This is a genomic window from Pseudoxanthomonas sp. P4_B2 (assembly GCF_056402315.1).
The window spans coordinates 391,261-482,967 of the sequence record NZ_JBFUHQ010000005.1; the positions used below are offsets into that span (position 1 = coordinate 391,261).

The following is a 91,707-nucleotide window of genomic DNA, read 5'->3' on the forward strand; positions in this document are numbered from 1 at the left end:
TCGTCCACCACGTCGTCGTGCAGTAGGGTGGAGGTGTGAATGAACTCGATGATCGCCGCCAGCTGATGGTGTTCGGGCGCTACGGTGCCGCTGGCGCGTCCGGCCAGCACTACCAGCATCGGCCGCAGACGCTTGCCGCCTGCTGAGATGATGTGATCGGCGATCTGATTGATCAGCACCACGTCCGAAGCCAACCGGTCGCGGATCAGCGCGTCCACAGCGGCCATATCGGCGGAGGCCAGGGCCTGGATCTGGGGCAGGGCCAATGCGGGCCGGGTGGTGGTCTCGGGGGCGATCATGTGTGAGATGTTAGGGAAGTGGCTGAATTATAAGGGAAGAATGGTCAGTCAAACCCTACGCGCGGATGCGGCGTATACGGACTAGCCTGTAGGGCGCAGGTATACTTCACTGGACTGCGCCCGCAACCGGCGGGCATCACCCGACGGAAGACGATATGGCACGCGGCATCAACAAAGTGATCCTGGTGGGCAATCTGGGCAACGACCCGGACACCAAGTACACACAGGGCGGCATGGCGATCACCCGGATCAGCCTGGCCACCACCAGCGTTCGCAAGGACAAGGATGGCAACCAGCAGGAACGCACCGAATGGCACCGCGTGGTGTTCTTCGGCAAGCTCGGCGAGATCGCCGGCGAATATCTGCGCAAGGGCAGCTCGGTCTACGTGGAAGGCTCGCTGCGCTACGACAAGTACACCGGCCAGGACGGTGTGGAGAAATATTCCACCGACATCATCGCCGACGAGATGCAGATGCTCGGCGGCAAAGGCGAGGGCGGTGGCGATCGCCCGCAACGTAGCGCGCCCGCGCAACGCCAGGATTCTCCGGCGCCGCGGCGCCAACAGCCTGCGACTCAGCAAGCGCCGATGGACGACTTCGCGGATGACGACATTCCGTTCTGAGATCGCCGCTTGACTGATCTCGTAGAACTTTCGATTTCTGGAGTTTGATGTGCCGACTTGGCTCGTAACTGGCGGTGCCGGCTTCATTGGCGGCAACTTCGTATTGGAAGCCGTCGGCAAAGGTATTCGTGTCATCAATCTCGATGCGCTGACCTATGCCGGCAATCTAGATACTTTGTCTTCCCTGGAAGGCAATCCCAACCATGTTTTCGCCCACGGCAACATCGGCGACCAGCCGCTGGTATCGCGGCTGCTGGCTGAATATCAGCCCGACGCGGTGGTGAACTTCGCCGCCGAGAGCCATGTCGATCGGTCCATCGACGGGCCAGGGGCATTCGTGCAGACCAATGTAGTCGGCACGCTCGCCTTGCTAGAGTCGGTACGCGATTATTGGCGAGCGCTGGAAGGCGCCAAGCGAGATACCTTCCGTTTGCTGCACGTCTCCACCGACGAAGTCTATGGTTCGCTCGGCGACACCGGAAAATTCACCGAAAGCACGCCTTTCGCGCCCAATTCCCCGTATTCCGCTTCCAAGGCGGCGTCCGACCATCTGGTGCGGGCATTCCACCACACCTACGGGCTGCCGGTGCTGACCACCAATTGCTCGAACAATTACGGGCCGTATCATTTCCCGGAAAAACTCATCCCGCTGATCATTGCGCGCGCACTGGCGGGCGAACCCTTGCCGGTCTACGGCGATGGCAAGAACGTCCGCGACTGGCTGTACGTGAGCGACCACTGCGCGGCTATCCGAGCTGTTCTGGAAAAAGGACGACCTGGCGAAACCTATAATGTCGGCGGCGATGCGGAGCGGCAGAACATCGAAGTGGTCGAAACTATCTGCACGCTGCTGGACGAACGTCGCCCGCGCGCGGACGGCAAGCCGCGCAGTAGCCAGATCACCTACGTCGCAGACCGCCCCGGCCACGATCGCAGGTATGCGATCGATGCGTCCAAATTGCAGGGCGAATTGGGCTGGAAACCGCAATACACCTTCGAAAAGGGTATCGCTCAGACCGTCGACTGGTATCTCGAGAATCAGTCCTGGGTGAAGCGAGTGCTGGATGGCAGCTATCGTCTGGAAAGAATCGGCGCTGCCGCCTGACGCAAAGGAAAGCAAAAAATGACGCAACGCAAAGGCATTATCCTGGCTGGCGGTTCCGGCACGCGCCTGTACCCGATTACCCAGACGGTCAGCAAACAGCTGCTGCCGGTTTACGACAAACCGATGATCTACTATCCGCTCAGCGTGCTGATGCTCGCCGGGATACGCGAAGTGCTGGTGATCAACACGCCGCATGAGCAAGCGCTATTCAAGCAACTGCTCGGCGATGGGTCGCAATGGGGCATGCGCATAGAATACGCGCCGCAGCCAAGCCCGGACGGGCTGGCGCAGGCCTATTTGATCGGTAAGGATTTCGTCGCCGGTCAGCCCAGTTGCCTCGTGCTGGGCGACAATATCTTTCATGGACACGGCTTGACCGAAACCCTCAAGCGCGCCGATATGCGCGAACATGGGGCGACGGTATTCGGTTACTGGGTCAGCGATCCGGAAAGATACGGAGTCGCAGAGTTCGATGAAGGCGGCAGGGTTGTGGGGCTGGAAGAAAAACCCAAAGAGCCGCGCTCGAACTACGCGGTCACCGGCCTGTATTTCTACGATGGGCGCGCCAGCGACTATGCGGCATCCCTCAGGCCTTCGGCACGCGGAGAGCTGGAGATCACTGATCTCAATCGTTGCTATCTCGATGATGGCTCCTTGCACCTGGAACCGCTGGGCCGGGGTTTCGCGTGGTTGGATACCGGTACGCATCAGTCCTTGCTGGAGGCGTCCAACTTCATCGAAACGATCGAGGCGAGGCAGGGGCTGCGTGTCTGTTGCCCCGAAGAAATCGCTTTCGGTAACGGATGGATCGATGCCGAGCAACTGGAGAAACTGGCGGCTCCGCTCGCTAAGAATGGTTACGGACAATATCTGCTTTCACTTGCTACCCGCGGGGTCGTGCGATGAAGGTCGTCGAAACCAACCTTCCGGGTTGTGTAATTATTGAACCTGCGGTCTTCGGCGACGATCGCGGTTTCTTTTTCGAAACCTGGAATGCCGACCGCTATGGGCAGCTCGGCCTCCCCGACAAATTCGTACAGAGCAATGTCTCTTCTTCCGCGCGCGGCGTATTGCGTGGGTTGCATTACCAGTGGCCCAATCCGCAAGGCAAGTTGGTGAGCGTTCTGGAAGGCGAGGTTTACGACGTCGCGGTGGATATCCGCAGAGGCTCTCCCGCTTTCGGTCGCTGGGCCGCGGTGATTCTGAGCGCTGAAAACAAGCGCCAGTTCTGGATGCCGGAAGGGTTCGCCCATGGGTTTGCGGTGCTTTCCGAACGCGCGATATTCAGCTACCTGTGTACCGCACAGTACGACAAGGCAACTGATGCCGGCGTGCGCTGGAATGACGCGACGATCGGCATCGACTGGCCGATCGATTCGCCGCTGCTTTCGGAAAAGGACGCCAAGGCTCCATTCCTTGCGGACGTGGCCGAGGACCGCCTGCCGATCTACGCCGCATGAAGATTTTGCTGCTGGGCGCAAACGGGCAGGTGGGCCATGAACTCACCCGCAGCCTTCGATCTCTAGGCGAGATTGTAGTAACCACGCGGAGTGGCGTGCTGAACGGCGAAGATTGCGAGATAGCCGACTTCGACCAGCCCGATTCGCTTCCTGCACTGATTGATCGCGTTTCGCCCGATGTCGTGGTGAATGCCGCTGCCTACACTGCGGTTGATCGTGCCGAGGACGAGCTAGAGGCTGCGTTCCGCGCCAACGCCGAAGCCCCTAGGAAATTGGCGGAGGCTTGCGCCGCAAGCGACGCCGTGCTCGTTCATTACTCCACCGATTATGTTTTCGACGGCCAAGGCACTCGTCCCTACCGCGAAGACGATCCCACAGCTCCGCTGGGCGTTTATGGCGCAAGTAAATTGGCGGGCGAGCAGGCGATCGAAGCTTCCGATTGCAGGAACTTTACCTTCCGCACCGCTTGGGTATACGGCAATCATGGCGCCAATTTTATGCGCACCATGTTGCGTCTCGGCGCGGAACGCGAGGAGCTTCGCGTGGTTGCTGATCAGGTCGGTACTCCTACTCCGGCAGCGCTGATCGCGGACGTGACCGCACGCGTCCTCGCGAGTTCATCTCCGGCTTACGGGACGTACCACCTGACCGCCGAAGGGCAGACAACTTGGCATGCCTTTGCCGTGGAGATTCTTGAAAGCGCGCATCGTCGCGGCCTGTTGGACCGGCTGCCGCGGATAATGCCCATCGCCACGACGGAGTACCCGACCCCGGCCAAACGTCCGGCCTACTCGCGATTGGATACGTCGGCGCTGCGGGGGACCTTCGATATTACGTTGCCGGATTGGCACACGGAGCTTGAACGGGTAATGGACGCGCGTTCTCCGCAAGGCTAGTTCATTGCGTTCCCGACTGGGCCGCTTCTCGCCTTCCGCTGCTGCGCGGCTGCATGGCGTCGTCCGCGCAGGTACCATCTAGCGCACGCAGGCGCTGCGTATCGGGCTGATCCGCCCGGGTGGGAATGGACAGGGGAAACGGGAATGAGGCATGGAATCGTTGCGGGGCTTTTTGCCCTGGGAATGATGACGTCTGCGCATGCGCAGGTGAATCTGGATGGCTATATAAAGAAAAACGAATTCAACGACGTCAAGATATCGCCAGACGGGTTGTACTTGGCGGCCACTGTGCCGTTCGAAGACCGCACGGGCCTGGCGGTGCTGCGACGGTCCGACTCCAAAGTGATGACTTCTGTCGCATTGGGAAAAAACAATCATGTGCAGAGTTTCTTCTGGGCCAACAAGGAGCGTTTGCTGATTACGGTGTCGCAGAAGTTCGGACTGCTGGAGGAGCCGCAACCCACCGGAGAGATCTTCGGCCTGAACTTCGACAGCAAAAGATTGGAGCCGCTGGTCGGTTATCGCGCGATCGACATGCAGGCCAGTACGCATATACAACCAAAAAAGAACGAAAACGTGGCCGCAATCGGCGTCGATCAGATTCCCGGCGACGATCGCAACGTAATCGTGACGGTAACGCCTTATGGAGAGGATGAACTGTGGTATCGCGCCGATCGCATGGACGTCAACACTGGGCGTCATAGCGTTGTCGCGCGTGCTCCGGTCAAGGGAGCATCGTTCCATCTCGACAACAGCGGCGCCGTGCGCTTCGCGTTGGGGGCCGAGTACGACAATGTCAGCCTGCTCTATCACCGCGAAAACGACGAATCAGTCTGGAAGAACATCAACGACGAGTCCTATAGCAAACGCGTCGAGACGCCCATAGGATTTTCGGAAGACAACCGCACCGCGTATCTAAGGGTTGAACAACCGAGCGGACCTGACTCAATCGTTGCTTACGATACCGTAAGCGGAGAACGAAAAGAGCTACTGCGTGACCCATCATCCGATCCCACGATTGTCATTCGCAAGTTCGGGGCGTCGCAGGAACCGGTGGGAATCATTTACATGGATGGGCGTCCACACACCCGTTTCTTCGACCCCAAAGGAACCGAGGCGCGCCTTTACAGGATGTTGGAAGCGGCGTTTCCGGACGATGCGGTAATGGTGACGTCGACCACGCACGATGGAAAGACCGCTCTAGTCAGCACCTATTCGGATCGCGATCCTGGCAGTTTCTATGTCTTCGACATGGAAACCAATAAAGCCTCTTACTTATTGAGCCGACGCAGTTGGATCGATCCCCCGCAAATGGCGACCGTTAAGCCTGTCGAGCTGAAAGCGCGCGATGGGGTGCCGATGCGTGGATACCTGACGCTGCCATCGGGCAAGGGCGAACGCAACTTGCCGTTGGTCATCTATCCGCATGGCGGCCCGTTCGGCGTGTACGACGTGTGGGGGTTCGATACCGACCCTCAAATTCTGGCGGCTGCGGGATACGCGGTGCTTCAGGTCAACTTCCGGGGCTCAGGAAACTATGGCCGCAGTTTCTATCAGGCCGGTGCTTTGGAGTGGGGTCTGACCATGCAGGACGACTTGACCGACGCCACGCGCTGGGCGATCGACCAAGGCATCGCCGACCGCACCCGCATTTGCATCTACGGCGCCAGTTACGGCGCTTATGCCTCGTTGATGGGCGCGGCCAAGGAGCCGGATCTGTACCGGTGCGCGGCCGGCTACGTGGGTATCTACGACCTGGCCACGCTCAGTGTGAAGGACAGCCGCAAAAGCAAGCGAATGAAGACCTGGACTTCCGAATGGATGGGCACGAACGAAGCTCTGGCGGCCGTATCGCCTAATCGCATCGCCAACCGCATCAAGGTTCCAGTGTTCCTGGCGGCAGGTGGAGAGGACGAAACAGCGCCGATCGAGCAGAGCAGGAAAATGGAGCGCGCGTTGGAGCAGGCCGGCAGGCCGATAGAGACGCTTTACTATCCGACCGAAGGGCACGGCTTCTACACCGTCGAACACCGACGCGAGTACTACACCAGACTACTTGCATTCCTGCAGCGTCACATCGGTGCAGGGGCGACCGAACACTGAAAAGCGACGATCGGAATAAAAACAGCATCGTCGCCCGCGGGCGACGATGCGATACGAGTGCTTTGCCGACATCGGGTTTATTTCACACCGTGCATCATTCGTTTCAGCAACGGCGAAAACAGAAAAGCGACCGTAGCGCAACCCAGCCCGATCCACATCAACAACCAGAACAGATGCGCGTATTTGCCCGCCGCGTCGGTGAGGTTCATGACTTGGCCTTCCGGTACCTCTATCGCAGCCAGCTTACCGAACAGCGCAGCCAGCGTTTCCGAAAAAGCGGTGGCCAAAAACCAGGTGCCCATCATCAGGCTGACCACACGCGGCATCGACAGCTGGGTCACTGCGGAAAGTCCGACCGGCGCCAGGCACATCTCGCCGATTTCCAGGATCAGATAGGCCAGCACCAGCCACCACACGCTGGCCATCTGTCCGGTTTCGCCGACCTGTTGCGCGGCCCAGGCCAGGGGAATGAAGGACAGGCCGGCGAACATCAGGCCCAGTGCCGATTTGAACGGCTTGGAAGGATCGCGCCCGCGCCGGCCCAGCCATGCCCACAAGGCAGCGAAAACCGGTGCCAGCACCACCAGGAAGAAGGCGCCGAGATAAGTCAGCGAGCCCGCCGTTTGCGGCAGGACCACGCAATCGCGCACCAGGCAGACCAGCATGATCACGCTCACCGCTATGAACAGCAGGCGCGGCATGGCGGATTTGGGCGTGCGATCGGACAGCCGCGCGGCGAGCATGAACGAGAGCGGCGCCAGCACTAAGGAGTAGGTCGACCACGGTGCGGTCCGCACGAACAGCGAAAAATTGGTGATCCAGTCAGCAGTCCATTCGAAGGGCTGCAAGGGCGCGACCAATGAGGGCACGATGTCCTTGGTCAGCAGGCGGTCGGTGAAGGTTACCCAGGAGCCATAGGTCTGCTCGTAGAGGGTGAAGAACACCAGGCACATGAAGATCATCGCCATCAGCGCGAGCATCTGCTGCCGTTGCACCGGCGTGCACTGCGAAAGGATGAACCAGCCGAACCAAATCAAAACGGCCGCCAGCACCAACAGCATCAACATAAGCGCCAATGGTATTTCTCCGCCCAGCGCGAAAGCGCCGTTGCCCGAGGCCCACATCAACCAGGCGATCGGCAACACGCCCGCAATGGCGGCCACGTAGATCAACCATTCGCGCGGAAGTCCCAGCACACGTTCGCGTAGCAGCTCCGGCTCGCGCGGTTCGGCATGGCCGTGCAGGTATTTCTGTCCCCACAGGAACAACACCAGGCCCAGCAGCATGCCGATGCCGGCCGCACCGAAGCCGTATTTCCAACCCATCGTCTCGCCCAGGTAGCCGCAGACCAGGGAGGCGAACAGCGCGCCTAAATTGATGCCCGCATAGAAAAGCGAGAAACCCGAATCGCGGCGCGGGTCGTTTTCTTCATACAACTTGCCGACGATGGTGGAGATGTTGGGTTTGAGGAAACCCACGCCCATGATGATCAGCGCCAGCGACAGATAGGTATAGCGCAGCGAACTTTCGTCACGCATGACCTGACCGCCCACGTTGATCGCAGCGTTGCCCTCGAAGGCCATTCCCGCATGCCCCAGCACCAACAGCAATCCTCCGAACACCACGGCCTTGCGCATGCCCAGCCAGCGATCGGCCAGTAGGCCGCCGATCACGGGGATGCAATACACCAGGCCGCCATAGGCGCCTAGCAGGTCGTAACCGGCCTTGTCTGGGAACAGGTGGTACTTGGTGAGGTAAAGCAGCAGCAGCGCCTTCATGCCGTAGAAGGAGAAGCGCTCCCACATCTCGGTAAAGAAGCAGACGTAAACGCCCTTGGGGTGGCCGAGGAAATCCTCGCGCGCCGGAATCGCTGGCAGGAGGGAAGCGGACAAGGGCGGGTCCCGCGTGGAAAGCCGGAGTATAGCCGCGCGCCGTCGTCCTTCCGCGCTGGACTTGCCGGTGGCTTCCTTATAGCTTGTCGGCTCCTCGAAGCTCAGGGATTCGCATGAACAGCGCGCAGACGCCGCAACTTACCTTCCGTGCCGTACTGCTGGCGATCGTGCTGGCGATGATCCTGTCGGCCGCCAACGCTTATCTGGGGCTGTTCGCGGGCCTGACCATCGCCACCGCCATTCCCGCTGCCGTGGTGTCCATGGGCGTGCTGCGCCTGCTGGGCGGCGGCACCATCTTGGAAAACAACATCGTCCAGACCGGCGCTTCGGCGGGTTCGTCGATCGCCGCCGGCGTCATCTTCACTATTCCGGCGTTGATCATCCTGGGTTATTGGCAGGACTTCCGCTATTCCTGGGTGCTGGCCATCGCCGGCCTGGGCGGTTTGCTGGGCGTGCTGTTCTCGGTACCGCTGCGCCGCACCATGATCGTGGAAGAGCCGCTTCCGTTCCCGGAAGGCAAGGCTGCCGCCGAAGTGTTGAAGGCCGGCGAGAACCCCGGTCCCGGCCTGAAGATCCTGGCCATGTCGGCGGCCATCGGCGCACTGGTGAAGCTGGCCGCAGCCAGCGGCCTGCGCATGATCCCCGACAGCTGGGCGCAGGCGGGCTTCTTCGCCAACGGCAAGGGGTTGGCCTATCTGGGCACCAATCTTTCGCCGGCGTTGCTGGGCGTCGGCTACATCGTTGGTTTGAATATCGGCATTGTCGTGCTGTCGGGCGCGGTGCTGTCCTGGCATATCGCCATTCCGATCTACAACGCATTCTTCTTGAACAACGATCCGGCCCTTGCCGCGCAGATCGCGGGCGCCGGGCCAGTCGATACGGCATTCGCCATCTGGTCCACGAAAGTCCGCTATCTGGGCGTGGGCACCATGCTCATCGGTGGCATGTGGACGCTGTTCTCGCTGCGCAAATCGCTGGTGTCGGGTATCCGCAGCGGATTCGCCGCCGCGCGTAAGGCCAAGGGCGAAGTCGTGGCCGAAACCGACCGCGATCTGCCGATGAAGTGGATGCTGATCGCGCTGGTGGTGTTCGTCATTCCGCTGGCGTTGCTGTACCAGGCGATCGTGGGGCAGTGGACGGTCAGTATCCCGATGACCATCATCATGATCGTTGCCGGTTTCCTGTTCGTCTCGGTGTCCGCCTATCTCGCCGGCTTGGTCGGTTCTTCCAACAATCCCGTCTCCGGCATCACCATCGCCACCATCCTGTTCGCTTCGGTGGTTCTGGTATTCCTATTAGGGCGTGATTCTCCGATCGGAGCGGTGGCGGCGATCATGATCGGCGCGGTGGTGTGCTGCGCGGCGGCGGTCGGTGGCGACAACCTGCAGGATCTGAAAGCCGGATACATCGTCGGCGCGACGCCGTGGAAGCAGCAGCTGATGCTGGCCATCGGCGCTTTCTCGTGCGCACTGATCATGGCGCCGGTGCTGAACTTGCTCGCGGCCGCCTATGGCATCGGCGCGCCCACGCCAGAGCATCCCAATTCGCTCTCCGCACCGCAGGCCACGCTGATGGCGTCGGTGGCCAAGGGCATGTTCGGTGGTGTGTTGCCGTGGGGCATGATCGCCATCGGCGCCGGCGTCGGAGCGGTCATCATCGCGCTGGATGAGTGGTTGAAATCGCGCGGCGCGAAATTCCGTGTGCCGGTGCTGGCGGCGGCGATCGGTATCTACCTGCCCCTGGAATTGTTGGTGCCCATCTTCCTTGGCGGCTTGCTTTCGCATTTGGTGCAGCGCAAGCACAAGATCAACGATGACGACGAAATGGAAAAGGACCGCATCCATCGGCCCGGTACGTTGTTCTCCGCGGGCCTGATCACCGGCGAAGCGCTGATGGGCATCGCGATCGCGGTACCGATCGTTGTTTCAGGAAGCGCCGACGTGCTCGCATTGCCGGAGGCCTGGCGTTTCAATCAGTGGATAGGATTGGTGGTGCTGGCAGTGGTGGGTTGGCTGCTCTATCGCAGCGGCGCCAAGAAGCAAACCCTGCCGATCCCGGGTTGACCATCTGAGCATCTAACGGTTTCAGGGCTCGGCAGAAGCCGGCCAATTGAGGTAGATCGGGTTGCCGACGAGCAACAGCTTGCCGTCGGCGCCGCGCACGTTGACCCGCAGCCAGTGCCGCCCGCCATCGCTGCGCCAGGCGAAGCGATGGGTCTGCGCGGTCTGCTTGATGGCCAGGTCGATTTCCGGCTGCAGGATGCGGCCGTCCTGGATCGCCTCGATGCGCGCGCCGGAAAGGTTCTCGGTGCGTATTTCGAACTCGACCGTGCTTCCCGATGGCGACGGCAAGACGTCCCCCATCTGCGCTTCGGCACCTTCAGCACGCGCGCTGAAAATCAGCGTGCGGTCGCGGCTGCCCTGCACATCGACGAAAACATGCCCGGCGCGCAACCCGGCGAGGATTTCCGGCATCGACAGTGCTTGCGCATGCACTACCGTGGTCGGTATTCCGACCGGTCCGCCACCCACGTCCGGCGACATCCGGCTGGCATCGTGATTGTCGCTGCCGCCGATAGCGGTCAGCCGGTACCCAGCGCTCAGCAGCGACTCCCAGAATGGGATGCCCGAATACGGCGTGTCGGCATCCATACCATTCACCACTTCCACCGCTTGCAGCAGCGAAGGATCCGCCTTCGGCTGCGCAGTCCAGCCGCAACCCATGCAGGTTTCGCCTGAGGGACGCACCGGGTGATTGATCGAAACGATGCCCTGCAGCCGCGCCGCATCGCGCAGCAACGCATTCCAGTCGCGGTTGCCGCCGACGCGGAAGTCCAACGGCGCCACCGGGCCGATCAGATTGGCGTGGCCGCTGAACGTCGTGATTTCGCGTCCCGGCATCAGCAGGATGCTGTCGAAGTAGGGCTGCAGCTCACGGATGGCGTTTGCTTGTGAAGTGGTGTTGTGGTCGGTGATGGCGATGAAATCTAACCCGCGCTGTGTTGCCGCTTGGGCGGTCAGGAACAGCGGGCAGGGCACTTTTGCTCCTTTCGAACTCTTGCAGCTGCCGTCGCTGTGCGCGTCATGCATGTGCAGATCGCCGCGATACCACGCCGCCTTCTCCTGCAACGGAGGGTTGGCGATCGTCGGCTGCCAATAAGGCTCGTCTTCGCGGCCCAGCCAAATGCGCGCGGTGAACTCGGCGCGCGTGTCCTTGCGGATATTGGGAATTCCCAGCAATAGCGACCATTGACCCGGCCGGATCGCCCCCGACAGATAGGAGGGCGTAGCGTCGCTGGCCGACACGGTGAACACCGACTTGTTGCCGCCGCTCCATCCTCTAAAGCCATCCGGGTCCAGCAGTCCAAGATCGAGGGTGGTCTTGCCGTCCCTGCCGGTGTATTCGAACTGCACAGTGATGCGTCCGGTACCGGCGGGTACGGTGAACGGAACCTCGCGATAACTTTGTTGGTCCTTGCCCGTGATCTCGCCGCGCAAGGTCAGGTCTTGTTGTTTCTCGGCCGCCTCCGTTTCGCTGCTGCTACACAGAAACAACATGCAGGCTATCGCTGCACTGTGTAGCCAAGGCGGTGGACGCAACTTCATGGCATTACTCCAGAACCAGGGAAGGACATTTCGGATTGCCATCTGCCAGATTCAGTCGCGCATAGGGGGCGCCCGACGGAAACTTCACCCGGTAGTCGTCCCAACGCTGATCGGGCCATGGATAGTCGGTCGACACATATTGCGCGCCGCTTCGAAAGGCCGCTTCTCGGCGCTGCGTATCGCCGCTGCGGGCTTCGCGCGTGTCGGCATCGGCGCGGGTGCGCACTAGGTAGCCTGCGGCGACGGCACGGGCGATATGTGTTCCATCGCCAAGCGGATCGTTGAGGGTCAGATAGGCCGCGGCGGGCGAGGCCTCGTCGCTATTGACGAACATCGCACGCCCTTCCAACGAATGTCGGGCGCCTCGGTATAGCGCTACCTTGCGCGCATCCTCATCCAGCGCCAGCAATACCTTGCCGCGCGCCTGTCCCAGCAGCGGCCAGCCGTCTATACGCACCGCATCGCGCAGAGTTGGGTGCGCACCCTGCACTTGGTCCGGTCTAAGCAGCAGATCGTCTGGCAGCGCCACGCGAATTTCGGCATCCAGCGCATCGAAAACGGCCACATCGAACGGCAGTGGCTGCACCGCACCCGCACCGCCACGCCCGTCCTTGGCATTGAGGGTGATCAGAATGGGCAGGTGCCGCGGATGCGCCTGCGACCATTTACGGACAATCGTCAGGCAGTCCTGCAGCGTGAGGCAGCTGCTGCGGAAATCGATATCGGCTAGATGCATGACCTTGAAACCGGGGCGCTGCATCTTCTGCCGATCGTCGGACGTCCAAGGCGATTGCGCGTAGCCGCGACGGCGCGCCCCAGGCGGCTGCAGATAACGTCCACCCTGTGGGTCGGGGTAGACGTCGAGTTCCAAGCCACGCAGGCCTCGGTCGAGCTGTTCGGCCAGCGGCCGATGCGCGTAGTCGATCGAATCGGCTCCCGCGGCATCGACCGCGCGATGCGCGGCCAGCTCGTCGTCCGGCAGTGCCAGTTTGTAGCTGTTGTGAGTGCCGATGAGCTGCAGCTGGTTCATGCGCAAGTGACTGTCGATCCAGTCGGGATCGCACCGCTGTTCGGGCGATGGGGTGGTCGACTCGCCGGCAAACACTGCGCACGACAACGCTGCCACCAACAGTCCGGCTACGCAACGTGGCGTGGGCCCGTGTTTCGTCCTCATGTTCAGAATCGGAACATGATCGCGAACCGGTACGCCCGCCCCAGCAGCGGCCGGGCCAGGAAGGTATTGGCTCCTGCATCGCCGCTCTGCAGCTCGCCGGCACGCGGATTGCCTTCGGTCAGGCCCAGTGAATTGGTGAGGTTGTCGCCATACAGAAACAGCGACAACTCAGGCGTGAGTTCGTAGCGTGCGCTGGCGTTGATCGCGTAGTACGACGGCAGGCGCACCGAGTTGGCGGTATCGACATAACGTTCGCCCTGGTGTTCGTACGCCGCCTGCAGGCGCAGCTTGTTGTCGAAGAGATTGAAGCCCGGCACCACGCGCAGACTTTGTTTCGGCACGCGGATCAGCTGGTTGCCTACGAAGTCGCGCAGCACCGGTGCGCCGCCGACAAGTTCGGTGTAGCGCAGGTCCTGGTACTCGGGTTCCTGCACGGTGGCGGTCAGCTGCAGATCGAACCACTCGACTGGATACCAACTGCCTTCCAATTCCAGGCCGACGGTCTTGGTGCTGGCGTAGCCCTGCTGCACGGTGGAAGCGCCGCTGTTGAGATCGAACACGTAATTGCTGAATCCCACATTGTCGTATTTGGTGTAGAACGCCGTCGCGAAGACATCGAAGGTCTGGTTGCTGAACTTGTAGCCCACTTCGCCCAGGTCCATGGTCTGGGTAACCGGCCGGCTGCTGTTGTTGCGGATGCAGTTTTCGACATCGGCCAGACTGCAGTTGGAGTATCGGGTGATATAGCTGGACAGGTTGGGCAGGCGGAAGGCCGAGGTCCAGCGCGCGAACAGGCCGGCATGCTCGGAGAACTGCCAGTTGGTACCGATCGTCCAACCGGTTTTGTTGAAAGTCTCGTCGTAGTTGACGTAACGGCCCGACCCCGTAAGGATTTGAGAGCTGGCGAAAGTGCCGAGGTTCGCCGGCGTACGGATCTCGGTCCAGCCCTCGGTGTTGACCTCTTCCCAGCGCACACCGGCATCGATTCGCAACTTGTCGGTGGCCTGCCATTCGTCGGACAGGTATAGCGCATGCGTAGTGGAGCGCCCGCTGGCGTTCTCCCACTCATAGCCGTAGCGGTAGACGCCGTCATCGGTCAGCGTGGCGAGTGGCTGGCCATTGGCGTTCACCGCCACCAGGTCCAGCAGGCGCGCGTTGTCCTGCACGTCCAGCAGGACATTGGAAGAAAAGCGGTCGAAATCCTGGTCGAAACGCGCGTAGTAGTAGCCGAGGGTGACATCGTGGCTCTGCTCGCCGAAATCGAACTTGCGCAACAGGCGGGTATCGTTGATCAGTTCCTTCACCGGCATGGTCACGCCGCGCAGTCCGCCGACCGACATCAGGCCGTTCCCATTCTGGTTGGCGACATCGAAGATCTGGGCGGGGTCGGTCGCATAGCGCAGCTGCAATCCCGTCGCACCGGGCACGCGCGCCAACAGAGCCTGCGACTGGCGCAGGAACGCGGCTCCGCTCATGAGCTGCAGCGGGAACACGCCATTGCGCTGCGTCTCGGTATCGCTGTAGCGGATCGACTCGGCCAGCTTGAAGCCCGCACCGAGTTCGTAGTCGAACTTGACCGTGAACTGGTTGCGATCGACCTCGGTGCCGCGACTGTTGTCGAAGTCGTAGAGGCTGCCATCGCCCTGCAGCATCTGCACGTGGGTTGTTTCCGGACCCGCCATCGTGCCGTAGTTGCCGTCGAAGCCCGGCACGGCGCGGATCTCGCCGTGGTCATAAGTGCGCATCGGAATGCCCAGGTACAGCGCGACGTTGTCGTGGACCCGCTTGAAATCGAAACTGAGGTTGCCGCGCTCGAAAGCCTTGCTGAGATTGACGCGAAACTGACCGCCTTTGTTGGCCTGAAAGCCTGGGTCGCGGATGCCGTCGCCGGAGCGATAGAAACCGCCGACGCTCAGTTTCCAACCCCCGCCGAGCGGCGTACCGAAGAACAGGTCGTAGCGGCTGAGTCCGTGGTCGCCCACGGTGTACTTGACCACGCCCTCGGCACTATCGCCGACCACGCGCGGGATGAAGTTGATCGCGCCCGCGGGTGCGTTGGAATAGAACACCGACGACGGTCCGCCTCGCACCACTTCGATCCGCTCGATCGTCTCGTCGAGACGGAAAGCCTGATCGCCATTGAGGAAGCCCAGGGCGGGGTCGTGCTGTACCGGCACTCCATCTTCCAGCAGGGTCACCGATCCAAATCCGTCCACCGGGATGCCGCGCGCACGGATGTTGCCGCTCGCCTCGCCGCCGGATGCTTCCACCCAGAATCCCGGCACGGATTTCATCGCCTCGGTCACCGAGGTCGGGGCCTGCAATCGCAGATGGTCTTCATCGATGCTGGTGATCGAGTAGCTGGTTTCGGCCTTGCTGCGTTGGGTGGTGCCGGAACGACCGGTTACCACCACCGTGTCCAGTTCCACCGCGTCCGCCGCCGAGGCTTCCTTTGCATCGGCGTCGTTGGACTGTTGCGCGTGCGCGAGCGGGCTGGCGCCGGCGGCAAGCGCCAAGGCAAGGTGAATGGCGCGTCGAAGCACGTGGTTGTACTGATTCATCTGGAAACTCTCGATTGGATAGCAGAAGGAATCGATGCGTGCACAAGCCACGCGAGGCGCTGGATTGGGATCGATAACATCCATGGTGTGCGGCGATGCTTAAACATTTGTTACGTATCACCCGTCATTACCTATCGTCTGCGTATCCGAAAAATTGTCTCCGCGAACCATTCTTCGTCCGCGGCGGCCCGGAGATTCCGTGCAACGGATGCGTATCGACCGACAAAAACCACAATCACACCAGGCCGGGAAGCCGCTCCGGCATGGCTTCCGGCCTTTGCGCCGGACTGCTGTTACCGCCTAACATCGGGGTTTTCCTGTCGCTGGAGTCTCGGATGAACTTGCGAACCGCCTTGTTGCCCCTCTGCCTGCTGGCCGCATTGCCGGCCACGGCCGCCACGCGCGGATTCGACGTACGCGATCTGGTCGCGCTGGATCGCGTTTCCTCGCCCGTGCTGTCGCCCGACGGCGCGGTTGTCGTCTTCGCCCAGCGGCAGATGGACAAGGAAGTGACCAAGGCCAGCACAGGCCTGTGGGTGCGCAATCTGCTGACCCGCGACATGGCGCCGCCGAAACCGTTGACGCCCGCCGGCTGGAACGTGAATTCGCCTGCGTTCTCGCCAGACGGCAAGACCGTCTATTTCCTCAGCGGAAAATCCGGTGTCCAGCAGCTGTATTCCATCGCTTCCAGCGGCGGCGCGCCCAAGCAGCTCACCGCTTTCGCGCTGGACGTCGGCAGTTACCAGTTGTCGCCGGATGGCACCCGCGTCGCATTCAGTGCTGAAACCTTCGTCGATTGCAAAGCCGACTTCGCCTGCACGCAGAAACGACTCGACGACACCAAAGCCAAGAAAAGCACCGGTGTTGTGTACGAAGGGCTCTTCGTGCGTCATTGGGACACCTGGAGCGATGGCCGCCGCAGTCGGCTCTTCGTGAGCGCTCTACCTGTCGGCAAAGCGAAGGTCATCAGCACTGCGGTTGCGTTGACCGATTCGCTGGATGGCGATGCGCCTTCCAAACCGTTCGGCGATGCCAGCGAGTACACCTGGGCGCCGGATGGAAAAACACTGGTGGCCGGCATCCGCGTGGCGGGCAAGGGAGAAGCCTGGTCCACCAACTTCGATCTGTATCGCCTCAACGCCGACGGTAGCGGCGCGCCGGTCAATCTGACCGCAGCCAACAAGGCATGGGATGCCGGTCCGGTGTTCAGCGCCGACGGAAAAACACTGTTCTATCGCGCGATGAAACGCCCGGGCTTCGAAGCCGACCGTTTCGCGCTGATGAGCATGGATGTGGGCAGCGGACAAGTCCGCGAGATCGCCGCGCATTGGGACCGTTCCGCCGATAACATCGTGCTGTCCGAGGATGGCGGCACGGTTTTCACCACCGCGCAGGACACCGGCCAGCATCCCTTGTTCGCCGTGGAGGTCGCCACGGGCAAGGCCGAGCAGATCGTTGGCGATGGTTCCATCGCTGAGTTCGATATCGCGGGTCAGACCCTGGCGTTCACCCGCAATACGCTGAAGACCGGCGACCAACTGTTCACCACCACCATTACGGCCGGCGCTCCCCTGCGCGCGATCACGCCAAGCGCGGAGGACCGGCTGAAGGACGTGGCGTTCGGCGATTTCGAACAGTTCGAGTTCAAAGGCGCCCGCGGCGACACCGTGCATGGTTACGTGGTCAAGCCGTGGAATTACGTGGAAGGGAAGAAGTATCCGGTCGCCTTCCTGATTCACGGCGGCCCGCAAGGCAGCTTCGGCAACGGCTGGAGTTATCGCTGGAATCCGCAGACTTATGCGGGCCAAGGCTATGCCGTGGTGATGATCGATTTCCATGGTTCCACCGGCTACGGCCAGGCCTTTACCGACGCCATCAGCCAGGACTGGGGCGGCAAGCCGCTGGAGGACTTGCAGAAGGGCTGGGCCGCAGCACAGAAGCGATACGCCTTCCTCGACGGTGCCAACGCCTGCGCGCTCGGCGCAAGCTACGGCGGCTACATGATCAACTGGATCGCCGGCAACTGGCATACGCCTGCCTCCGGCGCTTGGAAATGTCTGGTCAATCACGACGGCGTCTTCGACACGCGGTCGATGGGCTACGTGACCGAGGAACTTTGGTTCAGCGAATGGGAAAACGGCGGTACACCGTATGAAAATCCCAAGGCCTACGAGAAGTTCAATCCGGTCAACCATATCGCCGATTGGCGCGTGCCCACTCTGGTGGTGCAGGGCGGCAAGGACTTCCGCGTCCCCGAAGATCAGGGTCTGTCTGCGTTCACCGCGCTGCAGCGCAAGGGCATCGAATCGAAGCTGCTGTACTTCCCCGATGAAAACCACTGGGTTCTGAAACCGCAGAACAGCGTACTGTGGCACGACACGGTCAATGGCTGGCTGAAGCAGCATCTCGGCCAGTAACTCTCCGCAATCCATCGCCAATCCGCGCTGCTGGCCCTGCCGGCGGCGCGGATAGCGCCTGCCAGGAACCGTACCGATGCCCGTCGAAGCCACCGCGCCTTCCACCGCGCTGATCACCAACGACATCGTGCTGTTCGGCCTGATCGCCGCCACGCTGGGTGCGGTGTTCTGGACCGCCTCGCGCGAAACCGGCATGTGGAAGAAGTTCTACACCTACGTACCGGCGTTGCTGCTTTGCTATTTCATTCCCGGCATCTACAACAGTGTGGGCTTGATCGACGGCAACGCCAGCAAGCTCTACAACCCTGTCGCCAGTCGCGTGCTACTGCCAGCGGCGCTGGTGCTGTTGACCCTCACCATCGATCTGAAGGGCGTGCTGCGGCTGGGGCCGAAACTGTTGTTGATGTACATAGGCGCGTCGGTCACGGTGATGATCGGCGCGTTCACCGCGTTCTGGCTGATGGGCCTGTTACACCCGGAAACAGTAGCTGGCGATACCTGGGCTGGCATGGCCACTTTGGCCGGCAGCTGGATCGGCGGCGGCGCCAACATGGTGGCGATGAAGGAAGTCTTCGCGGTCGACGAAACCACTTTCGGCCAATTCGTGGTCGTCGATGTGGGTGTCGGCTACGTTTGGATGGCCGTGCTGATCTTCCTGGCCGGCCGCGCCGAGGCGATCGACGCGCGCAGCGGCGCCGATACGCGCGCCATCGAGGATCTCAAGCAGCGTCTGGCCAGCTATCAACAGCAACATGAGCGCGTGGCTTCACTGACGGATCTGATGGTGATCCTGGGCATCGCTTTCGGCACGGTCGGCCTGGCCCATGCGGTGGCGGGGCCGGCATCGGCTTGGTTCGGTGCCAATGTTTCCTGGGCGCGCCAGGTCAGCCTGCACGAACCCTTCGTATGGGTGGTGGTGCTGTCCACGCTGGTCGGCCTGGGATTGAGCTTCACTCGTGCGCGCACGCTGGACGGCGCTGGAGCTTCCAAGATCGGCGCGTTGCTGCTTTACATCCTCATCGCTTGCATCGGCATGCAGATGGACATCAAGGCGCTTGCCGACCGGCCGTGGCTGTTCGCGCTCGGTCTGATCTGGATCTCGGTGCACATCGTGTTGTTGTGGCTGCTGGGCAAGGCGTTGCGGGTGCCGTTCTTCTATTTCGCCATGGGCTCGCAGAGCAATATCGGCGGGCCCGCATCCGCACCGGTGGTGGCGTCGGTGTTTCATCCTTCGCTCGCGCCGGTGGGTGCGTTGCTCGGCGCGCTGGGTTATGCGACCGGTACGGTGTTGGCCTATATCGTCGGGATCACGTTGAAAGCGATGGCCGGGGCCTGAGTCTCCCGTCGCGCATGCGATGAGAGGCTCCGCACCATGTCCGTTTAGAGCTGGGCTGCGCGTGGTTGACGTTGTTCCACTTGCGGAGTCTGGCCCTGTTGCTGGTCCTGCTCGCGTAGTTGCCCGGCGCTGAGCTGCGCGGGAACCTGGCTGGCCTGTTCCATATCGATACGACTGCGCTTGTGCGCGGGATCGTGCAAAGCCCCTTGTACTGAGAACAGACTGTCGCCGCGTTCGGAAGTGAGTACGTGGTCGATCCGCTTCAAACCGTCCGCGCCCGCGTGCGCCGCAGTACTGGCCGCCACATTGAAGAAGCGCTCGTCGCCGGCAAGCCCCAGCTGCTGGCGTTGCCCGGACAGGCCATCGACCGCATTCCTGAGCAACTGGTTGGAGGTGCTGTTGGCGTCGCCGATGGTAGCGGGCCCGGTGCCAGGGTTGCGCTCGCGGACCTGCAGTTGCGCCAAGTCCTGCGCTTCCATGACCGCTTCGATGTAGTGCAAGTCGAGACGATGCAGCAGCATCTTGCCGGGCACGAGGCGCTCGAAGAAAGTGAGCGGATCGGGATCCGGCAGTTCGATCTTGTGCCCCGGCGCGTCCGGCATGGCCCACTTCAGGGGAATGCTGTCTTCCTGCAGATGGGTCAGGAGCTCGTTCTTGACCCGGTAACTGCGGATCAGGCCTTGCTCGGCCTCCTGCTTCAGCACGTCGGCGTCGAAGCCGTAGCGTTCCAGGGTCTTGTCGTGCACGCCGGCGGCGTTGAAGGTGACCGCAGGGACTTCGCTGACCATGCTCGCCGCGGCTGCCAGGCCGCCGCCGAGCGACTGCCCGGTCAGGACCACGTTGTCGCCGAAGGCCTGCTTGGCCTGCTGCGCGAGCGCGATGGCCTGGTCGTACTGCGCGTCCTGGAATCCCAGGCCCTGGCGGAAGTTGTGGCGCCAGTCCTTGCCTTCGTCGGTACCGGCGTAGGCCACCGCCACGGCTCCGCTCGCATCCCGGTAAAGCGAGGCGTCGAAGCCGCTCTTGCCGTCGTGCAGCAGGCTGGGGTCGATGCCCGCGGCGCGCACTGCGGCATCCTCCATGCGTTGCCAGGTTCCGGGCAGGACCGGTGCGAAGGTGGACACGCCGCGCCGAGCGTCGGCGACGGCATAGTTGTCTTGCAGCAGAGTCGACAATTCGCGATCCACCGCGTGCGGCTGCTGGCCCGCCACGTCGCCAGCGAAGCCGCTGCCGGTTGCAGTGGAGGAGGTAGTGGGCATCCCTGTGGAAACATTCATACGCGATTCCTTTGCGTGTGTAGGCCTTGCTGCACGAAGTTGGCGACGTCTGCCGACGTCGCGTGCTCTAGTTCCAGTTCCAGTTCCGGTTACTGCGTGGCGATGCCGTTGGCCGCAAGCCAGTCGCGCACTTTCTGCCGCGACTGCCGGCCATCGGCGTTGAGGCGCGCGTCCGAACCTGAGAACAACGCGGCCTGGAAGGTGTTGCCGCGACTATCGGTGGCGTTGGGGTCCACACCCAATCGCAGCAGCTGCAGGACGCGTTCGGCATCGTTGACCTGCGCGGCCACGTGCAACAGCGAGTTGCCCATCGAATCGGTGCGGCGGACATCGGCGCCGGCTTTCACCAGCAGGTCGAACTGGGCGTCGCGTCGGCTCTGTACCGCGCGGAAAATCGGGGTCCGGCCGGCACGGGTGCTGACCACGTCCACTGGCGCGCCGTGGGCGACCAGTGCTTGCAGATACTGTGGGTCGTCGGCCATAGCGGCCATGTGCGCCACCGTTTCGTTGTCCATGCCCGGCTCGGCGGCGTTGGCGCCGGCTTCGAGCAGTGCCGACAGCGAGGCGGGTTTCTGGTTCCAGACCGCCCACTCGAGCAGAGTGACCTGGTCATCGCCACGTGCCGACAGGTTCGCCGACGAGGCGAGCGCGCGAATACGAGCCACGTCCCCCTCAGCGACCGCATTGGCCAGCGGTACGACCGCAGGGTCGTGGAAGGGCATGGCGGAGTTGGGATTAAGCGCTGCGGACATGCTGGTTTGCTCCTTTGCCCCGGCCGGGTCGGCGGCGCATGAAACCATCAGGATGGAGGTTGCGAGTGCCGCCAGGGCGGGGACCTGCTTGCGCATTGCGGTTTCCTTTCCGGCTGCGTGATTGCGGTCGCGTAATTTGATGTTGTCCCGACGCGACAAGCCGATCCTAGCACCGCTATCGCTGAGCGAATGTTTTGATTTCGTTACCCGCCGATGGATTGCGCGATCCGATGTCCGGCCACCGGGGAGGGGCACAGGAAATGCGGGTCGGGCATCACACTTCGACTCTATGAGTGCGTCAGCAGCAGCGGAACCCGTTTCTTCCGCCGAATCTGGCTTCCTGCCGTTCGCGGAAGAAGGTCTTGTAGTCCATCACTTCGCGTTCGGGATGTTTTTCCATCATGTGCCGCACGTAGTTGTCGTAGTCCGGTACGCCGCAGCACAAGCGTGCGGTCTGCACCAGGCGACGCCATACGCGGCGATGCGCCTGGTACTGACCTGCGGGAACCAGTTCGGTGCCCATTAGAGATTCGCCAGCATCGCCGGATCCACCGCCACGTAAGGCGTCTCGCGGTCGCTGCGTTGCGGGTTGGCGCGTGCCTTGCGGATCGCTCCTATCGCATACACCAGCACGCTCAGCACCACGAACAGGAACAGCGCGGTGAGCACGGTGTTGACGTAGCTGTTGGTCATGATCTGCTGCATCTGATCGATGCTCTTGGCCGGCGCCACGATCTCGCCCGAGGCGATGCCATTGCGGTACTTCGCTGCCTGGGATAAGAAACCGACCGCCGGGTTGGAGTCGAAGATCTTGATCAGACCGGCCGTCGTGGTGCAGATCAGCAGCCAGATCGCCGGTAGGATGGTGACCCAGGCGTAACGGTCGCGCTTGAGCTTGAACAGCACCACCGTGCACAACATCAGGGCGATGCCGGCCAGCATCTGGTTGGCGATGCCGAACAGCGGCCACAAGGTGTTGATGCCACCCAGCGGATCGACCACGCCCTGATACAGGAAGTAGCCCCACAGTGCGACGCAGCCGGCGGTGGCGATGACGTTGGCGCCCCAGGATTCGGTGCGCCTCAGACCGGAATGGAACGTGCCCAGCAAGTCCTGCAGCATGAAGCGTCCGGCGCGCGTGCCAGCGTCCACCGCAGTGAGGATGAACAGCGCTTCGAACAGGATGGCGAAGTGGTACCAGAAGGCCATGGAGTTGGCGCTCGGCATCACGTTGTGCAGGATGTGGGCGATACCGACGGCCAGCGTCGGTGCGCCACCGGCGCGCGAAAGAATGGTCTTCTCGCCGATGTCGGTCGCCGTGGCAGTCAGCATGTCCGGGGTCACGGTGAAGCCCCATTCGCTGATCTTGGCTGCCGCGGAAATGGCGTCGGTGCCGATGGCCGCGGCCGGACTGTTCATGGCGAAGTACACGCCCGGTTCGATCACCGAAGCGGCCACCAGCGCCATGATCGCCACGAACGATTCCATCAACATGCCGCCGTAGCCGATGTAGCGCATATGGCCTTCGCTGGCCAGCAGCTTGGGCGTGGTGCCGGAGGAGATCAGCGCATGGAAGCCGGAAACCGCGCCGCAGGCGATGGTGATGAACAGGAACGGGAACAGACTGCCTTTCCAGACCGGACCGGTGCCATCGGTGAACTGGGTCAGCGCCGGCATCTTCAATTCCGGCATCACGATCACGATGCCGATCGCCAGGGCGATGATGGTGCCGATCTTGAGGAAGGTGGATAGGTAATCGCGTGGCGCCAGGATCAGCCAGACCGGCAACACCGCGGCGACGAAGCCATAGCCGATCAGCATCCAGGTGATCTGCGTACCGGTGAAGGTGAACGCTGGGCCCCAGGTGGGATGTGCGCCGACCTTACCGCCCAGCCAGATCGAGAACAGCAGCAGCGCGATGCCAACGATCGAAATCTCGCCGATCTTGCCAGGACGGATGTAGCGCATGTAGACGCCCATCAATACCGCGATCGGAATCGTGGCCATCACCGTGAACATGCCCCACGGGCTTTCCGCCAGCGCCTTCACCACGATCATCGCCAGCACCGCCAGGATGATGATCATGATCAGGAACGCGCCGAACAGTGCGATGGTCCCGGGAATTCTTCCCATTTCCTCGCGCACCAGGTCGCCAAGCGAGCGCGCATCGCGCCGGCTGGAAATGAACAACACCATGAAGTCCTGCACCGCGCCCGCCAGGACCACGCCGGTGATCAGCCAGAGCATGCCGGGCAGGTAACCCATCTGCGCGGCCAGCACCGGTCCGACTAAAGGCCCCGCGCCTGCGATGGCGGCGAAGTGATGGCCGAACAGCACGTGTTTGTTGGTGGGAACGAAATCCAGCCCATCGTTGCGTAACACGGCAGGCGTGGCCCGGGTAGGGTCCAGACCCATCACCTTGTTGGCGATGAACAGACTGTAGTAGCGGTAAGCCACGAGGTAGATGGATACGGCCGCTACCACGATCCACAGCGCATTGATCTGTTCGCCGCGACGCAGGGCGATAGTGCCCAGACAGAAAGCACCCAGCAGGGCGAGCGCGCCCCAGGCCAGCTTGGAGAAACCCTTCATGCAAACCCCTCCGTTCGACTGCGGCTAGAGTCCTCCGATGCGGAGAGGGGGTCAATGCGTAACCAGTGATTCGGTCTTCGACTTTGGTCTTATTGGGCAAGCCACACGGATTGTGCGCCGCCGCATCGCCTGCCTTGTCTGTAGGAGCGACGCGAGTCGCGAAGCTGGTGCAGTTGAAGGGTTGAGGGCTTCGCGACTCACGTCGCTCCTACCTGCAATAAGAGGCGCGGTGGTCAAAGCCACTTGGCGCGCTTGAACAGCCAATATAGGGTGCCGCAGACCAGCGCGACGCCGCCGATCAGGACCGGGTAGGCATAGGCTTTGTCGATTTCCGGCATGTTGTGGAAATTCATGCCGTACCAGCTGGTGATCAGGGTGGGCGCTGCCAGCAGTGCAGCCCAAGCGCCTAGGCGCTTCACCACTTCTCCCTGTCCCAGCGTCACCAGCGATAGATTGACGCTCAGTGCCGTGGTCAGCATTTCGCGCAACGTGTCCAGCGACTCGTTGACGCGCAGGGCATGGTCGTAGACGTCGCGGAAGTACAAGCGCACTTCTTCGGGGATCAGCGCGCTCTGGGTGCGGCTGAGTTGGGCCAGCACGTCCTGCAGTGGGCCCACCGCCAAGCGCATCTTGCTGAGTTCGCGCTTCAGTTCGTACAGCCGCACCACGGTGTCGCGGCTGTAGGTGTCGGCGAAGATCGCTTGTTCCAGCGAATCGGCGGTGTCGCGGAATTCATCGATGATGGGCCGGTAGTTGTCGACGATAAAATCCATCACCGCATAAAGGCCGTACGAAGGTCCCAGCACCAACAGATCCGGTTCGCGTTCCACGCGTTCGCGCACCGGCGCGTACGAAAGCGAGGCGCCGTGACGCACGGTGATCAGGTAGCGTGGACCGACGAACAGGTGCGTTTCGCCGTAGACGATCTTCTCATGGATGACCTGCGCGGTATGGGTAACCGCGAACATGGAGTTGCCATAGGCTTCCAGCTTCGGACGCTGGTGCGCGTTTTGCGCGTCTTCCACCGCCAGATCGTGCAGGCAGAATTCCTCTTGCAGCTTCTCCAGGATCTCATCGGCCGGTTCGTACAAACCCACCCACACGAAGCTGCCGTCGTCCTGCGCCAGCACGTCGCTGATGGCATCCAGGGTGATGTCGTGGCGCTTGCCTTCCTTGTCGTAGACGACGCAGTTGATGACGCAGGAGGGGAGTGCGGGCTTGGCGATGTCATTCATGGTGCGAATCGTGCGCCAGTCGAGCCGGTGCGGCAAGCCGTGATCTGGACCGCAGCGTTGTAGGAGCGACTCGAGTCGCTCCTACACGGAGCGTTTATTCGGCGACGAAACGGATCGCCTGTCCGCCACCCGGCGCCAGGCGCAAGGTCAGCGTATCGGCGCTGGTCACCTTGCGTTCTTCGATCACGATGTCTTGCGGCGCGCGCTTCCAGTCGGCCTTCTCGCCGTCGCGGTAGATCTGCGCGGTGTAGCTGCGGCCTGGGTCGAGGAACGACAACGGCGCTTTCAGCTCCCGTCCTTCTTCGTCTGATATCGAGCCCAGGTACCAGTTGTCGGAATGGCGATCCTTGCGCACGATAGTCACGTAGTCGCCGACCTCGCCGTTCAGTACGCGCGTGTCTTCCCAGTCCACCGGCACATCCTCGATGAACTTGAACGGCCTGGGATTGGCTTCGTAGTTCTCAAGCAGATCGGCGGCCATTTGGATGGGGCTGTAGATCACTACGTACAAAGCCAGCTGTTTGGCCCAGGTGGTGGCCACGCCATCGGGTGCGCGCGTCTTCATGCCGAAGATGCCGGGCGTGTAGTCCATGGGGCCGGCCAGCAGGCGGGTGAACACCAGGTTGGCTTCGTGCTCGGGCGGATTGCCGGGTTCGCCCCAGGCGCTGAATTCCATGCCGCGTGCGCCTTCGCGCGAAATCCAGTTGGGATAGGTGCGGCGCAGGCCGGTATCTTTGATCGGTTCGTGCGCATTGACTGCGATGTGGCGCTTGGCCGCTTCCGTCACCACCTTGAGGTGATGCCGCGCCATGTCCTGGCCCTCGTGCCAGGCATAGTGCAACTTGCCGTCGGTGCCGATGACCTTGGCCTGTCCGGCGTCGGCGACGTAGCCGGTCTTGACCGCATCGATGCCTAGGCGCTGGTACAGATCGAATCCTGTGCCCATCTGCGATTCGTAATGCGCGGCATTGCCCGAGGTTTCGTGATGGCCGATCAGGCGGACGTTCTTCGACTTCGCGTAAGCAGCCAGTTTTTCGATGTCGAAATCCGGGTAAGGCTGGGTGAAGCTGAAATCTTCGCCGTTGCCGAACCAATCGCCGTCCCAGCCCACGTTCCAACCCTCGACCAGCACACCGCCCAGTCCATGCTTGGCAGCGAAGTCGATGTGCTTCATTACGTTTTCGTTGGTGGCGCCGTGCTTGGGACCCGAAGCCCAGGTCTTCTTGTCCAGATGCATTTCCCACCACACGCCCACGTACTTCATAGGCTTTATCCACGACACGTCGCCGAGCTTGTTGGGCTCGTTGAGGTTGAGGATCAGACTGGAGGTCACCAGGCCGCCGGCGTCGTCGGACAGCTGCAACGTGCGCCAGGGCGTGTTGAACGGCGCAGTGCGAACCACCTTGCCGTCGCCTATGCCGTCGGTCAGCGTGGCGCGCAACTTGCGGTTCTCCACCCGGGTGAGGTTCATGCCCGAATAGTCCACCAGCGCCGCTTCGTGGATGGAGATATGCAGGCCGTTGTCGGTGCGCAAAGTGATGGGTGTCTGCGCTTGGCCGACTTCCTGCAGCGGCGTGCGGTGGTACAGATATTCCTCGCGGTTCCATTCGCCTGCGGGGATCCACCAGGCGGTGGCGGCTTCGGCGATGTTGAACTCAGTCAGTTCCTCGCCGATCTTCACCTGCTTCAGCGCGGCCTGGTCCGGGAATTCGTAGCGGAAGCCCAGTCCGTCGTCGTAGACGCGGAAGACCACATCGAGGCTGCGCTTGAGCGCGGTCTTTTCGGTCAGGGTCACGCGCAGTTCGTTGTAGTGATTGCGGATGCTGCGACGCTCGCCCCAGGGTTGTTCCCAGGTTTTATCGAAACTGCGGGTCTTGTGCGCGGCAATGGCGAAGTTGCGTTCGAACTTGGGCACATCGAGGAAGAGGAATCCCAGCCGCGACGGCGTGATCACCGCCTTGCCGTCGCGCAGCACGGCATAACTCGGACGGCCGTCCTTATCGGTGGTCATTTCGACCGAGAGGTTGCCGTCAGGCGATGCGATGCCCACCTTGGGCAGCGCGGCCGCTGGCGGCGGCGTGGTGACTTGCGCGTTGGCGAGGGCGGAGGCGGTGAGGAGCGTGGTCATTGCAAGCAGGCGAAGGAACATGCGGGCTTCCGTATGGCGGCATCGAGGCCGCATCCTGCGCCACGCCGGTCAGCGCAACAAGCTGCGCTGCGGGAAGAATACGTATGCAAGCGCCGCATGAACCGGCAACAGCAGCGCCACCCAGCTCTGGTTGTACTGCAAGGCGAACGGCAACCAGTGCACGATCCACGCGACGACAGCGAGGCCTGCGACGACCACCAATAACCAGCGGAACCAGGCCGAAGGCGCACGCTTGCGCAATAGTGGAATCGCGCCTGGAATCAACAGTAGGCATAGCGGGTTCATCAACAGCAAGTTGCGATTGGCCCAGGCGGCCTGGTGTTCGGTGAAACCCCATAGGAACACCAGCAACGCGCCGGCGATCCCGCATACCAGCCAAAGTGGTAATGCCAGCGCCGCGACCAATCGCGGCTTGCGTGGCGCCAGCAGGACGATCAGCGCGGCCGCAGAAAGTCCGATCAGCAGCCATGGCCACCAACGACGCGGTCGCTCGGGCGGTTCGGGCGCGATGCGGTGCTCCACCAGCACCTGTTCCGCCTGCACCAGGGGACGCCCAGCGGAATTCTTCGCTTCGCCCAGGCTGTCGGCCAGGCGCATCGGCACATAGGCTTCTTCCCAGCGCGACATGGGTACATCGGCGTACGGCCCCAGACCGATGTCGAAACCCAGCCACATCCACGCCACTGGTGAAACCAACCTCACCGCTTCGCTGCGGAAGGTATTGCCGCGCGAACGGCCCACCATTTGCGGCTTCAATGCGCCGCCCATGACCTTGTCCAGCGCATCGCGCACCTGGGTGGAACAGTTGGAAGTGAAGTAGTCGTAGTGGTAACGGGCGTTCTCGGGCTTGGCGCGTTCGGCCAATGCAGCGGCCAGCGCGTTGGCTTGCTCCGGAGACAGGTCCAGCCATTGCAATTTCACGCCGCGTCCGACTTCGCGGTAATAGGAAAGATCCTGCTGTAGCGGCATCGCGACCAGGTAGTACTGCATGTCGCCGTGGGCGAAACGGCCGACGAAGCCCGGTTCGTCCATATCGAAGAAACCGAAGTTGTACGAGGTCGCTTGGCCGGTCTGCGTATCCAGCACCACGATGGCGTCATGGCCGAAGCGCTCGAAGAATATTTCGCCGGGCTGCATGGTCATCACGCCCACGCGCTTGGCGGGCCCCGGTGAGGAGACCGCCCAGGCGGAAACCGCCAGCGCCGACAGCAGGCATAGCAGAATGATGCGGGCGAACATCCTAGTTATCGGAAAGCACGCCGACATGGAACGCATGCACGCGGCGCGCGTCGGCCTTGGCCACGCGGAATTCGAAACGCCCCAAAGTCAGTTCCTCGTCGGTATCCGGCAGATGGCCGATGGCGGCGGTGACCAGGCCGCCGACGGTGTCGTACTCGTCGTCGGGAAAATCGGCGCCGAAACGTTCATTGAAGTCGGAGATGGGAGTCAGCGCGTCCACCACATAGCGACCATCGGCGTGCGCGGCGATCTGGTCGGCGCCTTCTTCCGCATCGTCGTGCTCGTCGTCGATTTCGCCGACAATCTGCTCCAGCACGTCCTCGATGGTCACCAGGCCGGCGACGCCGCCGTATTCGTCCACCACGATCGCCATGTGGTTGCGCGACAGACGGAATTCCTTGAGCAGCAGGTTGAGCTTCTTGGATTCTGGGATCAGTACCGCTGGGCGCAGCAGTTCGCGCACGTTGCCGGGACCATTGTCGGCGACCACGCCGCGCAGCAAATCTTTGGCCAACAGAATGCCCAGGATCTCGTCCTTGTTTTCACCGTGCACGGGGAAGCGCGAATGCCCGGATTCCACGACTTCCTTCATCAAATCCAGGAATCGCGAGGCGATGGGCAGGGACACCATCTGCGAGCGGGAGACCATCACGTCGCCGACGGTCAGGTCGGCCACCGCGATGGCGCCTTCCATCATGCGCAGCGTATCGCTGGCGATCAGCCCGTCGCTCTGCGCATCGCGCAGCAGCGCGACCAGGTCGTCGCGTGACGAAGGTTCGCCAGAGAACGCAGAACTGATGCGGTCCAGCCAGGAGCGCCGCTTTTCCGGATGTTTCTCGGAAATTTCCGGCGCGGGAATACTGTCGTCTTCTGACATTGGTGGGTAGCAGGCAGCCCAGGTGAGGGCGACGGCGGCAGTCTATCAGGATGGCAGGGACGGATTTTCACCCCCGGCTATGAAAGCGGTCGTGGGAGCGCCGTCCCGGCGCGAGCTTTTCGCCACAAATTCAGAGCAAAGCCCGCGCCGGGACGGCGCTCCTACGGTTTGGAGGTGGCGTCAGGGAACTATGGTGTCCGCGGCGGCAGGCGTGGGCTCCGGATCCTCGGCCACATCCAGGCTGTAGCTGCAGCCCACCAGGGTCTTGCCCGGATGCGAGGCGACGTTGGAGACGTTGAGAACCGCCGATTTGATGTAGACCGTGCCCGTGGCCGCGTCGCGATCTTCGACGCTGCTCACTTCCTTGCCGAACATGGCCTTGGCGGGCGTGTCGATGGCCGTTTCCAACTCCAGCCGCTTCGCCAGCGGACGTGGATCCGGTAGGTCCAGGAGGGCGATGATGCTGTCGCCGGTGAAGGCGATATGGTCGGTGCTGTCGCCGAACACGGTGATCGGCGAGTTCAACTTGAATTCGGTCATGAAAAGATTGGCTTGCGGCAACGGGCGCCAGCCCAGCGCTACGGCCTGCAGCGGATCGGCGAGCGCCGGCGCCAGATAGTGGAAGTCGGCCAGCGCCTGCCTGCACTCGATCAGTGCGGCAAGATCGATGCGGGAGGGGTCCAGCTTTTCTTCGGCGGCCGGAGTCTGGGCCAGCAGCGGCAGCGGCAGCGGCAGCATCAGCGCCAGGGAAAACAAAAAACGACGCATGCTAGTCCTCGAATGCGTAAGGGTCGTCGATACCGAGTTCGGCCAGGATCTGCCGTTCCAACTGCTCCATCGCTTCGGCCTCGCGATCGTCTTCGTGGTTCCAGCCCAGCAGGTGCAACGCGCCGTGCACGGTCAGATGCGCGTAGTGCGCGGCCAGCGCTTTCTTCTGCTCTTTCGCTTCGCGCGCCACCACCGGCGCGCAGATCACCAGATCGCCCAGCAGCGGCATCTTCACGCCTTTGGGCATCTTCACGCCTTCGGCCATCTCGGCAGGGAAACTCAACACGTTGGTCGCGTAATCCTTGCCGCGGTAATGGCGGTTGAGCGCGCGGCCTTCCTTGGTGTCGACGATGCGCACAGCCAGATCGGCTTCGCGGATGCGGCCGTGCAGCGCGGCCGCGACCCACTTGCGGAAGCTCACCGACGAAGGCAGCCCGGCGCGGGGCAGGGCGTAACTGACGGAGACTTCGAGAATGACGGGGCCTTGGGTCATTTTCTTGCCGTCATTCCAGCGAAAGCTGGAACCCATTTTGATTGTGATCTTTGCATTGCTGAGTATCCGGCCCGGGGTCGAAAGTCAAAATGGATCCCAGCGTTCGCTGGGATGACGTCATAAAGATAGTCGGTCCACCGAGCGTCATGCCGGCCCGGTTTCCGCATCCTTGTCGTCGCGAGCATCGTAAGCCCGCACGATCTTGGCGACCAGCGGGTGGCGAACCACGTCGCGGCTGGTGAAGAAGGTGAAGCTGATGCCGTCCACGCCGCGCAACACCTCCAGCGCGTCCTTCAGCCCTGATTTTACGTGTTTGGGCAGGTCGACCTGGGTCAGATCGCCGGTGACCACGGCGGTGCTGCCGTAGCCGATGCGGGTCAGGAACATCTTCATCTGTTCGATGGTGGTGTTCTGCGCCTCGTCCAGGATCACGAAGGCGTCGTTGAGCGTGCGGCCGCGCATATAGGCCAGCGGCGCGATCTCGATGACGTTCTTTTCCAGCAGCTTGATCACCTTTTCCACGCCCAGCATTTCGTACAGCGCGTCGTACAGAGGCCGCAGGTAAGGATCGACCTTCTGCGAGAGATCGCCGGGCAGGAAGCCGAGCTTCTCGCCGGCCTCCACCGCCGGACGCACCAGGATCACGCGTTGCACTCGCGATTCGTTGAGCGCTTCCACCGCGCTGGCGACGGCCAGGAAAGTCTTGCCGGTGCCGGCCGGACCGATGCCGAAATTGATGTCGTGGGTGGCGATGGCGTGCAGGTAGCCGGCCTGGTTGGGACCACGGCCGCGCACGACGCCGCGCTTGACCTTGATCGCCACTTCCTGCGCTTCGTAACCCCCCGCCGCTACGTGATCCACATTGGCTTCGTTGAGGCGCAAGTGGATGGATTCGCTGTCGAAGGTTTCCGCAGCCGCTTCCAGGTATAGCGCACGCAGTAGTTTTTCGGTCGCTTTCACTTCCGCGGTCGGTCCGGTGACCTTGAAGACGTTGCCGCGGTTGGCGATTTCCACTCCCAGCCGCAACTCGATCTGGCGCAAGTGCGCGTCGAACGGGCCGGCGAGGTTGGCCAACTGTTCGGGATTGCTGGGTTCGAGGACGAATTCGCGTTTGTCGGAAACGGTCATGGAGGGGTCAATGCCTGGTCTGGTCGTCGGCGTCTTCGACGCGCCATTGGTGGAATACATAGGCCTCGTCGTCGATGAGCGCCTGGTCGAAATGTTCGGCTTCGGGCGCTTCCTCGCGCTCGATCAGCCGGGGCTCCTCCTGCACGCCCGTCACCTGCCAGCCGGCCTCGCGTAGGAATTCGCTGGCGCGGCGCACCGGGTCCTCCGCCAGGCCCGGCATCTGGTAGCAGAGCACGAAAGCGCCGCCGAATTCCTGGAAATCGGGCGCATCCGGCAGCGGTACGGCTTCGAGCACGAAGACCCACAAGTTGGGGGCGTTCTGGGGGATGGCAAGTTGGCCACGACAGGGCGGTGCAGGGTATCGCGGCCTGGTGACGACGGCCAGACAGGCTACCGTTCGTCGGCAAGGTATTGCAGTTAATTAAACAATGAATTAAATATAACGCATGATCGAATCCAAGCTCCCTCCCGGCACGAAGCCGGTGCCGGCAAAGCGAGTCTCCAAGCCTGCGAAGAAGCGCGCTCCCGGCCGGCCGATGGCCGACTCCCCCGATCTGCGCCTGCGCCTGCTGGAAGCGGCGCTGGCCTGTTTCGTGCGCAAGGGCATCGCCGCCACCTCGCTGCGCGACATCGCCAGCGAAGCCGGGGTGACCCCGGCCCTGCTGCATTACTACTTCGGCGATAAAGACCAACTGCAGGCGGAAGTGATCGAGCAGAAGATCATTCCCATCTTCGTCGCCCTGCGCGAGCCTCTGTCACGGGCGGGCGACGACATTGCCGCGCTGATCGCCGGTTTCGTCAGCGGTGTCGGCAGGATCGTGGCCGAACACCCCTGGCTGCCTCCGCTGTGGGTGCGCGAGGTGTTGTGCGAGGGCGGCGCGCTGCGCGACCTGCTGTTCGACCGCATCGGTCCGCAGCTTCCGCAGATGATGGCCGGGCGCTTCGCCGAGGCGCAGGCGAAAGGCCGCATCAACCCCGACCTGGATCCGCGCTTGCTTATGGTTTCGCTGGTCGGCCTGACTCTGTTCCCGGCCGCGGGCGCACCGATCTGGCGGCGCTTGTTCAATGCCGAGGACTTGGATTTCGACACCGTGCGCCTGCACACGCTTTCCCTGCTGGACCGCGGACTGGAGCTGGATCGTGAAAAATAAGAAGACGCCGACACTTTTCATGATCGCCCTGTGCACGCTCGCGTTATCCGCATGCAAGGACTCCGCGCCACAGGTGCTGGGCACGCTGGAATGGGATCGCATCTCGCTGCCCGCACCGGTGGCCGAGAAGATCGTGCGCATAGACGTGCGCGAGGGCCAGCAGGTCGCTGCCGGCGCATCGCTGATGCAACTGGAACTGACCCGCACGCAATCGCAACTTGCTGCGGTACAGGCGCAAGCGCAGCAGAGCCGCGAAGCGCTGTCGGAACTCGAGGCCGGCCCGCGCAGCGAGGATATCGCCCAGGCCCACGCCAATCTGTCCGCGGCGCAGGCGCAGGCCGCCGATGCCCGTGCCTACTACAACCGCTTGCTGCCGCTGGGCAGGCAGAAACTGGTGGCCGCTTCCGACGTGGATCGCGCGCGTGCCGCAGCCGGCAATGCGGACGGCCAGGTGCGTGCTGCGCAGGCGGCGCTGCTGGAACTGGAACGAGGCACACGCAGCGAACAGGTGGCGCAGGGCCGTTCGGCGGTAGCTGCTGCCGAAGCGCAGGCCACAACACAGGCCGTATCGCTGGAAAAACTGAATGTGATCGCGCCGCGCGCGGGTCGCGTGGACAGCCTGCCGTACAAGCTGGGCGACCAAGCACCGGTGGGTTCGCCGCTGGCGATCCTGTTGGTGGGCGATGCGCCGTACGCGCGCGTGTACGTGCCGGAGCCGATGCGCGCGAACGTCAAGGTGGGGCAAGCCGCGCGTGTTTTCGTCGACGGCCGCGAGGCCGCTATCAATGGCCGCGTCCGCATGATCCGCAGCGAACCCACTTTCACGCCGTACTACGCGCTATCGGGACGCGACGCGGAGCGGTTGAGCTACCTCGCCGAGATCGCCCTGGACAAGACGGGCGCCGATCTGCCCGCCGGTGTGCCGGTGCGAGCGGAATTTTCCGGCAACGCGAATGGCCAGTAACGATCCGAGCGATACGGTCATCCGCGCACGCGGACTGAGCAAGCGTTTCGGCGCATTGCTCGCTGTCGATGGCGTCGACCTTACTGTCTCGCGTTCCAGCGTGTACGGCTTCTTGGGCCCGAACGGCTCCGGCAAGTCCACCACCATCCGCATGCTATGCGGCCTGTTGACTCCCAGCGCCGGCGAAATCGAAGTGCTGGGGTTGAGAATCCCCGAACAGGCCGAGGAACTGCGCAAGCGCATCGGCTATATGACCCAGAAATTCTCGTTATACGAAGACCTCACCGTGCGCGAAAATCTGGAGTTCCTCGCCACGGTGCAAGGCTTGTCGCGGGAACGGCGCCGGGTGCGCATCGACGAATTGCTGGCTGCCTACAATCTGGCCGATCGTGCCAAGCAACTCGCCGGCACTATGAGCGGCGGGCAGAAGCAACGGCTTGCGCTCGCCGGCGCCACCGTCCACAACCCGGAGTTGCTGTTCCTCGATGAGCCGACCAGCGCAGTCGATCCGGAGTCCCGTCGCGATTTCTGGGAAAAACTCTTCGACCTGGCCGACGCCGGCACCACCATCCTGGTTTCCACGCACTACATGGACGAAGCCGAACGCTGCCATCGTATCGCCATCCTGGACACGGGTCGCTTGGTCGCGGATGGCACACCGGCCGAACTGACACAGGGACTGGCCGGACGCACGGTGGGTGTGCGCGCGAGCGAGCCGCGCAAGGCGCAGGCCGCCCTGCACGACGCCCAAGGCGTGATCAGCGTGGCCCAGATCGGCAACGAACTGCGGGTGCTTACCGATGCCGGAACGGATACGGAACTGCGCCTGCGCGAGTTCCTGCGCTCCAGGGGTATGGAGGCGGAAGTGACGCCCATCGATCCGAACCTGGAAGATGTCTTCGTCTCCGCCACCCAGTCCGAACGTAAGGCGCGCGCCGCATGAAAGCGCGCCAGATATTCGCGGTGATGGTCAAGGAGCTGCGGCAGATGGCGCGCGACAAGATGACCGTGGCGATGATGCTCGGCATCCCGACCCTGCAACTGCTGCTGTTCGGCTATGCCATCAACCTGGACGTGCGCAATCTGCCGGCGGCAGTCGCCGACTTGTCCGGCACCAGCGGATCGCGCGCGCTGACGCAGGATCTGTTCGCCACGGGCGTGATCCGGCCGGTGGCGGGCGTGCGCACGCCGCAGGAACTGCAAACCCTGCTGCGCAAGGGCGATATCAAGATCGGCATCGTTATTCCGGCGGATTTCGAGCGCCGCAAGATCGAAGGGCGCGAGGCGATGCAGGTGATCGTCGACGGTAGCGACACGTCGGTGCAATCGACCGCACGCCAACTGGCGCAGATGCCGCTGGATGGTCGCGGCCAGAACGCTCTGCAGGGACAAATCAGCGTACTGCCCTTGTACAACCCCGAGCGACGTTCGGCGGTGAACGTGGTGCCCGGCTTGATAGGCGTCATCCTGACCATGACCCTGGTGATGTTCACGGCCATGGCCATCGTGCGCGAGAAAGAACGTGGCAATCTGGAACTGCTGATCACCACGCCCGTCTCCAGCGGCGAACTGATGGTCGGCAAGGTGCTTCCCTACATCGGCGTCGGCCTGGTGCAGACCACGGTGGTGCTGCTGCTGGGCGTGCTGCTATTCAAGGTACCCATCAATGGCAGCCTATGGGGCGTGTATGGCGCGGCGATGCTGCTGATCGTCGCCAACCTGACCTTGGGTTTGCTGGTCTCCACACGCGCGCAGACGCAATTCCAAGCCATGCAGATGGCGTTCTTCCTGTTCTTGCCGTCGATCCTGCTCTCGGGCTTCATGTTTCCGTTCGACGGCATGCCGAAGGCCGCGCAGTGGATCGCCGAAGTGCTGCCGCTGACCCACTTCGTGCGCCTGATACGTGGAGTGGTGCTGCGTGGCGCGAACCTGTTCGAACTCTGGCCGGACGTGCTGGCTTTGCTCGCTTTCACCACGGTGATGATGTCGTTGGCGATTATGCGGTTCCGCAAGCGTTTGGATTGATGCAGCCGTTTTGCGACGACAACGCGAGTCTGGCTCCCTTCGTCCAACCATGGCCCGCGATCAGAGCATCCGATGCATGACGTAGACATCAGTAGGCCCGTACGCGGCGTGGCGGAAAGCGCCAGGTATGCGGCCGACGATCTCGAAGCCATGGCGTTGCCAGAGGCGCACTGCACCCTCGTTGGTGCTGACGACGAAATTGAACTGCATCGCCTGGAAACCCGAGCTTCGAGCTTCGTCCAGCGAGTGCTCGCACATCGCCGAGGCGATGCCTTGGCCTCTTGCGTGCGGCGACACCATGTAGCCGGCGTTGGCGACATGATCGCCGAGCCCGGGTTGGTTGGGCCTGAGCATATACATGCCGAGGATTTCGCTGCTGCTCTCGGCGATGAAACAGCGAGATGGCGGAGTAGTCCACATCGCCCGTGCCTGTTCCATGCGCATGTCGGGCGGATAACTGTAGGTGTCGCCGGCCGCGATCACTTTCTGGAAAATGGGCCAGGCACCCGAAAATTCGTCCGCGCCTATTTCGCGAATCGAAAGCGCATCGCTCATGGCGCGATCACGCGATGCCGGAATCGGTCAGCTCGATCCGTCCCCGCAACGAATTCGCCATCGCCTCGGTGACCACCACATCCACGAACTGTCCGATCAATCGGGCATTGCCGGGAAAGTTCACATAGCGCATGTTTTCCGTGCGTCCCGTCAGTTCCGACTTGTCGCGGGTACTGTGCCGTTCCACCAGCACGCGCTGCACGCTGCCGAGCATGGATTGCGAGATGCGGGTCGAGTTGGCGTTGACGGCCGCCTGCAGCCGCGCCAGGCGTTCGTGCTTCACCGCATCCGCAGTGTCGTCTTCCAGATCCGCTGCAGGCGTGCCCGGCCTGCGCGAGTAGATGAACGAGTAGGACTGGTCGAAGCCCACGTCCTCGATCAGCTTCATGGTCTTGTCGAAATCGGCATCGGTTTCGCCGGGGAAACCGACGATGAAATCCGAGGAGATGGAAATATCCGGACGCACCGCGCGCAGCTTGCGGATCTTCTGTTTGAACTCCAGTGTGGTGTAGCCGCGTTTCATCGCCGCCAGGATGCGGTCGCTGCCGGCCTGCACGGGCAGGTGCAGGTAGTTGGCCAGCTGCGGCACGTCGCGATACGCCTCGATCAGCGAGTCGGAGAACTCGAGCGGATGCGAAGTGGTGAAGCGGATGCGGTCGATGCCCTCGATCTCGGCCATGGTGCGGATCAGCAGGCCCAGGTCGGCGAAAAGCGCTTCTCCGTTCGAGCCGTCGCCGTAGGGACCGCGGTACGCATTGACGTTCTGGCCCAGCAGGTTGATCTCGCGCACGCCTTGCGCGGCGAGCTGTGCGATTTCGACCAGCACGTCCTCGAACGGCCGGCTCACTTCCTCGCCGCGGGTATAGGGCACCACGCAGAAGCTGCAGTACTTGCTGCAGCCTTCCATGATAGAGACGAACGCGCTGGGGCCTTCGGCTCGAGGTTCGGGCAGGCGGTCGAACTTTTCGATCTCAGGGAAGCTGATGTCCACCTGCGGCTTGCCGGAAGCGCGGCGTTCGCGGATCAGCTCGGGCAGCCGGTGCAGGGTCTGCGGTCCGAACACCAGATCCACGTAAGGCGCGCGCTTGACGATGGCGGCGCCTTCCTGCGAGGCCACGCAGCCGCCGACGCCGATCAGCACCGGCTTGCCGTCCTTCTTCAACGACTTCCAGCGGCCCAGCTGGCTGAACACCTTTTCCTGCGCCTTCTCGCGGATCGAGCAGGTGTTAATCAGGATGACGTCGGCTTCTTCGGGGTTGTCGGTCAGCTCCAGACCATCGGAATCGGCCAGCACATCGGCCATCTTGGACGAGTCGTACTCGTTCATCTGGCAACCGTGGGTCTTGATGAACAACTTTCCCCGTGCAGGCAAGCCTGCACTCGGCTGGCCTTCGGCTGGGCTTCCCGCTGAAGGGGGAGGCAGGGCGGTACCGTCCGCAGTAGACGGGGAGGGGGAGGCGATCCCGGGCATGGTGGGTAATCCAGGCGGGTTGGCGGAAGAGGCGCACAGTTTAACGGCCGGTATGGTCCCTGGCCGTCGTTTCTTGTAGAAACCCGCCACAAACCGACCCGTGCAATGAGATGTGGGTCACCCTCCGCTTCCTGGGGAAATCCTTTTGTCGGACAAGGACTTGGCAACCGGTCATGAAGTTGGGACACTCCCGGGCATGAAGGGGGCTTCTCAGAATTATGCGCTGTCGTTGCTGGCGGCTCTGTTGGCGTTGACCGCATTGCCGGCTAGCGCGGGCACCCTGTACAAGTGCACCGGCGCCGATGGCGTACCCAACTACGTCAGCAAGCGTGTCGGCGGTGCGAGCTGCGAGGTGATCAGCCGGTATACGCCGGACAGCCGATCCAGCAGCGCGTCGGTTTCGCGGCCCGTCAGCAGCGTGTCGGTGCCTGCCACTCCGACGACCGCGTTGGGCGCAGCCAGTTCGGGCGCCATGATCACCAGGCCTGAGTCGACCGTCGCTGGCGCCATCGTCCCCGCTGCATTGCCGGTAGCCTCTAAGCCTGCTCTTGCTTCCGGCAACACCCGACGCGTGGTCAGCGGGCAGGTGTATTCCTACATCAAGGATGGTGTGCGCCACTACACCAGCGCACGGCCCAAGGGCGCTGGCGTCGTGGCTAGCGTGCGCACCATCAAATACAGCTTCATCGAAACCTGTTTTGCCTGCGCTGCCAATCCCGGGGTCAATTTCGGTACCTTGCGTCTGAACACCATCTCCTACGACGCCGAGATCAAGGCCGCCGCCCGCGATTACGGTGTGGACGAAGCTATCGTGCGCGCCATCATTCACGCCGAATCCTCGTTCAATCCGATGGCGCTTTCGCATGCCGGCGCGCAGGGCCTGATGCAGCTGATGCCGGCCACGGCGCGCCGTTTCGGCGTCACCGACTCGTACGACGCCAGCCAGAATATTCGCGGTGGCGTGCAATATCTGGCCTGGTTGCTGAAGCGGTTCAACGGCGATCTCACTCTCGCCGCCGCCGGTTACAACGCGGGCGAGGGGGCGGTGGATCGCCACGGCGGCGTACCGCCGTACCAGGAAACCCAGCGCTACGTGGCGCGAGTGGGCGTGCTGGCCGATCGTTACCGCGGGTCCATCGGCGCACGTTGAACCGCTGTAGGTCCTGCGGCGCTTTCAAGTCATTGATTTTCCGGCCAACGTTGTCGGCTGATTAAGGCTTCCGTTACAATTTCCCGTCTTTTGCGGCCGCGCCGGGGTTATGGCGTCGGCTTTGGCAGCCTTACGCTACCTATTTGAAAGTTTCGGAGTGCCGGATGGCCAATGATGGGGTCAATGAGCCTGTGAATACGGGCCGACGCCGGTTCCTGACCGCAACCACGGCTGTGGTTGGTGCGGTCGGTGCCGGTTTTGTAGCAGTACCGTTCATCAAGTCGTGGAACCCGAGTGCGCAGGCCAAGCTGGCCGGCGCCCCGGTAACCGCCGATCTGACCGGCTTGCAGGAAGGCCAGCGCCTGGTCCTGGAATGGCGTGGTCAGCCGATCTGGATCGTCAAACGCTCCAAGGCGATTCTGGAAGCGTTGCCGACCCTCGATAGCCGCCTGCGCGATCCTGAGTCGACCAACAAGGACCAGCAGCCCGAATACGTGTTGAAGGGCAACCCGGAGTTCCGTTCGGTCAAACCGGAGATTTCCGTGCTGGTCGGCCTATGCACGCACCTGGGTTGTTCGCCGGAAATGGTCGCCGAGATCAAGCCCGAGCCGTACGATCCCGAGTGGAAAGGCGGCTACTTTTGCCCCTGCCACAAGTCGCGCTTCGATATGTCGGGGCGCGTCTTCCAGGGCGTTCCCGCGCCCATCAACCTGCTGGTGCCGCCGCACTACTATCAGGACGACAACACAATCGTTGTTGGCCTCGATCCGAAGGGAACTGCGTAAGTCATGGCGAAGAACATCCTCCTCCGCACCGCAGACGGCGTCTGGGACTGGTTCACCGCGCGCGCGCCGGGCTTCATGCCCGTGTATCGCAAGCACATGACCGAGTATTACGCGCCGAAAAACTTCAATTTCTGGTACTACATGGGCTCGCTGGCCCTGTTGGTGCTGGTCAACCAGATCGTTACCGGCATCTTCCTGACGATGCACTTCAAGCCGGCCGCGGCCGAAGCGTTTTCGTCGGTCGAATACATCATGCGCGACGTCGAATGGGGCTGGCTGATCCGCTACATGCACAGCACCGGCGCCTCGCTGTTCTTCATCGTGGTCTATCTGCACATGTTCCGCGGCCTGATCTATGGCAGCTACCAGAAGCCGCGCGAGCTGGTGTGGATCCTGGGCATGCTGATCTATCTGGTGCTGATGGCCGAAGCCTTCATGGGCTACGTGCTGCCGTGGGGCCAGATGTCGTTCTGGGGCGCCAAGGTCATCATCTCGCTGTTCGGCGCGATTCCGGTGATCGGCAACGGCCTGACCGAATGGATCATGGGCGATTACCTGCCCGGCGACGCCACCCTCAACCGCTTCTTCGCCCTGCACGTGATCGCGTTGCCACTGGTGCTGCTGCTGCTGGTGGTGCTGCACCTGGGCGCGTTGCATGAAGTGGGTTCCAACAATCCCGATGGCGTCGACATCAAGTACGGCCCCAAGGGCAACCGCTGGGATGCGACCAAGCCGGCCGACGGAATCCCGTTCCATCCGTACTACACGGTCAAGGACCTGGTCGGCGTGGGCTTCCTGCTGATCATCGCCGCGTTCATCATCTTCTTCGCACCGGCGTTCGGCGGCTGGTTCCTGGAGCACGACAATTTCACCGAGGCCAACCGTTTGGTCACGCCGGAACACATCAAGCCGGTCTGGTACTACACCCCGTACTACGCGATGTTGCGGGTCATTCCTCACAAGCTGAGCGGCGTGCTGGTGATGTTCGCGGCGATCGCGGTGCTGTTCTTCGTGCCCTGGCTGGATAGAGCCAAGGTGAAGTCGGTGCGCTACCGCGGCTGGATTTCCAAAGTCGCTCTGGGCGTGCTCGCCATCTGCTTCGTATGGCTGGGCAAGATCGGCGCCGGTCCGGGTACCGATCCGGTCGAGACCATCATCGGCCGCGTGCTGACCTTCCTCTATTTCGCTTTCTTCATCACCATGCCGCTATGGACCAAGCTAGACAAGACCAAGCCAGTGCCGGAACGGGTGACGACGCATGACTAAGAACCCGTTCTCCAACCTGTTTTTTCCGCGGAATCTCGCATCGCGTCTGGCCGTGTTCACCGGTGGACTGTTGCTATCGCTGTCGGTGTTCGCTTCCGAAGGCGGCAACACCCTGCAGGCCGGCAACGACCTCAGCGATCGCGCTTCGCTGCAGCGTGGCGCGCAGCTGTACATGAACTACTGCTCCGGCTGCCACTCGCTCAAATACCTGCGCTATTCGCGCATGGCCGAAGACCTGGGGCTGAGCGAAGAAGAGGTGATGACCAACCTCAACTTCACCGGCGCCAAGTTCGGCGAGCAGATCAAGGTATCGATGCCGCACGACCCGGCCACCAAGTGGTTCGGCAAGATGCCGCCCGACCTGAGCCTGATTGCGCGGGTCCGCGGCAGCGACTGGATTTATACCTATCTGAAGTCGTTCTACCTGGACGAAAGCCGTCCGCTGGGCTGGAATAACAAGCTGTTCCCGAATGCGTCCATGCCCAATCCGCTGTGGCGGATGCAAGGCCTGCAGCATGCCGAAATGAGCAAGCCGGACGCCATCGGCGAGCGCCATGTCGAGGCATTGAAGGTGACTCAGCCGGGCACGCAGACCGCGGCCCAGTTCGACCAGACCGCGCGCGACATCACCAACTTCCTCGAGTACGCCGGCGAACCTGCCGCCCTCAAACGCCAGAGCATGGGCGTGTGGGTGGTCTTGTTCCTGGTGGCGCTCACCTTCCTGGCCTTCCTGCTCAAGCAGGAATACTGGAAAGACGTGCACTAAGCGTATTTTTCCGCCGGCCCGCGCTTGTCCGCGCGGGTCACGGGGCAGGCCGGAGAGCAGGCCTGGCGGAGAAATACGTACTCGGGGCCGTGGCGACTGTCAGCAGAGGGCTGGCGGCGTCGATGCGACCGGCGGTTCCGGTCGTCGGAGAGCCTGATGGCTGCGAGTCCGCGTATGCGAAATACCTTGACGTTGTTTTCTTCCACCGATGACGTGCTGTGCCACCGCGTGCGGTTGGTGCTGGCCGCCAAAGGCGTGACCTACGACCTGGTCCCGGTGGACGCGCAGAACCCGCCCGAAGATCTGATCGACCTCAACCCCTACCATTCCGTGCCCACCCTGGTGGAGCGCGATCTGGTGCTGTACGCCGCCTCGGTGGTCAGCGAATACCTGGACGAACGCTATCCGCATCCGCCGCTGATGCCGGTGGACCCGCTTTCCCGTGCGCGCCTGCGTCTGGCCATGCTGCGCATCGAGCACGACTGGGTGCCGCAAGTGCAGGCCATCCAACTGGGCAACAAGGCCCAGGCCGAGGCCGGCCGCAAGCGTCTGAAGGAACTGCTCACCGCGTCGGTGCCGCTGTTCAAGGCCAGCAAATTCTTCCTCAATCCGGAAATGAGCCTGGCCGACTGCGCCATGGCGCCGATCATCTGGCGCCTGCCGTCGCTGGACATCCCGCTGCCCAAGGACGGCAAGTCCATCGAGGATTACGGCAACCGGATCTTCCGTAATCCGGGATTCCTACGCAGCCTGACCGACCAGGAAAAACGCCTGCGCGAGATTCCGGCGTAAGCTTCTGCGCGTCAGGTCCCGTACGCTTCCGGCGCGCTAGAGTATTCGCATGACCGATGAAACACCGCGTATGACCAGCCATCGCCCGTACCTGTTGCGAGCGTTGTCCCAGTGGATTGCCGACAACGACATGACCCCGCATCTGTTGGTCGACGCGACCCAGCCGGGCGTGCAGGTTCCACCCAGCGCGGTCAAGGAAGGCAAGGTGGTATTGAACATCGCCGAGCGCGCGGTGGTTCGGCTGCAGATAGACAACAGTTCGGTCAGCTTCAGCGCGCGCTTCGGTGGCGTCAGTTATCCGGTGCTGGTGCCTATTTCGGCGGTGCTGGCCATCTATGCGCGCGAAACCGGGCAGGGCATGGCCTTGCCGGACGACATCGCAGGGGCGACTGGTCCTGAGGGCGACGATGAACCGCCTTCGCCGACGACTCCGGCCGAAGACGCGCCGGCGGCTGGCAAGCGTCCGCATCTACGCGTGGTGAAGTAACGCTCCTGCGGTCGCGATCAATGTAGATTGATCGGCGTGGCCGAGGGTTTCGCCGGTCCGATGAACGACACCAGTTTCTCGCCGCGTAATACCATCCTGCCGATATGGCGGTCGACGCCATCGTAGGAATACTCGAAGCGGAAACTGCGCTCGAAGCCCAGGCGCCCGTTCTCGTTACGGCGCACTCTTATCCCCGCTGCGTGCACGGACTCGTCCAGCCACATGACTTGCGCCGCGGCGCACGCATCGCGGCCCAGTTGTTTGGCGTGTTCCGCAGCGGCACGCGCCGCATTCCAATAAGTGAAAACGGCGGCGCCGGCGATCATCAGCAGGATGAGTGAAGGCACGGGCGATCAGCGCGGCGCAGGGCCGAGTTTCAACGATAGGTCGATGGCATGGACGTGCTTGGTCAGTCCACCGACGGAAATGCAATCCACGCCGTCCTCGGCGATGCTCCGCACCGTTTCCAGGCTGACACCGCCGGAGACCTCCAGCGGTATTCTGCCGTCGGCGATGCGTACCGCTTCGCGGCGCGTGGCGGCATCGAAGTCGTCGATCAGGATGCGGTCGCAGCCCGCCTCCAGCGCTTCCTCAAGCTGCGCCAGGTTTTCGACTTCCACCACCAACGGCAACGCCGGTTGCGCCACGCGCGCGGCCCGCACTGCCGCAGTCAGCGAGCCCGCGGCGCGGATGTGGTTTTCCTTCAGCATCACCGTGTCGAACAGGCCAATGCGATGGTTGCTGCCGCCTCCGCAGCGCACCGCGTATTTCTGGGCAAGGCGCAGGCCGGGAAGCGTCTTGCGCGTATCCAGGATCTTCGCCCGCGTGCCGCGTACCGCCGCTACGTAAGCCGCCGTCGTGGTCGCCGTGCCGGAGAGGGTCTGCATGAAATTCAGGCTCGCGCGCTCGCCACTGACCAACGCGCGAGCGCGGCCGGACAGGGTGGCCAGCACAGTGCCGGCATGGACGCGTTCGCCTTCCTGCACGCGCCATTCGATCGCTACTTCAGAGTCCAGCGCACGATGGCAGGCATCGAACCAAGGGCGTCCCGAGACCACGGCCTCTTCCTTGCACAACAGATAGGCGATGTCGGCCACGTCCGGCAGCAGCGCAGCGGTCACGTCGCCGCTGCCCAGGTCTTCGGCCAGTGCGCGCGCTACGTCCTCGGCAATGACCTCTGCCGGCGGCGGAGAGAAATCCTGCGGCATCAGGCGGGGAAGCCTTCGATCTGCGCGGTGGCGATGGCTTCCTCGGCCAGCAGCACCGGAATGCCGTCGTCGACGCGGTAGACCGTCTTGCGGTCGCGGGTCAGCAAGGCTTCGCGCAGCGGCTCGGTTTGCACGGTGTCGTCGGCGCGCTTGACCCCTCCGGCGCCGATGGCACGGTTCAACGCTTCCAGGGCTTGCGAGTCGAGCAGGGCCAGCGACTGGCGCGTGGTGGGGCAGCACAGGATATCGAGCAATTTGCGGTCCATTCGTCCGTAGTCAAGCGGGAAGATGCCCTAGAATAAGCCTTTGCGACCGCAGGCAGTGAACGCCTGTTTCACTACTTCTGAGAGGACGGCATGACCGCCACAGTTCCCAGCCCGTTGGTCGGCATAGTGATGGGCTCCCGTTCCGACTGGGAAACCATGCAGCATGCCGCGCAGAAACTCGATGCGCTGGGCGTGCCTTATGAAGTGAAAGTGGTTTCCGCGCACCGCACGCCCGACGTGCTGTTTTCGTATGCCGAGGCAGCGGCGTCGCGTGGGTTGCGCGCGATAGTGGCGGGCGCCGGCGGCGCAGCGCATTTGCCGGGCATGCTGGCAGCCAAGACCGCGGTTCCGGTGCTGGGCGTGCCGGTGCAGTCGAAGGCGCTCAATGGAATGGATTCACTGCTATCGATTGTGCAAATGCCGGCGGGCATTCCCGTGGCCACCTTCGCGATCGGCAATGCTGGGGCCTCCAACGCCGCTTTGTTCGCGGCTGCGTTGCTGGCGCCGCAGTACCCCGACATCGCCAATGCGCTGGAGGCGTTCCGCAGCAGGCAGAGCGATGAAGTAACCGCGAACGATGATCCGCGGCTTCCCGTCTCAAGTTCCGGACCGTCGGCGTAATGACCACCGTCGGAATACTGGGAGGCGGGCAACTGGCCCGCATGCTCGCACTTTCCGGCGCGCCGCTGGGCCTGCGCTTCCTGGTCATGGATACCGAAGCGGACGCCTGCGCGGGCCAATTCGCACCGCTGCTGGTGGGCGACTACCGCGATGAAGCGGCATTGGCCGAATTCGCCTCCAGGGTGGATGTGGCCACTTTCGACTTCGAGAATGTGCCGGCGGAAAGCGCCGAATGGCTGGCGACGCGCGTGCCGGTGTTCCCCAATCCGCGCGCGCTCTCCGTGGCCCAGGATCGGCTGGTGGAAAAGAATCTGTTCCGTAGCCTGGGCATCCCGGTCGGCGAATACGCCGCGGTGTCCACGCGCGACGGATTGGAGGAGGAAGTCTCGCGTATCGGCGGCCCATGCATCCTCAAGACGCGGCGCTTGGGCTATGACGGCAAGGGCCAGTTCCGCATCAAGTCGGCAGGCGACATCGAGGCGGCCTGGCAGGCGCTGGGTGCGCAGGCGGACGCGCAGGCAGAAGCGGTGGGACTGATCGTCGAAGCCTTCATCCCCTTCCAACGCGAGTTGTCGGTGGTGGCCGTACGCGGCCGCGACGGCGAATTCCGCACCTGGCCTTTGACCGAGAATTGGCATGTGGACGGGGTGTTGTCCGCCAGCCTGGCGCCGGCCACCATCGACGACGGACTCGCGCAGCTCGCTTACGGTTACGCCAATCAACTGGCTGAAGCGTTGGATTACGTGGGAGTGTTCGCGCTCGAACTATTCTGCAAAGACGGGCAATGGCTGGCCAATGAAATGGCGCCGCGCGTGCATAACTCCGGGCATTGGACCATCGAAGGCGCGGAGACTTCGCAGTTCGAGAACCATCTGCGTGCCGTGCTCGGTCTGCCGCTCGGCGACACGCGCATGCTCGGTCATGCGTGCATGCTCAACTGGATCGGCGAGCTGCCTGATCGCAATGTCGTGTTGGCCGAACCCGCTGGCCACTGGCACGACTACGGTAAGTTGCCGCGCAGCGGGCGCAAGGTGGGGCACACAACCTTGCGCGAAGACTCCGCGATTGCGCTGGCCGAGGCGTTGCAGCGCGTGGGCGCGACGCTCGGCCGTGAATCGCAGGTCGCCTCGCCCGTCGGCCGACTCGCCGACTAAAGCCCCTCTCCCATCGGGAGAGGGGTTGGGGTGAGGGTACGGCGAAGCCCGAATAATTCCGACCTAAAAAGCCGCCGAATCGTAGGCCGGTGTGCTATGCCCCCGACGCACACAGCGTTTCCTATCGTCACGCGCGTCGGCCGCGTAGGGCCGACCTACGACAAGCTGTTGCGCGAAAAACGGTTCGTCGCCTTTCGTTCAACGGCAACGACCGAACCGATCCGGCGACGCCCCCGGACCACCCCGCCAACCTGGCGGATTTTCCCAATTGGTTCCGCGGCCGCCGCGCGGTCCGGGCGGATTGTTGTCGAAATCCAGCCAGCAGCGGCGCGCCTGATTCCACAAACCGTATCGCGGATGCCAATAGCCATAGCCGGCGTTGTAGTAGTAGCCGTTCTTCAAGACGAACTTGTAGCGCTGGCCGTGGTAGCGGTAGTAGCGATAGTCGGGCGAAGCGCCGGGACCGCCTTTCCATCCGGGAGGATTCTCCCAGTTAGTGCCGCGGCCACCCGCAGGGCCGGGCGGGTTGTTGTCGCGGTCGTGCTTGCGGGCCAGCGCATCGCCGCTGAACAAAGCGGCTGCCATCAGCGTGGAAACGATGAGCCATCGGGAAGTCTTCATTGCGCGCTCCTGTTGGGTGGACTGCGCGACAATGAACCGGCAAAAGCGGCATCGCGTTGACGATCAGCAAGCCCGCATTGGGTTTGCGTTGAGGTTTTGGAACAAAGTGTGAAACGCTCCGAACGAGATGCTACAAAAAAGGCCGGGAGTATCCCGGCCTTCAGTGCATGGACTTTCCCCTGCGTCAGGATCAGCGCAGATTGGCGGCCACGAAGTCCCAATTGACCAGCGCCCAGAACGACTCGACATACTTCGGTCGCGCATTGCGGTAGTCGATGTAGTACGCGTGTTCCCACACGTCGATGGTCAGCAGCGGGGTGTCGTCGCCGGTCAGCGGGGTGGCGGCGTTAGAAGTGCTGACCAGGGCCAGCGAGCCGTCCGGGCGCTGCACCAGCCAGCCCCAGCCCGAACCGAAGGTGCCGATGGCGGTCTTGGTGAACTCTTCCTTGAACTTGGCGAAATCGCCGAAGGCCTGGTTGATCAGTTCGGCCACCTTGCCAGTCGGCTCGCCGCCGCCACCTTCCGAAGCCGACTTCAGGCCGTTCCAGTAGAAGGTGTGGTTCCAAATCTGCGCGGCGTTGTTGAACATGCCGCCCTGCGACTTGCGGATGATGTCCTCCAGCGGCAGGTTGGCGAACTCGGTGCCCTCGATCAGCTTGTTGAGGTTGTCCACATAGGTCTTGTGGTGCTTGCCGTAGTGGAAGTCGATGGTCTCGCCGGAAATATGCGGCTCAAGCGCGGTGCGGTCGTAGGGAAGCGGGGGAAGTTCGATGGCCATGGCTTTTCCTTTGCTGTGCTAGGCGGGGCGGACGTGGAGGGTTCGACGCAGCGGCGGGGCCGTGCGAAGGCTTACAATGGGAGTTTACCCGACCACGGTTTGCAGGCCGTCAACGCAGGAGAAAACACCATGCCGGTGATGGAACGCATCCAGGCCGAAGTCGAGGCCCACCCCATCGTCCTTTTTATGAAAGGCACACCGCAGTTCCCGATGTGCGGCTTCTCCAGCCGAGCGATGCATGCGCTCAAGAGCGCCGGTGCCGGCGAAGTGCATACGGTCAACGTGCTGGAAGAGCCCGAGATCCGCGCTAATCTGCCGCGTTTCTCCAATTGGCCGACCTTCCCTCAGCTCTTCATCCATGGCGAGCTGATCGGCGGTTGCGACATCACCCTGGAATTGTTCGAGTCAGGTGAATTGCAGCGCATCGTTTCGGAGGCTGCGGCGGAGTGAGTCTGCTTGCTCTTCCGACCCGCAAAACAGGCGCGCTGCACGGACGGGTGGTGCTGATCAGCGGTGCGCAAGGCGGCTTGGGCAGCGCCGCGGCGCAGGCCTGCGCGGGCGCGGGCGCCACCGTGGTCCTGCTGGGGCGCAAGCCGCCCAAATTGAACCGTGTCTACGATGCGTGCGCGAAGCTGGGGCCCGAGCCTTTGCTTTATCCGCTGGATCTGGAAGGCGCCGCTCCGGACGACTACGCCGAAATGGCGGACCGCCTGCAGCGTGAACTGGGCCGGCTGGACGGCGTGCTGCATTGCGCCGCCGAATTCCGCGGACTCACCCCGTTGGAGCATACGGACCCGGCCAATTTCGCCCGCGCCGTGCACGTCAATCTCACCGCGCCCTGGTGGCTGTCGCAAGCGTGCCTGCCGTTGCTCAAGCAGGCTCCGGATGCCGCGCTGGTGTTCGCGCTGGACGACATGAGCCGCGTAGGGCAGGCGTATTGGGGCGGCTACGGGTTGGCTCAACATGGCCTGAGCGCCATGGTGGGCATGTTGCATGCGGAACTTGCGAACTCCAGCGTCAGAGTCGCAGCCTTGCAGCCCGGCCCCATGCGCACTTCCCTACGCGCCAAGGCCTATGCCGAGGACGAAGATGCGCAGGCGCGCGACCCGGCCGACTATGCCGACGCCTGTGTCACCTTGCTGTCATCTGCCGGTGCTGCCCACCGCGGTGAAATCTGGAGCGTTCGCGCGTGACCATCCTGTCGGCCGCGCTGCTTCTGTTCCTGATCCTGGATCCGCTGGGCAACATCCCGGTATTCCTCAGCGTGCTGAAACCGCTGGCGCCCAAGCGTCAGCGCATCGTGCTGGCGCGTGAGCTATTGATCGCGCTGGCGGTCCTCATGGGATTTCTCTGGGGCGGGAAATACGCACTGGAATTGATGCACCTGCGGCAGGAATCGGTGCAGATCGCCGGCGGCATTGTGCTGTTCCTGATCGGCATCCGCATGATTTTCCCGCGGCCGGAAGGGTTGATGGGCGAGCTGCCCGGCGGCGAACCTTTCATCGTGCCGCTGGCCATTCCGCTGGTGGCTGGCCCTTCGGGCATGGCCGCGGTGATGTTGATGGGCAGCAACGAACCCGGCCGGCTCTGGGATTGGAGCCTGGCCCTGATGGTCGCCTGGGGCGCCACCGCCGCCATCCTGTTTTCCGCGACCCTCCTTTACAAATGGCTGGGCCGCAGCGCCCTGATCGCGCTGGAAAGGCTCATGGGCATGCTGCTGGTGGCCATCTCGGTACAGATGTTCCTAGACGGAATAGGGACTTATCTGAAACTCTCGCCGCCCAACATTTAGTCGCTTCAGCAAAGGCGATTGGGTCGTTATGGTGCGGTGCAAAAACTTGTCATAACACGGTAATACCGGCTGTCTATCGTGTTAATCTGTTGTTAACCCGGTGACGCAGTTCACGGGGTCAGGGGCTTCATCCAGCGCTAGTGATTCCACTTGGGATCGCGCCAGCTTTTGCTTTTTACCGCCATCGCCTAACTCGTATCCGAGGCTTATCAAATGAATCAATCCCGTTTCCGGATGTCCAAGATTGCTCTTGGCCTAGTGGTCGCGCTCTCCGCGGCGCCTTCTTTCGCGCAAAGCACATCTTCGGGTGTCGGCGGCTTGGTGACCGGTGCCGATGGCGCTCCTGTCGCGGGTGCCGAAGTCACCATCACCCACGTGGAATCGGGAACGGTTAGCCGCGCCACCACCGACGCAAACGGTCGCTACAACGCACGCGGTCTGCGCGTCGGCGGCCCCTACACCATCAGCGTGGTCAAGGCGGGTGCGGGCGCCGATACGGAAGAGAACATCTATCTCACCCTGAACCAGATCAGCACCGTCGATGCCGCCCTCGCCGGCGGCGACGTGACCACGCTGGAAACCGTCACGGCAGTCGGCATCGCCGGCGGCTCGGAAGTGTTCAGCGCGACCAAGATGGGTTCGGGCACCAGCGTCGACCAGCGCACCATCGAAGCGCTGCCCTCGATGAACGGCAACATCCAGGATTACATGCGCCTCGACCCGCGCGTGGCTTTCACCGACCGCGCCTCGGGCAGCATCAGCGCCGGCGGCCAGAACCCGCGCTTCAACAAGATCACCATCGACGGCGTTTCGGCCAGCGATAGCTTCGGCCTGGAAGGCAACAACATGCCGACCATGCGTCAGCCGGTGTCGATGGAGGCCATCGAGGCCATCGACATCAACCTGTCCAACTATGACGTAACCATGTCCGGCGCTGCTGGCGCCAACGTCAATGCGGTGACCAAATCCGGCACCAACGAGTTCCATGGTTCGGTCTACGGCACCTACCGCGACGGCGACTGGTTCGGCGACTATCCGGCCCGCATCGCCGGTAGCACGTTGAACGTGACCGACCTGCCGTTCGACGAGTACGACGACGAGAAGACCTGGGGTGTGACTTTCGGCGGTCCGATCGTCAAGGACAAGCTGTTCTTCTTCGCCAACTACGAGAAGTTCAAGCAGACCAATATCGGCCCGGCCGGCAAGAGCCAGGGCACCAACCCGCTGGCCTCCGGCGGCGCCGATTTCGACGTGGCGGATCTGGCCGAAGTGCAGCGCATCGCGCGCGACGTCTGGGGCTTCGAACCGGGCGACTTGAGCGGAGCCGGCAACACCGAGCTGGAGGAGTATGCGCTGAAGCTCGACTGGAACATCAGCGACAATCATCGCGCCAGCCTGCGCTACAGCAAGCTGGATCAGACCCGCGTGCGCCCCGAGGCGTCAACGGCGAGCGTGCTGTCGCTGAGCTCGAATTGGTTCAATCACGCCAAGACCGTGGAAAGCTACGTCGGCCAGCTGTTCAGTGACTGGACCGATACCTTCTCCACCGAGTTCAAAGTGTCGTACCGCGACTACTCGGCCATCCGCGTCAATCCGACCACCGCGCCGACCATCCAGGTCTATTTCGACGACGGTGTCACCGGCAACGGCAACGACAGTCCGATCGGCACCAACAACAATAGCTTCGCCAACCTGGACGCGATCCGTCTGGGCACCGAGCGCAGCTCGCCGGGCAACTCCCTGTTGACCGAGACCTGGAGCTACTTCGGCGCGGCCACCTGGACCCTGGGCGACCACGACATCAAGTTCGGCGCGGAATACAGCGAGAACGAGATCTACAACTTCTTCCTGCAGGATTCCTGGGGCAACTACAGCTTCTACGTCCCCACCGTGGCCGGCGTGTCGGATTTCAGCAGGCTGCTGAATGGCCAGTACTTCGACTACGACCTGCAGACCAATCCGACCGATCCGGACGCCATCGCGGCTCGCTATAAGAACAAGAGCCTGGGTCTGTTCGTGCAGGACACCTGGTACGTCACTTCGAACCTGACGCTGACCTTCGGCGTGCGCGCCGACAAGCCGACGGCCAGCCCGGCTCCTCCGTACAACGCCTGCTTCGCTGCGGCCCCGGGGACCGCGAACGCCGCGTGCGGTGCCGGCTACACCGGTGGCTTTGGTGTGGACAACTCGCGCACCTATAACGGCGACTACATCATCCAGCCGCGCTTCGGCTTCAACTACACGTTCGACTGGGCCCGTCCGGCCCAGCTGCGCGGCGGCATCGGCCTGTTTCAGGGCGACGCTCCGCAGGTGTGGGTGGGCAATGCCTACAGCAGCACGGGCATGAACTACGTCTCGTACCAGAACATCACCACCCCGTTGACGGTTCCCTTTACTGCCGATGGCCTGAACCCGTCGATCCCGCCCGGCGGCACGGGTGTCCGCAACGTCAACGCGATCAGCCCCGACTTCGAGCTGCCGTCGGTGTGGAAGGCCAACCTGGCGATCGATGTGGAGACGCCGTGGCACGGCATCGTCGCGTCGGCCGAACTGTTGCTGACCGACGTCGAGAACGGCCTGTTCTACCGCACGCTCAACGTAGGCCCCGGCTACATCGGTCCTGACGGCCGTGTGCTGTATTGGAATCCGGCTAGCCCCAGGCCGTTCGGAAACACCGCCACCACCGGCGGCATTCCCGCCAATGGCGCGCGCTTCGGCCGCAACGCCTACTTCGGTGATGTCTACCTGCTGGAGAACACCAACAAGGGCAAGGGTCAGCAGCTGACGGTCTCGCTGAGCAAGCCGTTCTCCACCGAAAGCGACTGGTCGTGGAGCCTGGGTTACACCCGCACCAACGCCGAGGAAGTGTCCGCGCTAACCAGCTCGACCGCCGGTTCGGGTTACGGCTCGCAGCTGGGCTTCAGCATCAACGAGCCCACCAGCTCCACCGCCCGCTATGAGATCAAGGACCGCTTCAGCGGTGCGTTGAACTGGTCGCACAAGTTCTTCGGCGATCACGCGACCCAGGTCGGCCTGTTTTACGAAGGCCGCAGCGGCCGTCCGTACAGCTACATCTTTACGGGCGATGCCAACGGCGATAACCGCACGTTCAACGACTTGTTCTATGTGCCTTCCGGCCCGGGCGACGTGCTGTTCGGCAGCCTCAGCGCCACCGGCGCGTTCACTCCGAACGCAGCGATGGAGCAGGCGTTCTGGAACTGGCTGGGGACTCAGGAAGACCTGAGCCACTACAAGGGCAGGTATGCGCCTGAGAACGGCTTCACTTCCGGTTTCGTCAATACCTTCGATATTCGCATCAGCCAGGAGCTGCCTGGCTTCATGAAGGGCCACAAGTCCAAGATCTGGATCGATATCCAGAACGTCGGCAACTTGCTCAATAAGGATTGGGGCCACATCATCGACTATGGCTTTAACGCCAACAATCCGGTTGCCAGCCTGATCGGCGTGTACCAGGGCCACTACGTCTACGGTTACCGCAGCGGCACGGAGTTCGGCCAGGCCACCGCGCTGGGCATCCCGACCAACGCCGATAGCCAGACCAACGGCATTTCGCAGTGGTCGGCGCAGGTGAGCTTCAAGTACGAGTTCTGATTGCCGATATGCATGTCGGGAAACGGCCGGTTTATCCGGCCGTTTTCTTTTGTGTGGCCGACTACGCTACAGTTCCGGCCCTATATAAGAGACAAGCATGGATACGAGCATGAGCGAAACGGCACCGAGGGCGTTGCCGGTACAGGACGCGCGGATCTACCCGCGCGGCGGTCTGGATGTGCTGTCCCGCGTGGAAGTGGCGCGGCTGCGCGACGCATCGAGCGGCGGCATGCACGAGCTGTTGCGGCGTTGCGCGCTGGCGGTACTGACCAGCGGCAGCGCGTCGGACGATCCGCGCGCGGCGCGCGATCTATATCCGGATTTCGACATCCAGGTGCTGCAGCAGGACCGCGGCGTACGCATCGACCTGGTCAATGCGCCGGCCATGGCGTTCGTGGATGGTGAGATCATCCGCGGCGTTGCCGAATTGTTGTTCGCGGTCGTGCGCGACCTGGCCTATACCGCCATTGAGTTGGGTCCGGAACACGACGGGGAGCTGGAATCCTCCGTCGGCATCACCAACGCCGTGTTCGGTCTGCTGCGTAATGCTCGCATCCTCAAGCCGGCCGATCCCAATCTGGTGGTGTGCTGGGGTGGCCATTCCATCTCGCGCGACGAATACATCTACACCAAACAGGTAGGTTACGAGTTGGGCCTGCGCGGGCTGGATATCTGCACAGGTTGCGGTCCCGGCGCGATGAAGGGTCCGATGAAAGGCGCCACCATCGCCCACGCCAAACAACGCCGCCGCACTACGCGATACATAGGCATCACCGAGCCGGGCATCATCGCCGCGGAGTCGCCGAACCCCATCGTCAATCACCTGGTGATCATGCCGGACATCGAGAAGCGCCTCGAAGCGTTCGTGCGCGTCGGCCACGGAATTCTGGTGTTTCCTGGCGGTGTGGGCACCGCTGAGGAAATCCTCTATCTGCTCGGCATACTTCTGCGCGAGGAGAACGCCGGCCTGCCGTTCCCGCTGATCCTGACCGGTCCAACGATCGCAGCGCCGTATTTCGAGCAGATCGACAAGTTCATCCGCCTGACGCTGGGCGATGCGGCAGCGGCGCGTTACGAGATCATTACCGGCGATCCGGTCGCGGTCGCCAAGAAGATGACCGCAGGCATTAAGCGCGTGCGCGAGTACCGCATTGCGCACAAAGATTCGTTCTTCTTCAACTGGGCCATCGACGTGCCGCTGGAATACCAGCAGCCTTTCGTCCCTTCGCATGAAGCTATGGCCGCATTGGACTTGCACCACGGCCGGCCCGCGCATGCGCTGGCCGCGGATTTACGCCGTGCGTTCTCGGGCATCGTTGCCGGCAATGTGAAGGAAGACGGCATGCGGCGCATCGAGCAGTATGGGCCGTTCGAGATTCACGGAGATGCGGACATGATGAGAGCCCTCGACTCGCTATTACGTGCTTTCGTTGAACAGCGACGCATGAAAATTGCAGGAGAGTACAAGCCCTGCTATCGGGTGCGCGCCTGATCGGCGCAGTCGATTGCGTAGGTCGTGGTTACACCCCCGACGTCCAAAACATCTCCACGTGTCGGAACCCTCTCACCAAAACGACGCGACGACGTTCACGCAAGAGCGCACCCGACCGCGGCAAAGCTTTCCCGACACGTCATTCGCACCTACGCGACGTTCCTGCCCTCCGACAGCCGAAAATCGCGCTCCTCGATAAAGGCCGTCTACCTACAACGGCAGTCTCATCTCGACCACGTAATAACCATCGCGTTGTGACGACACCAAGCTGCCTCGCCCCCCGGTGCTGGCCTGCAGGCGGGCCTGCGTCGCTTTGATTCCGATGGAATAGCCGTGCCGTGCCGTGCCATCGAGGTCACCCGCGGGAATCCGGTTGCGGATCGTCACCACCGCCGCGTTGTCGCGCACCGCCACGGCGATGTCGATCCTGCCACCCTCGGGCAACCGCTCGATGCCATGTCGTACCGCATTCTCGACCAATGGCTGGATCGACAGTGCAGGCACCTTCACGGAAGGAAGCGGCTCGGGCAGGTCCCAGGTCGTTTGCAGCCTCGGACCAAATCGGATCGCCTCGATCTCCACGTAGCGTTGCGTCAACGCAAGCTCCTCAGCAAGTTCAATGTCGTGCGGATTGGCCAACGCCGCACGGAATAGATCCGATAACCCCAGCAGCAACCGCTCCGCCTGCTCCGGCTGCTGGCGGACCAGCGCCACCCCGCTGTTCAAGGTGTTGAACAGAAAATGCGGACGCACCCGCGCGCGCAGCGATTCCAGTTCCAGTTGCTTGGTGCGCACTGCCAGCCGCGTGGCCTCGGAATAGTTCTGGAACGCCAGCAGCGCCAGCAGGCCCACCACCAGGGCGATGCCCAGCATGCGCAGCATGAAGGGCAGGGCGCCCTGTTCGGGCTCCGTACCCAGGTCGAGCAGTGCCCACGCCGCCGACGCCACCAGCAGCGTCATCGTCAGCAGTAGGCCTAGGCAGGCCCAAGCCAGCACGGAGGGCGGCAGGTGCGATAGCGGGCGGCGCAATAGGTACAGCATGCACAGCGTGCCCACCGCGATCCATTGGATGCCCAACGATGCCAGCCCGAATTGCAGCATCCGCGCGCCTGCCTGCCCCGATGCCAGTGCAAGCATCAGCGCGAGCGCCTCGCCAGACAGCACCACGATGATCAGCGCGGACGGGCGGAACAGGGTGTCGAGGGGTTGGTGGTGGTCAGGCATGCCGATTCCCAGAAATTGCGTGGTGTTCCTCTTGCGATCATAGGCACTTCATGATTTTTCCATTTCGGGCGGGTTATCGCGGGTGGGGGGATCGGGTAATGCTCAGGAAAGCACCGCACGCCCCCAGCAACCGTCCGCCCGTCGGACGCAGATGGTGGCCACTGCAGGGGTCCGTTAAGGTTCGATTGCCGAATTCCGGGGGGTGTCATGCTACAGCGCAGCCGAACAATCGCGGGACTTTCCACCATGCCGGGGTTCACCTTGGTCGAGCTGATGATCACCGTGGCGATCCTCGCCATCGTCGCGGTGGTGGCCATGCCGAGTTTCACGAATCTGGTGCGCAGCAACCGGCTGAACGCGTCGGCCAACGAGATGGTGGCCCTGCTGCAGACCGCGCGCACCGCCGCCGTCAGCAATCGCGCTAGCGTCTCGGTGTGCCCCAGCACCGATGGTGCCAGCTGCGCAGCGTCGCTGGGTAACCGCTGGATTGCCCTGATGACCAAGAATGGCGCCAGCACGGTACTGCGAGACACCACCCTGCCTCCGTCCGTCGTGGTCAAGGCCAGCGCCAATCTTTCGGACGGCAGCAATAAGTTCACATTTACGCCGATCGGGTTTTCCGCCGTGGGAACAAAAACCAGCGGCTCCTTGGGTCTGTGCGTGAATAATCTGTCTGGCGACAACAGCATCGATGTCAGTGCGAGCGCTGGGCGGGTCAGCACCGCCCGGCGCGTAGCCACCGCTGCCTGCACCGGTCCGGGAGACAACTGACATGACCAACAGGCGCACGCCGTCCATGGCAAGCAAATCCCAGCAGGGCTTCAGCCTGATCGAGGTGATGATATCCGTGCTGATCCTGGCTGTTGGGGTGTTGGGCCTCGCGGCCCTGCAGGCCGTGGCCCTGAAGAACTCAGGCGGCTCCGCCAGCCGCACCCAGGCCGCCATCCAGATCTATTCGATGATGGACATCATCCGGGCCAATCGCGACAACATCGGCACCTACAACACCAATATCTATGCCGAGGGCGATGGCACCGGCGAAGCCGGCACCTTGATGGGCTGGCTGGACGGACTGAAGACGTCGGTGGCGCCGGATGCCAAGGGCAAGGTGGTCTGCGTTGCCGACACCATGACCTGCAGCGTGGGCGTGCAGTGGAGCGATGAGCGCACCACCGGCGGCACCGCCACCCCGTCCGATATCGACATCACGAGCCAGCTATGACGCACTCGCCAGCCACAACGAAGGCCGCGCAACGTGGTTTCTCGCTGATCGAATTAATGGTCGCCCTGATGCTGGGTCTGCTGGTGGTGGCCGCCGCCGGCAGCCTGTTCCTGTCGAACCGCCAAGTCTATGGGACCACCGCCTCCATCAACCGCATCCAGGAAAACCAGCGCATCGCATTCGAGATGCTGGCGCGCGACATCCGCGAAGCGGGCGGTAACCCCTGCACCCGCAACATCGTCAACATGCTTGATACCACCAAGCCTGGCGGCAGCTACTTCACGAGCTGGGCCAATGGTTTATCCGGCAACGACGCGACCGGCCCCAGCGGCTCCGACGATATCACCCTGAGCCTGGCCAATGGCGCCTCGCTCATGGTCGACAGCAACGCCGAACCAAGCGCGGAGCTCGGTCTTTCCAGTGTTGGCGACATCGAGACCGACGACATTGTGATGGTCTGCAATGCCGAGGTCGGAGCCATCTTCCAGGCCACCAACGTGGCCAGCGACAAGATCGGGCACAACGCCGGCAGCGGCGACCCCGGCAACCTGGAGAAGCCGTTCCAGATCGACCAGGAGACTTTCGACAAGAGCACGGCTGCCCAGACAGGCTATTGCTTCCTGCCTCCGGCAACCGGCGCCAACCCCAATTGCCTGAACCCGCCCAGCGGCTCCCCGACCCAGGTGGTCAGGCCGTTCGCCGTGAAGTGGTACCTGGCCAACAACGGGCGCAACGGCACCTCGTTGTACCGGCAGGTGGTCATGAATGGCGGTGCCACGGCGGAAACGCCCGCCGAAATCGCCGAAGGCGTCACCGGCATGCAGATCACCTACAAGGTCGGCACTGCGTCCAATTACGTCGCTGCCGCCGCGGGGCCTGCGTGGAAGCAGGTCACGGCGGTGCACGCGCAACTCACCTTCCAAGCGGCGCGCGGCGCGCTGACGAAGGGCGATGTCCAGGGAACGGACAACGCCGTCCTTACCCGTTCGCTGGACGATTACATCCTGCTCCGGAACCACCAGGAGATCCAATGAAGCCGACTCCTTTCATCGGCAGTCCACGCGGCAATCAGCAGGGCGCGGCGCTGCTGGTCGTGCTGATAGTGCTGCTTATCCTGACCTTGCTGGGCATCGTTTCCCTGCGCGTGGGCATCATGCAGGAACGCATGGCGGCCAACATCGCCACGCGCAGCATGTCGTTCCAGGTGGCGGAAGCCGGCCTGCGCCAGGCGGAACTCATCGCGCGCGATGGCACCGTCACCTTCCCGGCGTCCGGCTGCACGGCGGGCCGCTGCGCAAAGGCTTCCGGGTGGGAGTCCGTCGGTGACTTCTGGAATGACGGCAACGCCGGCTACGAAACCGGCAGCCAAGTGTCGATCGGGGAAACTTCGCTCAGGCCCAGGTACATCATCGAGGACTTCGGCAAAACCGCCGTGCTTGGCGCGACCAGCAGCTGTATCGACATGTCCAAGCCCTGCATCAACGGCACATCCCAGAACGTGTATCGCATCACCTCCTACGCCAAGACGCCCAACGGCGCCGAGGTGGTCCTGCAGTCGCTGTACCGGCGCTAATGGAGCGCATCATGAAGACTAAGAAAGCTCTGCTGTCCCGGAAGCCCACCCTGCTGCAAACCATGGCAGTGGTCGGCATTACCGCATTGGCAACACTGGGCGGGTTGCCGGTGCATGCCGCCACCACGTCGTTCCCGAACTATCCGCTGCTGACGGGCGGCAACGCCATCCCGCCGAACATCATGCTGATCCTGGACGATTCGGGTTCGATGGAACGTTCGTGGATGTGGGCGGACACGGACACTAGTAACGGCACCGCTGACACGGTCACGGATCGCTCGTACGTGAACAATTCGCTGTACTACAACCCCGCGACGACCTATAACCCTTGGCGCACAGCCAGCACCGATTTGAACGCGCGCCTTGCCCAAGCCGATTTCAAGTCGGTTGCCAGCAGTGGTACCAGTCCGACTGCGAACCAGATCAGCCTAATTAACAGTTCGTACGAGTTGCAGACGTACTTCTACGTGCCCAAGGTGGCCAACCCGGGCACGGTTGCCAGCAATTACGACAAGTACCGCATTACTGGTTCCAGTTCGACCACCAGCTACAGCGGCGGGGTGGTTCAGAAACGAACGGGTGTGAATTCTAATTCGGGTACGTTTTCCGGCAACATAGCGCCGCAGAACTGGTCCACGTGCACTGCGGTGGCTGTTTCGGGAGGCGTCCCGGTGACAATCATGATCAGCGGCAGTCAGTATGCAGAGCTGTCTGTATACAGCTCAAGCAATTGCTCGACCGGTCCTTACGGTTCGGTTACCGGTGACGACAATCCCAAGACGCTGACAATCACCCCTGGTAACACAGCGACATCTGTTTATATCCGCGTATTTAACGCACGTAATCCCGGTAGGGGTAACAGAGACATTTCCAACATCGCCTGGGCGACAACGCAGGAAACTTGGGTTGATATGACCCCCAGCGGTAACACCAGCGCGCTGCAACAGGCGGAGCTGAAAAACTTCGCTAATTGGTACCAGTACCACCGCACACGCAACAAAATGGCCAAGGCCGGCGCCTCGGAGGCGTTCGGGCGATTGGGCGAGCTCTACCGGGTGGGTTTCGACACCATCTGGAACCGGAATGCCACTGGCACCACGATCGGCACCACAGGCAGTGTTCCCGCATATCCCATTCCTTATGGCACCGATGGGGGCCTGTTCAAGGGCACCAACCGCAGTAACTTCTATGCACGGCTGCAAGGCGCAATTGCTGATGACGGCACTCCCCTCAAGGGCGCCTTGCAGCGTACGGCGCGCTATTACCAGACAGATGACCCCTGGAAGGATTCCGACGGGGATCTGCTGACCTGCCGGCAGAACTACGCCATCCTCACCACTGACGGTTACTGGAACAATAATTCCGGCTATACCGCGGTGGGTAATGCCGATGCCGCAACAGCAAGAGATGTCGATGGCAACGCTCCGCAGTACCCGGATACCTATTCGGACACCCTTGCCGACGTGGCCTACAAGTACTGGAGCACGGACCTGCGTAGCGCGTTGACCAACAACGAGATGGCCAACAACGTCCTGACCAGTGCGGCGGATCCGGCCGACTGGCAGCACATGGTGACCTTTGGCGTGTCCATCGGCCTGCGAGGCACGCTCAATCCCGACAATCCCGCGCCGTCGCCGTGGAACGTGGATCCGACGACACCCGATGTGGAAGGCCCCAGGCGCATCGACGACCTCTGGCATGCCTCCCTCAATGGCCGCGGCAAGTTCGTGGTGGCGAGCAACAGCGACAAGTTCGCCTCGGCCCTGATCAATGCGCTGGCCGCCATCGACTCGCGCAGCGCGTCCGGCTCCAACATCGCGTCCAGCTCCACCAAGACCGACACCACCACGCTGACTTTCGTGGCCGGCTTCACCTCCGGCAGCTGGACTGGTGACATGGTCACCAGCCCCTTCAATGCCGCGCTGTCGGGCGTGTCCACCCAGCCGAAGTGGATCCTATCCAAGACCTTCCCCGGGGTCACCGATACCGGCAATCTCTACCCCAATGTCAACGCGAATTTCGCCAGCCGCACCGTGCTGACGATGAAGGGCGGAACGGCTTCGCTCTTCAACAACACCATGGTCGGCGCGACCGATTTCACGGCGCGCACCGGCTTGGCCGATGCGGTGACGTCGGCAGACAACATCGCCTACCTGAAGGGCACTCAGACCAAGGAACAGGGGCAGACAGGCGGAACCTTGCGCAAGCGCACCTGGCCGATCGGCGACATCGTTGATTCCTCGCCCGCCTACGTGGAGGACACCAAGACCGTCTATGTCGGAGCCAATGACGGCATGCTGCACGGCATCGACACCGACACCGGCGAGGTGCTGTTCTCCTACGTGCCCAAGGGCATCGACTTCACCGCCATGGCCAACCTGAGCGCCACGTCCTATGACCACCGCTATTTCGTGGATGGCCAGATCGAGGTGATCGGCCGGGCCACCCAAGGCAACGGCAAGAACATCCTGGTAGGCGCGCTGGGCCGCGGCGGCCGGGGCGTGTTCGCGCTGGACGTGACCAACCCCAAATCAATGGGCACGAGTAACGTGCTGTGGGACACCACCACCCAGGACAGCACCACCAACACGAACATGGGCTACGTGCTGGGCGCGGTGCGCATTCGCAAGGGCAATGGAGGCAAGACTTATGCCTTCGTCCCCAACGGCATCGACAGCCCGAACGGCTCGTCCACCCTGTTCGTTTATGAGCTTGGTGCGGGTGGCGCGATCGTCGGCACGCCGACTGAGCTGGTGGCGGATGCTGGCGGCGGCAATGGCCTGATGTCGCTGGGCATGGCCGATTTGAATGCCGACGGCACGGTGGACGTGGTCTACGGCGGCGACCTGAAGGGCAATGTGTATCGCTGGGATTTCAGCACCGCCGTCCTGCCGACGGTTGCCGTCAAGCTGTTCCAGGCCAAGAACAGCAGCGGCACCTCGCAGCCCATCACCGGCGGCATCGGCGTGGGTCGCGACACTGCCGGCAATGTCTTCGTGGGCTTCGGCACCGGCCGCTTCATTTCAAGCAGCGACATGCCTGGCGTCGCCACCCAGCAGGTGCAGTCCATCTACGGCATCAAGGACGAGAATGCCACGATCGCCAGCCGCGGTGACCTGCAGGCACGTACCATCCCGTTCGAGGGCACCATCGCGGGGGCGGCGGCCCGCGGCTTCGAGAATTATTCGGTGCTGGATGCCGGCAAGAAGGGCTGGTACATCGACCTGGACACGCCGGAGCGGGTGATTTCGGCCCCCACGATTTATGGCACGGCGATGATCCTGTCTTCCGTGATCCCCGCCACTGGCAGCGATTGCGCAGGCGCAACCGGCAGCGGTTTCCTGAATGCCATCAACCTGTTCACGGGCACCAGTCCTGAATCGGGATCGGGTGGTTATTTTGGCAGCGGCGGCACAGTCACGGACGCGAACGGGAATACCGGTACCCTGGGCGGCGTGGGCGTGACCGGAGGCATGCCGACAGAGGCCAACGTGACCAGTGGACTTGCCACCGTCGGCACGGGTGCGTTCTCGATCGAGAATGGTGGCGAAGGCAACACGGGCAGTACCAAGCTGAAGGCGCCCCCTGGTGGCACCCCCAGCCGCGTCAACTGGCGCGAAGTCATACCGAACGATTGAAGACCGAAGGCGCAAGCACGATGAAGATACAGATGCGAGGGTTCACCCTGATCGAACTGATGATAGTGGTGGCGATCATCGCCATCCTGGCGGCGATCGCCTATCCCAGCTACACCGATTACGTCACGAGGACCCGGCGCGCGGCCGCGGGCGCTTGTGCGATGGAGGCAGCGCACTACATGGAGCGCTACTACACGACCAAGATGACCTATCTCAATGCCGTACTCCCGCAAACGGAATGCATGAATGACATCGCCGACCACTACACGGTCCAGTTGTCGGGCGCCGCGACCGCGACGGCCTATACCGTGCAGGCCGTGCCCCAAGGCGTGCAGGCATCACGGGACACCAAGTGCGGGACGCTGTCGATCAATCAAGTCGGAGTCAAGGGAGCGGCAGGCAGTGTGGCCGAATGCTGGTAGTGGGTCCGAGTTGCTGGGCGTGAAATGTGGAAGTCAAGGTGCACTTTGGCCGGATGGCTCGGTTGCGCCGAATGCTTGACTGTTAATCAGAGCCTTTTGCTCGACTCCGCTTTCGCGACAGATATTTTGCAAAGCCCGCAGTGATGCGGGCTTTTTCTTGCCTCACGGTCGGAAAGGACACGGCCTGGGAACGGTGTAGTGCTCCGTACGCGCCCTCCCGGCATTGTTGACCACGACCTGGCCCAGGAACCGTCCCTCAGAGGTGCAAAGCCGGATGCTGAGATTGCTGCCATAAGACCACCCGTCGGGTGAGAACCGTATCCGTTTCCGGCCAAGGGTACTGCGCAAGGCCAGGTGGCCGCTCCTGCGGTCGATACTCTGCAGCACGGCATTCCCATCCGCAGGCTGGTCGGCACGCTTGGGATCGGCGTAGAGGAGCCAGCCTGTTTCCCAGACCTCGTCATTGCGGCATGTGATTCCGTCGCTGCTCGGGCACGCCGTGACGGGAGCGCCGTTCTTGACGGCTGCGAGTCGGGCTGCGGCAAGCGAGGTAGTGAGGAGATAGTAGGTATTCGATTCGCGCGCGTGTTGCGCGAGGCTTGAGAAGGCGGGTGCCCCCAAGGACAAGGCGATCGCCAGGATGGCCAGCGCCACCACAAGTTCGATCAGAGTGAGTCCCGCATCCTTGCCGTTCATTGCGGTGGCTCCTTGCCGAGGAGTCATCAAGGTAGGTGTGGTCGATTGGCGGTGGAATCGGGAATCGTTGGTGCTATGGGTAAGAAAATTCCGGCGAAGGATTGGGTTTTGCAGGAGCGCCCCTTGGGCGCGATGCCCTTCGTCAGATTGAGGAAGAGCATCGCGGGCAAAACGCTCCTACACGGGTATCGGGGACTCTCGACGAGTCAGTCCCCCGCATCTCCAGCCCCAATGCCTTGGTGATCGCACGTCACACTTCGATGGCCACCGACTCATACGTGGCATTGTCCACGATCGTCAGGCACTTGATCACGCGGCCTTCGGCCATGTGGTCGAGCACGAAGTTCATCGACCACACTTCATTGGCCCGGTTGGGCCGTAGCAACAGCTGCCGTTCGCCGACAGGAACTTTCTTGCGCTTTCGACGACGCACCTGCAACTTCGCTCTCGATACAACCTTTCCACGCGCTTGTAGTTCACCGACAGCCCTGCCTGTCGAAGTTTGAGGTAGATCATCCCCACGCCATAACACTTGTGCTGCTGCGCCAGCGCCAGGATGCGCTCGCGCAGTTCGGCGTTGCGACTCGGCAGGGGTTCGTAACGCAACGCATTGGCGCTCATCCGTACCGCCGACAGCGGCCGGCGTTCGCTCAACCCCTTGTCCACCCATTGCCGCACCAACGTCCGCCGTGCCGGTGCGCTCACCACTTTTTTCGCTGCGCACCTTTGATCAGGTTGTTCTCAAATACCTGCTCGGCCAACAGCTTCTTCAGCCGCGTGTTCTCCGCCTCCAAGTCCTTCAAGCGCCTGGTGTGGGGCACGCTCATCCCGCCGAGCTTGCTGCACTACAGGCAATACGAGGCCTCGCTGAAACCATGACGCCGGCACAGCTCTTTGATTGCCATGCCGGCGTCAGCCGCTTCCCGATCTGCTCTTCAGTAAAACGCTTCTTCACGTCCAATCTCCTTGCTCTGGGGAATCGGGCTCCAAATTGTCGTGCTACTAAACCGAGTGGCATTGACGTCGTTTCGGTGCTGCTCTTTTTTACGACGCCCCCGCAGCGCCCCGCAACTTTTTTCTTCGCGCACAAAAAAGGCCTGCATTTCTGCAAGCCTTTATATGTCTGGCGCCCGAAGTTGGACTCGAACCAACGACCCCCTGATTAACAGTCAAGTGCTCTAACCGGCTGAGCTATTCGGGCGGGGCGGTCATTGTAGGGGGGACAAATCGCTCAGGCAAGGCTGCGTGGTGGTCTGACAACCGATTTCCTGGCTCGAAAGGCATTCGCAGGCCCGCATACGCCTGTTTTCAGAGCAGACACGGTTTCGACCCGGAAGCCATTTCGCTGCGCACTCTCCCCACGTTATTGACGATGACCTGCCCCAAGAGGACGTCGTCGTGGCAGAGGCGCACGCTGAGGTTGCTGCCTGCGCTGCGGCCGTCGGGCAGGTAGCGCAGCTGGGGCCGGCCGGACGAGGACACCAAGCGCAGAGATGGGTGGATCGGCGCATTTTCGTCCCGAAGCACGTCTTCCCGGGAATCGGGCTGCCGGTTGCCATCGGCATCGAAGAACATCAGCCAGCCCTGGCTCCAGTCGCCGTCCATGCGGCAGCCACCGGCTCGGTTCGAAGGGCAGACCACGGTCGGTATGCGATAGCTGATAGCGGTGTTTCGAGCCGAGGCCATATGTGCGGTCAGCAGGTGCATGGCTGAACTCGCGCGTTGGTGCTCAATCAAGCTGCGATAGGAAGGCACGCCTATCACCAGCCCAATGGCGGAAATGGCCATAACCACAAGGGCCTCGACCAAGCTGAAGCCTCGTAAGCAGTTGAGGGAACGAACCGTGGGTTTGACGGGGGAGCTTGCGGGCATCCGATGCATGGCTTTTCTCCAGTAGCCCTGTCCGGGCATCTGCAGATTCCTCTCCATCCCGAGGCGAGGGCATCGGCGTCGCGCGCAAGGGCATGTAGGGAATTCCCTGACACGGCCGTAATCCGGGTCGCCGTTATACTGGCCAATCGCCGCAGAATTCCCGCCATGACCGATCGTTTCGAACTCGTTTCTTCCTATTCCCCCGCCGGCGACCAGCCGCAGGCGATCGCCAAGCTGATCGAGGGCTTCGAGTCCGGTCTGGCCAAGCAGACCCTGCTGGGCGTCACCGGCTCCGGCAAGACCTACACCATCGCCAATGTGGTGCAGGCGGTGCAGAAGCCGACTCTGGTCATGGCGCCCAATAAAACCCTGGCCGCACAGCTGTATGGCGAGTTCAAGGCTTTTTTCCCGAACAACTCGGTCGAGTACTTCGTCAGTTACTACGATTACTACCAGCCGGAAGCCTACGTGCCGTCATCGGACACCTTCATCGAGAAGGACAGCTCGATCAACGAACACATCGAGCAGATGCGCTTGGCTGCGACCAAAGCACTACTCTCACGTCGCGACACGATAGTGGTCGCCACGGTTTCGGCGATCTACGGCTTGGGCGCGCCGGAGGACTACCTGTCGCTGCGCCTGATCCTATCGCGCGGCGAGCACATCGATCAGCGCCAGCTGATCCGGCAGCTGAGCGACCTGCAGTACACACGTAACGAATACGAACTGCATCGCGGCACGTTCCGGGTGAAGGGCGAGGTCATCGACGTTTTCCCGGCCGAATCCGACATCGAGGCGCTGCGGATCGAGTTGTTCGACGGCGAGATCGAGAACCTGACCCTGTTCGATCCTCTGACCGGCGAGACCCTGCGCAAGCTGCCGCGGTTCACCATCTACCCCAAGACCCATTACGCGACCACGCGCGACCGTGTGCTGGCGGCCATCGACACGATCAAGATCGAGTTGAAGGAGCGCCTGGAGCAGTTGTACGCGCAGAACAAGCTGGTGGAAGCGCAGCGCCTGGCGCAGCGGACACAGTTCGATGTGGAGATGATGGCCGAAGTCGGTTTCTGCAACGGCATTGAGAACTACTCGCGCCACCTCACTGGCAAAGCGCCGGGCGAGCCGCCGCCGACGCTGTTCGACTATCTGCCGCCCGACGCGTTGCTGGTCTGCGACGAATCGCACGTGACCATTCCGCAGATCGGCGCCATGTACAAGGGCGACCGTTCGCGTAAGGAAACGCTGGTGGAGTTCGGTTTCCGACTGCCGTCGGCGTTGGACAACCGGCCGCTGAAGTTTGAGGAGTGGGAGGCGCGTTCGCCGCGCAGCATCTATGTGTCCGCGACTCCGGGCCCCTACGAATTGCGGGAATCGGGTGGAGAGTTGGTGGAACTGGTGGTGCGGCCGACCGGGCTTATCGACCCGCCAGTGGAAATCCGCCCGGTGGCTTCGCAGGTCGACGATGTGCTGTCGGAGATCAATCTGCGGGTGGCGATGGGCGACCGCGTGCTGATCACGACCCTGACCAAGCGCATGGCCGAAAACCTGACCGAGTATCTGGGCGAACACGGGGTCAAGGTGCGCTATCTGCATTCGGACGTGGACACGGTGGAGCGCGTGGAAATCATCCGTGACCTGCGCCTGGGCAAGTTCGATGTGCTGGTGGGCATCAACTTGCTGCGTGAGGGCCTGGATATGCCGGAGGTGTCGCTGGTGGCGATCCTGGACGCGGACAAGGAAGGTTTCCTGCGTTCGCGCGGATCGCTGATCCAGACCATCGGCCGGGCCGCGCGCAATCTGCGCGGCAAGGCCATCCTGTATGCCGACAAGATCACCAACTCCATGCAGGCCGCCATCGACGAGACTAATCGCCGCCGCGAGAAGCAGGTGGAATACAACGCCGAACACGGCATCACCCCCATTTCGGTCGCCAAACCCATCGTCGACATCCTGGAAGGCGCGCGCAGCGACGCGGCCAACGAGGGAGGCCAGGGCGGCAAAGGTGGTCGCGGCAAGGGCAGGCGCGTGGCCGAGGAGGCGCCCGACTACGCCTCGTTCAGTCCGGCCCAGATCGCCGCACGACTCAAGGCGCTGGAGCAGCAGATGTACCAGCACGCCCGCGATCTGGAATTCGAGGATGCTGCGCGCCTGCGCGACGAGATCCACCGGCTGAAGGACGCCAGCCTGGTCATCTGATCCTGGCGACCTGAGTCAACGGCTGCGGAAACCGGTCGGTCGGCCAGAAATTGCAATGGGCCCGATTCCGCAACGCCGGCCCGGATGTTATGATGCGCGCCCCTGAAAGCGTCCCTTCGGGGCATACCGGGCGGTTAGCTCAGCGGTAGAGCACTACCTTGACATGGTAGGGGTCACAGGTTCGAACCCTGTACCGCCCACCACGCTTCAGAGCGTGGCTTCGGCAACGACATAATCCAGAGGTGGCGGCGAGCGGCCGTCGAGCGTGCGACATGAGCACTACCAACTTCCCCTGCTGACTTCTCTGCCCGCCTCTTCCGTTGGTGTATCGAAGGCGCGCAGCGCCTTTTTTCGTATCTGGTACTGACTAAATGATTACGATCACGCTCCCCGACGGCAGCCGCCGCGAATTCGAAAACCCCGTCAGCGTCATGGAAGTGGCGCAGTCCATCGGCGCCGGACTGGCCAAGGCGACAGTGGCAGGCGTAGTGGACGGCAAGCTGGTGGATGCCAGCGACCGTATCGACCACGACGCCTCCCTGCGCATCATCACGCCCAAGGACGAGGAGGGGCTGGAGATCATCCGCCACTCCAGCGCGCATCTGGTCGGCCATGCGGTGAAGCAGCTTTTTCCCGAAGCCAAGATGGTGATCGGTCCGGTCATCGCCGAAGGTTTCTACTACGACATCTGGAACGAACGTCCGTTCACGCCCGAAGACCTGGCCGCTATCGAGCAGCGCATGCGCGAGCTGATCGAACAGGACTACGACGTGGTCAAGAAAGTCACGCCGCGCGCGGAAGTGATCGAAGTGTTCAAGGCGCGTGGCGAGGAATACAAACTGCGCCTGATCGACGACATGCCCGACGAAACCGCGATGGGCCTGTATTACCACCAGGAATACGTGGACATGTGCCGCGGCCCGCACGTGCCCAATACCCGTTTCCTGAAGTCGTTCAAGCTTACCCGCATCTCCGGCGCGTACTGGCGCGGCGATGCGAAGAACGAGCAGTTGCAGCGCATCTACGGCACCGCCTGGGCCGACAAGAAACAGTTGGATGCCTACATCCTGCGCATCGAAGAAGCAGACAAGCGCGACCATCGCAAGATCGGCAAGCAGCAGGAGTTGTTCCACCTGCAGGAAGAAGCGCCCGGGCTGGTGTTCTGGCATCCGCGCGGCTGGGCCATCTGGCAGGTGGTCGAGCAGTACATGCGCAAGGTCTATCGCGATTCCGGCTACCAGGAAGTGCGCTGCCCGCAGATCCTGGACGTGTCGCTGTGGCAGAAGTCCGGCCACTGGGACAACTACAAGGAAAACATGTTCTTCACAGAGTCGGAGAAGCGCACCTATGCGCTGAAGCCGATGAACTGCCCGGGCCACGTGCAGGTGTTCAACCAGGGCCTGCACAGCTACCGCGACCTGCCGATCCGCTACGGCGAATTCGGCGCCTGCCATCGCAACGAACCTTCGGGCGCGCTGCACGGCATCCTGCGCGTGCGCGGCTTCACCCAGGACGACGGCCACATCTTCTGCACCGAGGACCAGATCGAGGCCGAAGTCACCGCCTTCCACCAGCAGGCACTGGCGGTCTACAAGGCGTTCGGCTTTGAAGAGATCCAGATCAAGATCGCCCTGCGCCCCGAATCGCGCCTGGGCGACGACACCACCTGGGACAAGGCCGAAGGCGCGCTGCGTTCGGCGCTGGGCGTGTGCGGAGTGGAATGGCAGGAGTTGCCGGGCGAGGGCGCGTTCTACGGTCCCAAAATCGAATACCACCTCAAGGACGCCATCGGCAGGACCTGGCAGCTGGGCACGATGCAGGTCGATTTCATGATGCCGGAGCGGCTGGGAGCGGGCTATATCGACGAGAATTCCGCGCGCCAGCACCCGGTGATGCTGCATCGGGCCATCGTCGGCTCGATGGAGCGCTTCATCGGCATCCTGATCGAACACCATGCCGGCGCCTTCCCGGCCTGGCTGGCCCCCCGCCAGGCGGTGGTCATGAACATCACCGACGCCCAGGCCGACTACGTGGCTGAAGTCCAGAAAACCCTTGCAAATCAAGGCTTCCGGATCGCTTCCGATTTGCGCAACGAGAAGATCGGCTATAAGATCCGCGAGCATACGCTGCAGCGGGTGCCTTACCTGCTGGTGGTCGGGGACCGCGAGAAGGAGAATGGGGCCATCGCCGTGCGCACGCGCTCGGGTGAAGATTTAGGCACAATGAGCATCGCCGCCTTCGCCGAGCGCCTGCGCGCTGAGCAAGCGGCGTAAGAATGTCCCGACCCCCACGGGGTCGGCATGGATGTATCCCTTGGGAGATTGCAACAATCAGTACCCCCGATAACAAGCAAAACCGCAAGAACAGCGAGATCCGCGTACCCAACGTGCGTGTGATCGGTGCAGATGGCGAAATGGTGGGCGTGCTGTCGCGCGATGCCGCGCTGGCGCTGGCCGAGGAGTCCGGCATGGACCTGGTCGAGATCCAGCCCACGGCTGATCCGCCTGTTTGCCGCATCATGGACTTCGGCAAGTTCAAGTTCGAAGCCCAGAAAAAGGCCAATGCCGCCAAGAAGAAGCAGAAGCAGGTCGAGATCAAGGAACTCAAGTTCCGGCCGGTCACCGATGAGGGCGACTACCAGATCAAGATGCGCAATATCCGCCGCTTCCTGGAAGAAGGCGACAAGGTCAAGATCAACATCCGCTTCCGTGGCCGCGAAATGAGCCACCAGGAGCTGGGTCGCGAGATGGCCACGCGCATCGAAACCGAGCTCGGCGACGAGATCGTGATCGAATCGCGTCCCCGCCTGGAAGGGCGGCAGATGGTGATGATGATCGCGCCTAAGAAGAAGTGATCCTCTGGGCCGAAAGGCTCGGCTGATCGGGAAAGGGCGCCACATGGCGTCCTTTTTGATTTTCCGGCCGATGGGGAAGGGGCGTAACCCCTCTGATTTGCAAGGAAAAGCCGTCGCGGGCATAATACGCGGCCCGGTCATCCGGGCGGCTGCTCGCAGCCACAGGACCTGTCGTTTATTTCCTAACAGATTCAACGACTTACAAGCCGACATTGGGCATGGATGGAAAGCGCAACAAGAGTTGCCGCCCGGGTCAGTTACAGAAACCAACAAGGATCACCGCAATGCCCAAGATCAAGACCCACCGGGCGGCGGCCAAGCGTTTCCGGAAGACCGCTTCCGGCAAATACAAGGCTGGCCACGCCAACAAGAGCCACATCCTCACCAAGAAGTCGACCAAGCGTAAGCGCGGCCTTCGTGCAACGAACATCATTCGTGCCGAAGACTCCAAGCGTCTGGATCGTATGCTTCCGTATCTCTGAGGACTGAACAATGGCACGAGTCAAACGTGGTGTAACGGCGCGCCGCCGTCACAAGAAAATCCTGAAGCTCGCGAAGGGCTACTACAACGCCCGCCGCAAGGTCTTCCGCGTCGCTAACCAGGCCGTCATCAAGGCCGGTCAGTACGCCTATATCGGACGCAAGCAGAAGAAGCGCAATTTCCGTTCGCTGTGGATCACCCGCATCAACGCGGCTGCCCGCATGAATGGCCTGAGCTACAGCCGTTTCATGAACGGTATGCTGAAGGCCGGTATCACCCTGGACCGCAAGGTGCTGGCTGATATCGCCGTGCACGATTCGGTGGGTTTTGCGGCTTTGGCGGAAAAAGCCAAGAGCGCACTCGCGGCGTAAGCCAGCGATCTCCACCAAAGCAACACTGGCAATCCATCGCCGAACACGTGGGGAAGGGCGCAAGTCCTTCCCCATTGTTTTTTACGACGTCCTTCCAGGCTTTTTAGCTGTCATTCCAGCGCAAGCTGGAATCCATTTTGACTTTGCTCTGGCTCCGGGCCGTTCGTAAACAGCAAGATCAAAATGGATCCTAGCTTGCGCTGGGATGACGAATACTAGTTTTTCCGGGGTTGTGAACGAATGAGCGATATCGAATCACTGTCCACTCAGGCGTTGGCCGACATCGCCACCGCGCAGTCGCCCGACGCGCTCGAATCCTTACGCGTAGCCCTGCTGGGCAAGAACGGCAGCGTCACTGCGCAGTTGAAGCAGTTGGGCACCTTGCCGGGCGATCAGCGCAAGGCCGCTGGTGAAGCGATCAACGTGGCGCGCGACGCCATCGCCAGCGCATTGTCGACGCGCAAGGTTTTGCTGGAAGACGCGGTTCTGGACGCCCGCCTCGCCGGCGAAAGCATCGATGTCACCCTGCCTGGACGCAACCCCACGCGCGGCGGCCTGCATCCCATCAGCCGCACGCTGGAACGTATCGCCGACATCTTCGGTCGGCTGGGTTACGAACTGGCCGACGGTCCGGAAATCGAGGACGACTGGCACAACTTCGAGGCGCTGAATTTCCCGCCGCACCATCCGGCGCGCGCCATGCACGACACCTTCTACTTTGGCGATGGACGCCTGCTGCGCACGCATACGTCCGGCGTGCAGGTGCGTTACATGGGCGAACACGCGCCGCCGCTGCGCATGATCGCCGCCGGCAAGGTCTATCGCAGCGACAGCGACCAAACCCATTCGCCGATGTTCCACCAGGTCGAAGGCCTGCTGGTCGACGAACATTCCACTTTCGCCGACCTCAAGGGCACGCTGGCCGAATTCGTGCGCGCGTTCTTCGAGCGCGATTTCGAAATGCGTTTCCGCCCCAGCTATTTCCCGTTCGTCGAACCCGGCGCCGAAGTCGACATCGCCTGGCAGCAGCCCGATGGCAGCACACGCTGGCTGGAAGTGCTGGGCTGCGGCATGGTCCATCCGAACGTGCTCAGGAGCTGCGGTATAGACCCGGAGCGCTACACCGGGTTCGCCTTCGGCATGGGCGTGGAACGCTTCGCCATGCTGCGCTACGGCGTCAACGACCTGCGCGCGTTCTTCGAGAACGATGTGCGTTTCCTGCGGCAATTCGCCTGATCCATTGGAACTCCTGGATAACCCTCGATGAAGTTCTCTGAAAACTGGCTGCGCAGCCACGTCCCCACCGACGCCTCGCGCGACGAACTCACCGCCACGCTGACCGCCATCGGCCTGGAGGTCGAGGAAGTCACTGCGCTCGGCGAATCGCTGGCCGGCGTGATCGTGGCGCGCATCGTGGAATGCGCCAAACACCCCGAAGCCGATCGTCTACAGGTCTGCAAGGTCGATGCCGGACAGGGCGAGCTGCTGCAGATCGTCTGCGGCGCGCCGAACGCCCGCCCAGGACTGGTCGCGCCGCTGGCGACAGTCGGCACGGTGGTCGGCGAGATCACCATCAAGGCGGCCAAGCTGCGCGGCGTGGACTCCAACGGCATGCTGTGTTCGGCCAAGGAGCTGGGCATCGACGCCGACGCCTCCGGACTGCTGGAGCTGCCGGACGATGCACCGATCGGCGCGCCCATCGCCGAGTACCTCTCGCTGCCCGATGCCAGCATCGAGATCAAGCTCACGCCCAACCGCGCCGATTGCTTCAGCGTGCGCGGCATCGCCTTCGACGTGGCCGCGGCCTGCGGCAGTGAAGTGGTCGCGTTCGACGCGACGCCCATGCCGGCGCTCAACGACAGCGCGCTTGCGGTGGAACTGGAGGCCGGCGTCAAAGTGCCGCGCTTCGTCGGACGCGTGATCGAAGGGGTGAACGCCGCCGTCGCCACGCCCGTGTGGATGGCCGAGCGTTTGCGTCGTAGCGGCGTTAGACCGATCAGCCTTCTGGTCGACGTGACCCAGTACGTGATGCTGGAACTCGGGCAACCGATGCATGCCTTCGATCGCGATCTGCTGATGGGTCCCATCGTGGTGCGGCATGCGCAGGGTGGTGAGGGGCGTGCTGGTGAAGAGCTGAAACTGCTCGATGGTCGCACGGTGCTGCTCAACGAAGATTTCCTGGTGGTATCCGACAGTAGCCAGGGCGGCATCGGCGGTCGCGCGGTCGCGCTTGGCGGCATCATGGGCGGGTACGACACTCGTGTGACCGATGCGACGCGCAACGTGTTCCTCGAAGCCGCGCACTGGATTCCTTCCGCGATCATCGGCCGCGGACGCAAGCTCGGTCTGCACACCGACGCCGGCCATCGTTTCGAACGTGGGGTGGATCCGGAACTGCCACGGCAAGCCATCGAGGTGGCTACGCGGCTATTGGTCGAACTAGCCGGCGGTTCGCCTGGTCCAGTGGTGGAAGCCGTATTGCCGGAGCATCTGCCCAAGCCGACCAGCATCACGCTGCGTCGCGCCCGCATCGGCCGCGTACTGGGAATCGAAATCGCAGACGCGGACGTGGAGCGCATCCTGCAGGCGCTCGGCATGCAGGTCGAAGCCGATGATGCGGGATGGAAAGTCGTGTCTCCCAGTCGGCGCTTCGATATCGCCATCGAAGAGGACCTGATCGAAGAGCTGGCGCGCATCCATGGCTACGACCGCATACCTACCACGCTGCCGGGTGGTGCTACCCGTATCGCTGCGCCGACGGAAACACAACTGGAGGCTTCCAGCGTGCGCCGCCATTTAGCCGCGCGTGATTACCTGGAAACGGTCAACTATGCTTTCGTGGACGCCGGACTGCTGGAGCAATGGAGCGCGACCGAAAACGCCGTCCCGCTGGCTAATCCGCTCAGCGCCGAACTCGGCGTGATGCGTACGCGCCTGTTGCCCGGGCTGGTTTCCGCGTTGCAGCGCAACGTCGCGCGACAAGCCGGGCGCGTGCGCCTGTTCGAGCTGGGCAACGTATTCGCCGCCAACACTGACGCAGCGCCCATTGAGACACAGCGCATCGCTGCTGCCATCCATGGGAATGCCGGACCGGAGCACTGGAGCGAGAAGGCGCGCAAGGCGGATTTCCACGACCTGAAGGGCGACCTCGACAGCCTGGCCGCCGCATCCGGCGCGGTGCTGGAATATCGCCCTTCGCAGAACCCTTACGGTCATCCGGGCCGCTCGGCTGACGTGTTCCGCGACGGGCATTGCATCGGCTGGATCGGCGAGCTGCACCCGCGCTTGCAACGCGCGCTGGACCTGGATGTCGAGGTAATCGGATTCGAGCTGGACCTGGCGCCCTTGACCCTGCGTGCATTGCCGAAAGCGACGGAGCTTTCGCGCTTTCCGTCCGTCCGCCGGGATCTCGCGTTCGTCGTCGCCGATGAAGTGCCTTGGCAGGCCATTTCCGCCACCGTTCGTACCGCGGTAGGGCCGCTGCTGCGGGATCTAGTGCTGTTCGACCGCTATGTTGGCGCGGGGGTCGAATCTGGTCAAAAGAGCTTGGCTATGGGCTTGATTTTACAGGACAACTCACGCACTCTGACCGACCGCGATGTGGAAGGCGTCGTGTCCGGGGTGGTTGCCGCGATAGAACGTGACCACGACGCAAGGATCCGCGGATGATGGGCAAGGGGAGCGATGCATGGCACTGACGAAAGCGGAGATGTCCGAGCGCCTGTTCGACGAAGTCGGGCTGAATAAGCGCGAGGCAAAGGAATTCGTTGACGCGTACTTCGATGTACTGCGAGAGGCGCTGGAGCAGGGCCGCCAGGTCAAGCTTTCCGGCTTCGGCAACTTCGACCTGCGCCGCAAGAACCAACGTCCCGGCCGCAATCCCAAGACCGGCGAGGAAATTCCGATTTCCGCGCGCACCGTGGTCACCTTCCGCCCGGGGCAGAAGCTGAAGGAGCGTGTGGAAGCCTACGCCGGAGTCGACCATGCTTGATCCGGGCAGCAACCGCGAGCTACCGCCAATTCCCGCCAAGCGCTATTTCACCATCGGTGAAGTCAGCGAGCTGTGCGACGTCAAGCCCCATGTCCTGCGCTACTGGGAAACCGAATTCCCCAGCCTGGAGCCGGTCAAGCGCCGCGGCAACCGTCGCTACTACCAGCGCCACGATGTGCTGATGGTGCGCCAGATCCGCGGCCTGCTGTATGAGCAGGGTTACACCATCGGCGGCGCGCGTCTGCGTCTGGAAGGCGAGGGCGCCAAGCAGGAATCGGCGCTGAGCAACCAGATCGTCAAGCAGGTGCGCATGGAGCTGGAAGAGATCCTGCAGCTGCTGCGTCGTTAGCTTTTCCTTCTCCCGGTGGGAGAAGGGATATTGAAATGCGGCTATAATTGCCGCCCCGCCGCCAAGGCGGGGATTCGTGTCAGTTCGGGGCGTAGCGCAGCCTGGTAGCGCATCTGCCTGGGGGGCAGAGGGTCGTCGGTTCAAATCCGGCCGTCCCGACCAACGCGAAAACACAAAAAAAGACCCGCATCCCATTGCGGGTTTTTTATTGCGCGATACTCCGCCGCGTTGGACTAGGATGGTCGTATGCACCCGCGCGCGCTCGAATTGATCAGTTCGCTGGAACTGTCGCCGCATCCCGAGGGCGGCCACTACAAGCGCGTCTACGAATCCACCAAACAGGTGATGGAGAACGGCGTGCTTCGGCCTGCGATCACTTCGATCCATTTCCTGCTCACCGAAGGCGTCCGCAGCCGCTGGCACCGCGTCGATGCCGTCGAGATATGGGACTGGCAGGAAGGCAGCGCCGTGGAGTTGCTGATGTACGACGCCAGTGCCCGCACGCTCAGCCGCGCGCAACTGGATACCTCGGTACGCGGCGGACAGCTGTTGCAGGTCGTTCCGGCGGGCATCTGGCAGAGCGCGCGCACCCATGGCGACTACTCGTTGGTGAACTGTTCGGTTTCGCCCGGATTCGTGTGGAGCGGACTGGAGATGCTGGACGAGCAGAGTCCGCTGGCCGACGAGTTGCGTGCTGCCGGCGGCCTGGCTTCCTGACGGTCTAGGTGACACTGAACGCAGGCACGCCGCGGCCGATGCCTGTCATCCACTAGGCGCGGGCTTGCGGCTAATCTTGTCCTGGTCCTACCCACACAAGCCAGCATCCATGCGTTTCCCTCTCTTCGTTTTGCTTGCTTCCCTGTGTCTGGTTTTACCCGCGATGGCGCAATCGCCGAACGAAACGGTTCCTGCGCAACGCGTCGACAGGGAGGGAGTGTTGGAACTGGAAACGATGGTGGTGACCGGAGTGCAGCCCGGTCCCGGATTGTGGAAAGTATCCAAGGGCGATCACGGACTCTGGATTTTGGGAACCTTGTCGCCGCTGCCTAGCGGCATTAGCTGGAAGGCCGAAGAAGTCGAGTCGCTATTGGAACTTTCGGATCAGGTGCTTGGTCCGCCCGGGTTGACGATCGACGCGGATATAGGCGTATTCAAGGGTCTGATGCTGCTGCCCTCCGCGCTGAAGGCAAGCAAGAATCCGGATGGCAAGACGCTCAAGGAGGTGCTGCCCGCCGATGTCTATGCGAGATGGACCGCATTGAAGCCAAGATACTTCGGCAGGGACAAAGGCATCGAGAAGAAGCGGCCGCTAGTGGTGGCCAACGAACTGTACGCAGAGGCCAACCGTAAAGCCGGCCTTGGCCAGAAGCCTGTGGTCACGCCGGTGATCGAAGGCGTGCTGAAACGGCGCAAAATGAAAATCACGCCCACCACGCTGAAGATCACCATCAGCGACCCGAAGGCGGCAATCAAGGATTTCACCAGGGAAGGCGTGAACGATGTCGAATGCTTCCGCTCGGCGCTGGACAGAGTGGAGAACGACATTCCGGTCATGGTCGATCGCGCCAATGCCTGGTCGGTGGGCGATTTGGATGCGCTGCGCGCATTGCCATCGGAACGACAGGCCGGCGCTTGCATCGCCGCGCTGACCAGCGGGGAGTTCGCCAAAAAACGTGGGATGAGCGACGTGGAGGCTCAGGTCAGGGCGCACTGGTTGAAGATGGCGGAGGAGGCGCTACAAAAGAATCGCATCACCTTTGCGACCTTGCCGATAGCCGAACTGCTGAAGCCGAATGGCTATCTTTCGTACCTGCAGGCGAAGGGCTATACGGTGGAAGCGCCGCTTTAGCCGGCAGCGCTAACCTGCGAGACTGCGAACAGCTTCCGTTTCCAGCAACGACGGCCAGCGCTCAAGCACGGCCGCGCGGATGCCGATGGCGTCGATGCCAGCCTCGGCCAGCAGTTGTTCGCGGCTAGCGTGATGCTGGAAATCGTCCGGCAGACCCAGATGCAGAATGGGCAGTTGGATATTCTCTGCATTTAGCAGCTCGGCCACGCCGGAACCAGCACCGCCCATCACCACGTTGTCCTCGATGGTGACGAAACCTTCGTGGCTCGTCGCCAACTCAAGGATCAGCGCGCGGTCCAGAGGTTTGACGAAACGCATGTTGACCACCGTCAGTCCCAACTCCGCACCCACCTGCTGCGCCGCGGGCACGGTCGCACCGAAGGCGAGCAGGGCGACGCGCGAACCATGCGCGCGCACTTCGGCCTTGCCGATCGGCAGCGTGGCGAGCGAAGCCTCGATAGCCGCGCCCGGGCCGGTACCGCGCGGATAACGTACCGCTGCCGGCCCCTGGAATTGAAAGCCGGTGCTCAACATCTTGCGGCACTCGTCCTCGTCGGCAGGCGCCATCACCACCATGTGCGGCACGCAGCGCAGGTAGCTCAGATCGAGATTGCCGGCGTGGGTGGCGCCATCCGGGCCGACCACGCCGCCTCGGTCGATGGCGAACAGTACGTCCAGTTTCTGGATAGCCACATCGTGCACCAGCTGGTCGTAGCCGCGCTGCAGGAAAGTGGAATAGATGGCGACCACCGGCTTGGCGCCTTCGCAGGCCATGCCAGCGGCCAGAGTCACCGCGTGCTGCTCGGCAATGGCCACATCGAAGTAGCGCTGCGGATATTCCTTGCTGAAACGCACCAGGCCCGAGCCCTCGCGCATCGCCGGGGTAATGGCCAGCAGTTTGGGGTCGGCCGCGGCCATGTCGCACAACCAGTCGCCGAAGATGTCGGTGTAGGTCGGCTTCTTCGCGCCCGCCTTGCTGATCAGTCCCTTTTCGGGATCGAACGGGCCGACCGCGTGATAGCCGATCTGGTCGCCTTCGGCCAATTCGTAGCCTTTGCCTTTGGTGGTGATGATGTGCAGCAGCTGCGGACCTTTTAGGGTCTGCAGCGTCTTCAGCGCGCTGACCAGCGCGGGTACGTTGTGGCCGTCGATAGGGCCGGTGTAATGAAAACCCATTTCTTCGAACAGCGTGGACGGCACGAACATACCCTTCCAGTGCTCTTCCCAGCGCCGCATAAAGCGCGCCGGCGGCTTGCGCTTGTCGCCCAGCAGTTTCTTGCCGCCCTCGCGCAGCGCGTTGAGCGTGCGACTGCTGCTGATGCGGCCGAGCATCTTGGTCAGGCCGCCGACGTTTTCCGAAATCGACATCTGGTTGTCGTTGAGCACCACCAGCAGGTTCGGTTCCGGATCTTCCATGCCGCCGGCATGATTGAGCGCCTCGAAGGCCATGCCGGCGGTCATCGCACCGTCGCCGATCACCGCTACCACCCGGCGATCGTTGCCGGCTTGCGCGTTGGCGATGGCCATACCCAGCGCAGCGGAGATCGAAGTGGAAGAATGGCCGACGCCGAAGGTGTCGTACTCGCTTTCTTCGCGCTTAGGGAAAGGCGCGACGCCGTCGGCCTGTTTGACCGTGTGGATCCGGTCGCCGCGGCCGGTCAGGATCTTGTGCGGATACGTCTGGTGGCCGACGTCCCACACCAGGCGGTCGTCCGGGGTGTTGTACAAGTAGTGCAGGGCGACCGTCAGTTCGATCACGCCCAGACCGGCGCCGAAATGGCCGCCGCTTTTGCCCACCGACTCGATCAGGTAGGCGCGCAATTCGTCGGAGATCGCGGTCAGTTCGGATTCGTCGAACTGGCGCAGGTCGGCTGGGAGATTGATGCGGGAAAGGCGGGGATAGCGGGTGGGGTCGATCATTTGCAACATTTTCCTCCGCATCCGTGGGAGGGGCAAGCAATCCGACAATCCTGGTTCAGGCGCGGGCTCAGGCCGAGAGCTTGGAACGCTTGGGCAGTTGCGCCTTCAGGAAAGCCATTTGGTCGGCCAGGATATTGCGGTTGGAGAGGATCAGGTGCTCGATCCAACTGGGGCGGTACGGAACCGCCAGCAGCGGCATATTGGCCTGTTGCGGGGTGCGGTTGGCCTTGCGGGAATTACAGTGGAAGCAGGCGGTGACCACGTTTTCCCAGGTGTCTCGCCCGCCTTTGGACAGCGGCAGCACGTGGTCGCGGGTGAGGCTGGGGCGCGAGTACTCATGCCCGCAGTACAGGCACAACTGCGCGTCGCGGGCGAACAGCGCGGTGTTGGTCAGCGTGGGCGTGGGCGACAAGGCGTGCGAGCGCGCATGGCCGCGTGAGGCGACGATGGGGTGGAGTTCGATGACGCTCTGTTCGCCGGTCATGCGGCTGGTGCCGCCATGCACGCGCAGACAGGGGTCGCCCAGGGTCCAGGCGACGGCGTCGCGCGCGTACAGGCAGGTCGCGTCCTGCCAGTTGATCCAGTCCAGCACGCGGCCATGCGCGTCCAGCGACAACAGGCGTACGGTATTGGAGCGGGAGGCAGGGTGCGACGCAAGTAGGGCCGGGATCGCGGGGGATCTGGCGCCGATACGGTGAAGCTGAGCTGGGTCTGCTTCCATCGGGGAAACAGGTTATACCTAAATGTTGATGATTTGTGTATCGCTCAGCCTACTGTTGTAGGAGCGGGCCTTGCCCGCGACGCTTTTCGGCCAACCAAAAGCGTCGCGGGCAAGGCCCGCTTCCTACAGGTTCAGGCGCCGAAACGTTCGGCATCCATCGCCATTAGCGGCGCCGCGCCGGATTCGATGGCCGCGGCATGGGCCAAGGTGCGCGGCAGGATGCGAGCGAAATAGAAGCGGGCGGTCTCGCGCTTGGATTGCTTGAACGCGTTGCTATGCGCGGAAGCCTCCGCGGCGGCCACGCTGCGCGCCCACCAATAGGCCAGTGCGACATAGCCGGAGTAGAACAGGTAATCGGTGCTGGCAGCACCGATCTCCTCCGGATTTCCCGCCGCACGTTGCAGAACGCCTTGGGTCAGCGTGGCCCATTCCGCGGCTTTCTGGCGCAAAGGCAGGATGAACTCGGCCAGCGACGCGTCGCCTTCGTGTTCCTTTGCGAATGCCTCGATCTGGGCGAGGAACAGTTTCAGGCCAGCGGCCTTGGTCGAAGCAGTCTTACGCCCCATCAGATCCAGCGCCTGGATGCCGGTGGTGCCCTCGTAGAGTGTGGTGATGCGCGCATCGCGCGCCAGCTGTTCCATGCCGTGTTCACGGATGTAGCCGTGACCGCCGAAGCATTGCAGCGCGTTGTAGGTGTTCTCGATGGCCCATTCGGTCTGGCAGGCCTTGGAGATCGGGGTCAGGAAACTCACCAGCACGTCGGCCTGTTCGCGTTCTGCCGCATCTTCCGCATGATGGGCAACGTCGATCAGGGTGCCCGCATGCAGGGCGAGCAGGCGGCTGCCTTCGACTAGCGATTTCACCGTCAGCAGCATGCGACGCACGTCGGGGTGCACGATGATCGGATCGGCGGGTTTGTCCGGGAATTTGGGGCCGCTCAAGGAACGCGTCTGCAGGCGGTCCAGCGAATAGCGCAGCGCATTCTGGTAAGCACGCTCGGACAGGCCCACGCCCTGCAGCCCCACGCCCAGGCGTGCGGTGTTCATCATCGTAAACATGGCCAGCAGGCCCTTGTGCGGCTCGCCCACCAGATAGCCTTCAGCGCCGTCGAAATTCATTACGCAGGTGACCGAGCCCTTGATGCCCATCTTGTGTTCGATGGAGCCGCAGCGCAGCGCGTTGCGTTCGCCCATGCTGCCGTCGCGTGCGACCTTGAACTTGGGCGTGACGAATAGAGAAATTCCTTTCGCGCCGGGCGGCGCGTCGGGCAGTTTTGCGAGCACCAGGTGCACGATGTTTTCGGTCAGGTCGTGCTCGCCGGCGGTGATGAAGATCTTGGTGCCGCTGATAGCGTAGCTGCCGTCGGCATTGGGTTCGGCGCGGGTCTTCAGCAGGCCCAGATCGGTGCCGCAATGCGGTTCGGTGAGGCACATCGTGCCGGTCCAGCGGCCGTCGACGATGGGCTTGAGGAAGGCTTCGCGCTGCCAGTCTTCGCCATGCTGCCTCAATGCCTCCACCGCACCGTGCGACAGTAGCGGGAAGTTGCCCCACGCCAGGTTGGCGGCATTGATCATCTCGTTGAGCGGTACGCCCATGGCATGAGGCAGGCCCTGTCCGCCGTGTTCCGGCGCCGCGGTCAGGCCCGTCCAGCCGCCTTCGATGAACTGGGTATACGCCTGCTGGAAGCCGGGCGGGGTGGTGACATCCCCGGTGGCCTTGTCGAAGCCGCAGCCGATCTCGTCGCCAACGCTGTTGAGCGGGGCCAATACGGTTTCAGTGAAGCGCGCGGCTTCGTCGAGCACGGCATCCAGAACATCGCGCGTGGCATCGCCGTAACCGAGCTTCGCGAACAGGGCTTCCGCGCCCAGCACGTCGTAGAGAGCGAAACGGATATCGGTCAGCGGGGCTTTGTAGGTGCTCATATTCGGGAAAGAGATTCCATGGGAAAGAAGAAAAACGCGCCGCAGGTTCGCTCAGCGCAGTACGCCGTCCAAACCCGGGACGGGATTGAGCGTGTTGCGCGAATCGATGTCGAACGAGCGGGATTTTTTTTCGTCAGGCACTGCCTGCAACTTGCCTTTCAGCGTGTAGCCCAGAGAGTGTCTGCCGGCCAGCGCGTCGGCGATTGCCATGCGTGCTTCGGCGGACGGCTTGAACGGCAGGGTGACCACATCCGCAGATTCCGGGCCGATGGAAATCCCCGGCGCGGCGCGCAGCGTCCCTGCGGCCTGGCCGCCGACCGTGATGGCAAGCTCGGCGCTATCGAAGCGCATGGGGATGCTGCTGTAGTTCTGCAGGCGCAAGTCCAGCGACCAGCTGCCATCGGCATTGACGGTCAGCTGCTGGATGCTGGTTGCGGGTTCCGACACGCGTCGGACCGGCCCGCCGCTGCACGCGGCCAGGAAAAGGGGAAACAACAGGAGCGAAACCCCGCGCGCGACACCCTTCATGCCCATTCCTCAGATCATGCGATGGGCAAGGATACTACGGCGTATGGCGTGAACCTCTACCGCAGCGGGGCGGCCACGATCAGAGGGCCCAGGTCGTAGCCCATTGCGACGGCCCGCGCTTTGATTTGTTCGAACAGCGCCCGGTCCATGGCCGGTTCGCGCGAAAGGACCCACAAGTAGTCGCGGCCGGGTTCGCCTATCACCGCCCAGGTGTAGCCCGGGTCCAGATCGATCACCCAGTAATCGGCCCAGAGGAAGGGCATCCACGAAAGCCAGTCGGGCGCAAAACGCACTTCCAGGCGGCCCGGATGCCCTTTCACCTGTCGGGCGACGCCCTCGGCGACGCTGGTTTCCCCGTCGGCGGTACGGCAGGCGTTGCGCACGCCGATCAGTTCGTCCTCGCGCAGCGTGTAAGCGGCGGTGATTTCGCCCGTGCATTCGTCCTGGAACGACATTGGCAGATGGGCGATTTCGTACCACTGGCCCGCGTAGCGGGAGATATCCATCTCCGGCACCGAGGTAACGGGATTGGCGGCGTGCGCGGCAGGCGCGAAGCAGGCCAGAAGCAAAAGCAGGGCACTGTGACGATGCATACGCTGCTCCGCATTGGGAAGTGCAGCTTATTTGCCCGGCGCAGGCGATGTGTAAAGTAGTTGTTGTACCGAAGCTGCAACCCGCGGAATAGGCCAAGCGGCTGATTCCTATGAATTTTAGGTAGGACTCCGCATTCGACCTTAGACGTGCCTGCTTGGCCGGTTCAGCCGTAGCTGCTGACCCGTTCCGGGGCCTGCCCCTCGCTCTCCACTTCCACGCCAGTGGGTTTGTTGGAGAAGGTGTGTCGGGCCTCGGCGATGGTGTTGGCGACCGCCAACGCGGCCGACTTCTCAGGGAACCAGAAAACGGGCTTGCCGTCGTCCATCAGTTTCCAACCCTCGTACGAAGGACGGAGCATCAACAGGGAGCGAGTCATGGCCAAGTATCCGGTTCCAGCGAAGCGCACCGTGGCTTCTACTGTGGGTTGAACGCGGCACTCTATTCCTTGTGCATCACGGCGACTCCATCGCAGGAACAGAATGCCCGCGCCGCGAGCGCACGACAGTCGGGAGAAGGCGCGGCACGGTGTAGGAATTGTCTGACTGTGGGATAGACCGGTTAGGACGCGGAAATCCGCATCGTCATAGCGCTGGATCGACCGGGTAACATGCTTAGATATCGCTGGCCAACTGCGGGGGACGCAGTTTGCGCACTGCCGACGAGCGGACCCGGGCCGCACGTTTTTTCGCCCAGATGAGCACGCCGGTCAGCGACAGCATCGCCACCAGAAGGCCCATCAATGAAACCAATATCCGGCCTGGCACTCCGATGATCCGGCCCGAATGCAGGGGAAACTGCGCCTGCATGAAGATATCGCCGGCCGAACCGGTGCCCGGTATCTCCGCGCCTGCCGGCTGCCCGCTGCGCGCGTCGAAATAAAGCCAGGGATTACCGAGCCCACCGTCGCCGTGATCCTGCCCGGGCGAGAAGAAGCCGACGCCGTACACGCCGTACATGGGCGAATAGAACACCGCGCCGGCGGGTGCCTGCCAGCCACGCGTGCGGGCGGCGGCAACAGCCAGTTCGACGCTGCGTTCCCGGGTGATGGAAGGCTCCACCGGTTTTTCCAGCGGAGCGGGGGTACGGGTGTCGAACGGCGACGGCGTCAATGACGAAAACGTCGACACCAGCGGCCGCATCACCTGCTGCCCCAGATTCATCGATACCGACGTGATCGCCAGGGTCAGCAACAACAACCAGACCCACACGCCACCGGAGCGATGCAGGTCGAAGTTGAGTTTGTAGCCGCGCTCGCGCCAGCGGAATGCGAACGACTTGCGCCAGGCGCGCAGGTTCGGGAACGAAAGCCACAGCGCGATCCCGCAATCGATCGCCCAGACGATGCCGACGATGCCCATGAACAACACGCCAAGCTCCATTCCCCAACCATCAGGTATGTGCATGCTGTAGTGCAGCTTGTAGAGGAACGGCAGCAAGTTCTCGCGCGACAGGGACACCGCTCCCCACATGCGCTTGCCCTGTACTTCGCCGGTCACCGGATCGAGCGCGACCTGGTTGTAGTCGACGTCGTACAACTGGCCGCTGGTGGGATCGACGCGCGGTTCGACGGACAGGCTGAGCGCATGTCCTGGTTCCACCGCCAATGGAGCGTAGGTCACGCGAATGCGCGGGTCGGCCGCTTCCACTTTCGACGCCAGGGCCAGGCCGGATTGCGGCTCGCCCACGCCTGCAGAATGGTAAAGGTCGGGGTTGAGCCACTCGTCCAATTCGTGATCCCAAGAGATCACCGCGCCGGTCAGTCCCGATACGAACAGGAACACGGCGATGGACAAACCGAACCAGCGATGCAATAGGACGAAGGACTGGCGCATTCGTTTTCCTTACCCTTCCGGCGCGGACGACACGCGGCTCACCAGCGATATCCGATGGTCGCGATCGCTTTGCGCTTGGTGCCGAACCAGCAATCGCCACGATCCAGGCAGGTGGCGATATAGGTTTTATCGGTCGCGTTGGCGACGTTCAGCGCCAGCCGCCACGGGCCGGTTTCATAGGACAGCATCAAGTCCAGCAGCGTGGTGGAGGGAGTGATGGTCACGTCGATACCGTCGCTGGTCTTGCCGACGTAGCGCACGCCTGCGCCCGCTCTCAGCCCGGCCAAGCCATAGCCGTCGAACTTGTGTAGAGCCCACACCGCAGCAGAATGCTTCGGGATGCCGCTAAGTTGCATGCCCACATTGGTCTCGTACGCATCGATATAAGTGTAGTTGGCGATCAAATCCCAGGCCGAAAGGTTGGCCGCGACTTCCAGCTCCAGCCCTTTCACCGTGACTTCGCCGCTTTGGATGGAGGAGTTAGGATGCTCGGGATCAGGGTCGGTGGTGAGCCGGTTTTTTTCCTTGAGCTTGTAGACCGCTGCAGCTGCAGTAATCCGGCCATCGTCCGGCGACCATTTCACACCAACCTCGGCTTGCTCGCCGCGCTTGGGTTCGAAAGTATTGCCGAAGAAATCGGTGCCGGCCAACGGTTCGAACGATTCGGAATAACTGATGTAAGGCGACCAGCCGCCATCGGCAAGATAGACAAGACCAAGATTTTTGCTGGTCGCCGAATCTTCGATACGCGATGGCGTCCGCGTACCTTCATAGGTAACCAAGGTGTCCGTCTTCGCCCGATCGTGGCGTAAGCCAGCTACTAGGACCCAACGGTCGTCGAACTTAATCTGATCCTGGACCAGCACGCCGACGTTGCGCACGCGCGTAACGGTGTCGGTAGCCGGGGTGTCCAAATATGCGGGCAGCGGGAAGGTGCCGTAGACCGGGTTGTACACATCCAGAGGAGTGGCCAAACCATCGCCCCAGGAAGTCTGATGCATGCGTGAGTTCATGGCGTCCACGCCGAACAGCAATGTGTGCTGGGTGCGGCCGAATGTCAGTTTTCCTTCGAACAGCAGATCCGCGTTGCTGATACGCGCGGTGTCGTCGGTGAAGTACCAAAAGCGGTTTAGATAAGTGCCGTTGGGATCCGCTGCGCCGGTGGCGTCGACGAAGCCTTCCCACCAGGCGGCGTACATGGTGCGCATCTTGCCGTCGATGTCGTCGTGGCGCAGATGGTGGCGCAGGGTCCAGTGGTCGCCTAGCTTCTGTTCGAATTCGTAGCCCGCGCGCTTACGCGTGCCGCCGTAGTAATCCCAGTCGGGTTCGCTGATGAAAGTGTCGTACGGGATCTTGCCGTGCGGGGCGGACGTGAGCGTGCCGACGATGGGGAAGAAGGCGTTGGTGTTGCCAGTTTCGTCCTTCTGGTATTCGGCGTAGGCCGTGAGCGTGGTGTCGGCGTTGGGTTTCCAGGTCAGCGACGGCGCGATGAAGGTGCGTTTGTCGTCCGCATGATCGACCTGGGTGCCGCTGTCCTTGCTCAGCGCGACCAGGCGATAGAACAGCGTGCCTTCGGTGTTCAAGGGGCCGGTGAGATCCAGGGCGACCTGCTTGTGGTTATCGTTGCCCACTTGCACGTTGATTTCGCGCTGCGCCGTTTGCTGCGGTCGCTTGGACACCAGATTGACCACGCCGCCCGGGCCGTTCTGTCCTGCGATCACCGAGGCCGGACCACGCAGCACTTCGATGCGTTCGAAGGCGTAAGGTTCGTTGCGGACGACGCCGTACCAACCGGTGAGCGGCACGCGCAGACCGTCCAGCAATACCGAGCCCTCGCTGCCGCCGCGCAGCGTGAACCAGTCGCCGCGATTGTCCAGCCCGTACATTTCCGAGCGCACGCCGGCGGTATAGCGCAATACTTCCTGCATGGTCTGCGCGTTCTGGTCGCGAATCTGTTCCTTGCTGATGACCGTGATCGATTGCGGAATTTCGTTGAGCGGCGCGTCGGTCTTCATCACGCCGCTGTGCTCGGTCACGTAACCCTCGACTTCGCCTTTCACCTCCACCGCTTGCAGCGTTGTGGCGTTGGTTTGCGAGGCCGAGTCTTCGGCAAGGACAGTCGTCGGCGCCCACAGCCCCGCGATCAGGCATTGCGAGAGCAAGGTACGGCGGAGGAGGGTGGGTGCGAAGGGAAGGTGGCGTTCGACGATTGAGTTGGGGGTGGGTTGCATGAGGACGGGTTGTCTTTGAGAGAATTCTGGTATCACTAATGATAATCATTATCATTAGTAAGGTCTAAGATTTCAACCCCTTTGGTGCTTTATCGCGTGACTGCTCGCAGCCTCTACGCTGAATCAGTCAACATGGATGTCCCCACCGGTTCGTCGATACCGACGACCGTTGCCATCGCCGCACGCATCGAATCGGAAACCGACTTCAGCGCTGGCCCGTGTTTGGATACCGGCCATTGGAAGGCACGGATGTATGACTGCGTAAAGACTGCGCGCGCCGCTTTCCTGGAACGTAATTGTGGCGACGATGCCGAGCTGCGCAACGAGATAGAGGAGCTGCTGCGTTCGCACGATGCTCCGGGCGTGCCGGACACTGCGCCGCATGCGGCCGATATGCGGGAAGCCCATCCATCGTTGGTCGGGGCACTAGTTTGGGAGCCTGGCGGATCGAGAAAATGATCGGCCGGGGCGGCACGGGCGAAGTCTATGCGGCTATCCGGGCCGGGCGACATCTGCGCTTGGCGAAAATGCTTCGAACCAGGCTGCAATAAGCGGCGTCGCGGCGATCAATCAACTTCGCATGAAATCCGCTTCTGCGATCAAGGCGAGCATTTGTCCCGAGACAAGGCTAAGACCAGCGGCGCAATGCGCACCATCAAGGTGCGAAGACATAGCCGACACCCCGCACCGCATTCAGCGGCAGGGGCTCTTCGGTTGCGGACAACACCTTTCGTCGCAGCCGGTGGATCAGCATTTCGAGCCGATGCGGATCGAAATCGTGAATGTCCTGCGCCAGTCTGGAAATGATGTGGTCGCGGGTTACGGCCTGGCCGGGAGAAGCCGCAAGCATGCTGACGACGAGTCTTTCGGGCCGGGTCAGGCGGACGCTGGTCCCTCCGGGCGAGGCCAGGTTCCAGCCGTCCATATTGAAGTTCCAGGCCGGTAGCGCTCCTTTGGAACGTCCGTTTTTTTGTTGCCCCAACCTCCGGAGCAGGCTGCGCACGGTGGCGGTCAGCATGTCGATGTCGATCGGCTTGGTGACGTAGACATCGGCACCGTCGTCCAAACCGCGGATACGGTCGACTTTCTTTCGCCACCGGCCCGTGAGCATCACGATCCCCGCATCGGTCAACGTCCGCAGATGGCGGGCTACGGTGAGGCCGTCTTCGTCCGGCAGGCTGATATCGAGAATGAATAAAGAGAAATCATGCGTGAGCATTTTGCGGTAGGCCTCGGCGGCGCTGCCGGCACCCACCACGTTGTAGCCCGCCACTTCCAAACCCGGAATCAGAATATCGTCACGAATTCCCGGGTCGTCTTCGACCACGAGTATCCATTGTCCAGCGCTGGCCATTAGGCCCCCCTTGCATACGGCGACGTCCGCGCAGTGCACGTTCGGCCAATCCACGATTAAGAAAAACTTTTCTTTTAAGAAAGTTTTTCTTTCTTCCCTAATTTGGTGCGATTACGCCTTGGCGTACCGCACGGACGCGCTTTGTCAAATCCCCATTTGCTTCGATGTAATCCGAATAACGCGTCGGACTAGTTATAGCAGAAAGATGAGTATTGGTGAGTTTCAGAAAGTTACGGTGCGTGTAATCCATCACAGTGTTTGCATAAAGTGCGCGCCAAGGGGAAGGCTTCTGCGGATGCAGGCCTGCATCACTATCTAGATCTGGGGTAATTCCGTTCGCCTTTCCCTATGGAGCGCATGGCTGAGCCGGCGCTGCCGACTGACCGCCTACGCGCGGCAGATCAAGCCAGGGAAGCGGGGAAGTGGTGGAATGAATCGATCGATCTATGGCGGCCATGCCTCGCGCGTGCGGCAGCTGAGCGTGTTGCTGGGCGAAACGCTTCGTAACTCCGCCCTCCTGTGCGCCTTCCTATTGGTGACCGCGCAATCGGCATTCGCGCAGACCTCGGTCGACAACGTCGCGCGCATCGTCAATCCCACTGGGCTGACCTGTTCGGACGTGGCCACGAACCCGACCTGCGAGCGGGCCGACAACGCCCTGATTAGCGTGACGCCCGCCGCGGTGGACTACGACTTCTGTCCCGTCGGCGTCGACAAGCCGGTCTTCAGCATCGTCAACGGCGTGCGGATCTCGCGCTACGAGCCGAGTGCCGGCAACGACGCCTTCGCAACCGATCTCGACTTCACCGTCGCCGGTGGCCTTAACGGCCTGATGGTCGATCCGGTTCGCAATCGGTTGCTATTCGTATCCCGCTCGGGATCCAACACGATTCTGTGGGCTTACGATTCCGCTAACGGCGGCTGGTATCAGGCCCTGGCGCCGTTCGCGTCGCCCGACTTCCCACGTGCGGGCATGACCCCTGCCGGCATCGGCTACATGATCGCAGGCGGAACGTTGACGCCGGAAGTATGGCGGATAACCGCGGATCCGACGCCCGGCAGTTTCGGTTATACGGTCCAGAACATCGGGCAAATGTCGTACGACGTCGCGCCTACCAGTCAAGGTTCCGGCGACATCGCCTTCGATGGCGGCGGCGCGGGCTGGCTGTCCGCAGGACAAGACCTCTACCGGATCGATTTCAGCGTCGGGCTGCAAGCTGTGCGCCAGACCCGCCCCTTGCTCAACGGTTCGCCCAGTACGATCGACTGGGCAGGTGTGGCTTTCGCTGACGACGGCAAGCTGTACGTTGCCGACAACGGCACGTCGAGCCGCTATTACGCTTTCGATCCGGCGACTGGCATATTGACGCCGACGGTGCCCACCACGGCAGTCGCCTCGCGAGACCTGGCCTCTTGCGCGTTCCCCACCATCGCTCCACCTGCTCTTTCGGTAATCAAATCGCTGGCGCAGATCAATGGCGCCCCAGCAACTGTGGGCGCAACCGTGGCGCCCGGCGATACGCTGACTTATGCGATCGAGATCGCCAACACGGGCGGTTCGGTCGCGACGCTGTTCGCGGGGGATGTGGTCGAAACGCTGCCTGCCAACACCAGTTCGGTGGCGACGGGCAACAACTTCACCTGCACCGGCAGCAACTGTCCCAACACAGCGACGGCCAACGTTCCGGCCGGTGGCAGCATTACGCTCGGCTTCGTTGTGCGGGTCGCGACTCCGTTGCCCGCGAATGTCACGGCCATCGCCAACGCGGTCACCGTCGACGGCGTGAATTGCGCCGCCGCCGGTAACGATTGTACCGAGACAACATCGTTGACTCCGATAGTGACGGTCAACAAGTCTGTGAACCCGGGCAGCGGCACCGCCGTATCGGTGGGCGACACGCTGACCTACACGCTCACTGTGGACGTCGCCAACGCCGCCACCACCGCCAACGTGGAGCTGACCGACGTGCTCGGTACTGGCCTCACCATCGGCACCGTACCCGCCGGTTGCACGCCTACGGCCCAAACGATCGTCTGCACCCTGAATACAGGTGCGGCCATCGGCCAACACACCTTCGTCTATACGGCGACAGTCGACGCAGCGGCGACCACTTCGGTCAGCAACAACGTGACCACGAACACCGGCAGTTGCGTCTCTTGCACCACGACCAACCCCGTTCTACCCAGAATCACGGTCAACAAGTCCGTGAACCCGGGCAGCGGCACGTCGGTATCGGTGGGCGACACGCTGACCTATACGCTCACCGTGGACGTCGCCAATGCTGCGACTACTGCCAACGTGGAGCTGACCGATGTGCTCGGTACTGGCCTCACCATCGGCACCGTACCCGCCGGCTGCACGCCTTCGGCTCAAACCATCATCTGCACCTTGAATACAGGTGCGGCTATCGGCCAACACACCTTTGTCTATACGGCGACAGTCGACGCCACCGCCGCCACTTCGGTCAGCAACAGCGTGACCACGAACACCGGCAGTTGCGCCTCTTGCACCACGACCAATCCGGTCCTGCCCAGAGTGACGGTCAACAAGTCCGTGAATCCGGGCAGCGGCACGGCGGTGTCGGTCGGCGACACGCTGACTTACACGCTCACCGTGGATGTGGCCAATGCGACCACGACGGTGGCAGAAGTGCTGACCGACGTGCTCGGTACTGGCCTCACCATCGGCACCGTACCCGCCGGCTGCACGCCTACAGCCCAAACGATTACCTGCACCTTGAACGCAGGCGCGGCCATTGGCACGCACACCTTCGTCTATACGGCGACAGTCGACGCGGCGGCGACCACTTCGGTCAGCAACAGCGTGACCACGAATACCGGCAGTTGCGTCTCCTGCACCACGACCAACCCCGTTCTACCCAGAATCACGGTCAACAAGTCCGTKAACCCGGGCAGCGGCACGGCAGTGT

At 62.5% G+C, this 91,707-nt stretch carries 80 protein-coding genes, 3 tRNA genes and 2 pseudogenes (1 of these 85 only partly in view); 47 read left to right on the plus strand and 38 right to left on the minus strand.

Annotated elements, in window-relative coordinates:
- Window positions 1-299: the 5' portion of a polyprenyl synthetase family protein gene (locus AC1DTQ_RS14725; RefSeq protein ID WP_477850522.1), read on the minus strand. It extends 703 nt beyond the left edge of the window; only the first 299 of its 1,002 coding nucleotides appear in the window; its start codon is at window positions 297-299; its stop codon lies off the left edge, out of view.
- A gap of 155 nt (window positions 300-454) precedes the next feature.
- On the opposite strand from AC1DTQ_RS14725, the gene AC1DTQ_RS14730 reads away from it, so the two are divergent.
- From AC1DTQ_RS14730 to AC1DTQ_RS14755, 6 genes are all read left to right on the plus strand, one after another.
- On the plus strand, window positions 455-922 hold the full coding sequence (locus tag AC1DTQ_RS14730) for a single-stranded DNA-binding protein (RefSeq protein ID WP_477850523.1): 468 nt from the start codon (window positions 455-457) through the stop codon (window positions 920-922).
- A gap of 49 nt (window positions 923-971) precedes the next feature.
- A complete protein-coding gene (gene rfbB, locus AC1DTQ_RS14735) occupies window positions 972-2,027 on the plus strand; it encodes a dTDP-glucose 4,6-dehydratase (protein ID WP_477850524.1) in 1,056 nt (351 codons plus the stop codon).
- 18 nt (window positions 2,028-2,045) lie between these two features.
- Window positions 2,046-2,933 (plus strand): glucose-1-phosphate thymidylyltransferase RfbA, encoded by an 888-nt coding sequence (gene rfbA, locus AC1DTQ_RS14740; RefSeq protein WP_477850526.1) that lies wholly within the window; start codon window positions 2,046-2,048, stop codon window positions 2,931-2,933.
- Window positions 2,930-3,487 (plus strand): dTDP-4-dehydrorhamnose 3,5-epimerase, encoded by a 558-nt coding sequence (gene rfbC, locus AC1DTQ_RS14745; RefSeq protein WP_477850527.1) that lies wholly within the window; start codon window positions 2,930-2,932, stop codon window positions 3,485-3,487. Before rfbA ends, rfbC begins: the two co-directional genes overlap by 4 nt.
- Window positions 3,484-4,383, plus strand: coding sequence for a dTDP-4-dehydrorhamnose reductase (gene rfbD / locus AC1DTQ_RS14750; RefSeq protein WP_477850528.1), 900 nt, complete (start codon window positions 3,484-3,486; stop codon window positions 4,381-4,383). The genes rfbC and rfbD overlap by 4 nt, the downstream gene beginning before the upstream one ends.
- A 144-nt stretch (window positions 4,384-4,527) precedes the next feature.
- Window positions 4,528-6,486, plus strand: coding sequence for an alpha/beta hydrolase family protein (locus AC1DTQ_RS14755; RefSeq protein WP_477850530.1), 1,959 nt, complete (start codon window positions 4,528-4,530; stop codon window positions 6,484-6,486).
- A 77-nt stretch (window positions 6,487-6,563) separates the two neighbouring features.
- Here the strand turns inward: AC1DTQ_RS14755 and AC1DTQ_RS14760 are convergent, their stop codons facing one another.
- The gene (locus tag AC1DTQ_RS14760) at window positions 6,564-8,378 is read right to left on the minus strand and encodes a peptide MFS transporter (RefSeq protein ID WP_477850531.1); all 1,815 of its coding nucleotides are present in this window, start codon (window positions 8,376-8,378) and stop codon (window positions 6,564-6,566) included.
- Between the two features lie 113 nt (window positions 8,379-8,491).
- Here AC1DTQ_RS14760 and AC1DTQ_RS14765 point away from each other — a divergent pair, with 113 nt between their 5' ends.
- The gene (locus AC1DTQ_RS14765) at window positions 8,492-10,441 is read left to right on the plus strand and encodes an OPT family oligopeptide transporter (RefSeq protein ID WP_477850532.1); all 1,950 of its coding nucleotides are present in this window, start codon (window positions 8,492-8,494) and stop codon (window positions 10,439-10,441) included.
- A gap of 21 nt (window positions 10,442-10,462) precedes the next feature.
- Here the strand turns inward: AC1DTQ_RS14765 and AC1DTQ_RS14770 are convergent, their stop codons facing one another.
- From AC1DTQ_RS14770 to AC1DTQ_RS14780, 3 genes are read right to left on the minus strand one after another with little or no spacing between them, the layout of a single operon-like run.
- Entirely contained in the window at window positions 10,463-11,983 is a 1,521-nt protein-coding gene (locus AC1DTQ_RS14770; RefSeq protein ID WP_477850534.1) for a CehA/McbA family metallohydrolase, read from the minus strand.
- Between the two features lie 4 nt (window positions 11,984-11,987).
- Window positions 11,988-13,157, minus strand: coding sequence for a phosphatidylinositol-specific phospholipase C1-like protein (locus AC1DTQ_RS14775; protein WP_477850535.1), 1,170 nt, complete (start codon window positions 13,155-13,157; stop codon window positions 11,988-11,990).
- Between the two features lie 2 nt (window positions 13,158-13,159).
- A complete protein-coding gene (locus AC1DTQ_RS14780; RefSeq protein WP_477850537.1) occupies window positions 13,160-15,718 on the minus strand; it encodes a TonB-dependent receptor in 2,559 nt (852 codons plus the stop codon).
- A 335-nt stretch (window positions 15,719-16,053) separates the two neighbouring features.
- Here AC1DTQ_RS14780 and AC1DTQ_RS14785 point away from each other — a divergent pair, with 335 nt between their 5' ends.
- Both AC1DTQ_RS14785 and AC1DTQ_RS14790 read left to right on the plus strand, forming a co-directional pair.
- Complete coding sequence (locus tag AC1DTQ_RS14785) at window positions 16,054-18,135, plus strand: S9 family peptidase (protein ID WP_477850539.1); 2,082 nt, start codon at window positions 16,054-16,056, stop codon at window positions 18,133-18,135.
- 76 nt (window positions 18,136-18,211) lie between these two features.
- The gene (locus AC1DTQ_RS14790) at window positions 18,212-19,471 is read left to right on the plus strand and encodes a DUF819 family protein (protein ID WP_477850540.1); all 1,260 of its coding nucleotides are present in this window, start codon (window positions 18,212-18,214) and stop codon (window positions 19,469-19,471) included.
- A gap of 44 nt (window positions 19,472-19,515) precedes the next feature.
- On the opposite strand, the gene AC1DTQ_RS14795 is transcribed toward AC1DTQ_RS14790, so the two are convergent.
- The 12 genes from AC1DTQ_RS14795 to AC1DTQ_RS14850 form a co-directional block, all read right to left on the minus strand.
- On the minus strand, window positions 19,516-20,727 hold the full coding sequence (locus AC1DTQ_RS14795) for a Tle-like phospholipase domain-containing protein (RefSeq protein WP_477850626.1): 1,212 nt from the start codon (window positions 20,725-20,727) through the stop codon (window positions 19,516-19,518).
- A 107-nt stretch (window positions 20,728-20,834) separates the two neighbouring features.
- Complete coding sequence (locus AC1DTQ_RS14800) at window positions 20,835-21,593, minus strand: ankyrin repeat domain-containing protein (protein WP_477850541.1); 759 nt, start codon at window positions 21,591-21,593, stop codon at window positions 20,835-20,837.
- Window positions 21,594-21,795: 202 nt separating this feature from the next.
- Complete coding sequence (locus AC1DTQ_RS14805; RefSeq protein ID WP_477850542.1) at window positions 21,796-22,020, minus strand: YbdD/YjiX family protein; 225 nt, start codon at window positions 22,018-22,020, stop codon at window positions 21,796-21,798.
- The gene (locus tag AC1DTQ_RS14810) at window positions 22,020-24,089 is read right to left on the minus strand and encodes a carbon starvation CstA family protein (RefSeq protein WP_477850543.1); all 2,070 of its coding nucleotides are present in this window, start codon (window positions 24,087-24,089) and stop codon (window positions 22,020-22,022) included. The genes AC1DTQ_RS14805 and AC1DTQ_RS14810 overlap by 1 nt, the downstream gene beginning before the upstream one ends.
- A 233-nt stretch (window positions 24,090-24,322) precedes the next feature.
- Window positions 24,323-25,324, minus strand: a complete 1,002-nt coding sequence (locus tag AC1DTQ_RS14815; protein WP_477850544.1) for a magnesium and cobalt transport protein CorA — start codon at window positions 25,322-25,324, stop codon at window positions 24,323-24,325.
- A gap of 94 nt (window positions 25,325-25,418) precedes the next feature.
- Window positions 25,419-27,452 (minus strand): glycoside hydrolase family 97 protein, encoded by a 2,034-nt coding sequence (locus tag AC1DTQ_RS14820; RefSeq protein ID WP_477850627.1) that lies wholly within the window; start codon window positions 27,450-27,452, stop codon window positions 25,419-25,421.
- Between the two features lie 69 nt (window positions 27,453-27,521).
- Window positions 27,522-28,748 (minus strand): lipoprotein N-acyltransferase Lnb domain-containing protein, encoded by a 1,227-nt coding sequence (locus AC1DTQ_RS14825; protein ID WP_477850545.1) that lies wholly within the window; start codon window positions 28,746-28,748, stop codon window positions 27,522-27,524.
- The gene (locus AC1DTQ_RS14830) at window positions 28,714-29,589 is read right to left on the minus strand and encodes an HlyC/CorC family transporter (RefSeq protein ID WP_477850546.1); all 876 of its coding nucleotides are present in this window, start codon (window positions 29,587-29,589) and stop codon (window positions 28,714-28,716) included. Before AC1DTQ_RS14830 ends, AC1DTQ_RS14825 begins: the two co-directional genes overlap by 35 nt.
- Before the next feature lie 180 nt (window positions 29,590-29,769).
- Window positions 29,770-30,357 carry a hypothetical protein gene (locus AC1DTQ_RS14835; RefSeq protein ID WP_477850548.1) on the minus strand — a complete coding sequence of 196 codons (588 nt, stop codon included), beginning with the start codon at window positions 30,355-30,357 and terminating at the stop codon, window positions 29,770-29,772.
- Between the two features lies 1 nt (window position 30,358).
- Window positions 30,359-30,850 carry an rRNA maturation RNase YbeY gene (ybeY, locus tag AC1DTQ_RS14840; RefSeq protein ID WP_477850549.1) on the minus strand — a complete coding sequence of 164 codons (492 nt, stop codon included), beginning with the start codon at window positions 30,848-30,850 and terminating at the stop codon, window positions 30,359-30,361.
- Between the two features lie 144 nt (window positions 30,851-30,994).
- On the minus strand, window positions 30,995-31,978 hold the full coding sequence (locus AC1DTQ_RS14845) for a PhoH family protein (protein WP_477850550.1): 984 nt from the start codon (window positions 31,976-31,978) through the stop codon (window positions 30,995-30,997).
- A 7-nt stretch (window positions 31,979-31,985) separates the two neighbouring features.
- Window positions 31,986-32,273 carry a hypothetical protein gene (locus tag AC1DTQ_RS14850; RefSeq protein ID WP_477850551.1) on the minus strand — a complete coding sequence of 96 codons (288 nt, stop codon included), beginning with the start codon at window positions 32,271-32,273 and terminating at the stop codon, window positions 31,986-31,988.
- A 151-nt stretch (window positions 32,274-32,424) separates the two neighbouring features.
- Between AC1DTQ_RS14850 and AC1DTQ_RS14855 the strand changes: the two genes are divergently transcribed.
- The 4 genes from AC1DTQ_RS14855 to AC1DTQ_RS14870 are packed head-to-tail and all read left to right on the plus strand — an operon-like array spanning window position 32,425 to window position 36,118.
- Window positions 32,425-33,129: a TetR/AcrR family transcriptional regulator gene (locus tag AC1DTQ_RS14855; protein ID WP_477850553.1), complete on the plus strand. Its 705-nt coding sequence runs from the start codon at window positions 32,425-32,427 to the stop codon at window positions 33,127-33,129.
- Between the two features lie 19 nt (window positions 33,130-33,148).
- The gene (locus tag AC1DTQ_RS14860; protein WP_477850629.1) at window positions 33,149-34,093 is read left to right on the plus strand and encodes an HlyD family secretion protein; all 945 of its coding nucleotides are present in this window, start codon (window positions 33,149-33,151) and stop codon (window positions 34,091-34,093) included.
- Window positions 34,094-34,112: 19 nt separating this feature from the next.
- On the plus strand, window positions 34,113-35,036 hold the full coding sequence (locus AC1DTQ_RS14865; protein WP_477850630.1) for an ABC transporter ATP-binding protein: 924 nt from the start codon (window positions 34,113-34,115) through the stop codon (window positions 35,034-35,036).
- The gene (locus tag AC1DTQ_RS14870; protein ID WP_477850554.1) at window positions 35,033-36,118 is read left to right on the plus strand and encodes an ABC transporter permease; all 1,086 of its coding nucleotides are present in this window, start codon (window positions 35,033-35,035) and stop codon (window positions 36,116-36,118) included. Before AC1DTQ_RS14865 ends, AC1DTQ_RS14870 begins: the two co-directional genes overlap by 4 nt.
- 60 nt (window positions 36,119-36,178) lie before the next feature.
- On the opposite strand, the gene AC1DTQ_RS14875 is transcribed toward AC1DTQ_RS14870, so the two are convergent.
- Both AC1DTQ_RS14875 and miaB read right to left on the minus strand, forming a co-directional pair.
- Window positions 36,179-36,673: an N-acetyltransferase family protein gene (locus AC1DTQ_RS14875; RefSeq protein WP_477850555.1), complete on the minus strand. Its 495-nt coding sequence runs from the start codon at window positions 36,671-36,673 to the stop codon at window positions 36,179-36,181.
- Between the two features lie 7 nt (window positions 36,674-36,680).
- Window positions 36,681-38,144: a tRNA (N6-isopentenyl adenosine(37)-C2)-methylthiotransferase MiaB gene (gene miaB / locus AC1DTQ_RS14880; RefSeq protein WP_477850556.1), complete on the minus strand. Its 1,464-nt coding sequence runs from the start codon at window positions 38,142-38,144 to the stop codon at window positions 36,681-36,683.
- 196 nt (window positions 38,145-38,340) lie between these two features.
- On the opposite strand from miaB, the gene AC1DTQ_RS14885 reads away from it, so the two are divergent.
- From AC1DTQ_RS14885 to AC1DTQ_RS14910, 6 genes are all read left to right on the plus strand, one after another.
- Entirely contained in the window at window positions 38,341-39,294 is a 954-nt protein-coding gene (locus AC1DTQ_RS14885; RefSeq protein WP_477850557.1) for a lytic transglycosylase domain-containing protein, read from the plus strand.
- A 164-nt stretch (window positions 39,295-39,458) separates the two neighbouring features.
- Window positions 39,459-40,079 carry a ubiquinol-cytochrome c reductase iron-sulfur subunit gene (petA, locus tag AC1DTQ_RS14890; RefSeq protein WP_477850559.1) on the plus strand — a complete coding sequence of 207 codons (621 nt, stop codon included), beginning with the start codon at window positions 39,459-39,461 and terminating at the stop codon, window positions 40,077-40,079.
- Between the two features lie 3 nt (window positions 40,080-40,082).
- Complete coding sequence (locus tag AC1DTQ_RS14895) at window positions 40,083-41,345, plus strand: cytochrome b (protein ID WP_477850560.1); 1,263 nt, start codon at window positions 40,083-40,085, stop codon at window positions 41,343-41,345.
- Window positions 41,338-42,111, plus strand: a complete 774-nt coding sequence (locus AC1DTQ_RS14900; protein WP_477850562.1) for a cytochrome c1 — start codon at window positions 41,338-41,340, stop codon at window positions 42,109-42,111. The genes AC1DTQ_RS14895 and AC1DTQ_RS14900 overlap by 8 nt, the downstream gene beginning before the upstream one ends.
- Before the next feature lie 156 nt (window positions 42,112-42,267).
- Window positions 42,268-42,903: a glutathione S-transferase N-terminal domain-containing protein gene (locus tag AC1DTQ_RS14905; RefSeq protein ID WP_093281783.1), complete on the plus strand. Its 636-nt coding sequence runs from the start codon at window positions 42,268-42,270 to the stop codon at window positions 42,901-42,903.
- Window positions 42,904-42,952: 49 nt separating this feature from the next.
- Window positions 42,953-43,390 (plus strand): ClpXP protease specificity-enhancing factor, encoded by a 438-nt coding sequence (locus AC1DTQ_RS14910; RefSeq protein ID WP_477850563.1) that lies wholly within the window; start codon window positions 42,953-42,955, stop codon window positions 43,388-43,390.
- Between the two features lie 17 nt (window positions 43,391-43,407).
- Here AC1DTQ_RS14910 and AC1DTQ_RS14915 read toward each other — a convergent pair whose 3' ends face one another.
- The 3 genes from AC1DTQ_RS14915 to AC1DTQ_RS14925 are packed head-to-tail and all read right to left on the minus strand — an operon-like array spanning window position 43,408 to window position 44,864.
- A complete protein-coding gene (locus AC1DTQ_RS14915; RefSeq protein WP_477850564.1) occupies window positions 43,408-43,737 on the minus strand; it encodes a DUF3301 domain-containing protein in 330 nt (109 codons plus the stop codon).
- A gap of 6 nt (window positions 43,738-43,743) precedes the next feature.
- Window positions 43,744-44,598: a carboxylating nicotinate-nucleotide diphosphorylase gene (nadC, locus tag AC1DTQ_RS14920; protein ID WP_477850565.1), complete on the minus strand. Its 855-nt coding sequence runs from the start codon at window positions 44,596-44,598 to the stop codon at window positions 43,744-43,746.
- A complete protein-coding gene (locus AC1DTQ_RS14925; protein ID WP_477850566.1) occupies window positions 44,598-44,864 on the minus strand; it encodes a Trm112 family protein in 267 nt (88 codons plus the stop codon). Before AC1DTQ_RS14925 ends, nadC begins: the two co-directional genes overlap by 1 nt.
- A gap of 90 nt (window positions 44,865-44,954) precedes the next feature.
- Here AC1DTQ_RS14925 and purE point away from each other — a divergent pair, with 90 nt between their 5' ends.
- Window positions 44,955-45,485: a 5-(carboxyamino)imidazole ribonucleotide mutase gene (purE, locus tag AC1DTQ_RS14930; protein ID WP_477850567.1), complete on the plus strand. Its 531-nt coding sequence runs from the start codon at window positions 44,955-44,957 to the stop codon at window positions 45,483-45,485.
- Window positions 45,485-46,639 (plus strand): 5-(carboxyamino)imidazole ribonucleotide synthase, encoded by a 1,155-nt coding sequence (locus AC1DTQ_RS14935; protein ID WP_477850568.1) that lies wholly within the window; start codon window positions 45,485-45,487, stop codon window positions 46,637-46,639. Before purE ends, AC1DTQ_RS14935 begins: the two co-directional genes overlap by 1 nt.
- Window positions 46,640-46,837: 198 nt before the next feature.
- Here the strand turns inward: AC1DTQ_RS14935 and AC1DTQ_RS14940 are convergent, their stop codons facing one another.
- On the minus strand, window positions 46,838-47,260 hold the full coding sequence (locus tag AC1DTQ_RS14940; RefSeq protein ID WP_477850569.1) for a hypothetical protein: 423 nt from the start codon (window positions 47,258-47,260) through the stop codon (window positions 46,838-46,840).
- A gap of 190 nt (window positions 47,261-47,450) precedes the next feature.
- Window positions 47,451-48,038 carry a superoxide dismutase gene (locus tag AC1DTQ_RS14945; protein WP_477850570.1) on the minus strand — a complete coding sequence of 196 codons (588 nt, stop codon included), beginning with the start codon at window positions 48,036-48,038 and terminating at the stop codon, window positions 47,451-47,453.
- Between the two features lie 129 nt (window positions 48,039-48,167).
- Between AC1DTQ_RS14945 and grxD the strand changes: the two genes are divergently transcribed.
- From grxD to ppnN, 5 genes are all read left to right on the plus strand, one after another.
- Window positions 48,168-48,488 (plus strand): Grx4 family monothiol glutaredoxin, encoded by a 321-nt coding sequence (grxD, locus tag AC1DTQ_RS14950; RefSeq protein WP_477850572.1) that lies wholly within the window; start codon window positions 48,168-48,170, stop codon window positions 48,486-48,488.
- Complete coding sequence (locus AC1DTQ_RS14955) at window positions 48,485-49,231, plus strand: SDR family NAD(P)-dependent oxidoreductase (RefSeq protein WP_477850573.1); 747 nt, start codon at window positions 48,485-48,487, stop codon at window positions 49,229-49,231. Before grxD ends, AC1DTQ_RS14955 begins: the two co-directional genes overlap by 4 nt.
- A complete protein-coding gene (locus tag AC1DTQ_RS14960) occupies window positions 49,228-49,830 on the plus strand; it encodes a YhgN family NAAT transporter (protein WP_477850574.1) in 603 nt (200 codons plus the stop codon). The genes AC1DTQ_RS14955 and AC1DTQ_RS14960 overlap by 4 nt, the downstream gene beginning before the upstream one ends.
- A gap of 234 nt (window positions 49,831-50,064) precedes the next feature.
- Window positions 50,065-53,442 (plus strand): TonB-dependent receptor, encoded by a 3,378-nt coding sequence (locus AC1DTQ_RS14965; protein WP_477850575.1) that lies wholly within the window; start codon window positions 50,065-50,067, stop codon window positions 53,440-53,442.
- Between the two features lie 109 nt (window positions 53,443-53,551).
- Entirely contained in the window at window positions 53,552-54,934 is a 1,383-nt protein-coding gene (gene ppnN, locus AC1DTQ_RS14970) for a nucleotide 5'-monophosphate nucleosidase PpnN (protein WP_477850577.1), read from the plus strand.
- A 210-nt stretch (window positions 54,935-55,144) separates the two neighbouring features.
- On the opposite strand, the gene AC1DTQ_RS14975 is transcribed toward ppnN, so the two are convergent.
- Complete coding sequence (locus tag AC1DTQ_RS14975) at window positions 55,145-56,158, minus strand: sensor histidine kinase (RefSeq protein WP_477850579.1); 1,014 nt, start codon at window positions 56,156-56,158, stop codon at window positions 55,145-55,147.
- Between the two features lie 207 nt (window positions 56,159-56,365).
- Here AC1DTQ_RS14975 and AC1DTQ_RS14980 point away from each other — a divergent pair, with 207 nt between their 5' ends.
- The 6 genes from AC1DTQ_RS14980 to AC1DTQ_RS15005 are packed head-to-tail and all read left to right on the plus strand — an operon-like array spanning window position 56,366 to window position 63,013.
- A complete protein-coding gene (locus AC1DTQ_RS14980; RefSeq protein ID WP_477850580.1) occupies window positions 56,366-56,929 on the plus strand; it encodes a GspH/FimT family pseudopilin in 564 nt (187 codons plus the stop codon).
- 25 nt (window positions 56,930-56,954) lie between these two features.
- On the plus strand, window positions 56,955-57,380 hold the full coding sequence (pilV, locus tag AC1DTQ_RS14985; protein WP_477850581.1) for a type IV pilus modification protein PilV: 426 nt from the start codon (window positions 56,955-56,957) through the stop codon (window positions 57,378-57,380).
- Complete coding sequence (locus AC1DTQ_RS14990; protein ID WP_477850583.1) at window positions 57,377-58,414, plus strand: prepilin-type N-terminal cleavage/methylation domain-containing protein; 1,038 nt, start codon at window positions 57,377-57,379, stop codon at window positions 58,412-58,414. Before pilV ends, AC1DTQ_RS14990 begins: the two co-directional genes overlap by 4 nt.
- Window positions 58,411-58,953 carry a pilus assembly PilX family protein gene (locus AC1DTQ_RS14995; RefSeq protein WP_477850584.1) on the plus strand — a complete coding sequence of 181 codons (543 nt, stop codon included), beginning with the start codon at window positions 58,411-58,413 and terminating at the stop codon, window positions 58,951-58,953. The genes AC1DTQ_RS14990 and AC1DTQ_RS14995 overlap by 4 nt, the downstream gene beginning before the upstream one ends.
- 11 nt (window positions 58,954-58,964) lie before the next feature.
- Window positions 58,965-62,591 (plus strand): pilus assembly protein, encoded by a 3,627-nt coding sequence (locus AC1DTQ_RS15000; RefSeq protein ID WP_477850585.1) that lies wholly within the window; start codon window positions 58,965-58,967, stop codon window positions 62,589-62,591.
- A 20-nt stretch (window positions 62,592-62,611) separates the two neighbouring features.
- Entirely contained in the window at window positions 62,612-63,013 is a 402-nt protein-coding gene (locus tag AC1DTQ_RS15005) for a type IV pilin protein (RefSeq protein WP_477850586.1), read from the plus strand.
- Window positions 63,014-63,175: 162 nt separating this feature from the next.
- Here AC1DTQ_RS15005 and AC1DTQ_RS15010 read toward each other — a convergent pair whose 3' ends face one another.
- From AC1DTQ_RS15010 to AC1DTQ_RS15025, 4 genes and pseudogenes are all read right to left on the minus strand, one after another.
- Window positions 63,176-63,709: a GspH/FimT family pseudopilin gene (locus AC1DTQ_RS15010; protein ID WP_477850587.1), complete on the minus strand. Its 534-nt coding sequence runs from the start codon at window positions 63,707-63,709 to the stop codon at window positions 63,176-63,178.
- Between the two features lie 253 nt (window positions 63,710-63,962).
- Window positions 63,963-64,664: pseudogene (locus AC1DTQ_RS15015) on the minus strand (transposase); the annotation flags it as partial.
- A gap of 169 nt (window positions 64,665-64,833) precedes the next feature.
- Window positions 64,834-64,910, minus strand: a tRNA-Asn gene (locus AC1DTQ_RS15020).
- 107 nt (window positions 64,911-65,017) lie between these two features.
- A complete protein-coding gene (locus tag AC1DTQ_RS15025) occupies window positions 65,018-65,638 on the minus strand; it encodes a GspH/FimT family pseudopilin (protein ID WP_477850588.1) in 621 nt (206 codons plus the stop codon).
- A 108-nt stretch (window positions 65,639-65,746) separates the two neighbouring features.
- Between AC1DTQ_RS15025 and uvrB the strand changes: the two genes are divergently transcribed.
- From uvrB to AC1DTQ_RS15090, 13 genes are all read left to right on the plus strand, one after another.
- On the plus strand, window positions 65,747-67,780 hold the full coding sequence (gene uvrB / locus AC1DTQ_RS15030) for an excinuclease ABC subunit UvrB (RefSeq protein ID WP_477850590.1): 2,034 nt from the start codon (window positions 65,747-65,749) through the stop codon (window positions 67,778-67,780).
- Window positions 67,781-67,908: 128 nt separating this feature from the next.
- Window positions 67,909-67,983, plus strand: a tRNA-Val gene (locus tag AC1DTQ_RS15035).
- A gap of 168 nt (window positions 67,984-68,151) precedes the next feature.
- Entirely contained in the window at window positions 68,152-70,053 is a 1,902-nt protein-coding gene (gene thrS, locus AC1DTQ_RS15040; RefSeq protein WP_477850591.1) for a threonine--tRNA ligase, read from the plus strand.
- Window positions 70,054-70,055: 2 nt separating this feature from the next.
- Entirely contained in the window at window positions 70,056-70,634 is a 579-nt protein-coding gene (gene infC / locus AC1DTQ_RS15045; protein WP_477850592.1) for a translation initiation factor IF-3, read from the plus strand.
- A 284-nt stretch (window positions 70,635-70,918) separates the two neighbouring features.
- Window positions 70,919-71,116: a 50S ribosomal protein L35 gene (gene rpmI / locus AC1DTQ_RS15050; RefSeq protein ID WP_162313420.1), complete on the plus strand. Its 198-nt coding sequence runs from the start codon at window positions 70,919-70,921 to the stop codon at window positions 71,114-71,116.
- 10 nt (window positions 71,117-71,126) lie between these two features.
- The gene (gene rplT / locus AC1DTQ_RS15055) at window positions 71,127-71,486 is read left to right on the plus strand and encodes a 50S ribosomal protein L20 (protein ID WP_162350154.1); all 360 of its coding nucleotides are present in this window, start codon (window positions 71,127-71,129) and stop codon (window positions 71,484-71,486) included.
- 240 nt (window positions 71,487-71,726) lie between these two features.
- Entirely contained in the window at window positions 71,727-72,722 is a 996-nt protein-coding gene (gene pheS, locus AC1DTQ_RS15060; RefSeq protein WP_477850593.1) for a phenylalanine--tRNA ligase subunit alpha, read from the plus strand.
- A gap of 27 nt (window positions 72,723-72,749) precedes the next feature.
- The gene (gene pheT / locus AC1DTQ_RS15065; RefSeq protein WP_477850594.1) at window positions 72,750-75,155 is read left to right on the plus strand and encodes a phenylalanine--tRNA ligase subunit beta; all 2,406 of its coding nucleotides are present in this window, start codon (window positions 72,750-72,752) and stop codon (window positions 75,153-75,155) included.
- 19 nt (window positions 75,156-75,174) lie between these two features.
- Window positions 75,175-75,477, plus strand: coding sequence for an integration host factor subunit alpha (locus AC1DTQ_RS15070; protein ID WP_310089915.1), 303 nt, complete (start codon window positions 75,175-75,177; stop codon window positions 75,475-75,477).
- Complete coding sequence (locus AC1DTQ_RS15075; protein WP_093281672.1) at window positions 75,470-75,826, plus strand: MerR family transcriptional regulator; 357 nt, start codon at window positions 75,470-75,472, stop codon at window positions 75,824-75,826. The genes AC1DTQ_RS15070 and AC1DTQ_RS15075 overlap by 8 nt, the downstream gene beginning before the upstream one ends.
- A gap of 85 nt (window positions 75,827-75,911) precedes the next feature.
- Window positions 75,912-75,988: transfer RNA gene (locus AC1DTQ_RS15080), tRNA-Pro, on the plus strand.
- Window positions 75,989-76,072: 84 nt separating this feature from the next.
- A complete protein-coding gene (locus AC1DTQ_RS15085; protein WP_477850595.1) occupies window positions 76,073-76,543 on the plus strand; it encodes a cupin domain-containing protein in 471 nt (156 codons plus the stop codon).
- 163 nt (window positions 76,544-76,706) lie between these two features.
- Window positions 76,707-77,675, plus strand: a complete 969-nt coding sequence (locus AC1DTQ_RS15090; protein WP_477850596.1) for a TraB/GumN family protein — start codon at window positions 76,707-76,709, stop codon at window positions 77,673-77,675.
- Between the two features lie 9 nt (window positions 77,676-77,684).
- On the opposite strand, the gene dxs is transcribed toward AC1DTQ_RS15090, so the two are convergent.
- From dxs to AC1DTQ_RS15130, 8 genes are all read right to left on the minus strand, one after another.
- Entirely contained in the window at window positions 77,685-79,595 is a 1,911-nt protein-coding gene (gene dxs, locus AC1DTQ_RS15095; RefSeq protein WP_477850597.1) for a 1-deoxy-D-xylulose-5-phosphate synthase, read from the minus strand.
- A gap of 67 nt (window positions 79,596-79,662) precedes the next feature.
- Window positions 79,663-80,316: an HNH endonuclease gene (locus AC1DTQ_RS15100; RefSeq protein ID WP_310089919.1), complete on the minus strand. Its 654-nt coding sequence runs from the start codon at window positions 80,314-80,316 to the stop codon at window positions 79,663-79,665.
- A 131-nt stretch (window positions 80,317-80,447) separates the two neighbouring features.
- Complete coding sequence (locus AC1DTQ_RS15105; RefSeq protein ID WP_477850598.1) at window positions 80,448-82,238, minus strand: acyl-CoA dehydrogenase C-terminal domain-containing protein; 1,791 nt, start codon at window positions 82,236-82,238, stop codon at window positions 80,448-80,450.
- A gap of 51 nt (window positions 82,239-82,289) precedes the next feature.
- Window positions 82,290-82,766, minus strand: a complete 477-nt coding sequence (locus tag AC1DTQ_RS15110) for an LEA/WHy family protein (RefSeq protein ID WP_477850600.1) — start codon at window positions 82,764-82,766, stop codon at window positions 82,290-82,292.
- 56 nt (window positions 82,767-82,822) lie between these two features.
- On the minus strand, window positions 82,823-83,359 hold the full coding sequence (locus AC1DTQ_RS15115) for a lipocalin family protein (protein WP_477850601.1): 537 nt from the start codon (window positions 83,357-83,359) through the stop codon (window positions 82,823-82,825).
- A gap of 164 nt (window positions 83,360-83,523) precedes the next feature.
- Window positions 83,524-83,736, minus strand: a complete 213-nt coding sequence (locus AC1DTQ_RS15120; protein ID WP_477850602.1) for a hypothetical protein — start codon at window positions 83,734-83,736, stop codon at window positions 83,524-83,526.
- A gap of 235 nt (window positions 83,737-83,971) precedes the next feature.
- Entirely contained in the window at window positions 83,972-85,192 is a 1,221-nt protein-coding gene (locus AC1DTQ_RS15125; RefSeq protein ID WP_477850603.1) for a PepSY-associated TM helix domain-containing protein, read from the minus strand.
- 38 nt (window positions 85,193-85,230) lie between these two features.
- On the minus strand, window positions 85,231-87,423 hold the full coding sequence (locus AC1DTQ_RS15130) for a TonB-dependent siderophore receptor (RefSeq protein WP_477850604.1): 2,193 nt from the start codon (window positions 87,421-87,423) through the stop codon (window positions 85,231-85,233).
- 132 nt (window positions 87,424-87,555) lie between these two features.
- On the opposite strand from AC1DTQ_RS15130, the gene AC1DTQ_RS15135 reads away from it, so the two are divergent.
- The gene (locus AC1DTQ_RS15135; protein ID WP_477850605.1) at window positions 87,556-87,882 is read left to right on the plus strand and encodes a hypothetical protein; all 327 of its coding nucleotides are present in this window, start codon (window positions 87,556-87,558) and stop codon (window positions 87,880-87,882) included.
- Between the two features lie 196 nt (window positions 87,883-88,078).
- Here AC1DTQ_RS15135 and AC1DTQ_RS15140 read toward each other — a convergent pair whose 3' ends face one another.
- A complete protein-coding gene (locus AC1DTQ_RS15140) occupies window positions 88,079-88,777 on the minus strand; it encodes a response regulator transcription factor (protein WP_477850606.1) in 699 nt (232 codons plus the stop codon).
- Between the two features lie 430 nt (window positions 88,778-89,207).
- Here AC1DTQ_RS15140 and AC1DTQ_RS15145 point away from each other — a divergent pair.
- Window positions 89,208-91,707: pseudogene (locus AC1DTQ_RS15145) on the plus strand (hypothetical protein); the annotation flags it as partial.

Bases quoted from the DNA above. Each gene is read 5' to 3' on its own strand.
- AC1DTQ_RS14945 (WP_477850570.1), bottom strand. From the start codon at position 48,038: ATGGCCATCGAACTTCCCCCGCTTCCCTACGACCGCACCGCGCTTGAG.
- AC1DTQ_RS14875 (WP_477850555.1), bottom strand. From the start codon at position 36,673: ATGAGCGATGCGCTTTCGATTCGCGAAATAGGCGCGGACGAATTTTCG.
- miaB (WP_477850556.1), bottom strand. From the start codon at position 38,144: ATGCCCGGGATCGCCTCCCCCTCCCCGTCTACTGCGGACGGTACCGCC.
- AC1DTQ_RS15075 (WP_093281672.1), top strand. From the start codon at position 75,470: ATGCTTGATCCGGGCAGCAACCGCGAGCTACCGCCAATTCCCGCCAAG.
- AC1DTQ_RS15115 (WP_477850601.1), bottom strand. From the start codon at position 83,359: ATGCATCGTCACAGTGCCCTGCTTTTGCTTCTGGCCTGCTTCGCGCCT.
- petA (WP_477850559.1), top strand. From the start codon at position 39,459: ATGGCCAATGATGGGGTCAATGAGCCTGTGAATACGGGCCGACGCCGG.
- AC1DTQ_RS14800 (WP_477850541.1), bottom strand. From the start codon at position 21,593: ATGCGCAAGCAGGTCCCCGCCCTGGCGGCACTCGCAACCTCCATCCTG.
- ppnN (WP_477850577.1), top strand. From the start codon at position 53,552: ATGAGCGAAACGGCACCGAGGGCGTTGCCGGTACAGGACGCGCGGATC.
- AC1DTQ_RS14785 (WP_477850539.1), top strand. From the start codon at position 16,054: ATGAACTTGCGAACCGCCTTGTTGCCCCTCTGCCTGCTGGCCGCATTG.
- AC1DTQ_RS15105 (WP_477850598.1), bottom strand. From the start codon at position 82,238: ATGAGCACCTACAAAGCCCCGCTGACCGATATCCGTTTCGCTCTCTAC.
- AC1DTQ_RS14845 (WP_477850550.1), bottom strand. From the start codon at position 31,978: ATGACCGTTTCCGACAAACGCGAATTCGTCCTCGAACCCAGCAATCCC.
- AC1DTQ_RS14870 (WP_477850554.1), top strand. From the start codon at position 35,033: ATGAAAGCGCGCCAGATATTCGCGGTGATGGTCAAGGAGCTGCGGCAG.
- AC1DTQ_RS14990 (WP_477850583.1), top strand. From the start codon at position 57,377: ATGACGCACTCGCCAGCCACAACGAAGGCCGCGCAACGTGGTTTCTCG.
- AC1DTQ_RS15010 (WP_477850587.1), bottom strand. From the start codon at position 63,709: ATGAACGGCAAGGATGCGGGACTCACTCTGATCGAACTTGTGGTGGCG.
- rfbC (WP_477850527.1), top strand. From the start codon at position 2,930: ATGAAGGTCGTCGAAACCAACCTTCCGGGTTGTGTAATTATTGAACCT.
- AC1DTQ_RS14755 (WP_477850530.1), top strand. From the start codon at position 4,528: ATGAGGCATGGAATCGTTGCGGGGCTTTTTGCCCTGGGAATGATGACG.
- AC1DTQ_RS14935 (WP_477850568.1), top strand. From the start codon at position 45,485: ATGACCACCGTCGGAATACTGGGAGGCGGGCAACTGGCCCGCATGCTC.
- AC1DTQ_RS15085 (WP_477850595.1), top strand. From the start codon at position 76,073: ATGCACCCGCGCGCGCTCGAATTGATCAGTTCGCTGGAACTGTCGCCG.
- rfbD (WP_477850528.1), top strand. From the start codon at position 3,484: ATGAAGATTTTGCTGCTGGGCGCAAACGGGCAGGTGGGCCATGAACTC.
- AC1DTQ_RS14730 (WP_477850523.1), top strand. From the start codon at position 455: ATGGCACGCGGCATCAACAAAGTGATCCTGGTGGGCAATCTGGGCAAC.
- AC1DTQ_RS14830 (WP_477850546.1), bottom strand. From the start codon at position 29,589: ATGTCAGAAGACGACAGTATTCCCGCGCCGGAAATTTCCGAGAAACAT.
- AC1DTQ_RS14795 (WP_477850626.1), bottom strand. From the start codon at position 20,727: ATGCCCACTACCTCCTCCACTGCAACCGGCAGCGGCTTCGCTGGCGAC.
- AC1DTQ_RS14825 (WP_477850545.1), bottom strand. From the start codon at position 28,748: ATGCGTTCCATGTCGGCGTGCTTTCCGATAACTAGGATGTTCGCCCGC.
- AC1DTQ_RS14815 (WP_477850544.1), bottom strand. From the start codon at position 25,324: ATGAATGACATCGCCAAGCCCGCACTCCCCTCCTGCGTCATCAACTGC.
- AC1DTQ_RS15110 (WP_477850600.1), bottom strand. From the start codon at position 82,766: ATGAAGGGTGTCGCGCGCGGGGTTTCGCTCCTGTTGTTTCCCCTTTTC.
- AC1DTQ_RS14940 (WP_477850569.1), bottom strand. From the start codon at position 47,260: ATGAAGACTTCCCGATGGCTCATCGTTTCCACGCTGATGGCAGCCGCT.
- AC1DTQ_RS14895 (WP_477850560.1), top strand. From the start codon at position 40,083: ATGGCGAAGAACATCCTCCTCCGCACCGCAGACGGCGTCTGGGACTGG.
- AC1DTQ_RS15000 (WP_477850585.1), top strand. From the start codon at position 58,965: ATGAAGACTAAGAAAGCTCTGCTGTCCCGGAAGCCCACCCTGCTGCAA.
- AC1DTQ_RS14775 (WP_477850535.1), bottom strand. From the start codon at position 13,157: ATGAGGACGAAACACGGGCCCACGCCACGTTGCGTAGCCGGACTGTTG.
- AC1DTQ_RS14860 (WP_477850629.1), top strand. From the start codon at position 33,149: ATGATCGCCCTGTGCACGCTCGCGTTATCCGCATGCAAGGACTCCGCG.
- AC1DTQ_RS14925 (WP_477850566.1), bottom strand. From the start codon at position 44,864: ATGGACCGCAAATTGCTCGATATCCTGTGCTGCCCCACCACGCGCCAG.
- nadC (WP_477850565.1), bottom strand. From the start codon at position 44,598: ATGCCGCAGGATTTCTCTCCGCCGCCGGCAGAGGTCATTGCCGAGGAC.
- AC1DTQ_RS14885 (WP_477850557.1), top strand. From the start codon at position 38,341: ATGAAGGGGGCTTCTCAGAATTATGCGCTGTCGTTGCTGGCGGCTCTG.
- uvrB (WP_477850590.1), top strand. From the start codon at position 65,747: ATGACCGATCGTTTCGAACTCGTTTCTTCCTATTCCCCCGCCGGCGAC.
- pheT (WP_477850594.1), top strand. From the start codon at position 72,750: ATGAAGTTCTCTGAAAACTGGCTGCGCAGCCACGTCCCCACCGACGCC.
- AC1DTQ_RS15125 (WP_477850603.1), bottom strand. From the start codon at position 85,192: ATGCGCCAGTCCTTCGTCCTATTGCATCGCTGGTTCGGTTTGTCCATC.
- AC1DTQ_RS14905 (WP_093281783.1), top strand. From the start codon at position 42,268: ATGGCTGCGAGTCCGCGTATGCGAAATACCTTGACGTTGTTTTCTTCC.
- rpmI (WP_162313420.1), top strand. From the start codon at position 70,919: ATGCCCAAGATCAAGACCCACCGGGCGGCGGCCAAGCGTTTCCGGAAG.
- ybeY (WP_477850549.1), bottom strand. From the start codon at position 30,850: ATGACCCAAGGCCCCGTCATTCTCGAAGTCTCCGTCAGTTACGCCCTG.
- pilV (WP_477850581.1), top strand. From the start codon at position 56,955: ATGGCAAGCAAATCCCAGCAGGGCTTCAGCCTGATCGAGGTGATGATA.
- AC1DTQ_RS14810 (WP_477850543.1), bottom strand. From the start codon at position 24,089: ATGAAGGGTTTCTCCAAGCTGGCCTGGGGCGCGCTCGCCCTGCTGGGT.
- grxD (WP_477850572.1), top strand. From the start codon at position 48,168: ATGCCGGTGATGGAACGCATCCAGGCCGAAGTCGAGGCCCACCCCATC.
- AC1DTQ_RS14980 (WP_477850580.1), top strand. From the start codon at position 56,366: ATGCTACAGCGCAGCCGAACAATCGCGGGACTTTCCACCATGCCGGGG.
- AC1DTQ_RS15140 (WP_477850606.1), bottom strand. From the start codon at position 88,777: ATGGCCAGCGCTGGACAATGGATACTCGTGGTCGAAGACGACCCGGGA.
- AC1DTQ_RS14805 (WP_477850542.1), bottom strand. From the start codon at position 22,020: ATGGGCACCGAACTGGTTCCCGCAGGTCAGTACCAGGCGCATCGCCGC.
- rfbA (WP_477850526.1), top strand. From the start codon at position 2,046: ATGACGCAACGCAAAGGCATTATCCTGGCTGGCGGTTCCGGCACGCGC.
- AC1DTQ_RS14965 (WP_477850575.1), top strand. From the start codon at position 50,065: ATGTCCAAGATTGCTCTTGGCCTAGTGGTCGCGCTCTCCGCGGCGCCT.
- rplT (WP_162350154.1), top strand. From the start codon at position 71,127: ATGGCACGAGTCAAACGTGGTGTAACGGCGCGCCGCCGTCACAAGAAA.
- AC1DTQ_RS14900 (WP_477850562.1), top strand. From the start codon at position 41,338: ATGACTAAGAACCCGTTCTCCAACCTGTTTTTTCCGCGGAATCTCGCA.
- AC1DTQ_RS14820 (WP_477850627.1), bottom strand. From the start codon at position 27,452: ATGACCACGCTCCTCACCGCCTCCGCCCTCGCCAACGCGCAAGTCACC.
- AC1DTQ_RS14855 (WP_477850553.1), top strand. From the start codon at position 32,425: ATGATCGAATCCAAGCTCCCTCCCGGCACGAAGCCGGTGCCGGCAAAG.
- AC1DTQ_RS14835 (WP_477850548.1), bottom strand. From the start codon at position 30,357: ATGCGTCGTTTTTTGTTTTCCCTGGCGCTGATGCTGCCGCTGCCGCTG.
- AC1DTQ_RS14790 (WP_477850540.1), top strand. From the start codon at position 18,212: ATGCCCGTCGAAGCCACCGCGCCTTCCACCGCGCTGATCACCAACGAC.
- purE (WP_477850567.1), top strand. From the start codon at position 44,955: ATGACCGCCACAGTTCCCAGCCCGTTGGTCGGCATAGTGATGGGCTCC.
- AC1DTQ_RS15130 (WP_477850604.1), bottom strand. From the start codon at position 87,423: ATGCAACCCACCCCCAACTCAATCGTCGAACGCCACCTTCCCTTCGCA.
- AC1DTQ_RS14780 (WP_477850537.1), bottom strand. From the start codon at position 15,718: ATGAATCAGTACAACCACGTGCTTCGACGCGCCATTCACCTTGCCTTG.
- pheS (WP_477850593.1), top strand. From the start codon at position 71,727: ATGAGCGATATCGAATCACTGTCCACTCAGGCGTTGGCCGACATCGCC.
- thrS (WP_477850591.1), top strand. From the start codon at position 68,152: ATGATTACGATCACGCTCCCCGACGGCAGCCGCCGCGAATTCGAAAAC.
- AC1DTQ_RS14910 (WP_477850563.1), top strand. From the start codon at position 42,953: ATGACCGATGAAACACCGCGTATGACCAGCCATCGCCCGTACCTGTTG.
- AC1DTQ_RS15120 (WP_477850602.1), bottom strand. From the start codon at position 83,736: ATGACTCGCTCCCTGTTGATGCTCCGTCCTTCGTACGAGGGTTGGAAA.
- AC1DTQ_RS15135 (WP_477850605.1), top strand. From the start codon at position 87,556: ATGGATGTCCCCACCGGTTCGTCGATACCGACGACCGTTGCCATCGCC.
- AC1DTQ_RS15090 (WP_477850596.1), top strand. From the start codon at position 76,707: ATGGCGCAATCGCCGAACGAAACGGTTCCTGCGCAACGCGTCGACAGG.
- AC1DTQ_RS14995 (WP_477850584.1), top strand. From the start codon at position 58,411: ATGAAGCCGACTCCTTTCATCGGCAGTCCACGCGGCAATCAGCAGGGC.
- AC1DTQ_RS15070 (WP_310089915.1), top strand. From the start codon at position 75,175: ATGGCACTGACGAAAGCGGAGATGTCCGAGCGCCTGTTCGACGAAGTC.
- AC1DTQ_RS15100 (WP_310089919.1), bottom strand. From the start codon at position 80,316: ATGGAAGCAGACCCAGCTCAGCTTCACCGTATCGGCGCCAGATCCCCC.
- AC1DTQ_RS14975 (WP_477850579.1), bottom strand. From the start codon at position 56,158: ATGCCTGACCACCACCAACCCCTCGACACCCTGTTCCGCCCGTCCGCG.
- AC1DTQ_RS15005 (WP_477850586.1), top strand. From the start codon at position 62,612: ATGAAGATACAGATGCGAGGGTTCACCCTGATCGAACTGATGATAGTG.
- dxs (WP_477850597.1), bottom strand. From the start codon at position 79,595: ATGATCGACCCCACCCGCTATCCCCGCCTTTCCCGCATCAATCTCCCA.
- AC1DTQ_RS14765 (WP_477850532.1), top strand. From the start codon at position 8,492: ATGAACAGCGCGCAGACGCCGCAACTTACCTTCCGTGCCGTACTGCTG.
- AC1DTQ_RS15025 (WP_477850588.1), bottom strand. From the start codon at position 65,638: ATGGAGAGGAATCTGCAGATGCCCGGACAGGGCTACTGGAGAAAAGCC.
- AC1DTQ_RS14770 (WP_477850534.1), bottom strand. From the start codon at position 11,983: ATGAAGTTGCGTCCACCGCCTTGGCTACACAGTGCAGCGATAGCCTGC.
- infC (WP_477850592.1), top strand. From the start codon at position 70,056: ATGTCCCGACCCCCACGGGGTCGGCATGGATGTATCCCTTGGGAGATT.